This window comes from Streptomyces sp. NPDC088354 (assembly GCF_044753585.1).
GTDB lineage: Bacteria > Actinomycetota > Actinomycetes > Streptomycetales > Streptomycetaceae > Actinacidiphila.
In genome coordinates this window covers 1-100,526 of sequence record NZ_JBIVNJ010000033.1, presented here as the reverse complement: position 1 = coordinate 100,526, position 100,526 = coordinate 1, and the positions used below count along the sequence as shown (strand labels likewise).

At 69.4% G+C, this 100,526-nt stretch carries 94 protein-coding genes and 3 pseudogenes; 56 read left to right on the top strand and 41 right to left on the bottom strand.

Features of this window, described 5'->3' with window-relative positions; all coding sequences use genetic code 11:
• Positions 1–1,628: 1,628 nt before the first annotated feature.
• From ACIP98_RS33030 to ACIP98_RS33010, 5 genes are all read right to left on the bottom strand, one after another.
• Positions 1,629–1,826, bottom strand: coding sequence for a hypothetical protein (locus ACIP98_RS33030; RefSeq protein WP_401979448.1), 198 nt, complete (start codon positions 1,824–1,826; stop codon positions 1,629–1,631).
• An 86-nt stretch (positions 1,827–1,912) separates the two neighbouring features.
• The gene (locus ACIP98_RS33025; protein ID WP_401979447.1) at positions 1,913–2,062 is read right to left on the bottom strand and encodes a hypothetical protein; all 150 of its coding nucleotides are present in this window, start codon (positions 2,060–2,062) and stop codon (positions 1,913–1,915) included.
• 419 nt (positions 2,063–2,481) lie between these two features.
• Complete coding sequence (locus ACIP98_RS33020; protein WP_401979445.1) at positions 2,482–2,805, bottom strand: hypothetical protein; 324 nt, start codon at positions 2,803–2,805, stop codon at positions 2,482–2,484.
• Positions 2,802–3,167 carry a hypothetical protein gene (locus ACIP98_RS33015; protein WP_401979443.1) on the bottom strand — a complete coding sequence of 122 codons (366 nt, stop codon included), beginning with the start codon at positions 3,165–3,167 and terminating at the stop codon, positions 2,802–2,804. Before ACIP98_RS33015 ends, ACIP98_RS33020 begins: the two co-directional genes overlap by 4 nt.
• A 34-nt stretch (positions 3,168–3,201) precedes the next feature.
• On the bottom strand, positions 3,202–3,405 hold the full coding sequence (locus ACIP98_RS33010) for a type II toxin-antitoxin system Phd/YefM family antitoxin (RefSeq protein ID WP_401979440.1): 204 nt from the start codon (positions 3,403–3,405) through the stop codon (positions 3,202–3,204).
• A 161-nt stretch (positions 3,406–3,566) separates the two neighbouring features.
• On the opposite strand from ACIP98_RS33010, the gene ACIP98_RS33005 reads away from it, so the two are divergent.
• On the top strand, positions 3,567–4,175 hold the full coding sequence (locus tag ACIP98_RS33005) for a hypothetical protein (protein ID WP_401979438.1): 609 nt from the start codon (positions 3,567–3,569) through the stop codon (positions 4,173–4,175).
• Positions 4,176–4,332: 157 nt separating this feature from the next.
• Here ACIP98_RS33005 and ACIP98_RS33000 read toward each other — a convergent pair whose 3' ends face one another.
• Positions 4,333–4,497, bottom strand: a complete 165-nt coding sequence (locus tag ACIP98_RS33000; RefSeq protein WP_401979437.1) for a hypothetical protein — start codon at positions 4,495–4,497, stop codon at positions 4,333–4,335.
• A gap of 283 nt (positions 4,498–4,780) precedes the next feature.
• On the opposite strand from ACIP98_RS33000, the gene ACIP98_RS32995 reads away from it, so the two are divergent.
• On the top strand, positions 4,781–6,415 hold the full coding sequence (locus ACIP98_RS32995; RefSeq protein ID WP_401979434.1) for an IS4 family transposase: 1,635 nt from the start codon (positions 4,781–4,783) through the stop codon (positions 6,413–6,415).
• Between the two features lie 145 nt (positions 6,416–6,560).
• Here the strand turns inward: ACIP98_RS32995 and ACIP98_RS32990 are convergent, their stop codons facing one another.
• Positions 6,561–7,361 carry an IS630 family transposase gene (locus ACIP98_RS32990; protein WP_401979453.1) on the bottom strand — a complete coding sequence of 267 codons (801 nt, stop codon included), beginning with the start codon at positions 7,359–7,361 and terminating at the stop codon, positions 6,561–6,563.
• Complete coding sequence (locus tag ACIP98_RS32985; RefSeq protein ID WP_401979451.1) at positions 7,288–7,488, bottom strand: helix-turn-helix domain-containing protein; 201 nt, start codon at positions 7,486–7,488, stop codon at positions 7,288–7,290. The genes ACIP98_RS32990 and ACIP98_RS32985 overlap by 74 nt, the downstream gene beginning before the upstream one ends.
• A 132-nt stretch (positions 7,489–7,620) precedes the next feature.
• On the opposite strand from ACIP98_RS32985, the gene ACIP98_RS32980 reads away from it, so the two are divergent.
• Positions 7,621–8,046, top strand: coding sequence for a hypothetical protein (locus ACIP98_RS32980; protein ID WP_401979432.1), 426 nt, complete (start codon positions 7,621–7,623; stop codon positions 8,044–8,046).
• 496 nt (positions 8,047–8,542) lie between these two features.
• Here the strand turns inward: ACIP98_RS32980 and ACIP98_RS32975 are convergent, their stop codons facing one another.
• Positions 8,543–10,180 (bottom strand): penicillin-binding transpeptidase domain-containing protein, encoded by a 1,638-nt coding sequence (locus ACIP98_RS32975; protein WP_401979429.1) that lies wholly within the window; start codon positions 10,178–10,180, stop codon positions 8,543–8,545.
• 604 nt (positions 10,181–10,784) lie between these two features.
• Here ACIP98_RS32975 and ACIP98_RS32970 point away from each other — a divergent pair.
• Both ACIP98_RS32970 and ACIP98_RS32965 read left to right on the top strand, forming a co-directional pair.
• Positions 10,785–11,574, top strand: a pseudogene (locus tag ACIP98_RS32970) (IS5 family transposase).
• Positions 11,575–11,619: 45 nt separating this feature from the next.
• Positions 11,620–12,063 carry a hypothetical protein gene (locus ACIP98_RS32965; protein WP_401979427.1) on the top strand — a complete coding sequence of 148 codons (444 nt, stop codon included), beginning with the start codon at positions 11,620–11,622 and terminating at the stop codon, positions 12,061–12,063.
• 399 nt (positions 12,064–12,462) lie between these two features.
• On the opposite strand, the gene ACIP98_RS32960 is transcribed toward ACIP98_RS32965, so the two are convergent.
• Together ACIP98_RS32960 and ACIP98_RS32955 are read right to left on the bottom strand one after the other, a co-directional pair.
• The gene (locus tag ACIP98_RS32960; RefSeq protein WP_401979426.1) at positions 12,463–13,374 is read right to left on the bottom strand and encodes a ricin-type beta-trefoil lectin domain protein; all 912 of its coding nucleotides are present in this window, start codon (positions 13,372–13,374) and stop codon (positions 12,463–12,465) included.
• A gap of 448 nt (positions 13,375–13,822) precedes the next feature.
• Entirely contained in the window at positions 13,823–14,944 is a 1,122-nt protein-coding gene (locus tag ACIP98_RS32955) for an IS630 family transposase (protein ID WP_401979424.1), read from the bottom strand.
• Positions 14,945–15,140: 196 nt separating this feature from the next.
• Here ACIP98_RS32955 and ACIP98_RS32950 point away from each other — a divergent pair, with 196 nt between their 5' ends.
• Positions 15,141–16,442, top strand: a complete 1,302-nt coding sequence (locus tag ACIP98_RS32950) for an amidohydrolase family protein (RefSeq protein WP_319664029.1) — start codon at positions 15,141–15,143, stop codon at positions 16,440–16,442.
• Between the two features lie 32 nt (positions 16,443–16,474).
• On the opposite strand, the gene ACIP98_RS32945 is transcribed toward ACIP98_RS32950, so the two are convergent.
• Entirely contained in the window at positions 16,475–17,167 is a 693-nt protein-coding gene (locus ACIP98_RS32945; RefSeq protein WP_319664030.1) for a TetR/AcrR family transcriptional regulator C-terminal domain-containing protein, read from the bottom strand.
• A gap of 53 nt (positions 17,168–17,220) precedes the next feature.
• Between ACIP98_RS32945 and ACIP98_RS32940 the strand changes: the two genes are divergently transcribed.
• Entirely contained in the window at positions 17,221–18,339 is a 1,119-nt protein-coding gene (locus ACIP98_RS32940; protein ID WP_319664031.1) for an NAD(P)/FAD-dependent oxidoreductase, read from the top strand.
• A gap of 650 nt (positions 18,340–18,989) precedes the next feature.
• On the opposite strand, the gene rpsN is transcribed toward ACIP98_RS32940, so the two are convergent.
• Entirely contained in the window at positions 18,990–19,295 is a 306-nt protein-coding gene (rpsN, locus tag ACIP98_RS32935) for a 30S ribosomal protein S14 (protein ID WP_319664033.1), read from the bottom strand.
• Positions 19,295–19,531: a 50S ribosomal protein L28 gene (rpmB, locus tag ACIP98_RS32930; RefSeq protein WP_319664034.1), complete on the bottom strand. Its 237-nt coding sequence runs from the start codon at positions 19,529–19,531 to the stop codon at positions 19,295–19,297. Before rpmB ends, rpsN begins: the two co-directional genes overlap by 1 nt.
• A gap of 75 nt (positions 19,532–19,606) precedes the next feature.
• Between rpmB and rpmG the strand changes: the two genes are divergently transcribed.
• From rpmG to ACIP98_RS32900, 6 genes are all read left to right on the top strand, one after another.
• Positions 19,607–19,771, top strand: a complete 165-nt coding sequence (gene rpmG / locus ACIP98_RS32925; protein WP_319664035.1) for a 50S ribosomal protein L33 — start codon at positions 19,607–19,609, stop codon at positions 19,769–19,771.
• Positions 19,772–19,777: 6 nt separating this feature from the next.
• Positions 19,778–20,029 carry a type B 50S ribosomal protein L31 gene (locus ACIP98_RS32920; RefSeq protein ID WP_319664037.1) on the top strand — a complete coding sequence of 84 codons (252 nt, stop codon included), beginning with the start codon at positions 19,778–19,780 and terminating at the stop codon, positions 20,027–20,029.
• Entirely contained in the window at positions 20,026–21,201 is a 1,176-nt protein-coding gene (locus ACIP98_RS32915; protein WP_401979422.1) for a GTP-binding protein, read from the top strand. Before ACIP98_RS32920 ends, ACIP98_RS32915 begins: the two co-directional genes overlap by 4 nt.
• 20 nt (positions 21,202–21,221) lie before the next feature.
• Positions 21,222–21,458: a 30S ribosomal protein S18 gene (gene rpsR, locus ACIP98_RS32910; protein WP_401979420.1), complete on the top strand. Its 237-nt coding sequence runs from the start codon at positions 21,222–21,224 to the stop codon at positions 21,456–21,458.
• 382 nt (positions 21,459–21,840) lie between these two features.
• A complete protein-coding gene (locus ACIP98_RS32905; RefSeq protein WP_401979418.1) occupies positions 21,841–22,863 on the top strand; it encodes an LLM class flavin-dependent oxidoreductase in 1,023 nt (340 codons plus the stop codon).
• Positions 22,864–23,410: 547 nt separating this feature from the next.
• A complete protein-coding gene (locus ACIP98_RS32900) occupies positions 23,411–23,779 on the top strand; it encodes a DoxX family protein (RefSeq protein ID WP_401979417.1) in 369 nt (122 codons plus the stop codon).
• Between the two features lie 109 nt (positions 23,780–23,888).
• On the opposite strand, the gene ACIP98_RS32895 is transcribed toward ACIP98_RS32900, so the two are convergent.
• Positions 23,889–24,569, bottom strand: coding sequence for a TetR/AcrR family transcriptional regulator (locus ACIP98_RS32895; RefSeq protein ID WP_401979416.1), 681 nt, complete (start codon positions 24,567–24,569; stop codon positions 23,889–23,891).
• Between the two features lie 285 nt (positions 24,570–24,854).
• Between ACIP98_RS32895 and ACIP98_RS32890 the strand changes: the two genes are divergently transcribed.
• The 3 genes from ACIP98_RS32890 (at position 24,855) to ACIP98_RS32880 (ending at position 27,909) form a co-directional block, all read left to right on the top strand.
• Complete coding sequence (locus tag ACIP98_RS32890) at positions 24,855–25,466, top strand: ester cyclase (RefSeq protein ID WP_319664045.1); 612 nt, start codon at positions 24,855–24,857, stop codon at positions 25,464–25,466.
• Between the two features lie 152 nt (positions 25,467–25,618).
• Positions 25,619–26,386, top strand: a complete 768-nt coding sequence (locus tag ACIP98_RS32885) for an SDR family NAD(P)-dependent oxidoreductase (protein WP_319664046.1) — start codon at positions 25,619–25,621, stop codon at positions 26,384–26,386.
• A 503-nt stretch (positions 26,387–26,889) separates the two neighbouring features.
• Positions 26,890–27,909, top strand: coding sequence for a DUF4331 family protein (locus ACIP98_RS32880; protein ID WP_401979415.1), 1,020 nt, complete (start codon positions 26,890–26,892; stop codon positions 27,907–27,909).
• Between the two features lie 140 nt (positions 27,910–28,049).
• Here the strand turns inward: ACIP98_RS32880 and ACIP98_RS32875 are convergent, their stop codons facing one another.
• Together ACIP98_RS32875 and ACIP98_RS32870 are read right to left on the bottom strand one after the other, a co-directional pair.
• Positions 28,050–28,445 (bottom strand): DUF732 domain-containing protein, encoded by a 396-nt coding sequence (locus ACIP98_RS32875; protein WP_401979413.1) that lies wholly within the window; start codon positions 28,443–28,445, stop codon positions 28,050–28,052.
• A 245-nt stretch (positions 28,446–28,690) separates the two neighbouring features.
• A complete protein-coding gene (locus tag ACIP98_RS32870) occupies positions 28,691–30,088 on the bottom strand; it encodes a carboxylesterase/lipase family protein (RefSeq protein ID WP_401979412.1) in 1,398 nt (465 codons plus the stop codon).
• A gap of 700 nt (positions 30,089–30,788) precedes the next feature.
• Here ACIP98_RS32870 and ACIP98_RS32865 point away from each other — a divergent pair.
• The 3 genes from ACIP98_RS32865 (at position 30,789) to ACIP98_RS32855 (ending at position 35,024) form a co-directional block, all read left to right on the top strand.
• Positions 30,789–31,328 (top strand): hypothetical protein, encoded by a 540-nt coding sequence (locus tag ACIP98_RS32865; RefSeq protein WP_319664051.1) that lies wholly within the window; start codon positions 30,789–30,791, stop codon positions 31,326–31,328.
• A gap of 288 nt (positions 31,329–31,616) precedes the next feature.
• Positions 31,617–32,972, top strand: coding sequence for a PepSY-associated TM helix domain-containing protein (locus ACIP98_RS32860; protein ID WP_401979410.1), 1,356 nt, complete (start codon positions 31,617–31,619; stop codon positions 32,970–32,972).
• A 717-nt stretch (positions 32,973–33,689) separates the two neighbouring features.
• Positions 33,690–35,024, top strand: coding sequence for a sulfite oxidase (locus tag ACIP98_RS32855; protein ID WP_319664053.1), 1,335 nt, complete (start codon positions 33,690–33,692; stop codon positions 35,022–35,024).
• An 83-nt stretch (positions 35,025–35,107) separates the two neighbouring features.
• Here ACIP98_RS32855 and ACIP98_RS32850 read toward each other — a convergent pair.
• Positions 35,108–35,470, bottom strand: a pseudogene (locus ACIP98_RS32850) (superoxide dismutase); the annotation flags it as partial.
• A 182-nt stretch (positions 35,471–35,652) separates the two neighbouring features.
• On the opposite strand from ACIP98_RS32850, the gene ACIP98_RS32845 reads away from it, so the two are divergent.
• A complete protein-coding gene (locus ACIP98_RS32845; RefSeq protein ID WP_401979408.1) occupies positions 35,653–36,789 on the top strand; it encodes a HoxN/HupN/NixA family nickel/cobalt transporter in 1,137 nt (378 codons plus the stop codon).
• A gap of 166 nt (positions 36,790–36,955) precedes the next feature.
• Here ACIP98_RS32845 and ACIP98_RS32840 read toward each other — a convergent pair whose 3' ends face one another.
• Together ACIP98_RS32840 and ACIP98_RS32835 are read right to left on the bottom strand one after the other, a co-directional pair.
• Positions 36,956–38,242: an MFS transporter gene (locus tag ACIP98_RS32840; protein ID WP_401979407.1), complete on the bottom strand. Its 1,287-nt coding sequence runs from the start codon at positions 38,240–38,242 to the stop codon at positions 36,956–36,958.
• A complete protein-coding gene (locus ACIP98_RS32835; protein WP_401979406.1) occupies positions 38,239–38,778 on the bottom strand; it encodes an ArsR/SmtB family transcription factor in 540 nt (179 codons plus the stop codon). Before ACIP98_RS32835 ends, ACIP98_RS32840 begins: the two co-directional genes overlap by 4 nt.
• A gap of 393 nt (positions 38,779–39,171) precedes the next feature.
• Between ACIP98_RS32835 and ACIP98_RS32830 the strand changes: the two genes are divergently transcribed.
• From ACIP98_RS32830 to ACIP98_RS32805, 6 genes are all read left to right on the top strand, one after another.
• Entirely contained in the window at positions 39,172–40,761 is a 1,590-nt protein-coding gene (locus tag ACIP98_RS32830; RefSeq protein WP_401979405.1) for a molybdopterin-dependent oxidoreductase, read from the top strand.
• A 95-nt stretch (positions 40,762–40,856) separates the two neighbouring features.
• On the top strand, positions 40,857–41,516 hold the full coding sequence (locus ACIP98_RS32825) for a fasciclin domain-containing protein (RefSeq protein WP_401979404.1): 660 nt from the start codon (positions 40,857–40,859) through the stop codon (positions 41,514–41,516).
• 107 nt (positions 41,517–41,623) lie between these two features.
• Entirely contained in the window at positions 41,624–42,211 is a 588-nt protein-coding gene (gene sigK / locus ACIP98_RS32820) for an ECF RNA polymerase sigma factor SigK (protein WP_401979403.1), read from the top strand.
• Positions 42,208–42,969, top strand: a complete 762-nt coding sequence (locus ACIP98_RS32815; RefSeq protein ID WP_401979402.1) for an anti-sigma factor domain-containing protein — start codon at positions 42,208–42,210, stop codon at positions 42,967–42,969. The genes sigK and ACIP98_RS32815 overlap by 4 nt, the downstream gene beginning before the upstream one ends.
• 72 nt (positions 42,970–43,041) lie before the next feature.
• Complete coding sequence (locus tag ACIP98_RS32810) at positions 43,042–43,281, top strand: transposase (protein ID WP_401979400.1); 240 nt, start codon at positions 43,042–43,044, stop codon at positions 43,279–43,281.
• Positions 43,282–43,351: 70 nt separating this feature from the next.
• Positions 43,352–43,567 carry a superinfection immunity protein gene (locus tag ACIP98_RS32805; protein ID WP_319664063.1) on the top strand — a complete coding sequence of 72 codons (216 nt, stop codon included), beginning with the start codon at positions 43,352–43,354 and terminating at the stop codon, positions 43,565–43,567.
• Positions 43,568–43,822: 255 nt separating this feature from the next.
• Here the strand turns inward: ACIP98_RS32805 and ACIP98_RS32800 are convergent, their stop codons facing one another.
• The gene (locus tag ACIP98_RS32800; RefSeq protein WP_401979399.1) at positions 43,823–45,802 is read right to left on the bottom strand and encodes an Ig-like domain repeat protein; all 1,980 of its coding nucleotides are present in this window, start codon (positions 45,800–45,802) and stop codon (positions 43,823–43,825) included.
• 626 nt (positions 45,803–46,428) lie between these two features.
• Between ACIP98_RS32800 and ACIP98_RS32795 the strand changes: the two genes are divergently transcribed.
• Entirely contained in the window at positions 46,429–46,869 is a 441-nt protein-coding gene (locus tag ACIP98_RS32795) for a VOC family protein (protein WP_319664066.1), read from the top strand.
• A gap of 306 nt (positions 46,870–47,175) precedes the next feature.
• On the opposite strand, the gene ACIP98_RS32790 is transcribed toward ACIP98_RS32795, so the two are convergent.
• Positions 47,176–47,679 (bottom strand): N-acetyltransferase, encoded by a 504-nt coding sequence (locus tag ACIP98_RS32790; RefSeq protein WP_401979397.1) that lies wholly within the window; start codon positions 47,677–47,679, stop codon positions 47,176–47,178.
• A gap of 120 nt (positions 47,680–47,799) precedes the next feature.
• Here ACIP98_RS32790 and ACIP98_RS32785 point away from each other — a divergent pair, with 120 nt between their 5' ends.
• On the top strand, positions 47,800–48,669 hold the full coding sequence (locus ACIP98_RS32785; RefSeq protein ID WP_401979396.1) for a hypothetical protein: 870 nt from the start codon (positions 47,800–47,802) through the stop codon (positions 48,667–48,669).
• Between the two features lie 140 nt (positions 48,670–48,809).
• Here ACIP98_RS32785 and ACIP98_RS32780 read toward each other — a convergent pair whose 3' ends face one another.
• The 4 genes from ACIP98_RS32780 to ACIP98_RS32765 all read right to left on the bottom strand — a co-directional run bounded on the left by ACIP98_RS32780 (position 48,810) and on the right by ACIP98_RS32765 (position 53,559).
• Positions 48,810–50,399, bottom strand: coding sequence for an MFS transporter (locus tag ACIP98_RS32780; protein WP_319664071.1), 1,590 nt, complete (start codon positions 50,397–50,399; stop codon positions 48,810–48,812).
• A 758-nt stretch (positions 50,400–51,157) separates the two neighbouring features.
• Positions 51,158–51,817, bottom strand: coding sequence for an NAD(P)-binding domain-containing protein (locus tag ACIP98_RS32775; RefSeq protein ID WP_319664141.1), 660 nt, complete (start codon positions 51,815–51,817; stop codon positions 51,158–51,160).
• Positions 51,818–51,894: 77 nt separating this feature from the next.
• Positions 51,895–52,833, bottom strand: a complete 939-nt coding sequence (locus ACIP98_RS32770; protein WP_401979394.1) for an SDR family oxidoreductase — start codon at positions 52,831–52,833, stop codon at positions 51,895–51,897.
• A 93-nt stretch (positions 52,834–52,926) separates the two neighbouring features.
• Entirely contained in the window at positions 52,927–53,559 is a 633-nt protein-coding gene (locus ACIP98_RS32765) for an NAD(P)-binding domain-containing protein (RefSeq protein WP_319664075.1), read from the bottom strand.
• A 270-nt stretch (positions 53,560–53,829) separates the two neighbouring features.
• Here ACIP98_RS32765 and ACIP98_RS32760 point away from each other — a divergent pair, with 270 nt between their 5' ends.
• On the top strand, positions 53,830–54,741 hold the full coding sequence (locus ACIP98_RS32760; RefSeq protein ID WP_401979392.1) for a LysR family transcriptional regulator: 912 nt from the start codon (positions 53,830–53,832) through the stop codon (positions 54,739–54,741).
• A gap of 814 nt (positions 54,742–55,555) precedes the next feature.
• On the opposite strand, the gene ACIP98_RS32755 is transcribed toward ACIP98_RS32760, so the two are convergent.
• Positions 55,556–58,546 carry an FAD-binding and (Fe-S)-binding domain-containing protein gene (locus ACIP98_RS32755; protein WP_401979390.1) on the bottom strand — a complete coding sequence of 997 codons (2,991 nt, stop codon included), beginning with the start codon at positions 58,544–58,546 and terminating at the stop codon, positions 55,556–55,558.
• Positions 58,547–58,920: 374 nt separating this feature from the next.
• On the opposite strand from ACIP98_RS32755, the gene mdlC reads away from it, so the two are divergent.
• Both mdlC and ACIP98_RS32745 read left to right on the top strand, forming a co-directional pair.
• Positions 58,921–60,540: a benzoylformate decarboxylase gene (gene mdlC / locus ACIP98_RS32750; protein ID WP_401979389.1), complete on the top strand. Its 1,620-nt coding sequence runs from the start codon at positions 58,921–58,923 to the stop codon at positions 60,538–60,540.
• A 333-nt stretch (positions 60,541–60,873) separates the two neighbouring features.
• The gene (locus tag ACIP98_RS32745) at positions 60,874–61,851 is read left to right on the top strand and encodes a phosphotriesterase (RefSeq protein WP_401979388.1); all 978 of its coding nucleotides are present in this window, start codon (positions 60,874–60,876) and stop codon (positions 61,849–61,851) included.
• Between the two features lie 21 nt (positions 61,852–61,872).
• Here ACIP98_RS32745 and ACIP98_RS32740 read toward each other — a convergent pair whose 3' ends face one another.
• On the bottom strand, positions 61,873–62,826 hold the full coding sequence (locus ACIP98_RS32740) for an AraC family transcriptional regulator (protein ID WP_319664081.1): 954 nt from the start codon (positions 62,824–62,826) through the stop codon (positions 61,873–61,875).
• Positions 62,827–62,984: 158 nt separating this feature from the next.
• On the opposite strand from ACIP98_RS32740, the gene ACIP98_RS32735 reads away from it, so the two are divergent.
• From ACIP98_RS32735 to ACIP98_RS32670, 14 genes are all read left to right on the top strand, one after another.
• Positions 62,985–63,824 carry an SDR family NAD(P)-dependent oxidoreductase gene (locus tag ACIP98_RS32735; RefSeq protein ID WP_401979387.1) on the top strand — a complete coding sequence of 280 codons (840 nt, stop codon included), beginning with the start codon at positions 62,985–62,987 and terminating at the stop codon, positions 63,822–63,824.
• A 284-nt stretch (positions 63,825–64,108) separates the two neighbouring features.
• A complete protein-coding gene (locus ACIP98_RS32730; protein WP_401979385.1) occupies positions 64,109–64,621 on the top strand; it encodes a cupin domain-containing protein in 513 nt (170 codons plus the stop codon).
• 548 nt (positions 64,622–65,169) lie between these two features.
• The gene (locus ACIP98_RS32725; RefSeq protein ID WP_319664084.1) at positions 65,170–65,910 is read left to right on the top strand and encodes an IPT/TIG domain-containing protein; all 741 of its coding nucleotides are present in this window, start codon (positions 65,170–65,172) and stop codon (positions 65,908–65,910) included.
• Between the two features lie 127 nt (positions 65,911–66,037).
• A complete protein-coding gene (locus ACIP98_RS32720; protein ID WP_401979384.1) occupies positions 66,038–67,090 on the top strand; it encodes an IPT/TIG domain-containing protein in 1,053 nt (350 codons plus the stop codon).
• Positions 67,091–67,253: 163 nt separating this feature from the next.
• Entirely contained in the window at positions 67,254–67,802 is a 549-nt protein-coding gene (locus tag ACIP98_RS32715) for an Ig-like domain-containing protein (protein WP_319664086.1), read from the top strand.
• A 437-nt stretch (positions 67,803–68,239) separates the two neighbouring features.
• On the top strand, positions 68,240–68,521 hold the full coding sequence (locus tag ACIP98_RS32710; RefSeq protein WP_401979382.1) for a hypothetical protein: 282 nt from the start codon (positions 68,240–68,242) through the stop codon (positions 68,519–68,521).
• 568 nt (positions 68,522–69,089) lie between these two features.
• On the top strand, positions 69,090–70,496 hold the full coding sequence (locus ACIP98_RS32705; protein ID WP_401979380.1) for an amidase: 1,407 nt from the start codon (positions 69,090–69,092) through the stop codon (positions 70,494–70,496).
• A gap of 63 nt (positions 70,497–70,559) precedes the next feature.
• Complete coding sequence (locus ACIP98_RS32700) at positions 70,560–71,126, top strand: DinB family protein (RefSeq protein WP_401979379.1); 567 nt, start codon at positions 70,560–70,562, stop codon at positions 71,124–71,126.
• Positions 71,127–71,532: 406 nt separating this feature from the next.
• Positions 71,533–72,021 (top strand): fluoride efflux transporter CrcB, encoded by a 489-nt coding sequence (gene crcB, locus ACIP98_RS32695; RefSeq protein ID WP_401979377.1) that lies wholly within the window; start codon positions 71,533–71,535, stop codon positions 72,019–72,021.
• Complete coding sequence (locus ACIP98_RS32690) at positions 72,018–72,365, top strand: DUF190 domain-containing protein (RefSeq protein ID WP_401979376.1); 348 nt, start codon at positions 72,018–72,020, stop codon at positions 72,363–72,365. The genes crcB (ACIP98_RS32695) and ACIP98_RS32690 overlap by 4 nt, the downstream gene beginning before the upstream one ends.
• Positions 72,362–72,736 (top strand): fluoride efflux transporter CrcB, encoded by a 375-nt coding sequence (gene crcB / locus ACIP98_RS32685; RefSeq protein ID WP_319664092.1) that lies wholly within the window; start codon positions 72,362–72,364, stop codon positions 72,734–72,736. The genes ACIP98_RS32690 and crcB (ACIP98_RS32685) overlap by 4 nt, the downstream gene beginning before the upstream one ends.
• 373 nt (positions 72,737–73,109) lie before the next feature.
• On the top strand, positions 73,110–74,093 hold the full coding sequence (locus ACIP98_RS32680; RefSeq protein WP_401979374.1) for a helix-turn-helix domain-containing protein: 984 nt from the start codon (positions 73,110–73,112) through the stop codon (positions 74,091–74,093).
• 270 nt (positions 74,094–74,363) lie between these two features.
• Positions 74,364–74,726: a hypothetical protein gene (locus ACIP98_RS32675; protein WP_401979372.1), complete on the top strand. Its 363-nt coding sequence runs from the start codon at positions 74,364–74,366 to the stop codon at positions 74,724–74,726.
• A 38-nt stretch (positions 74,727–74,764) separates the two neighbouring features.
• A protein-coding gene (locus tag ACIP98_RS32670) for an IS5 family transposase (protein ID WP_401979371.1) occupies positions 74,765–75,696 on the top strand; the annotation gives its coding sequence in 2 pieces (ribosomal slippage) (positions 74,765–75,143 and positions 75,143–75,696; 933 coding nt in all).
• A 15-nt stretch (positions 75,697–75,711) separates the two neighbouring features.
• Here the strand turns inward: ACIP98_RS32670 and ACIP98_RS32665 are convergent.
• Entirely contained in the window at positions 75,712–75,939 is a 228-nt protein-coding gene (locus ACIP98_RS32665; protein WP_319664094.1) for a hypothetical protein, read from the bottom strand.
• Between the two features lie 421 nt (positions 75,940–76,360).
• On the opposite strand from ACIP98_RS32665, the gene ACIP98_RS32660 reads away from it, so the two are divergent.
• Entirely contained in the window at positions 76,361–76,735 is a 375-nt protein-coding gene (locus tag ACIP98_RS32660) for a hypothetical protein (protein WP_401979369.1), read from the top strand.
• Positions 76,736–77,099: 364 nt separating this feature from the next.
• On the opposite strand, the gene ACIP98_RS32655 is transcribed toward ACIP98_RS32660, so the two are convergent.
• A complete protein-coding gene (locus ACIP98_RS32655; protein ID WP_319664096.1) occupies positions 77,100–78,149 on the bottom strand; it encodes an aldo/keto reductase in 1,050 nt (349 codons plus the stop codon).
• A 119-nt stretch (positions 78,150–78,268) separates the two neighbouring features.
• Here ACIP98_RS32655 and ACIP98_RS32650 point away from each other — a divergent pair, with 119 nt between their 5' ends.
• The 3 genes from ACIP98_RS32650 to ACIP98_RS32640 all read left to right on the top strand — a co-directional run bounded on the left by ACIP98_RS32650 (position 78,269) and on the right by ACIP98_RS32640 (position 82,298).
• Positions 78,269–78,820, top strand: a complete 552-nt coding sequence (locus tag ACIP98_RS32650; RefSeq protein WP_401979368.1) for a TetR/AcrR family transcriptional regulator — start codon at positions 78,269–78,271, stop codon at positions 78,818–78,820.
• Between the two features lie 346 nt (positions 78,821–79,166).
• Positions 79,167–80,435, top strand: coding sequence for an MFS transporter (locus ACIP98_RS32645; RefSeq protein WP_401979366.1), 1,269 nt, complete (start codon positions 79,167–79,169; stop codon positions 80,433–80,435).
• 249 nt (positions 80,436–80,684) lie between these two features.
• Positions 80,685–82,298 carry a peptidoglycan-binding protein gene (locus tag ACIP98_RS32640; RefSeq protein WP_319664099.1) on the top strand — a complete coding sequence of 538 codons (1,614 nt, stop codon included), beginning with the start codon at positions 80,685–80,687 and terminating at the stop codon, positions 82,296–82,298.
• A 121-nt stretch (positions 82,299–82,419) separates the two neighbouring features.
• On the opposite strand, the gene ACIP98_RS32635 is transcribed toward ACIP98_RS32640, so the two are convergent.
• From ACIP98_RS32635 to ACIP98_RS32615, 5 genes are all read right to left on the bottom strand, one after another.
• A complete protein-coding gene (locus tag ACIP98_RS32635; RefSeq protein WP_401979364.1) occupies positions 82,420–85,149 on the bottom strand; it encodes a glycosyl hydrolase family 95 catalytic domain-containing protein in 2,730 nt (909 codons plus the stop codon).
• A gap of 836 nt (positions 85,150–85,985) precedes the next feature.
• Entirely contained in the window at positions 85,986–86,231 is a 246-nt protein-coding gene (locus tag ACIP98_RS32630) for a hypothetical protein (protein ID WP_401979362.1), read from the bottom strand.
• A gap of 155 nt (positions 86,232–86,386) precedes the next feature.
• Complete coding sequence (locus ACIP98_RS32625) at positions 86,387–86,569, bottom strand: hypothetical protein (RefSeq protein ID WP_319664102.1); 183 nt, start codon at positions 86,567–86,569, stop codon at positions 86,387–86,389.
• A 116-nt stretch (positions 86,570–86,685) separates the two neighbouring features.
• Complete coding sequence (locus ACIP98_RS32620) at positions 86,686–87,588, bottom strand: NAD(P)H-binding protein (RefSeq protein ID WP_401979361.1); 903 nt, start codon at positions 87,586–87,588, stop codon at positions 86,686–86,688.
• Positions 87,589–87,721: 133 nt separating this feature from the next.
• Positions 87,722–89,323, bottom strand: coding sequence for an MFS transporter (locus ACIP98_RS32615; protein WP_401979449.1), 1,602 nt, complete (start codon positions 89,321–89,323; stop codon positions 87,722–87,724).
• A gap of 236 nt (positions 89,324–89,559) precedes the next feature.
• Between ACIP98_RS32615 and ACIP98_RS32610 the strand changes: the two genes are divergently transcribed.
• The 3 genes from ACIP98_RS32610 (at position 89,560) to ACIP98_RS32600 (ending at position 92,011) form a co-directional block, all read left to right on the top strand.
• Positions 89,560–90,156: a TetR/AcrR family transcriptional regulator gene (locus tag ACIP98_RS32610; protein ID WP_401979359.1), complete on the top strand. Its 597-nt coding sequence runs from the start codon at positions 89,560–89,562 to the stop codon at positions 90,154–90,156.
• Positions 90,157–90,399: 243 nt separating this feature from the next.
• On the top strand, positions 90,400–90,981 hold the full coding sequence (locus tag ACIP98_RS32605) for a hypothetical protein (RefSeq protein WP_401979358.1): 582 nt from the start codon (positions 90,400–90,402) through the stop codon (positions 90,979–90,981).
• Between the two features lie 343 nt (positions 90,982–91,324).
• Positions 91,325–92,011 carry a hypothetical protein gene (locus ACIP98_RS32600; RefSeq protein WP_319664106.1) on the top strand — a complete coding sequence of 229 codons (687 nt, stop codon included), beginning with the start codon at positions 91,325–91,327 and terminating at the stop codon, positions 92,009–92,011.
• A gap of 228 nt (positions 92,012–92,239) precedes the next feature.
• On the opposite strand, the gene ACIP98_RS32595 is transcribed toward ACIP98_RS32600, so the two are convergent.
• Together ACIP98_RS32595 and ACIP98_RS32590 are read right to left on the bottom strand one after the other, a co-directional pair.
• The gene (locus tag ACIP98_RS32595) at positions 92,240–92,407 is read right to left on the bottom strand and encodes a hydrophobic protein (RefSeq protein ID WP_319664107.1); all 168 of its coding nucleotides are present in this window, start codon (positions 92,405–92,407) and stop codon (positions 92,240–92,242) included.
• 228 nt (positions 92,408–92,635) lie between these two features.
• A complete protein-coding gene (locus tag ACIP98_RS32590; RefSeq protein WP_401979355.1) occupies positions 92,636–93,157 on the bottom strand; it encodes a hypothetical protein in 522 nt (173 codons plus the stop codon).
• Positions 93,158–93,393: 236 nt separating this feature from the next.
• Here ACIP98_RS32590 and ACIP98_RS32585 point away from each other — a divergent pair, with 236 nt between their 5' ends.
• The gene (locus tag ACIP98_RS32585; protein ID WP_401979354.1) at positions 93,394–94,713 is read left to right on the top strand and encodes a helix-turn-helix domain-containing protein; all 1,320 of its coding nucleotides are present in this window, start codon (positions 93,394–93,396) and stop codon (positions 94,711–94,713) included.
• A gap of 47 nt (positions 94,714–94,760) precedes the next feature.
• On the opposite strand, the gene ACIP98_RS32580 is transcribed toward ACIP98_RS32585, so the two are convergent.
• The 3 genes from ACIP98_RS32580 to ACIP98_RS32570 form a co-directional block, all read right to left on the bottom strand.
• Positions 94,761–95,318, bottom strand: a complete 558-nt coding sequence (locus ACIP98_RS32580; protein WP_401979353.1) for a hypothetical protein — start codon at positions 95,316–95,318, stop codon at positions 94,761–94,763.
• A 35-nt stretch (positions 95,319–95,353) separates the two neighbouring features.
• Positions 95,354–95,998, bottom strand: coding sequence for a class I SAM-dependent methyltransferase (locus ACIP98_RS32575; RefSeq protein ID WP_401979351.1), 645 nt, complete (start codon positions 95,996–95,998; stop codon positions 95,354–95,356).
• 189 nt (positions 95,999–96,187) lie between these two features.
• Positions 96,188–96,922, bottom strand: a complete 735-nt coding sequence (locus ACIP98_RS32570; protein ID WP_401979349.1) for a hypothetical protein — start codon at positions 96,920–96,922, stop codon at positions 96,188–96,190.
• A 77-nt stretch (positions 96,923–96,999) separates the two neighbouring features.
• Between ACIP98_RS32570 and ACIP98_RS32565 the strand changes: the two genes are divergently transcribed.
• The 3 genes from ACIP98_RS32565 to ACIP98_RS32555 all read left to right on the top strand — a co-directional run bounded on the left by ACIP98_RS32565 (position 97,000) and on the right by ACIP98_RS32555 (position 100,132).
• A complete protein-coding gene (locus tag ACIP98_RS32565; protein ID WP_401979348.1) occupies positions 97,000–97,575 on the top strand; it encodes an ArsR/SmtB family transcription factor in 576 nt (191 codons plus the stop codon).
• A 192-nt stretch (positions 97,576–97,767) separates the two neighbouring features.
• A complete protein-coding gene (locus ACIP98_RS32560; protein ID WP_401979346.1) occupies positions 97,768–99,096 on the top strand; it encodes a VanZ family protein in 1,329 nt (442 codons plus the stop codon).
• A 157-nt stretch (positions 99,097–99,253) separates the two neighbouring features.
• Complete coding sequence (locus tag ACIP98_RS32555) at positions 99,254–100,132, top strand: hypothetical protein (protein ID WP_401979345.1); 879 nt, start codon at positions 99,254–99,256, stop codon at positions 100,130–100,132.
• A gap of 174 nt (positions 100,133–100,306) precedes the next feature.
• On the opposite strand, the pseudogene ACIP98_RS32550 reads toward ACIP98_RS32555, so the two are convergent.
• Positions 100,307–100,526, bottom strand: a pseudogene (locus ACIP98_RS32550) (IS110 family transposase); the annotation flags it as partial.

The window sequence follows — 100,526 nt, the reverse complement described above, 5'->3', positions numbered from 1 at the left end:
GCCGCTCGATCGACGCCTCCAATCGGCTCACCGCCGCCAGCACCGCCAGCGGATCGGTCACCGCCACATCGACCAGCAACACCTCCAACCGGTCCCGCTGTCGCTGTCCTCGGTGGGCGGCGCTTCCAGGGAGGCAGCGGAATAGGCGTTGGCGGCCGGCCCGCTCCCACTCTGGTCCTCCCCAGCGGCTATCGCGCGCGGGGGGAGGAGGAGGTGTCGGCCTGCCCGACCGGCTTGCCCACCCCACCCGACCAGCGCGACGACCGCAAGGACCGGCGTTCCTACCTTCGGTACATCGGCCGAGACCCCAGTGGGCGCTACCTTCAGCCACCGTCGGAGCTACCCGCCAACGCCGGCCACGACCCCGCAGTACGCCTCGTTCGCTTCACCAGCAGCCCTCGCCCGACGCAGTACCAGGTCGCGCCCTCAGTCGCAGCCCGGGTCGCGTCCCTCGTACGGCGTGTGCGTAGCGCAGCGGCGGGCGGGCCATCCCGTCCGGACCGGTGAGTGCCGGGGCTGTTCCTCGAGGGCGGTGAGTTCCGGCGGGAGGGGGACTGTGAGTGCGGGGATTCCCTGTTCGGCAGAGGCGCAGACCCCAGGTTCCCGAACTCGTCCAGTGGCCATAACACAGGCTGGTGGTGAGCAAAAAATTTTCGTAGTAAATCAAATTTTCACCCAGTCGGCAAGGTGGGCGAGATCACACGCAAGACCCATTGAACCTTAGCGCCAGATTTCGGAACACGGAAGTCATTTTCGCGGTCGGCGACTACAAATCATTCACACCCCTCCCGGAGTACGGGGTGCCTTGATCGACGGGAGTCATCACCCAATGCCCTGAAATGCATCCTGACCTGCATTTATCTCACAAGAGCGGAAGCTTGGCAGTCCCGGATTGGATGCACTTCGAATGGACGGAGACCGCGTGCAAAGATGGTGAAGGCTATCTTCATCCTGCAACATCCCGACATCATTGAGCCGAAGAGCCGAACACGAATATCCTTCTGCCACGGTTTTCCGTGAGTCGAAAGACGTGGCACCGAAACGTCGGGACCACTCGTCTCGGGAAATTTTCTCTGGCAAGGGAGATTCATTCGATGAAGCGCACTAAGCGAATCGGCCTGGCTTTCGCTACTGCCGTCTGCGCAGCCGGCATTCTCGGGGTCGGCTCGGGATCTGCGTCAGCGACCAGCACCGGCCCGTACCTTGTCGCCAAGGAGCCGAACGTAGACGTGTGCAGCCAGTTTGCCACGTTCTACAACAACCGGTACAACACGGATGCGTTCTACTGCATCGGCACCGAACTGTGGCACGAAGCGATCTAACTGAGCGTTGACCCCGAGGTCCTGGTGTGTACGCGTCGTGCGTACACACCAGGCCCGGCTTCATTCCGAGCTTTCACCAGCCCAATGCACGTCCGCGCTGTCCAGTCCCGCGCCACTCGCTTCCCCGGTCGTTCCGCTATCCCCCTGTCACCCCTGGGGCCTGCGGAAAGAGTTCGACGGACGAGAATCTCGCGTGCCAACGGCTTCCCTACGCGCCACCCGTCGCCCATCATTCGGGCCGATGCGCTTCAGGCGCGGCATGCTGCTGGGGGTTCGACGGTTTCTCTTGTGGCGCGGCTTGGTTTTCTATAGGGACATGCCGCAGTACAGGCGTCGTGGTGGCCCGGCGTCGCGGGCGAGTTCGGCGAGGCGTTCCAGGAAGTCGGCCATGAGCCCTGGGTCCTGCCCGCCACCGTCCTGCGTGCGGGTCCACGCGGTGGCGGCATCCAGCAGGCGCTCCGGGGAGGCCGCTGCAAGGGCGTCGCGGAGGGTGTCGTTGAGCAAGACGGGCCAGGGCCCTTCGTGCTCGGCGTTGTTGAGCAGTGTGCAGAAGCGGGGGTCGGCTTCTGCTTGTTCCTCGGACCCTCCTGTCAGGTGGGCTTCGACGGTCCGAGGATCAGGTAGGGGTCTGTCCCTTTGAGGCCGAGGGTGCCGAAGGGGTCCGCTATGCAGCCGTCTTCGAACAGCGCGAGGGCTTGCGTGTCGTCGGTGGCCGCGTAGTAGTCGTAGAGGTTTCCCATGGCTGGATTATGGCAGTCCGGAGGCGTCGTTCAGGAGTGCTGTCGGACCGGAACAGGTGATCCTGGCCCTTCAATGGGAACTACGGGCATGACGGTCGCTGAGGAGCGCCGGGGGGCTGAACGGACCCGCTTCCGCATGGCTGCCGGTCGCCTCGTGCAGGCTGAACGGGCGAGCCAGCTTCGCAGGAGTCGGGTGAGGTCGAGAACCCTGACGAGCTGCCCGGCCCACCGGTCCGGGCGGCGGTGGCGATGACCGCGCCATCGGGGCGTTCCGGGGTGGGCAGGGCGGTGTGGCGGGAGCACGGGCGCCGTCCGGGGCTTGGGACGGCTCTTCGTCGTTGAGGGCGGTCAGGTCCTCGAGGAGCTTCGCACGACGACTGGGGTGTGGAAGCCGGCCGGTGCTGTCGGCTCACGGTCTGTCAGGTCCAGAAGGCGTCGGTGATGGTGATCTGGGGTTCGGCGTGGCGGCGGATGAAGGTGTAGATGAGCCATCCGCGGCCGCCGGCGAGGTCGGCGATGTGGGGTCCGCCGGGGCTGGTGGAGGCGAGGGGGCGGATGGTGATCCAGTGCGGCAGGGACGCGTCGGCGTCGATCCCTCGGTAGTAGGGGTCCGGGGCGGTGATCAGTTCGGCGCGGGCGGCCAGGACGAGTTGCCGGCCGTCGGCGGGCATCGCGTCGAATTCCTGTCGTGCCTCTGCGGTCCAGTCCATCTGCCAGGGCGGCTGCGGGAGGTCGCCGGTCACTGGCCCGGCTGCACAGTGGCTGCTTCACGCCGCAGGCGGCTGTACTCGGCCAGGAGAGCGGCCGACTCCTGGCGGTCCTCGCACGTCGCGGCGCGCGACTGGAGATCGTCCAGGTGTGCCGCAAGGCGGGGATCGCGAGCGATGGCGTACTGGGTCCACCACAGACGCATGAACGCGGGCACGGGTGTGAGGTTGAAAGCGTCTCCGATCGCCCGACGCCAATGGGACTCGAAGTCCGGCAGGAGGTGCGGGGCGTGCTCCTGGATGGCCAGACGCAGAGCCTGCGGAGTGCGTTCGGGCATCAACGGGACCGGGGGCTTGTCTCCCCCGGGTCCATCGAAATGCACTGTCTGAGCAGTCATGAGGCCAGGGCTCCCGATCTTCCGGCCTGGCGGTTCAGGCCGCGTCCCGGCCGGCGTCGGAGGCCGGCTGCTGTGCGGTCGGCTGCTGGTGCTGCTCGAACCACTCGGCGGGCACCAGATAGGCGACCGTCCTGCCCTTGCGCGTGATCGCGGCCGCCTCACCCGCAATCCGGGTGCGATCGAGGATCTCCCCCATGGCCTTACGGAGGTCGATCGTCGTGTATGTCCTCGTCTCCATGTACGTCACAGTACCCAAACTATCATAGTTGCGATACTTACCCTCGCCTGCCCACTCAGCGCCCCTCCCGCCCAGCAGCGCCCCGGCGCCGTTTCCTCTCCCCTTCCCCGGCTTTCGGTGTTCCCGGGTACGCGGGCCCGGCCGGACGCCATCATGGGCCCTTGACCGCGCACAGCCCGGTGCAGCGCCTGGCCGCCCACGTGCGGGCCGCCCTCGGCGACGGCCCGTTCCTCCCGCCCCGGGGCTGGACGCACATGGGCGCCGTGATTTGCGACGCCAGCTTCCACGTCCGCCGCAGGTACGAGTCGACGATCCGGCCGCGGCTGATCCGGCTCCAGGCCGCATGGCCCGACGCCGCCACGGTCCAGGGTTTCCAGGCACGTCTGGCCACCGAAGACCTCGCCACCGCCATGGACTTCAACAGCCCCCGCCGGGTCGCTACCGCCCACGCCATCACCGACCTCCTGGTCACGCAACGCGTCGACACCCGGGAGGAGCTCCACGCGTGGCTCGGCCGGCAGGCCAACCGTGACGCCCTGCGGAAGACAAGGGGCGTGGGGCCGAAGAGCGTGGACTATCTCGGGAACCTCGTCGGTCGGTCCCAGGTCGCCGTCGACGTGCACCTGCGCGCCTTCGCCGCCCAGGCCGGGGTCACGGGCCCGGGCTATGGGGAGCTGCGGGCGGTGTACGAAGGGACCGCCGATCTCCTCGGACATGACCGCGCCGGCTTGGAGCACGCCGTGTGGCGGTACATGTCGCGATCCCCATAACAGATCGTGCCGAAGGAACCCCTTCTGCGCAGCACGGCAATCGTGGACACCCTTCCTCCCGGAGCACAGATACCGCGGTGCTTCCGTTCGTCGAGGAGCAGCGTGCGCCGGATCACCGATGATCCCAGGCAGTGCCTCAGAACGGAGGATCGTCGTGTCAGGACCCGACCGTCAGCTTGGGCAGCCGGGGGTTGCGCCGTTGGAGAAGGGCCAGGGCGTCCTCGACGCGGCCGAGGTCGATGAGGTAGCCGGCCAGGTCATGGCTGTTCCTGCGGTCCTGCTGCTGGAGGACGGTAACGGCTTCCTCGGGTGCGCCCGGCACCGGCGAGGAGGCCGGCGATGTGCTCCGCCGCGTACCAGGTGTTGCCTTCGGGGTGAGCTCGAGCCCGTTCAACCGCCTCGTCGACCCCACTGCAGGCAGCGATCAACGGAACCACATCACGCTCCGCATGCTGACCGCCGATCAACCGGGCGTTGACCCAAGGCCGGGTAGTTAACGTATTTGCGCTGGTGGCAAGCGAGCTGGTGACGGTCCGGAACATGAGCGACGGAGCCCCGTTGGAGCAGGTAGTCCGCCAAGACTGTCTGCCACTTTCGGAGCTCCGTTGCTTGCACGTCATTGTGCCCTGCCCTCCGGTCTGACGACCGTGTTCCGCGAGTTCACGGTCGCCGGCGGGCGGTTCGCTCCCGGCCACTTGGGCGAGCTGACCCAGGTACTGCCGTTCGATCTCATTGACGCCGTCCTGGAAGAGACGCTGACCGTGCAGCGCCGGCTGCGGGACCTGCCCTCTCGGGTGGGCGTCTATTTCGTGCTTGCGATGTGCCTGTTCCCGGAGGTCGGGTACCGGCTGGTGTGGCAGAAACTGACCGCGGCCCTGGCAGGGGCTGGGCTGGAGACCGTGTGGCCGACCGCGAAGGCCCTGCGGGACCTGCGCCGCCGGGTCGGTACCGTCCCGATGCGGCGTCTTTTTGACATCCTGGCGGGGCCGCTGGCCCGGCCGAAGACGCGCGGTGTGCGGTTCGGGCCCTTCCGCACGGTCTCCTTCGACGGCTGCAGTTCTATCAAGGTCCCCGAGAGCGACCGGAATGTGGACCGGTTCGGACCGCAGAGCCGCGGCGGCTACCCGATGGTGGAGCTGATGACTTTGGTGGAGACCGGCACTCGGGCCCTGATCGGTGCGGTCTTCGGCCCCACCAGCGTCGGTGAAACCGACTACGCCCGTCGGCTGCTGCACCACCTCCGCCCTGACATGCTGGTCTTATGGGACAAAGGCTTCGACGCCAACGCCTTCCTGGCTAACGTGGCCGACACTGGCGCCCAGTTCCTGGGCCGGCTCCGCGCCAACCGCCGCACTCCAGTTCTGGCCCGTCTCGGCGACGGCTCCTACCTGTCCGTCCTGGGCACCGTCCCGGTCCGCATCGTCGAAGCCAAAATCACCGTGACCTGCAAGGACGGCACCTCGTTCACCGGCTCCTACCGACTCGCCACCACCTTGACCGACGCCCGCCGCTACCCCGCCTCGGCCCTGGTCACCCTCTACCACCAGCGGTGGGAGCACGAGTCCGCGTATTTCGCGTTGCGGCACACCCTCTGGCAGGGCCGGGTACTGCGCTCGGGCGACCCGGTCGGCGTCGAGCAGGAGATGTGGGCCATGCTCACGCTCTACCAAGCCCTGCGAACGGTCATGGTGGAGGCCGCCGAGTCCCGGCCCGGCACAGACCCGGACCGCTGCGGCTTCGCCATCGCCCTTCACACCGCCCGGGACCTGGTGCTCCAGGCCGAAGGCATCACCGGCCGCGGGACGCCCGGCGTCATCGGCCGGCGGATCTTGGCCGCGCTTCTCCCGCCCAGGCGGCCCCGCGTCAGCACCCGCAAGGTCAAGTCGCCGATCTCCCGCTACCACGACCGCAAAGACGACGGCCGTCCGGATACCAGCCGCACCGTCACCGGCCTGGCCATCGCCATCCTCGCACCCGAGCCTGAACTGCCCGCCACCTCACACGACGACCGCCACACCCGGCCGAACGACCGCCGCCGACAGCGCGTCCTGGACATCCTCGACACCGAACCCGACCGCCACTGGCACCCACGAGACCTCGCCCGCCACCTCGACGACATCACCCTGGGCACCATGCGCCGACAACTCGACCGATGGGCCAGTCAGGGACTCATCCACAAGGCCGGACCCGCCACCTACACCAGCCAGAATGACCCCTTGCCACCAGCGCAAATACGTTAACTACCCGGCCTTGGGTCAAGGCCCCTACGCTGGTCAAAGCCGCATAACCCGTGTTCAGGATCCGGGGTCAAGGCCCGTCGGCGCGGGTGAACTTCCAGTCGAATGGTCCGGCCACGGCGTTGTAGTGATTTTCGAAGGCGAGGACCTAGGTGGCGAGTTCGTCCAGGTCCTCGAAGTCGTCCGGGGTGAGCAGTTTGCGCTGGATGACGGAGAAGTAGACCTCGACCTGGTTCAGCCAGGAGGCGTGGACGGGCAGGTGGACCATCTGCGCGTTCGGGTAGGCATCGCTGAGGCGGGCTGCCGCTGCCCAGTTGCGGTGCGAGGCCCCGTTGTCCACGACCCAGAACACCCGCTTCGCCGACGCGTACGGCTCGGCCGTCACGACTTGGTCGACGAGCGCGGTGAACGGCTTGATCCCGGTGGACGACTCGCACCGGCCCATCACCTTCGCGCGGTGGACGTCGTAAGCGTCCAGGTAAGCGAGGGCGCCGTAGCGGCGGTACTCGCTTTCGGTGCGCATGGCCCGCCCCGGCCCGGCCGGGAGTGGAAGGTGGATCCGCATCCGCGCCTGGACGCCGGGCTTCTCGTCGGCGCTGATCACGTACTCCTCGCAGCCGAGAGGCTTGCCGTCCCATTCCCGCTGGTATAGGTCCAGGACACGGGAAGCCTTCAGGGCGAAGTGCTGGTCTCGTGGGAAGATCCACGACCGGTGCTGCCAGGGCCTGATCGCGTCGCCGGCCAGCCATCGACGCACCGTGGACGGCGAGGGCGTGGGGGCGATGCCATCCGCGGCAGCCTTCCGGGCCAGTTCCGGGCAGGTCCAGCGGGCCAGCGGCGTCCCGTTGGCGGCGGGCATCTCGCACGCCAGGGCCTTAACCTGGGCCGCCACCGCAGTGGGGAACACGCGGGGCCGCCCGGGTCGCGGAGCGTCGCAAAGCCCTCCCAGGCCTTTGGCCCCAATACCGGCGCCGCCACTTGCGAGCCGTGTCCTCACAGATGCTCAGACGCCCCGCGATCTCGCTGTTCCCGGCGCCGGCGGCCGCGAGCAGCACGATCCGTGCCCGCAGCACCATCCGGTGCGGCGCGGTCGCCCGGCGGGACAGCGACTCCAGCTCAGCGCGCTCAGCATCGCCAAGGCATATGACATAAGGACTGGAAGGCACGCCCTTGATGATGCTGGCAACCGGGTAGGGCACGATGGCCATATGGCCAAGCCGCCGGAATCGACCAAGACCTCGCTGCGCCAGCGGCTGGCCGCCAGGGCACGCGAGCGTTGGCCCCAGCTCGACGGCATCACCGTCCGCTACCACGGCGAGTTCGCCTACGTCGCCGGACAGCTCTCCGACGGCACCCCCCTGCCCCTGATGCGCCTGCGCTACACCGGATCGGCTACCACCTGGGGCTTTGCCATCTACCGCGCCAGCCACGACGATTACGAGAAATCGATCCTGCCCAGCGGCTACCCCACCGGAACCCCCCAGGAAGCCCTCGACTGCGCCTGCGGCCTCTACCTCGGCAACACCACAGCCTGGATCGACCCGCCATCCCCGACGAATCAACGGGCGCAACCACTAGCACTCCAGCAGCGTTCGCTATCTGGCCAGGTGAGAGACGTCGTTCACCACTGGTAGAGGGATGCGGCTTGATGGACAGCTGGGTTGACGGGTAGTCGTTTACTCGCAGAAGGACGGGTGTTGGTCGAATCGCTGATGCCGGTTGAGGAGATGGGCCGTACGATCTCCGGCGGCCCGCTGCAGGCAGCTCGACGGGGGTGGTGTGGCGTCTCAAGACTGGTAGTCCATAGCATGACCCGTCCGAGAAGGGCCAACGGGTGGGCCAGGCCGACGCTCGCTTCCGACAGACATGTCCGGGGGAACGTCAGCCCCTGACTGGGGCCAGCTATTCGCGGGTCATGCCGGATCACGAGCGCCGAGCCTGGCAGCAACCCATCTCGGGCCGCAGAAGAACTCGCAGGGTAATCTCCTGCGCGGTCCTGCAAGGGAGCCGCTGGGCTCCGGGCCCAGAGCATGGCCCGGTCCCCCTATCGAAAGCTCGGCCTGGGGGCACCGGGCCTGCAGAGTGCGGAGACGTTCAACCTGTGAGGTTCCTCTTGCGACGGTAACGCTCTTATGACCCCGCAGTCAGAACGGCGCGGACTGCCGGACCGGCGGCGTCCGAACCATGGCCGCCGCCCTCTACCATCGCCGCAACGGCGACATCACCGTGGTAGCCGACGAACCAGCTGTCGTTGGCTGAACCCACCTCTGCAGTGCCCGTTTTGGCACCTCCACTTAGACCTGCCATGACTCCGGCAGCGGTGCCACGGACGGCAGTGGTGCGCATCAGGTCCCGCAGCTGCGCGACGACGGCTGGTGAAAGTGAACGAGCGGCCTTTTGCTGGGGGATGTCTGTCCTGATGACGGGCTGTCGGAACTCACCTGAACTCACAGTCGCGGCGACGGAGGCCATAGCGAGTGGATTCATCTGAATGGATCCCTGCCCGATCATGGACGCCGCCTTTTCGATCTCACTTGAAGGAACGGGCACCTTGCCATCGGCGTTGGCCAGTCCCGTGTGCCATTCCAGACCAATCCCGAATACGTCTCGGGCCTCGTCGGTCAGGTCGTTTTTATCGAGGCTGGCACGGAGCCCTATGAAACCGGTGTTACACGAGGCTGAAAAATCATCCCGGAGTGTTGCCGCCAAGTTCGAACTGTTTTCCACGTTGTGGAACTCCTTGCCGTCGACATAGAGGCGGGCAGGGCAAGGGGCTGCAGTGTCTGGTGTGGCGCCGTGTTCCATCAGTGCGGCAGCCGTGATGATTTTCATGGTGGAGCCAGGTGCGGTGAGTCCGCTGAAGGCCGCGTTGAACTGCTTGGTGTTAGCAATCGCAAGGATGTGTCCAGTGCTGGGCTGGATGGCGACCAGAGAGGCGATGCGCTTTCCACCTCTGCCCTGTTTGGCTATGGCCTTTTCGGCCGCTTTCTGGTATGGGCCGTCAATGGTGAGCTTAAGTGGCGCGGCAGGCTTAGATGGAGTGGAGGTGTGTACGATATCCAGCACCTTTCCGCTTGCAATTTCTTTGATCATTACTCCGGTCCCCGGTTTTCCGAGGAAGCGAGGATCTTCAGGATTGGCGATGGCGCCGACGAGTGGCTTGATTGAGGCATATTGTGTGACTCGTGTGCCCGCGCTGTCGGTGATTACGGCAGGGGCTGGTGGGAGTTCTCCCAGGTCCAGTTCCGTCTGCTCCGTCAGCCGGGGATGCAGCACCGAGCTGTCCCAGTGGACCACTGTGCTGCCGTTGGTTGCCTTGATGGCGCGCACCAAGCCTGCGTATGACCAGGTGCCGTGTCCCCGTAGATGGACCGTTGCGTGATAGCCGAAAGGCAGGGACGCGATTGGCGATTTTCCGTGAGGGGTTACGGTGACTTCGGGGGTCATGGTGACGTCGATCTTGGATATCGCAAGTTGGTCCCGATACCGTATCATGGCCCGAAAGGTCGAATCTGGATCGTCGGTTTCCAGGGCCGCCGTTTCAAGGTCGCCATTGCTCCAAGCCGAGAAGAAAGTTGAGGACGCTTGAGCGGCAGCTTCGGATTCAGGAGCCTCTTCTGATATGGCGAGCTTAGAATGCCGATGGTCATTCCACGGATCTTCACCGAGAGCGACGACGATAGTATAGATACCGTATCCCAGCACCCCAACCGTGACGCAGAGCATTGACGCCAAGGCGATTTTGATCTTTTTGTTCATTTCGGTCATCCCCAGTATCCGGGTAGCTTGCTAGGCGTGTACCCGCCCGGCCAGGCCCCACATCCGAAAAGGGCAACGACTTCCGAAAGATTTCTGCCGTTTGGGGCGGGATCTATGGCTGGTTGGCACGACGTTACCATGCCGATATTGTGGGATGTTCCGGTGTCGCCTTACGCAGAAGGGTTTGGCGTATTGGTCCCAGTTCCCGGCGCCACAATTCCACCCTCAAGGTCGGAGGTGGCCTCGACGGGCGCTTGGCCGCCGAGGCCCGCCCGATGTCGAGTAACAGTCAGCAGTCGCGGGACACCTACGACCGGATCTCCATTGTCGTCGACGGCAACCTGACGCGATGCGCGCTTTGAGCGCGGCGCTGTCACTCAGGTGTTGGACGACACCGAACCGCGCGACTCGGACTGGGGGCTGCGGTAGGGCCGCGCTCATGACAAGAGGCTAACTTCCCGCCGTCAGGGACAAGTTGCTACCCCGCATGGCGCATGGCGTCGAGGAGGGCGGTCGGTTGACAGCCTCGCCGCCTGCTAAGGGCTCGTAACACGATCATGTGAATCGTCTCTGGTGGGCGTGTCCGGTGCGACGATTCCGCCGTTCGTGGGGTGTGAGCAGGAAGCCGTGGATCGTGAATGATGAGTTGTGGACGTTGGTTGGGCCGCTGCTGCCGAGGTCGCCGGGGCCGCGCCCGGTGGACGACCGGAAGTGCCTGCAGGGCGTCTTGTTCGTGCTGTACACCGGCATCACGTGGCAGCAACTGCCGATGGAGCTGGGCTTCGGCTCGGGGCAGACCTGCTGGCGGCGCCTGGTCCGGTGGCACGAGGCCGGCGTCTTCCAGGCCCTGCACCGGAGACTGCTGGCCGAGCTGAACGCGGCCGGACAGATCGACTGGTCACGCGCCTGCGTGGACGCTTCCCACGTGAAGGCGAAAAGGGGGGCGAGGCGACTGGCCCGTCACCGGTCGACCGGGGCAAGACCGGCAGCAAACACCACGTGATCTGCGACGGCAAGGGCCCCCGTTCACGGTCATTACCACCGCGGCCATCGTCAACGACGTCACCCAGACCGTCGCCCTGGTCGACGGCATCCCGCTCGTCGCCGGCCGCCCAGACCGCCCCTGCAGACGTCCCGACGCGCTCCTCGGTGACAAGGGCTACGACAGCAACCCCCTCCGTCGGGAACTACGCAACCGCCGGATCATGCCGGTGATCTCCCGCAAGGGCAGTCCGAACATTCAGGGCCTGGGCAAGCTCCGCTATGTCGTTGAGCAGACCTTCGCTCTGCTGCACCAGTTCAAGCGCTTCGCAGTGCGCTGGGGACGATGCCTCGACCTTCACGACGGCCTGGTCTCCCTGGCCTGTGCCCTGATCTGTTGGCGGCGGCTGAGGCATCGATAACTCCCGGGCAACCGTGTGCACGGCAGCACGTGCTAGAGATCAGCGGTGACTTTCTACGAAGAGTTGAGCCCCTACGCTGAGGAGCCGGAGGACACCATCTGGGAGGGCGAGGGCACCCGAGTGGTGAGCTTCACCCCCCGCTACACGCGGATCAACGTCGGTTGGCTCGCGGCAGACCACCCCTTCGCCGTCGGCTCACCCCCTCCCGGCTTCGTGGAACAACTCGACCGCAACCTGCACGGTCAGTACGTCAACCCCGCCCTGGGGACGCACCCGTGCGAACTGTGCGACACCGCAGACGACGCCACGCCTCGTGCGCCCCGCGGCAGCGGCGAGATCCGTGTCCCGGCCTCACCCACCGAGGTTTTCGCCGCCCCCTTCCTCATCAGCCACTACGTGCAGGCACACCGCTACCTCCCGCCGAGACCCTTCATCGACGCGGTGCTGGCCTCCCACGACACCTCGCGCAACGGACCCCCGGCCCCCTGACGACGCCCAGCGACTCGACTTCGAAGCCAGCGACTGAGCAAGATCGTGTTACGAGTTCTAAGGGTGATTCCCTTCGACTGCGTTATCGGTAGTAGTGGGACTGGGGAAAAGCCCCGCTCCACTCGGATACCAGCCGGTGTAGCGGCGGACCCCGTACTGGGCCAGGCGCATTCGTTCTTCGCGGCCTGGAAGCTATTCTCGATAGCCGATCGTCGCCCTGTGACCGTCACGAGTTGGTCGATATCAGTGGCCGCCGTGGCATATAGGCGAGGTAGTAGGCGATCTCACGCCCGCAATCCACCTTACTGCCGCTATGAATGCCGTGGTTGGTGTAAGCGTGAGATGGGCGACTGTGGTGAAACAGTGCAAGGCCCACGCATTCGCAACTCGTTGGGTCAGTTAATCACTGGCGCTCCACTTTTGGTTGCGTGCGCCGGTACAGGTCCATAGCCGAAGCGTTGTGCCGTTACTTCCGCTTGCGTCCGTGGCTTCGACGCACTTGTGAGCTTGAAGGTTGACTAGATCATGGGACGTATTGAGTCGAAAGCTCTGCGAGTCACTGCCATTGCAGTTGAGCAACTGAATGACCGCGCCGTCTTCTGTCGATCCGCCGACGACATCCATGCACTTGCTTGCGGCACGGATGATCCTGTCCTCCGCCAGAATCTCCCAGAGTTGACTTGCGCTGGGTGAGCAGCCTCTGATCTGCAACGGGGCGATTCCCATCGAGCCGCCGTCGATGCACCTGTTGGAGACGTGATTACGTATCGAGACACCTGAACCGGCCTCGGAAGAAGGGGAGGCGGCATCATGGAGACCTGTGTCCGCCTGACCCCCGGAGGTGTCCTTGCTCGCCTCGGAATCCTGAGGAGGAACAGAAACGTCGGTATCGGAGTCGCGTGTAGATGATGGGGACGTCCTCGGCGCTGACTGGCTTGGAGTTCGTCCGGGCGAGGGGCGTTGAATTTTGGAGGCGTTCTTTGTAGAGTGCGTGATGCTCGGGGTGGTGACAGTGAGGGGAGTTGCTGTCGAGCCACTGCCATCGGAGTCTGAGTCCTCGGCGAAGATGGGCAGGGACAGAAGCAGACTGATCGCCAGACCGGCACTGAACAACAGCGCCCATCGAAAGCGACGGGCGTGGACAATTGAACCGGGCGTCTGCTTTCCAGCCGTGTTCGCGTGCTGGTCCATCTCTGGTGTCGGGGTCCCGGCGGAGGCGGCCGTTTCTGGGTACGAAGCGAAAGCGAATCCCGCGGCGAATCCGTCCGCGTAGACCGAGTCGGCCTTCTCCTGTGGCTCGTTGGTATCCATAGTGAGGACGTCAGCCTGTTGCGCGGGCACTGTCGCTGCCTTGTCGGCGGCCCAGTCTGTCGGGGTCGTGCTCTGGGTGGCGCTGGCGTGAGCGATCGCATTCGCTCTCCTTGTGCGCTTGGGCAACTGGGCGCGAGGGGCGCCCGCAGCCCGCACGTCGTCTGCCGCCGTCGGCTTGTCAGGAGAGGCTGCCATTGATTCCTTCCAATACCAGATCTGACAGGGCCGCCGGACAAGGCTTCGATTACGGCACGCCACAGCATGCGGAAGCCACCTGTCCCTTGGCGTCCCACGGTGTGACTCTTCGTCGGCCTCAGCGGCCGTGGCCCATCCAACCAATCCGCATCGCAGACCGCACTCGCTGCCTACGCGGCCTGGTCACACCTCGCAGGATCACTATTCACGTCTACACCGCGCTCACATAGAACGGACGCGCCATGTTGCTCGGCTAGTGTCCTGCGCCGCAGATTCGTCGGCAGAAGCGGGCGAGGGAGTCGAGGATTTCTTCAACAGTTTTGGTCCAGATGAACGGCTTGGGGTCTTGGTTCCAGTTCTTGACCCAGGCTCGGATGTCGGCTTCGAGGGCGCGCACGTTTTTGTGTGCTCCGCGGCGGATCATCTGGTCGGCCAGGAAGCCGAACCACCGCTCGACCTGGTTGATCCAGGAAGAGCTGGTGGGGGTGAAGTGCATGTGAAACCGGGGGTGTCTGGCCAGCCACGCCTTGATCGCGGGGGTCTTGTGGGTGCCGTAGTTGTCGCAGATCAGGTGGACCTCGAGGTGTGCGGGAACCTCCTTCTCGATCTTGATCAGGAACTTCTTGAACTCCGCGGCCCGGTGGCGGCGATGCAGCGAGGTGATGACTTCGCCGGTGGCGACGTCGAAAGCGGCAAACAAGGTGGTCAGACCGTTGCGGATGTAGTCGTGGGTGCGCCGCTCGGGCATGCCCGGCATTATCGGCAGGACCGGCTGGGACCGGTCCAGGGCCTGGATCTGTGACTTCTCGTCCACCGACAGCACCACCGCGCCGTCTGGTGGGTTGAAGTACAGGCCCACGACGTCGTAGACCTTCTCCACGAACAGTGGGTCCGTAGAGAGTTTGAACGTGTCGGTCAGGTGCGGCTTGAGCTGGAACTTCCGCCAGATCCGGCCGACGGTGGACTTCGACAGCCCACTGCGGTCCGCCATCGACGTGCGTGACCAGTGCGTGGCGTTCTTCGGGATCTCCTCCAGCGTGGCCACCACGACCGCCTCGACCTCCTCGACGGTAATCGTGGGCGGACGGCCCGGCCGCGGTTCGTCGACCAGGCCGTCCAACCGGTCAGCGAGGAACCTTCGCCGCCACTTGCGAACCGTGTCCGCGCTCACCCGCAGATCCCGGGCAACCGCAACGATCGCCGGCACCTCCGGCCCAGCACACGCCAGCACAATGCGCGCCCGTAACGCCAGAGCCTGCGCCGAGTTCGCCCTCCGGAGCCACCGATCCAACACCGCACGCTCGTCATCAGCCAACAGCAACGGCTCCAACTTCGGACCCCGCCGCGGCACCGACACACCACCAGAAATACTCATCAAACATCTAACGACGGACTACCGGCGCAGGACACTAGCGGATCCTATGCCGGGGGGCGTGCCGCTCTTGGATGAGGGGGACGGTATGGCTCCGTGTCACCGGCTTGGAAGGCTGAGGACGCGGGTTGCCTCTGCGTTGCCAGACGCCCTAGCGTCCGGCCTTGGCCATGAAGCGCGTCCGTCCGGGAGGAGCCCCGTGAGCAGAGCGACGGCGATCGTCAACGCGAGGGTCTTTGACGGCACCCGGCTGCGGGACTGGACGTCCGTCCGGTTCGCCGACGGCATCATCACCGACGGCGCCACCGTTCCCACCACCCGGGACGGCGACGAGGTGATCGACGCCGAGGGCGGCACCCTGCTCCCCGGGCTGATCGACTCGCACATCCACCTCGTGCCCGGCGCGCTGGCGCAGGGGCTCGTGTTCGGTGTGACCACCGCACTGGACATGTTCAGCCAGGCCGACGTGATGGCCGCGGCCAAGCGGCAGGCCGGCGGGCGGGCGGACGTGGCCGACGTGCGTTCCGCGGGGATCGGTGCCACCGCGCCGGGCGGGCATCCCTCGATGATGTACGACCCGTTCCCGACCGTGAACGGACCGGAGCAGGCCGAGCAGTTCGTCGCGGACCGCGTCGCCGAGGGCTCGGACTATCTGAAGATCTTCGGCCCCTCAGGTGCGAGGGGTCGGTGGGCGACGCCGGGTTTGGACCTGGAAACGATCACCGCGTTGACCGAGGCGGCGCACAGGCGCGGACTCGTGGTGGTCGGGCACATCAACTCCGTGGCCGGGGTGGACGAGGTCCTGTCCGCGGGCGTCGACGTCATCGCGCACGTGCCCGTGGACGGTGAACTGGACAGAGTCCTGGCCGAGCGGATCGCCGAGGCCGGAATCGCGGTCGGCCCGACGCTGGCCACTCTCGAGAACGTCCTGGGTGAGCCGGGCGCGGCCGCCGTGGTCGCGGACCCGCGCCTCGCCGCGAGACTCGGGGACGCGCAGGTACGGCGGCTGGCCTCTGGCGCGTCAGGCCAGGAGGGGCGGAAAATGCCGCCCTACTCGCGCGCCGAGGAGAACGTCGGCCGCCTGGTCGCCGCCGGCGTCACGATCCTGGCCGGCACCGACGCCCCGAACCCGGGGACCGTGTTCGGGGCGAGTCTGCACCGTGAACTCGAACTGCTCCACCGATGCGGCATGACGCCCGCGCAGGCGCTGAGCTCCGCGACCGCCGCTCCGGCGCGCGTGTTCGCCCTCGCCGACCGCGGGCACGTCGCACCCGGTCGGCGCGCGGACCTCGTGCTCGTGTCCGGCGACCCGCTGACCGACATCACCGCGAGCCGAGGCCTCGAACGGATCTGGCGGGCAGGCGTCCTGTGCGACCGACGGCCGTTCGTCGCCAACGCGGCCGAGACGGCGGAACTCGACGCCTTCGACGCCCGGGTCGCGAAGGTCGTGGCGGCCGTCCGCGCACGCCGGTACGGCTTCGGCCCGCCCAAGGCCGGCTGAAAGGTAAAGCCACCTCCGGCGAGACCTGAGCCTCACGTCGGCGGCCGGGTGAGTCTGGCGGCCACGGCGTCGAGGACCCACTCCAGACCCGTCGCGAAGGACGTCTCGGCGTCCACGTCCGTGCCGTCGTGCACGGCCTTGGTCAGCGCCGGGAAGCGACCCGTGGCCAGCATTCTCGTCACGTGCGGGCCGGAGGCGCGCTGCCAGTCGCGCTTGGACAGACCCGTGGCGCGCTCGGCCCGCAGGTTCGCGATCTCGCGCCTGATCGCGCCGGTGGAGTAGGCGCTGACGGTCTCCACGGCGCGCATGACGGTGTCGATGTCGGCGAGGCCGTCGAGGGCGGCCAGCGTGGCCTCGGCCACGGCGAGGCCGTTCGGGCCCAGGGTCGGGCGGCCGCCGAGCAGGTCGGCCAGCCATTCGTGGCGGAGAGCGGCCCGCCTGGTGCGGTGGGCGAGCGTGTGCAGCGCGTCCCGCCAGTCCTCGGGCCGCTCCTCGGGGAGGATCTCGGCCTGGACCTCGTCCACCATGAGGTCGAAGATCTCCTCCTTGGTGGAGATGTATCCGTAGAGCCGCATCGGGCCGGCGTTCAGCCGGGCCGCGACCTTGCGCAACGACACCGCTTCCAGCCCGCCTTCGTCGGCCAGCGCGATGGCGGCGGCGACGATCCGCTCGCGGTCGAGGGGCACGGGGCGAGTCGGCGGCTCCGGCCGGTCCCACACAGTCATGCTCACACCGTACCGTTGCGATACATCGCAGCGAGCCAATACAGTGTATCGACATGAGACATCGCATCGCCGTGGTCGGGAGCGGCCCGGCCGGCCTCACCTTCGCCCGTGTCCTGCATCGCCACGATTACCCCGTCACCGTTCTGGAACGCGATCCCGCCCCCGACGCCCGCCCCCCGGGCGGCACGCTGGACCTGCACAAGGGACTGGGCCAACTCGCCCTGCACAAGGCGGGACTGCTGGCGGAGTTCGAGGCGCTGTCCCGTCCCGAGGGTCAGGCCATGCGGATCCTGGACACGGCCGGGACCGTCCTGCGCGACTGGCGGCCCCGTCCGGACGACCGGGCCAATCCGGAGATCGACCGGGGGCACCTCCGCGACCTGCTGCTCGGCCCCCTCCACGTCCGGTGGGGCCAGGACGTGACACGCGTGGTCCCGGGGAGCAGGGACGGCGCCGTGGTCCACTTCGCGGACGGGCGGCAGGAGACGTTCGACCTCGTGGTCGGCGCGGACGGCGCCTGGTCCCGGATCCGCCGGGCCGTCTCGCCGGTGACGCCGCACTACACCGGCGTCACCGCGGTCGAGACCTTCCTGGACGACGTCGACACCCGCCACACCGATCTCGCCAGGTTGATCGGCGACGGTTCCATGGCTGTGTACGGCGTGAACCGGGCCCTCGTCGCGCAGCGCAACAGCGGTGGCCACGTCAAGGTGTACGCCCAGTTCCGCGCGCCGCTGGACTGGCACACGGACCTGGACCTGACGGACGTCGAGGCCGTGCGATCGGGTCTGCTGGCTCTGTTCGACGGCTGGGCCGCCCCCGTCCTCGACCTCCTGCGTCAGGGCACCGCTTTCGTCCACCGCCCCCTCTACGTCCTGCCCGTGTCCCACACCTGGACCCACGTCTCCGGGGTGACGCTCCTGGGCGACGCCGCCCATCTGATGCCCCCACTGGGCGCGGGCGCGAACCTCGCGATGCTCGAAGGCGCCGAACTCGCCGAGTCCATCGCCACCGGTCCAGTGGATCTCGACGAGGCCGTCAGCGCCTTCGAGGAACGGATGTGGGAGCGGGCCGCCAGGTGGGCGAAGATGACGACAGCCGGCCTGGAACGCCTGGTCAGCCCGGACCCCGCCGAAGCGCTCGCCCTCTTCGACCAGGTACAGCCGTCCTGACCACCGAGCGCCGACACCCGATCCGGTGCGCACGCCCTCCGGTTCGCACCGGAGGACGACGCCTGGTGAGGCGACCCCCGGACAACCACTCCGATCCCGCCGCCCCACGGGCAACCGCCAGTGCACGACGCGGGAGTTCTGGGCGCGGTCGCCGGCCGGGCAGCCCGATCGGGAGCCGGATCCACAGCCGACCGCAAGTCCGTCGGTCCCACGGGCGGCCGCTGCCCCGTGCTCGGCCTGAGCGACCAACAGCAGGGTGAGCGCGGAGGACGGGGAGGGCGGGGAGGGCGGGAAGGCCGCATGCGGATGCTGACGCAGGATAGGAGCCGCCTCGTCCGGCGAGGGATGCCCTGTCGGCTCCATCGACGCATCCACGATCCGCATCGCCACGGACCGGGGCGGACACCGAAGCACGCGGGCCTGTCGTACAACTCGGTGAGCCGGCCGGTCAGATGCACAGCCACGTGCGTCATGGGCCCCCTGAGCACCACGAGGCTTTCGCCGCTTCCAGGCCCTTCGCGCCACGGCGGCGCTCCGCCCTCGGGCTCCGCGATTCCGCTGAGCGCCGGCGCGGACACCGTCGTGGCTCCTCTCGGCCGCGCCACGCACGGGGCGCGGCCGGGAGGAGCCCATGCCGAGCGGGTGGTGGGTCACCAGCTGGACTTGCGCACTCCGGGCAGGAAGCCGGCGTGGGCCTGGGCCCGGACGCTGACGCGGGAAAGACCGAAGGTGCGCAGGTAGCCGCGGGGCCGGCCGTCGGTGGAGTCGCGGTTGCGAAGGCGCGTGGGGCTGGCGTCGCGGGGCTGGCGGCGAAGCTCGCGCTGGGCCGCGGCCCGATCGTCGGGTGAGGTACGGGGGTTGCGGATGATCTCCTTCAGTTCGGCGCGGCGGGCGGCGTAGCGGGCGACGACGGCACGCCGCTGGTCATTCTTGGCGATCTTGCTGCTCTTGGCCATCAGACCGTCTCCCCGCGCGCACGGATACGGGCGACGGCGGCTTCGATACCGATGACGTCGACGGTCTTGACGCCCTTCGCGCTGAGGGTGAGGCGGACGTGACGGCCCTCGCTGGGCAGCCAGTACCGCTTGCGCTGGATGTTCGGATCGAAGCGGCGGCGGGTGCGGCGGTGGGAGTGGGAGATGGCGTTGCCGAAACCGGGTTTGCGGCCGGTGAGTTGGCAGTGGGCGGACATGACTCTCCAGGGTCGAGGGGGTGGAACGGGAACCACCTTATCGAAAACGAAAACCATTTCTGTATAGTCTGCGGCATGGCACGCAACGAACTGCGGCCGGTGGTCAAGCTCCGTTCGACCGCCGGGACCGGCTACACCTACGTCACCCGCAAGAACCGCAGGAACGACCCCGACCGGCTCGTCCTGCGCAAGTACGACCCCGTCGCGGGTCGCCACGTCGAGTTCCGAGAGGAGCGCTGACCTCCCGTGAAGCCCGGCATCCACCCCGTGTACCGGCACGTCGTCTTCCGTGATCGCGCTGCCGGATTCGCCTTCCTGACCCGCTCGACAGCCACCGGTGACCGGACCGTCGAATGGGAGGACGGCCGCACCTACCCGGTGATCGATGTGGAGGTCTCCTCCGCGAGTCACCCCTTCTACACCGGTACCGCTCGCGTCCTGGACACCGCGGGCCGCGTGCAGCGGTTCGAACGACGCTACGGAAAGGGACAACCGTGAACCCCCGCCGGCCTCGGCTGCCCGTCGTGCTGGTCGCCGGGCTGCACGAGCAGGCCCGCAAGGCGGTGGTGGACGAACTGCTCGACTCCCCGGGCGTGGTGGCACTGCACCACGACCTGAGTTCCGCCGAGGGCGGCACGGTCCTGGCGAGCACCCGCGACCGGGCCGGCACGGTGGAGACCCACGAGACACCGCTGGTGAACGACTGCGCGTGCTGTGCCCTGCGCGAGGATCTCGTCCCGCGACTGCTCCGCCTCGCCGATGGCGGTGAGTACCGGATGGCGGTCGTCGAACTCTGGGATTCCGTCGAACCGCAGGCGATGGCCGAGGTCATCGCGGGAACGCAGCTCGGGGAACGTCACTCGGCGGAAGTCCTCGACCTGCGGGGAGTCGTCACCGCGATCGACCCCCAGCTGGTGCTGCCCTACCTCAGCTGCGGCGACGACCTGTCCGAGCAGCAACTGGCCGCGGCACCGACCGACCGGCGGACGATCGCGGACACCTTCGCCCGCCAGCTGGAATACGCTCCCGTGCTCGCCCTCGCCCCTGGCGACGAGGACGCCGACCCCGTGGACCTGGCGCTGCTCGCACAACTTCACCCCACCGCGCACAAGGTGGCGTACGGCTCCGGTCTGCTGCTGTCCTTCGCCACTTCCGGATTCGACGTATGCGCGGCCGCCGAACGTCAGCACCCGGCGTGCGCGCTGCTGCCCCAGGAAGCAGACGAACACGGCGTCGCCACACTGGTCTGGCATCGCACCCGGCCCTTCCATCCGGCCCGGCTGTACGCCGCGCTGGAGGACCTGACCTGCGCGGCCGCCCGCAGCCGGGGACGCTTCTGGCTGGCCGACCGCCCCGACACCCTGCTGTCGTGGGAGGCGGCGGGCGGTGCGCTGTGCGTGGAGGAGGCCGGGCCCTGGCTCGCCGCCCTGCCGGACGCCGCCTGGGACATGGTGCCGGCCACCCGCCGGGTGGCCGCCGCCCTGGACTGGCACCCCGAACACGGCGACCGGGCCCAGCACATCAAGTTCACCGCCCCCGGCCTGGACCGGGACGGGCTGCTGGAACTCCTGGAGTCCTGCCTCCTCACCGACGCCGAGTACACGGCGGGACCCGACGCCTGGCGACGCCTCCCGCATGCCTTCGACGATCTCTTCGCCCCTACCGCCTGAACCGCACAGGAGCCCTGCCCATGCCGTCCCGCCGCGACCCTCACAAGAAGCCCGCGAACCGCCCCAACCCGCTGGACACCGCGGGAATCACCTACATCGACTACAAGGACACCACTCTGCTGCGGAAGTTCATCTCCGACCGCGGCAAGATCCGCAGCCGCCGCGTCACCCGCGTCACGGCCCAGCAGCAGCGTGCCCTGGCCCGCGCCGTCAAGAACGCCCGCGAGATGGCACTGCTGCCCTACCGAACACGCTGACGCCGGCCGCTTGATACGCCGACCCTCCCCAAAAACCGGGTCCGCCGCGCCCACGGCCCACCTGAGCGGTCCGTGGGTGCGGCGGCCGCGATCGGCGCCGCTGCACGCCCTTCGGACGATGAACCGTCGTCACGACCGCAGGTCGAGATTTCCCACGGCCCGCTTGGGCGCCCGGTCGGCATCCGCCACGCCGTGCCGCGGCCACGCCGTGCCGCGGCCACGCCGCCTGCCGCGACGGCGCCCGGGTCCCGGGGCGGCAACGCCGCGGGCGACACCGCCCTGCGTGATTGCCGCGGCCAAGGCTCAGTGCCTCGTCCTGGCGCCGGCGGCGCCACCCGGAGCGGAGGGGAATCAAACGCGGCCTCCGGACGCTGGCCACTGGGTGAAGAAGATCGGATTCCTCTCCTTCGGTCACTGGTCGGCCAGCGAGCATTCCCAGGCCCGGTCGGCCGCGGATGTCCTGCACCAGTCGATCGACCTCGCGGTCGCCGCCGAGGAGCTCGGCGTGGACGGTGCGTACTTCCGGGTGCACCACTTCGCCCGGCAGGCGGCCAGCCCGTTCCCGCTGCTGGCGGCGATCGGCGCGCGGACCTCGAAGATCGAGATCGGCACCGGCGTGATCGACATGCGCTACGAGAACCCGCTGTACATGGCCGAGGACGCGGGCGCCGCCGACCTCATTTCGTCCGGTCGGCTGCAACTGGGGATCAGCCGCGGCTCACCGGAGCAGGTGATCGAGGGGTGGCGCCTGTTCGGCTACAACCCCGCGCCGGGCGAGTCGGACGCCGACATGGCCCGCCGCCACACCGAGGCGTTCCTCACGGTCCTCGGCGGCGAGGGTTTCGCCACGCCCAACCCGCGGCCGATGTTCCCCAATCCCCCGGGCCTGCTGCGGATCGAACCGCACTCCAAGGGGCTGCGCGACAGGATCTGGTGGGGCTCCGCGTCCAACGCGACCGCCGTCTGGGCCGCCGAGCTGGGGATGAACCTGCAGAGCTCGACGCTGAAGAACGACGAGACGGGCGAACCGCTGCACGTCCAGCAGCGCAAGCAGATCGAGGCCTACCGCGACGCGTACAAGAAGGCGGGCCACACCCGTGAGCCTCGGGTGTCGGTCAGCCGCAGTATCTTCGCCCTGACCAACGACCTCGACCGGGCCTACTTCGGTCGCGACCGCGGCTCCCGGGACCAGGTCGGCATGATCGACGACACGACCCGGGCCGTCTTCGGGCGCTCCTACGCCGCGGAACCGGAGGAACTGGTGAAGCTGCTGCGGGACGACGAGGCGATCCAGGCCGCGGACACCCTGCTGCTGACCATCCCGAACCAGCTCGGCGTCGACTACAACGCGCATGTGCTGGAGAGCATCCTCACCCACGTGGCACCCGAACTCGGCTGGCGCTGAACCCCGGTCAACGGACGGGCGGCCCGGATCGACGGGCCGCCCGTCCGGGCGGCACAGCCGGCGGCCGGCGCTCGCGAAGCTGCCTCACCGGCGCCGCGATCCCTGGCATCGGAGTCCGCTCTGCGGCGCGCGGCCTGGTCGGCCGCCGGCGAACGTCGCTGCCGGGCCCGTCTGTGAGCCGTTGCCGAGGTCATCCAGAACCGTCGCTCACCGCCGTGCCCCGGCTGCCCACACCCCGGGCGTCCGCGTATGCGGCGGTCGGCGCCGCCCGCGCGGCGGGCCCCTGTCCGGACGGTGGTGGAGCCAACGATGACCGCGCCGGCTCCTCGGAAGGTGGCGCCCATCAGCCTCGGTCAGTCGGGACAGAAGCGCACGACCATCGGGCGATACTTGTCACGTCAATGATACGCTTGACACTCGTCAAGCACCTCCGTCATTGCTTGCACCCCGCGTGCGGCTCGGACGAAAGCGGCACAAGCCGGAAACCGCCCTGCCGCGAACGTCGTCGCGCCGCCCCACCACCTTCTTCCTATGACTGGGACCCCTCGTGTACATAGCCGCCGTCATCCTCAGCGTTCTGCTCGCCCTCGTCTTCCTCGCCGCCGGCGCACCCAAGATGCAACTCAAGGGCGCCGTGCCGGACGGCCTCATCGAGAAAGGGCTCAGCTCCGGTCTGGTCCGATTCGTCGGCGTCGCGGAGGCGGCCGCGGCAGTCGGACTGATCGTCGGCATCTGGTGGCAGCCGCTGGGCATCGCGGCCGCGGCCGGCATGGTGGTGGTGCTCATCGGCGCGATCAACTTCCACGCCAAGAGGGGCGAGTACGGCGACAGCGCGACGCGCAATGCCGCCATCACGCCCATCGTGCTGCTGCTCGTGGCCGTGGCCACCGCCGTCACGCTGGCCGTGTCACTGTAGGGGCGCGCCGCTTCGCCGGAACCGCCCCCACTACCGGCGAAACCCCCACCACACTCCGGTCCAATGGCTCCGTCACGACTCCTCGTCGCGGCGGAGCCATCCGGCGCATCTAGGCGTCCACGGTCTCGCCGGGCGAAGGCGGGAGCAGGCCCCGGAGGACGAGACCGGAGAGCGCGTCGGCCATGTCGTTCCTGTCGCGTTCCGTCACCAACGCGGCGGCGGGGTTCAGCCGCTCGGCGATCGGGTCCTGCGCCAGGGCCAATGCGGGAGCGGTGACGGCGAAGTACAGGATGTGCGCCGGCGTACGCGGAATGCGGCCGGCCGCCATGAGCCTGTCGACCGTCGGTTCGATGCTGTCCCAGAAGGGCTTGATGAATCGCTGGTGGAGGTAGTCCAGGCGGTCGGAGTCGCGGGTGGACTCGTCGCTGAGCAGCCGGTTCATGCCCGAGGCGTTCGCGGCCACGCGGTAGAGCGCGACGACGACATTCCTCAGGCGTTCGCCGTCGTCGCGGCTCTCCGCGAGCAACCGGTCCAGCGCGGGCTGGGTGTCCCGTAGCCCGAAATCCACCACGGCGCACCAGAAGTTCCACTTCGAACCGTAGCGTTCGTTGATGAAGTTGTGACTGACCTCGAGCCGCCGGGCCAGCTCCCGCATGGTGGTCGCGGCGTATCCGAGTTCGGCGAAAGCGGCCAGGCCCCGCCGGAGGATCTCGCTCTCGTCCATGCGGACCGGGGCGTACTTCCCGCGCGCCGCCTCCTTCACGTCCCGTGCTGGTGTTCCGTCCGTCACTACGACATCTCTCCGTTCGGTGCCCCGCGGCCTGATCTTGATCGCGCTCCCTGTCGAGCGCCGAATGCCCGTTTCCCCAGGTACCGCTGCGCTGCCGGACCTGGGCACGAGGCGTTTCGAGACCCAAGCCTTTCACGCCGTGTACAGCCCGAGGGTGGGGCGAACCCCGGGGCCGACGAGGAAGGGCTGACGCGCTTGACGAGCGTCAAGCTGTGACACATGATTGACGTGTCAAGCACATCGGCGCCATGAGGCGCCGACGACTACGTCTTCCAGGAGTGCCCCGTGTTCTTCAGTAAGACCCGTGAGGCCGTGTCCCCGCCTGCCGCCTCCTCCCAGTCCGGACGACGCAGGAAGGTGATCGGCACCGCGGTCGGCGTCGCCGCCGCCCTGACCGCCGTGGCCGTCCCCGCCGCGGCTCAGAGCCAGGGGTCGCACACCGTCCCCGCCGGCCACTCCCGCCACCACTACCTGTCGCCGCTGCAGGTCACCTCGGCGTACTACGCCAGTTACAACGGCGACCTGGCCGCCGGCTTCGACCGCTACATCTCCAAGGACCTGGTGCTCCACGGGTTCAACGGCCCGGAGAACCGCGAGGACTGGATCAACGGCGACCTCAACATCAAGGCGGGGCTGACCGGCTTCAAGATGACCGTCCTGGACCAGATCGTCGAGGGCGACAAGGTCGTCACCCGCTGGAGCTTCGCGGGGCGCCACACCGGAACGGTCTTCGGCATCCCGGCTTCCGGCCGCGACGTCCAGCTCAGCGGCATCTCCATCGACCGCGTGATACACGGCCAGTCCGTCGAGCACTGGTCGGAGGGGAACTTCGGCGTGTTCCTGGACGAGCTCCGCGGCGAGACGCCCCCCGGCACGGTTCACCCCAGCACCAAGTAGGCCTGCGCCAACCCTCACTCGGCTCCGCCGGGGCCGGATGACCAACCCACCCCGGGCGTGCCGTGCACAACGGTGCGCCCGGGGAGCGGGCACGAGCACGAGGCACGAGGCGCAAGGCCCTTCGCACCATCGATTCGGCAGGAGAACGTTCCATGGCAACCCTTCTTGACGGCAAGGTCGTGCTGATCACCGGCACCGGCGTAGGCATGGGTCGCGTCGCGGCGCAGGTGTTCGCCAGAGAAGGAGCGAAGGTCGTCGGATGCGACATCCGGGCCGACGCCAACGAGGAGACCGTCGGCCTCGTCCGCCGAGCGGGCGGTGAGATGACGGGCATCGCTCCGATCGACCTCACGGATCCGGACCAGGTGCGGCACCTGGTCGAGGACGCCGCGGCCGCCTACGGCGGACTCGACGTCGTGTACAACAACGCGGCCTCCCTGCGCTTCGGCGCCATGCCCGACTTCCCCGTGGAGGACTGGCGGGCGACCATCACCGGCGAGCTCGACATCCCGTTCTACGTCTCGAAGTTCGCCTGGCCCCACCTGGTGAGCCGCGGTGGCGGCGTCATCGTCAACGTCGCGTCGATGGCCGGCATGATCGCCGGTCACAACCCCCCGATGGTCGGGCACACCGCGGCGAACGCCGGAGTCATCGGCATGACGCGGCAGATGGCTCTCGAAGGCGCCGCCCACGGGATCCGCGCCGTGGCGATCAGCCCCGGCCCCGTCCTGACCCCTGCCAGCGACCGCGACCTCGGCGACAACCAGGCGATGCGGGACGCCATCACCAGCAAGACGCTGCTGAAGCGCTTCGCCCAGCCCGAGGAGATCGTGGAACTCGCCGCCTTCCTCGCGTCCGACCGCGCCTCGTACATCACCGGCGCCAACTACGCCGTCGACGGCGGCGCCAGCGCCTGGTGACACGGCGCGCGGTGGCCCGGTCCCGCCCTGTCTCCCCGGGGTGGGACCGGGCCACTCCCTTCCCGCGCCATGAGCCCTTGACAGGGTCGCCGGGCTGGTCATGACCAAGGCCCGGGACGGCGTTCCGCACGGCACCCGCGGTGGCGGCACAGTCTCCGGTGTCCCTCCCCTGGGGTTCCGATGCGACTGTCGACGGGTGCCACCCGCCGGCGGCGCACAGCAGACAAGATCACCCTTGGGGATGAACGGGACACCCTTCAGCGGCCCCCGACATCGCGTCAGGGGGAACCGCCCGCGCGGCGGCTCCTGGCGACATGCCGCCCGGGGCCTTCCTCTGACGGTGGCCCATCCGGGCGTTCTTTGACCATGGCACATTCCCTGGAAGGGGTCGGACCGGTTCCGCGGGCTAGCGTGACCTCACACCGCCCTGGCAGAGCACGATCCGCGAAACGGCCGTGTCGCTCCGGCGGTCCCTCCGTGAGCAAGCAGAGGAGTCGCCCGACATGTCGAACCACTTCACCGGCCTCAGTCTCGGACCGCCGCTCGGCGACCAGCGCCTCGACCTCTGCGACCTCTACGCCTTCGCAGCCCCCGGCGATCCGAGCAGGACCGTTCTCATCCTCAACGCCAATCCCAACGCCGATGCCCTCCACCCCGACGCCGTGTACCGACTCAACATCGACAACGACGGCGACTACCTGACCGACATCGCCTTCAGCTGGGTCTTCAGCCCGCCGGGAGCCGACGGCTCGCAGACCTACAGCGTCTTCATGGCAACCGGCACGGCGTCCCGCGCACCCGAGGCGGTCGGCACCAAGATCGTCTCGGACGCGGCTGTGTCCTTCGGCCCGCAGGCCAACGTCGTCAGCAGCGGCGACTACAAGGTGGCCGCCGGCAGCCGAAGCGATGCCTTCTTCTTCGACTTCGACGGCATCAAGAACCTGTTCGACACCAGCGGCAAACGGAATTTCACCGCACCGCATCTGAGCGGGAAGTCGCCGTGGACCGGCGTCGATTCCAACACCACGGCCAATGTCTTCTCCATGGCCGTCGAACTGCCGACCGCGGAGCTGGCCCCCCAGCCCGAGCTCCACATCTGGGGCCGGTGCAGCGTTCTGCGCGACGGCGAACTCGTCCACGCGGACCGGGCCGGGCACCCGTCGGTGAGCAGCTTCTTCAACACCGACGACACAAAGGAGGAGTACAACGCCAGCGAGCCGGTGAACGACCGGGCGAGGTGGACGGACCAGTTCGTGCACCTGCTGGGCCACACCGGCGGCTACACGCGCGAAGAGGCGATCACCGCGCTCGACGAGCACGGCCTCCTTCCGGACGTGCTGAGCTTCGACCCCTCCAAGCCGGCCGCGTACCCCAATGGCCGGACATTCACCGAAGACGTCATCGACATCCGCGTCGCGTTCCTCACCAAGAACGAGGCGCCCCCGACCGGTCTGACCCCGCACACCGACACCCTGGACCGGTTCCCGTACCTCGGCGATCCGCATCCGGCAGCCGCCTCCTGAAGCCCGTTCCGGCGGCACTCCCGGAAGCTCCGGGCCACTGCGCCCGGCAGAGCAGCGCGGGCAGGTCCGGCGCGGGGATGGGACGGCGGAATGCGGGCCGGGCGCGTACGCCACAACAGGGCCGACGCCGCACGCCGACATCAACCGACCGGCGACGCCGTGTTGTCGGGCCCCAGCTCTTCCGCCACCCGATCACTCATGTTCGGGCAGTACACCCCGACTCCGAGTACCAGCAACTTCCTGGCGTCCTCCACCTTGGTGCCCCACTGCGGTCCATTGGGGTACAGAACTCTCGGGTTGAGGATGTACTCGGTGCTCTGGCCGGCGGCGAGTGCGTCGCACCACTTCTGCGGGAACGGGGCCAGCTCATCGTCAGGGGGGCCCTTCTCTGCCCAGCTCTCGAAGTGAGCCGAGTGCGCGGCGTCGAGAAACCTCTCCTTCTTGCTGACGTTCCGCCCCTCGCCGCTGCCAGTACAGCCGACGGCGGCTCCGGCGAGGAGGACGGCGGTCAGGGCAGTGACGGTGGAGCGACGCATGATGTCCCCCCGTTGGCAGCTTTTGTCAGGGACAATCATCCACGGTGATGGCGGAGTTGCGCAGGATCCGGACCGAAACGCGAGGCGGCACAAGCTCGGACTCCATCCGGATCCTCTGAAGATCCGCCAGGACCTCAAGCGGGCGAATGCTGCGGACGAAGTCTTTCGTGTGTCGCTTTTTGCTGCGGGCAACTGCCTTGCGAGTGAACCCTCACCCTGGCGAGGCCCGCAGGCTCCCGGGGGCTTTACACCTTGTCCGCCCAGATCCGTCGGGAGGCCGACACGGGGTCGGCTGCCACCGAGGCGGGCACGTCCCAGATCCGCGTGAGCGCCTCACCCTTCCGGTACTGCGGCCAGCCAGGGTCGCCGGTGGCGGCGAAGGCCGTCAACGACCGGCGGAACTCCTCGGCCAGGCCGAGAGCCTCCGGCGGGATCGAGTCGCCGAAGAGCATGGCCGCCATCGGGCCGTGGAAGTTGCCGAATGTCAGCGGTACGTCGAGCAGGTGGCAGGCGCCGAGCGCCCCGCCGAACACCGGGGTCGGCCATGCCACCTCATACGACCAGCTGCGGCCGGAGTGCTCCTCGGCGCACCACGTCGACGGCATGCGGAAGAACGCGTCGGACTGGATGAGGATGTACAGATCGGCATCGGAGGCGCCAGGGTAAGCGGCTCGGTAGGCATCGAGAGGAACGCCGTGCGCCGCCGCGACACGAGCGAGATCAATGGCAGAGAGGTTCTCGCCCATCGCCATGGCGAAGAACCGGTACTCGTCGCGGGCGAACCCGGTCATGAGGTCGACCTCCGCACGCAGGCCGCGCCAGGGCTGGTCACGCACCAGATCCCCGTCCACCACGAGCCCGTAGGGAGTGACCTCGCCCTCCCTGGACTGCACGGCGTGGATCGCCTCGGACGCCACGCCTGCGAAGGCCTCGGAAGTGAGCGGAACACCGAGCGCCGCCGCGATCCGCTCTGCCGTGCCGCGCGCCTGGTCTTCAGGCAGAAAGGCCGCTGTGACGCTCTGTCCGACGGCTCGGCCGAACAGCCCGCGGCCGGCCTCGGCGGCCGTCAGCGCCGCCACGGCGCTGCCTCCCGCCGACTGCCCGAAGATCGTCACATTGCCCGGGGCCCCGCCGAAACGCGCTATGTTCTCCTGCACCCAGCGCAGGGCCGCGAGTTGGTCGAGCAGTGCCCGGTTCTGCGGCGCGTCCGGCAGCCAGCCCAGGCCCTCGAAGCCGGTGCGGTAGTTCAAGGTCACCAGCACGACGCCCGAGCGGGCGAGGTTCGAGCCATCGAACTCGGGCTGGCTCGCGGAACCGAAGATGAACGCTCCCCCGTAAAGCCAGACCATCACCGGGAGACCGGCTGCCCCGGGATCGGGCGTCCAGACATTCACGGTCAGGCAGTCGGCATCGTCACCCGGGTGCCACAACGCCGGCAAAGGAGGCATCTGGGCCTGCGGGGGCGAGGCACTGAAAGCGGTGCCGTCGAGGACGCCGTCCCACGGCTGCGGCGGCTGCGGCGGCTGGAAACGCCGGGGGCCGTCGAGAGGCGCGGCGTACGGAATGCCCCGGAACGCGCTGACACCCTTGTCCGTCACGCCTCGCACGGCGCCCTGGATCGTTTGCACGATGATGTTTTCCATACTGCAGCCAGGCTCCGCTCTCAATGGAATAGGCACGCCCGGATGCTACCTCCGGACCGGGGGGCGGCAAAAAGCTTTCATTCAATGAAAGTTGCGTAGCATTCCGAGCCGCGGAGCCCACACGGGCGCGAATCTTGGTGGATCGAGAGGACAAGGACCTGCGCTCGCACTCGGCAGAGCAGGCCGTACCTGCTGGCTGTCGCCCCGACGGATCAGCCACCGCCCGCCGGGAACGGTATCCGAGCGACATTCACGCCGATGGGGCGCAACCCAGGCCGACGCTTCCCAGCGCATTCCGTGAGGCTTTCCCGGGCCATGATTTTTGGATGAAAAGCGCGTCTCACGGTGATCCAGAACCAGAAGCGCGCCTGCATTCGGGACGCAGATTGATCAGACGTCATCCCATTCGGCGAGGCGGCTGTTGGCCGTGGCAGAGGTTGTTGAACGGCTGGTGACCGGAGGAGCTGCGGGCACTGTTCCAGCGCGTGGTGCCGGCGACGCGCTACCGCGGACTCACCATTTGAGAGGGCCTTCGAGCACAGCCACAGGTACGCCGGGGTGCTTCCGTGCGCCCCATCCCCCGTTCGGGTGAGGACTGGCATCATGGCTGCCCATGACGCCCGGGCCCGTCTTCCGCCTCGCACGTGCCGCGGTGTTCGCGGCCGTGTGTGCAGCGGTGTCAGGCCTGGGACATGCCCTGATGTCGTGGGCGGTTCCGGGCTGGGCGGTGGGGTACGCGTTCGCCGTGACGACCGCCGGGGCGTGGTGGCTCGCCGGTCGCCGTGAGCGCGGTGCCCTGGCGGTCACGGCGTCGACCGTGGTGACCCAGTTCGCCCTGCACGGCTGGTTCAATCTCGCCCAGGCCTTCGTCACCGCGCCGTCGGGTACGGCGGCTGTGCCTGTCGGGCATCCAGGTCCGGGCACCTCGGGCGCGATGCCCATGAGCGCGCTCTCCATGAGCGGCTGGTCCCCCGGCATGCTCGCGGTTCACGTCCTGGCCGCGGTGCTGTGCGGACTGTGGCTGTGGCGCGGCGAGGCTGCGGCCTTCCAACTCGGCCGCGCCTTGGCCGGGTTCGTCTTCGCTCCCCTGCGCAGGGCCTCACGCGCCCATGTCGTCGCCCTCTCACCGGCCCCGGCGACGCCGGTGTCCCCTCACGCCCCTTCGCGCCTCCGCCGGCAAGCAGCCCTGCGGTACGGCGTCACCCGGCGCGGCCCACCGTGGACGGCGATCCGCTCCTGACCGCCCGTCTCGCTCATCGGCGATGACGGGCGCAGTCCGGCGTGCCCACGCGTACCGCCCGCCCCGCGCCCTGCCGCGCTCAGGTGGCGGCCGCCGTGCCACGCCGTTCCGCCGTCCAGGCGGACCGAATCGTCGACTTCGCGAGTGCCCGCGCCCAGCGCGCCAGGTGCCGATTGGGGATGCACCCATGTCATCAACACAAGAACGAACGCCGAGAGACGACGCCCCCCAGCGGCGTCAACCGCCCCGGGAAGCGGTCCCGAACAGCAGGCTCGTTCGTGGAAGGGCGTGCGGGCGCTGCTCGTGCGACTCCACTTCTACGCCGGGGTGTTCGTCGCGCCCTTCCTTCTCGTGGCCGCCCTGACGGGGCTGGCCTACACCCTCGCACCCCAGCTCGACCAGCTCGTCTACGGCGACCAGCTCAGCGTGGCGAAGGCCGGAAACGAACCGCGCCCGCTCGCGGAGCAGATCGCTGCGGCCCGGAAGGCCCACCCGGAGGGCACACTGTCCTCGGTCATCACTCCGCCGGGCCCGGAGGACACCACGCGGGTGGTCCTGTCACTGCCGGAACTGGGCGAGAACCAGCGCACGGTGTTCGTCGACCCCTACACCGCCGAGGTCAAGGGCGCGCTGACCACGTGGTACGGCTCGACACCGCTGACCACATTGCTGGACGACCTGCACCGCAATCTGCACCTGGGTGAGACCGGCCGCCTGTACTCGGAGCTCGCAGCGAGCTGGCTGTGGGTGATCGTCGCCGGAGGGCTCGTCCTGTGGCTGGGACGCGCCCGCGGACAGCGCGCCAGGTCGGCGCGCGGCGTACTCCTGCCGGACCGCTCCGCCCGGGGGGTGCGGCGCACCCGCAGTCGGCACGCGGCCGCCGGCGTGTGGCTCGCCGTCGGCCTGCTCGCTCTCAGCGCCACCGGCCTGACCTGGTCCCACTACGCCGGTGCCCGGTTCGGAGAACTCCTGGACGCGGCCAAGGGGCACGCGCCCGAACTGGTCACCGCCCTGCCCGGTGGAGCCGAGGCGGCGGCGGGCGAGCACGCGGAACACGCTGGACACGGCACCGGCCACGGCACGGCGTCGGCGGACCCAGCCGACTTCGACGCGGTCCTCACGGTCGCCCGCGAGGCCGGGTTGGGCGGCCGGGTGGAGCTGACGCCGCCCGCCGACACGACGAGCGCCTGGACCGCGGCCCAGGACGACGACCTCTGGCCGGTCCACTACGACCAGGTCGCCGTCGACGCCGCCAAGGGCGAGGTCACCTCGGAGAGCCGGTGGGCCGACTACCCGGTGCCGGCCAAGGTCAGCAAACTCGGCGTCCAGGGCCACATGGGGCTGCTCTTCGGCATCGTCAACCAGATCCTGCTGGCGCTGATCGCGGTCGGCCTGATCTCCGTCATCGTGTGGGGCTACCGCATGTGGTGGCAGCGCCGCCCCACTCGCGGCGACCGCATGGCGGCATTCGGCAGGGCTCCCGTACGAGGGGCGTGGCGGCAGCTCCCCGTGCCCGTACTGATCATCGGCGTCCCCGCCGTCGCCGCCCTCGGCTGGGCCCTGCCCCTGCTGGGCATCACACTGCTCGCGTTCCTCTTCTACGACGTAGCGTTCGGGCTCTACCTGCGGCGCCCCACCGACTGACGTCACGACAGAGCACGGGACAGGAACTGCCTCCGGTCCGGCACGCCCACTGTGCCGGACCGGAGGCCGACACCTTCAGTGGAACGGTCAGACGGCACACACATCCGAGCAGTCCCGCAGACCACGTCATTACAGCCCCCTTCAAAGATCATCGCCCCCGGTATCAGCACCTGGGAAAACGAGATCGTGTGCCCCCGGTCCCCGTGCCCGCCGTCGGCCCCGGCCCGCTCCAACCGCCTCCTCAAAGGGGGACGACCGCTGTCCGGACCGTGGGCAGGCGGCGCAGGACAACCGCGAAGGCCCACGTCCCCCTCCCCGCGGCCACCACGCTTCGCGTCCGGCACCACCGCGCATCAGCCCTCTCCGGAATCCAGGTCGGCCGTCGCCGGACACCGGCTGCGCGGCGCGAATGAGCGCTTCTGCCCCTATCCGTCTACGGCGTTCCGCCTCCCGAAGCCCCCACCGCATCGGGAAAGTCCCGGGTGGAGCTGACGCCGCGTAGGGCGAGCCCTACGATGAGCGCGTGAACCTCAACAGCGCAGCCGTAGCGGCTGTACGGGCCGGCATGCCGCGTGTTCCCGCGCCGCGCCGCTGTTGTCGCTGAACACCCCGGGCCCCGGCCCCCTCGCCCCGGTTCACTGACCTTTCGGCTCCCCCGCCGCTTTCATGCGCGCCTTGCACGTCCTCAGCCGTTCCCGCCCAGGAAGCAGGACTGCCATGACCCGTGCACAGCACACCTCCGCTCCCGTGGATGAGCCCTCCTACGACCGCTTACGGCTGCGCCAATGGCTTGCCGGACGGGCTCGTGGCGACGGGATGTCCCGCCGCCAGGTGCTCTCCCTGCTCGCCGCCGGCACCGCGGCACTCGCCCTCCCCAGACCGGCGAGGGCCGCCGCAGCGACCGCCGCGGGCATCGTCAAGCCCCTGCCCGACGAGTGGTTCACCGTCCGCGGCACCAACGCCGAGACCAAATGGGGAGCACTGCGCGCCACCGGGTATCTCACCCCGGCCGAGCGCTTCTTCGTCCGCAACCACACCTCCACCCCCGTCATCGACGCCGGTCCCTGGCGGCTGAAGGTCTGGGGCAGCGGACTGCGCGGAGGTCCCGGCATCGATCAGGCGGTCGAGTTCGGACTCGACGACCTGCGCGCGCTGCCTCGCGTGACGCACACCGCCTTCGTCGAATGCGCGGGAAACGGGCGGAGCTTCTACACCTCGCAGCAGGGCCAGAGCGTCACCGGCACCGCATGGACCCTCGGCGCCGTCGGAGTTGCGCGCTGGCGCGGCGTGCGGCTGGCGGACGTGTTGCGGCAGGCGGGGATCCTCCGGCACGCGGTGGACGTCATGCCGCGCGGTCTGGACGACGAGTACGTCACCGGCGGCATCAGCCTGGGCCACGTCCGGCGGCCCCTTCCGGTGGCCAAAGCCCTTGACGACGTGATCCTGGCCTACGAGATGAACGGCGACCCCTTGCCGGCCGACCATGGTCACCCGGTGCGGGTGCTGGTCCCCTCGTGGGTCGGAATCTCCTCGGTCAAGTGGGTCGGCGACATCGAGGTCGCCGCGCAACCGCTGTACTCACCGTGGAACACCGACTTCTACCGGCTGTTCGGTCCCGGATTCCCCGAAGGCGGCAGCGCACCGCTCACCCGGCAGACGATCAAGAGTGCCTTCGAACTTCCCGGCGAAGCGGTCTTCGCCGCAGGCGTGCATCACATCCTGCACGGCCGGTCCTGGTCCGGAGCCGGGGCGATACGCAAGGTGGAGGTCAGTACCGACGGCGGTGCCGGCTGGCGGCGCGCCCGGTTGCGCGACACCCCACGCCGGGACGGCTGGGTGCGCTGGAGCGTGCCCTGGCTGCCGCGCGCGGAGGGCCCGACCACGCTGCTGGCACGCGCCACGGACACCGCAGGGCGTACCCAGCCGGACGAGGCCGAGTTCAACACGCAGGGCTATTTCTTCGACGCCGTGGTGCGGCACCCGGTCCTGGTCCGGCGGCCCGCACACCTCGCGGCCGCCGGGAACCCGACCGGCAGGTCCGGTCACGTCTAGCCCGGCTCGGACAGACCCGGCCGTGATCGGCCCCACCCGCGACGGACGGGGCCGATCACGCCGCGGCGTGAGGCCCCGGCCGCGGCCTTCGCCGCCTCGAAGCGGGCGGTGACGTCGTTCCAGTCGACGAGGTCCCAGAGCTTGGTGGCGTAGTCGGGGCGGACGTTCTTGTACTGCAGGTGGTAGGCGTGCTCCCAGGTGTCGAAGACCAGCAGCCGGTGGTGCCCCGGCCGACGTTGCCGTGGTGGTCGTAGACCTGCTCGACGATCAGCCGGTTGCCTCGCGGTTCCCAGGCCGGGACACCCCAACCGGAGCCGCCGGGGTGCTCGTCGATGGCCTCGGCCAGCGCCTCGCCGGGGCGGTCGCCGCCGTACGGGGAGGGGTTCTGCCAGAAGACCGAGCAGGACGTGGCCGGAGAGGTGGAAGGCGAAGGCCTTCTCCAGGCCGACAAAGCCCAGAGGGGGTGAGGGCGTCCTCCCGGGCGACCCGGGGACTGGTGGGCCGGCGACCCCTTGACCACTTCATTGCCTTATGAGCGTCGGTTGTTAACTGCAAAGAGATTGCAGATAGTTCTCAGTGGCGCCTAAGTTGGCATGTCAGCAGGCATGTACAGAGACACGAGGCGCTCATGTCCACCGCTCCGCCCGTCGCAACGGGAGCCCCGTCCCTGCTCCACCGCGTCCGCCATGCGCTCAGCGCCTGGGAGTGGGCAGGCGTCGGCGGCATGGTGGCCTTCGTCGTCGGCCTGCACGTGATCGGCTGGTTCACGCTCGTGGCGATCGTCGCGCCGGAGCACTACAGCCTCGGCGCGAAGAGCTTCGGGGTCGGCATCGGGGTGACCGCGTACACCCTGGGCATGCGGCACGCCTTCGACGCCGACCACATCGCCGCGATCGACAACACCACGCGCAAGCTGATGGGCGAGGGGCAGCGGCCGCTGTCGGTCGGCTTCTGGTTCTCCCTCGGGCACTCCTCCATCGTCTTCGGGCTGGCCTTCCTGCTGTCACTGGGCGTAAAGGCGCTCGCGGGGCCCGTGGAGAACGACGACTCTCAGCTCCACGACGTCACCGGCTGGATCGGCACGACCGTCTCCGGCACGTTCCTGTACGTCATCGCCTTCATCAACCTGCTGATCCTGGCCGGGATCTGGAAGGTCTTCCGGCGGATGCGGTCCGGCCACTTCGACGAGGCCGCGCTGGAGGAGCAGCTGAACAACCGCGGCTTCATGAACCGGATCCTCGGGCGGCTGATGAAGTCCATCACCAAGCCCTGGCAGATGTACCCGCTCGGCCTGCTCTTCGGGCTGGGCTTCGACACCGCCACCGAGATCGCCCTGCTGGTCCTCGCCGGCTCCGGAGCCGCGTCCGGGCTGCCCTGGTACGCGATCCTGTGCCTGCCCGTGCTCTTCGCGGCCGGCATGTCGCTCCTGGACACCGTCGACGGCTCGTTCATGAACTTCGCCTACGAATGGGCCTTCTCCAAGCCCGTCCGGAAGGTCTACTACAACCTCACCATCACCGGCCTGTCCGTCGCCGTCGCCCTCATCATCGGCAGCGTCGAACTGCTCGGGCTCATCGCCGACAAGGCCGGCCTGCACGGCGTGTTCTGGGACTGGATCGCCGGTCTCGACCTGAACATCATCGGCTTCGTCATCGTCGGGCTCTTCTTCGCCACGTGGCTCGTGGCCCTGCTGGTCTGGAAGTTCGGCCGCATCGAGGAGAAGTGGACGGCACACCTGCGCCCCGCGGAGCCGCACGCCGACTGACCCACCTCGCAGGGCTCCCGCTCGTTCCGCGACGCCCCCGGACCGCGCCGATCGGTCCGGAGGCGTTCACGTACGTCTGCCGAGCAGGCGGGCGCCTGGCGCTCCAGCGCCGGGGCGGGGAAACGCCGGGCCGGTCTCGGCAGTGGCTCGACGACCTCGCGGAGCCCTAAAGCGCCCGCTCGGGAACGGAGTCCCTGGATTCCGGGTGATCTGGTTCATCGACGGGGGCGGCGGCGCGCAGCGCCGCCTCGACCCGGCGGTTGCTGGTCATGGTCGCGGTGATGGCGGTCATGGTGAGGAGGAGGCCGGCGGCGGTGTAGAGCGGGGTGCGTACGTCGTAGGTGGTGGCCAGCCAGCCGCCGAGGAAGGCGCCGAACGGGGCGGCGCACATGGCGAGCATGCGGGAGGTGGAGGCGACCCGGCCCATGAGGTGGGCGGGGACGATCGCCTGTCGGAGGGAGGGCGCGAGCACCATCCTGGCGCCCATGCCCGCTCCGCATACGGCGAGCGCGAGGCCGGCGACGTACGGGTTCGGGGCGGCGGCCAGGCCCGCGATGGCGAGTCCCTCGACTGCCGCCGTGCAGGTCAGCGCGGCGCCGGTGCCGAGTCGCCGGCCGAGGAAGGAGGCGATGCCCGCGCCGAGCAGACCGCCGGTGGCCTCCGCCGTGAGGAGCAGGCCGAAGCCGTAGGTGTCGATGCCGAGGCGGTCGTGCGCGAAGAGGGCGAGTACGGTCTCCACGGCGAGGAAGGCGATGTTCCCGACCGCCGGACGCAGCGCGAGCCCGAGCAGCAGCCGATCCCTGAATACGTACGAGGCACCCGCCCGCGCCTGCCGCAGCAGCGACTCACGGGCCTGCGGTGCGGGCCGGGGTGCGGCCGGCAGTGACCGTACGAGCAGTGCGGAGAGCGCGAACGAGACCGCGTCGGCGAGCAGCGGGACAGCCCGCCCGAGCGCGAGCAGGGCACTGCCCGCGGGTGGCCCGGCGAAGCCGGACGCGGCGGTCTGGGTGCCGCGCAGGCGGGAGTTGGCGCGCTCCAGGGACGCGGGGTCGCGGCCGAGCAGATCCGGCAGGTAGGCCGTGGCGGCCGTGTCGAAGAAGAGTCCGCCGAGGCCGAGGAGGAAGGCGACGGCCGCGAGCAGGGGAATGCTCAGCACGTCGAGCGCTGCCGCTGCCGCCGGTACGGCGAGGAGCACCGCACGCGCCGCGTCCGTGACCCACATCGTGCGCCGGCGGTCCCAGCGGTCCACCAGTGCACCGCCGAGCACCCCGAAGAGCAGCCACGGTAACGTTCCGGCGGCCGTGACGACGGCGAGGGCCATCGGATCGCGCGTCAACGTCAAGGCGAGCAGCGGCAGTGCGGCATGCGTGACCCCGTCACCGAGCGAGGACACCGTCTGTGCGGTCCACAGCCGTCCGAAGCCGGACGGCAACTTCCGGAGGCCCGACGTCACTTGGCACCCCCTTCGGCCCGCTCGCGCGACGCCGGGTGGAACAGTGCGAAGACGAGTGACGCATCCGGCAGCGACGGATCGGACAGCTCCCGGTACTCGTCCGCCAGTGCCTGCAGCCGCGCCCCCAGTTCCGCGAACTGCTCCTCGGTGAGCCGAAGATGCGCCATCCGCACATGCCGTTCGGCATCCGCCGGCGCCGCCTCCAGGTCCGCCACCGCGTGCCGCATCAGCACGTCCGGCCCTCCCTCGCCCGGGTCCGGCAGCTCGATCGAGCGTGCGGCCATCGCGTAGTACCGCTCGGTGACCCCCCGGACCTTCCGCGTCCGTACCACCTTCACCAGGCCGGCCCGCTCCAGGAGCCGTACGTGGTAGCTGGAACTCCCCTTCGCCAGGCCCACTCGCTCGGCGATCTGCGTGATCGTCGCGGGCTCGAAGCGGAGGACGGCCATGATCCGGTGACGCGTGAGATTGGAGACGGCGCGCAACTGCTCGTCAGTGGTGACGTGGAACGTCTCGGGTAGATCGTCGGTAGGCATGCGAGCAATGGTCAACGATTCTTGACCATTGCGCAAGGGGATGCGCGCGGACGTCCAGAATCGGCCCGCGGACGGCGGCGTGCGCGGTGCCGCAGCGGGCTCCTGTCGACCTGTGCGGCACTACCGTCACGGTGCTCGGCCCGTCGAACCGGAGTACGGCAACGCCCGTGTGCACGGCGGCACTCACGGCTCTTGGAGTAGACCAGGGCTGTCGAACGCCCCCCCCTGAGGCCCGCAACCGGCCGTTCGCCACGGCCTCCTGGGCACGCCTGCGCTCCCCCGCCCGTGGATCGCAGGCGCTCGCGTATGCCCCACCAGTGAAGTCGTATGCGCCGATCCGGCCCCAGCCACTCGTTCGGGTGAGCCACCAATCCCGCACCGGGAGCGCGACGAATGACCGGTGTGAGGATCTTGAGCACGCGGCAACTGACACGCAGCGCCCTGGGCGCGCTGTCCGGACTGCTCGCCGCCGGCGCCGCCCTGGCGGCAGCGGAGTTGGCGGCGGGGGCGCTGCGCCCGCAGGCCGGCCCGGTGGTCGTGGTGGGCGGTGCGGCGATCGACCGGACACCGGCGGCCGTGAAGGACTGGGCGATCCGTGCGTTCGGCACGAACGACAAGTTGGTGCTGCAACTCGGCATTCTCGTCGTGCTCGGTCTGCTGGCCGTCGGGCTGGGTCAACTGGCCCTGCGGCACCGGCGCACCGGGGCGGCCGGAGTGCTCGCCTTCGGTGTGGTGGGGGCGACGGCGGCGCTGAGCAGGCCGGACTCCGCCGGGGTCCTCGACGCGCTGCCGTCCCTGGCGGGCGCGCTGGTCGGCGCGGCCCTGCTGTGGATCCTGGTCGGGCGCCTGACCTGGGTCGGCGGGCCCGTCGCCGAATCCGAATCGGCTTCGGTCCGCGACCGCCGCCGCTTCCTGCTGGCCGCCGCCTCGGCTGCCGCATCGTCCGCAACGGCCGGCGCATTGGGACGTGCGCTCGCCTCCTCCGCCGGTGATCAGGCGGTGGCATCCCGCGCGGCCGTCCGGCTGCCGCTGCCGGGGTCCCCCGCGCGACCGCTGCCGCGCGGTGCCGCCCTGCGGGTGCCCGGGATCAGCCCCTTCGTCACGCCCACCGCCGACTTCTACCGGGTGGACACCGCTCTGGTGGTCCCGGCGATCGACGCGACACGGTGGCGGCTGCGCGTCCACGGACGCGGTGTCACCCGCCCGCTGGACCTCGGCTTCCAGGACCTGCTGCGCCGTGAACTGGTCGAGCGGGACATCACCTTGACCTGCGTCTCCAACGAGGTCGGCGGCCCGTACGCGGGGAACGCCCGCTGGCTGGGCGTGCGCCTCGCCGACCTGCTGCGCGAGGCCGGCGTACGGCCGCCCTCCCAGGACGGCCCGGCGGACCAGCTCGTCTCCCGCTCCGTGGACGGCATGACGATCGGGACACCCGTCGAGGAGGTCATGGACGGGCGCGACGCGCTGCTCGCGGTCGGCATGAACGGCGAGCCCCTGCCGTTGGAGCACGGCTTCCCGGTCCGCATGGTCGTCCCCGGCCTGTACGGCTACGTCTCGGCCTGCAAGTGGATCGAGGACCTCGAGCTGACCACCTTCGACGCCTACGACCCGTACTGGGTGAAGCGGAAGTGGGCACGCCGCGCCCCGATCAAGACGCAGTCCCGCATCGACACGCCCAAGCCGTTCGCCCGCCCCGCAGCGGGGACCGTCGTCGTCGCGGGCGTCGCATGGGCGCAGCACCGGGGCATCGAGCGCGTCGAGATGCGCGTCGACGACGGCCCATGGCGGGACGCCGACCTCGCCTCCCAGGCCACCACCGACACCTGGCGGCAGTGGTCCCTGTCCTGGGAGGCCGCCCCCGGGCCGCACACCCTGACCACGCGGGCCACCGACGGCACGGGAGCCGTGCAGACCGCCCTGCGTGCCCGGACCATCCCCGACGGCGCGACCGGCCGGCACTCGGTGGTGATCACCGTGGACTGATGCCGCTCACCGTCGCCACCCCATAAGCCGTGCACCACGAGGCGGTGGCTCCCGGAGCCCGCCTTCCCTCTCAGAACAATCAAGGAGATTCCCAGATGAACACCCTGCGCTTCCGCCGTGTCGCCCTCGCGGTGTCCGCTGCCGCGGTCCTGCCCCTCGCGCTGACCGCGTGCGGCGGCGACAGCAAGGACAAGGATTCCGACGCCTCGTCCACGACGGCGGCGTCCAGCCCGGCCGGCAGCGGTTCCGCGGGCCAGGACCCCGGGGATGCCATGGCGATGGACAAGCCGTTCGGTGCGGCGTGTTCGGCGGTACCGAAGGACGGTGCCGGCAGCTTCGACGGGATGGCCCAGGACCCGGTGGCGACAGCGGCGTCGAACAACCCGGCCCTGTCCACGCTGGTGGCCGCGGTGAAGAAGGCCGGCCTGGTGGACACCCTCAACAGCGCCCAGAACATCACGGTGTTCGCCCCCACGAACGACGCCTTCGCGAAGATCCCGAAGGCCGACCTCGACAAGGTGCTGAACGACAAGGCCACCCTGACCAAGATCCTCACCTACCACGTGGTGGGGCAGCGTCTGACGCCGGCGCAACTGGAGAACGGCTCCTTCGCCACGCTGGAGAAGGGCAAGCTCACCACGGCCGGCTCCGGCGAGGACTACACGGTCAACGACTCCTCCCACGTGGTCTGCGGCAACGTCACCACCTCCAACGCCACCGTCTACATCGTCGACACCGTCCTCATGCCGAAGTAGTCGAAGCCCTGTCCGGGCCCGCTTCGGGGCGGGCCCGGGCAGGTCACGTCGCGTCACGGGATCACCTGCCCCATCCCAAAGAGTCCGTCGCACGTTTGGAGGTCGTCATGCATGTCGCGGCACACGGTGAGGACGCGGCAGCCCCCGGTCAGGGAGCCCTGGAGAAGCTGCTGGACCGCATCGCGAACGGTGATCATGAAGCCTTCGAGACCCTCTACACCGCCACCGCGGGGGCCGTCCTGGGCCTGGTCCGTTCGCTGCTGCGCGATGCCGCGCAGTCCGAGGAGGTCGCCCAGGAGGTCCTCATCGAGGTCTGGCGCTCCGCGTCGCGCTACGACCCCGGCAAAGGCAGCGCCATGGCGTGGGTCATGATGCTCGCCCACCGCCGGGCCGTCGACCGGATCCGCTCGGTCCAGAAGACCGTGGAACGGGACCACAAGGCTGCCGTACGCGATCATGAGACGCCGTTCGACGTCGTCGCCGAACACGTCGAACGACGTCTGGAACGCCAGCAGGTCAGGCGCTGTCTGGACCAACTCACCGATCTCCAGCGGCAGTCGGTGACCATGGCCTACTACCGCGGATACACCCTCCAGGAGACCGCACACCTGCTACGGGCACCCCTGGGAACGGTGAAAACCCGCCTGTGTGACGGCCTGATCCGCCTTCGTGACTGCCTGGGGGTGACCGCATGACCACCAGCGACCTGCACACGCGGACCGGCGCCTACGCCCTCAGCGCCCTGCCCGAGCGGCAGGAGCGTGAGTTCCGGGCGCACCTGCGGCATTGCGACGCCTGCACCACTGAAGTCCGGGAGTTCCGTGAAACGGCGGCACGTCTGGCCTTGGCCGTCGCCGAGATCCCACCGCGCTCCCTGCACGCCCGCGTCCTGGCGGCCCTGCCCACCGTGAGGCAGCTTCCCCCGTGGACGACCGTCGACGCCCGGGCGTTGCGCCTGAGGCAGCACCGCAGTCGGCCGGGGCGTCAGCGCATGCCCTACCTCGCCGCGGCAGCCTGCGTGGCCGCTTCCGCGATCCTCGGCGGCACGGCCCTGTCCTCCTGGCACGCGGCCGACGCGCAACATGCCCGCGCCGTCCGGGCCGAACAGCACACGGCCTCCCTGGCCGCGGTGCTGGCGGACCCACGGGCCGTCATTCGCACCGCCACGCTCAGCGGCGGCGGCACGGCCACGGTGGTGGCGTCCCCGGACCGCGGCGAGACCGCCTTCTTCTGCTCCGGTCTGCCCGCGCTGTCCAACGGGCAGGTCTACCAGCTCTGGTACGCCCAAGACGAGGTCATGCGACCAGCCGGCCTCCTCACTCCGCAGAAGGCGCCCGGGTCCGTTCTGCTGAGCGGCAGCCTCCGAGGAGCCCAAGCCATCGGCATCACCGTCGAACCCCATGACGGCTCCCCCGAGCCCACCAGCCCGCCCTTGGCCCTGCTGCGCCTGTAACCCGGACAGCGACGAGGTCGGCCCACGCGAGTCGGCGTTACCCACCCACGTGCCTGCACCGAACACCTCGGCATGCGCGCCCCGCCTCGGCCGACCGGCGTCACGTGCCCAGGCACCATGTGGCCCTCACGACCCTGCCCAACCACTCTGGAATCCTGGCGCCAGGCCCGCGCCGGCATCCGCAAACCCGCCCGCGACCCGCGCACCCTGATCAACGCCATCCTTCACGTCGACCGGGGCGGCATCACGTGGCACCACATGCCCCGCGCTTTCCCACCAAACCACACCGTCCACAGCTACTTCGCCCGGTGAGAGGCCGCCGGCATCCTCGGGGAGCGGCGTAGCATACGGCGAGTCGTTGAAGATCAACCCTGGGGGTACCGTGAAGAACCTGCTGGAGTTCGTGCTCATACTCGCTGTTGTCGTGCTCTACATGGCGCCGTCGTACATGGCGTTTGCGCGTGGAGCAAAGGACCGGTGGCTGATCCTCATCATCAACGTATTCCTCGGTTCGTCGATCATCGGCTGGGGCGTGGCCCTCTACATGGCCACTCGTACGCCCAAGAAGCCCAAGGCTCCGACGCAGGTCGCCGCTTGACTCTCACGGCATCACAGCCCGGACTGCGGCGAGTCCGCCACGACGCAGGCCCTGCGCTGCCGTCCCCGAGCGCGGCCACGCGGAACCCCGCCGGCCCCGAGTGGGCCGCGCTGGAGATCCTTCATCTAGCCGCCGCGCAGTTCACCCTCGCCCACTCGAACGACCGGCGTGCCCGCCCGGTATGGGCGGCGCCGGGCACCACGACGGTCTGCTCCGCGCCTGGCAGGTAGCCCGGGGCCGGGCCGCGTTCGTCGGCTACTTGGTGAAGGTGAAGTACTTCCACGCGCCGCGGGACGTGGTGTTCAGACTGTCGCCCGAGTTGGCCGCGCCCATGATGTACGAGGAGCGCCAACGCAGCTTGTAGCCGACCTTCCGGGCGTGGTCGCCGCCGTAGGTGACGGTGACCTTGCCGGCCGCGGAGAGCTTGACGTACCGCGTGCCCGTGTCGTGCCAGGCGCCCTGGTGGTAGAACTCGACCTGGTAGAACGCCTTGCGGCCGGTAGCGGCCGTCATGGTGGTGCCCAGCAGCGCGTTCGTGGCCTTGTGGAAGACGTAGTAGGTCTGACCGCTGAGCTTCTCGGTCCTGTAGTGATGAGTGGTCGCCTCGCCGAGCTTCACCGTGGTGCCGACTCTCGACGTCGCCGCTTTGGGCGCCGCGACGTCGTCACCGTCGAACGAGGCGGTGAACGTGGTGTTCCGCTTCAGCGGGTAGTCGACCGTCAGGTTTCCGGAGGCGTTCACCCTGCCGGACTTGATCAGTGTCCTGCTGCCGCCGGCCGGCGTGGCGTACACCGACAGCACCCGGCTCGTGCCGGTCGCGCCGAGATGGGCGGTGACCTTGGCGGCGGTGCCCCAGCCGTAGGTGGCGTGGTCGGTCCTGACGCTCACCGAGGAGGTCGTGCGGGAGACCTGGACGACGGCGTTGGTACGGCTCCCCGTGTGCGCGTCGTCCCCGAGGTACGCGACGGTATAGGTGACCTTGCCGCCGGCCTGGGGAGTGTCGGTGAAGCTGTAAGCGCCGCCGGCGGCGATGGTGGCGGTGCCGATGGGCCTGCCGCCGGGGTGGACGGTGTCCCTGCGGATCACCGAGACGGTGCCGTCGGCGGGAAGGGACCTGGTCGAGGTCACCCTCCCGGTGAGGGTGAGCGGCTGGACGCGAGGGGCGGTGGCCGGGGCGTTGACGGTGAGCGCGGTGTCGAACTTGTCGGCGCTCTCCAGGATACGCAGCGTCGGGTCGGCGCCGTAGACGTCCACCGTGACCGCGAAAAGCCGGCTGCCGTCCGGTGCCCAGGCAAGGCCCGCCGGGGCCATCGCGGTGGCGGTACCCGGGTTGCCGAGGACGCCGAAGTCGTAGTTGCGGAGGGGGCTTTGCGTGCCGATGCCCGGGTGGAAGAGGTAGACGTCGGGGCTGTACCCCGCGTACAGGCCCGCCGCGATGGTGCCGTCAGGGGCCACGGCCACCGCCCACGCGGGGCCGTTGGCGTACTGTCCGTCGTCGGTCAGGTCGGAGGTCTTGTACGCCTCCCCGGCCGTGACCACCTGCGTACCGTCGGCGGAGATGGCCAGGTCGCGCGAAACGCCCGAGTCCTTGATGCGGCGGGCGACAGTCACGGACGGGGTCCCGGAGGAGAGATCATAGGCCCGCAGGGTGGGCGGCTGGCCGCCCGACTCTGCGGCGATCAGCAGGTCCTGGTCGGTCGGCGAGGCGGCTAGCAGTGGCGCGCCGGACCAGTCGCCGGTGGCGAGGCCCAAAGTGGCGGTCGGGGTCGCCGAGCCGATGTCCACGGACCCCAGATTGCCGGCACTGTTGCTGTCGTAGCCGAAGTACAACGTGCCGCCGGCCAGCGCCAGGAACACCGGGGCCGCGGCGCCGGTGTCATAGCGGGCGGTCTCGGTGAGAGTCGCGGTGTCGACGGCCGCGATCGCGTGCGCGGACGACAGGGCGACGTACAGGGTGGACGAGTCGGCGGCCAGCGCCAGGCCGTACGCGCCGTCCTCACCGGTGAGGGTGCCGACCTCGGTACCGTCGTAGTCGGTGACCAGGACTTCGTTGCCGGACTTGCTGCTGATGAAGACATGCTTGCGGACGCCGTCCACAACCATACGGGCGAAGGAAGGCACGGCCAGGGCCTGCACGCTGTCGGCGGCTGCCGGTGTCGTCGTGGCGCCGAGAAGCGAAAGGCAGCCGAGTGTGATGGACAGAACCATCGCCACGGCGATACGGCGGGTACGCAAGCTGGTTTCCCCCCAGGCTGGCGGATGAGCGGCCGGCTTTCCGGCGGTGGTGCGGCCGATGGGCTCGGCGCCGGACCAACCTACATCCGCCGCCGAACGCCTGAACGCCACGGCGTCTCCAGGACAGGGGCACGCATGCTCCCGGTAGGCAACGTCCCGCGCCCGCGCCGCGCAGGACACGGGCCGGCCCCGTGACCGGGATGTCCGGGGTCACGAGGGCACGAGGGCACAAGGGCACGAACGAGCCGGAAGCGCCTGGCGCAATCGTCGGCGCATCCCGCCTGACCCGGTGCTCCACGGACGCCAAGCGCGATGGATCGGCGCTGTCGACCCGAGGCGACAGGAGGGCGCCAACATGCACTGTGCCGGCCCCTCCTGCCGAGTCGACTGAGCATGCTTGCTCTGATCCATACCTCGCACAGCGCGGCAACCACGGCGTGGGACTTCACGGGCGCCATTCTCATCGTGCTGGCGGCGGGTCGGTACATCGGGATGCATCTCATCCGGGGCGCGATCCAGACTTTACGGAGTTCGGCGGTCTGCGGATGTCGAGAACGTGCCAACGGCTCCGTCCCAGGAACATCAGCGGCCACCACCGGCCGTACGACGACGAAGGAGAAACCAGCATGGCGATTCAGCGGATGGACAACGTCGGCATCGTCGTCGAGGACCTGGATGCCGCCATCGCGTTCTTCGTGGAACTCGGTATGGAGCTGGAGGGCAGGGCTGAGGTCGCGGGCCCCTTCGCCGACCAGTGCACCGGCCTCGACGGCGTCCACTGTGACATCGCGATGGTCCGGACCCCGGACGGTCACAGCCGGCTCGAGCTGGCGAAGTACCGCAGCCCCGCGGCGATCAGCGCCGGAACGCGCAACCGGCCGCACAACATCCTGGGCACGCACCGCGTCATGTTCGCCGTCGACGACATCGAGGACACCGTGGCCCGCCTGCGCCCTCACGGCGCCGAACTCGTCGGCGAGATCGCCCGGTTCGAGGACAGCTATCTGCTCTGCTACCTCCGCGGCCCGGAGGGCATCATCGTCGGACTGGCCGAGCAACTGCGCTGAGCCCCTTCGCTTCACCAGTTGCGCCGGATTGGCACGGGCGCCGCAGAGAAGGTGCCTCGTCGGGCCCGGGCGACCGTCGGCAGCGTTTCCGAACCGGTGAGCCGGACAGTCGCACTCCCGAGTACCGGCGGTGGACTGCACGGGCATCGGTGCGCAAGACGGCGACGCCAGGGCCTCCTGACGCTCGGTGATTCGACACCAGCGAGCTGTTCAGGGGCCTCCTCGCACCCGCCGAGCACCCGACGACCACCCGATCGAAACGACCGCTCGGGCACCAAGTCCCCAGAGCTTTACGCCAAAAGCTACTTACGCGTCGGGGTGCTCCGGCAGGGCGAGCCAGTCCGACCAGGAGATCTCGCGGCCGAGGAAGCGCGGCTGCTCGAACGGCCAGTCGGCGGCGATCCACTGCGGCACCAGCTCGTCGAGGGCCTGCTCGACCTTGCTGCCCACCAGCTCGTCCACCACCCACCAGGAGATCTCGCCGTCCGCGCCGGCCCTCTCCGGTGGGTCGATGTAGACGCAGCCGAGCAGAGCTGTCTCCGCCGCGTCGAACAGCGCGTAGTTGAAGGACTGGTGTGCGGCGATCTCCTTCTCGTGCCGCAACAGGTCGGCTCGGTCGGCCTCGTAGGTCATGGTGGCCCCGGGCCAGCCCCAGGCTGGGCCGAAGATGGCCCACAGCCGCTCGCGCGAACCCATCACAGCCGGATAGTCGAGCGGGGTGTCCACCTCCCGGATCGGCCGCAGGTGATGACCACTGCCCGGCAGCGGTACCAGGACGGGATGGACGAAGTCATCGGGGAGCCAGCTCATGGCGCCCGACCGTAGCAGCGCGCGGCCGTCCGCTCCTCTGGATTTACCCCCTGCACCACCAGGCCTTGCGATCATGTCGACTCACTCGACATGTCGAGTGAGTCGACATAGTCTGAGCGCATGACCACGTCCACCGAACCCGAACGCATCACGGCCCTGTCCGCGCTCATCGGCTGGGCCGACCGCAGGGAACGGCTGTCATCCGACCGGGCCGATCTCATGGCCGGCGCTTGGCGTACGGGCACCAGGAGTGTCGCCGAGTTGTCCCGGGCGGCCCGGGTCTCACGCGACACCGTCTACGCCGACCTCACCGCACGGGGGATCGACGTGAGCAAACGAGACGAGGGCGCCAGCGGGCCGCTGACGGGTCAGGGCACGCCGCTCAACGCGGAATCCGTCCGCGCGGTCGCGCGCGTGGCGGACGCCGCGACCCTGCCCGCCTGGGCCCACGCTCCGGACGACCCGCTGACGCGTGCCGCCCGAGCCGCGTCCCGGGCCTTGGAGGGCGTCGCCGATGCGATGAACCCGCCGGCGGACCAGGGGCCGGGCTGGGACCCGAAGGACACCTTGCCCGACCTCGCCGGGCAGGGGCAGGAGCTGTCCCATCAGGCCCACCGCGCGCTGGCCGAGCTCGCCACTCCTCAAGACCTCGCGGCCTCAGCCGACTTCCGGCGCCGCGCGATCCTGCACTCCGGCCGGAACGCCGTCGCCGACGCCGTGACGCTCACGGTGACCGTGCCGACGGGCGAGACCGTCACGGTGAGCCTCGCTGTCGACGGAACGGGCTGGACCACCATGTCCACCGACAGCCCACTGGTGGGCGACGGCGTGGACGCCCTTGACCACCTGGAGGCCCAAGCCGCCATGGGGATCCTGGCCCAGGTGGTCACCCGGCACCTCGCCGAACGCGCCATCGCCCCACGGCGCAAGGACGCACTGCCCGGCACGCCACCACCGCGCAGCCGCTACCGTCCCGGCAACGATGACTGACGTCCGCGTACGAGCCGCAGGCGGCGGGACGCGCCAAGCCGGCTCGCTCTCCGTCGCCGGGCTGGGGTCCAGCGACTGCGATCCCGTGGTGTGGAGCGCAAAGCATCTTGGGTCCGGCCATGGACCAACGGCCTTGTTCCTCAGGCAGCCGAGGGCTTTCGGAGCCGATTCGTCGGCAGGTGCCGGGTGGAGGGGAAGCTGGCGAGGGTAATGGCGGCGGTGGCGAGAACGGCGGCTTTCAGGCCGGCGAGCTGTGCTTCGGCATACTCGTCCACGAGGGCATCGACCTCGGGCTTCTCCAGACCCGCGCGCTCCGCGGCGGTTCGCACCTGATCGGTGCCGACGAAGCTGACGCCCCCCTCAACGGTGATGCCGACCTGGTGACGCGCGGCGTCGGAGATCTGCGGGTTGCCTTCGATCTGTGTGAGGAACACGTGCACAAGGGCCCCGATCAGGAGCGAGCCGACCAGGGCGGTCCCGAGGGAGGAGCCGAGATTTTGGGCGGTGTACTGGAGGCCTCCGACCTCGCTGCGTTCCGACTCGCCGACGCTCGACTGCACGACGTTGCCGAGTTGGGAGGCGAGCAGGCCCATGCCCGTACCGAGCAAGGCCATCGCCAAGGCGAACGAGAGATCGTTGAGGGACGGGGTGATGGTCGCGAGCAGCCAGAGGATCGCCGCGATGAGAATCAGCAGAGCGGTACGGACCACTGTGCGAGGTGAGGCGATCCGGCCGAGCAGGGGACCGCTCATGGAGACCACGAGCATGCTGATCGACACCGGGAGCAATCGCAGCCCGGTGTCGAAGGCGCTGAGACCCTGCACGATCTGGAGGTAGAGGGGGATGACGAAGAACAGGCCCAGCAGGATGAGGTTCTGACTGAGCAATGCGGCAAGGCCCGCGCGCAGCGCGGGGACGCTGAACACCGAGAACCGCACGAGGGGCTCGTGCCCCCGCGTCTCGTGCCGTCGCTCCCACCATCGGAACGCCCACAGTACGACCGCCCCGGCGGCGATGACGAAGAAGGTGGGGGAGAAACCGAAGACGGTCACCGGGGAGTTGCGGGGACGCAGCCATCCCCAGGCGCTGCTCTGCAGGACGCCCAGGACCACCAGGGCCAGGCCGACGGCGGACAGTAGGGCTCCGACCTTGTCGAGGTGGGGTCTGGGTCCGCGGTGAGGCCGGTCCTCGATCCAGCGCATGCCCAGGAGGATGGCGACCACCAGCACCACCTCGGCCGCGAAGACCAGCCGCCACGTGAGGTAGGTGGTCACCCATCCACCGACCAGAGGGCCCACCGCGATGCCGGCCCCGGCCAGGCCACCGACGACCCCGTAGGCGACGGCCCGGTCCCGGCCCCGGTAGGTCCCGGCGACCAGGGCGGCGAGCGCCGGCAGGACCAGCGCCGCACCGAGTCCCTCGATCACGGACCAACCCAGGGTGAGCAGCCACAGAGTCGGGGCGACGGCTGTGAGGGTGGAGCCCGTGGCGTACACGACCAGTCCGATGCCGAACACCCTGCGGCGTCCGAGCATGTCCCCCAGCTTTCCGCCGGTGATCATGAAGGCCGCCATGACCAGGGTGTAGAGAGTGATGACGCCCTGAATAGCAGTGACCTCGGTGTCGAAGTCCTCGACCAACTGGCTGATCGAGACGTTCATGACCGAGGTGTCGAGCACCATGAGGAACTGGGCGGTACCGAGGATGATCAGTGCTCGCCATCGCCCCACCGTCCGCACCTCCCGATAGCCCAGGTGTGCGTCACGGCGCGTGAACGCGACTCCTCGAATCACCATAAGCCAGACAGATGCCCGCTTTCGGTACATCCGCTGCCCAGAATGGATTCCTGCGATCTCACAGCACGCAGGCTTGCGGGTCACGTCCCGCATGGCATGCGTAGGTCAGCGCAGGATCTTCTCCTCGGCGCGCCGGAACTCTTCGTCCGTGAGATCGTTCTTGGCCTTGAGCTCGGAGAGCTGATCGCGAACGTGCCGAGGCAGACCTCGCGTGAGCGAATGTCGAGAAGCCGACGCCATCCGAAGTCGGGGCGCCAAAGGTTATGGGGCGCGTCAGAAATGGTGCCGGCCCATCTTCTTCCCGGTGAGATGACGAGCAGCTTTGGCGATATCCCGCAGGCTCAGTTCTGGTCGCAGAGGTGAACCACGACGGCGAGCATGTCGTCGTCCGTGACGAGGGCCCCGGCGAACGACTGCTGCTGCCCCGATGCGTTCAGCACTACGGCAGCGTGCGGGGCCAAACCACCAGCTGAGGAGGAGGCTGACACGAATCTGCGCGGGCAGTTGGCCTCCCAGGGAGCAGTCCGCGACCTGGACTGGCGACGTCGAACCTGACTCCGCGCGACGAGACGCAGAGGCAAACCCTTCGCTGGATTCGACGCCTTTGCGTGCGAGACACGGCCCCGCCCGGTATCCACCGGGCGGGGCCATGCCACGGCCGGGACCACATCACGGTCCGCGTTAATTGACGGTTACCGCGTGGCGGTGGCCAATGCCGCACGGATGGCGTCCTCGCCGACCGGCTGGCCCTTCTCGTTCGAGTACGGCCCGTACGGCGTCCCCCACACCGGCGTGCCCGTCGCCTGCCGCCAGCTGTCGGCCAGCGTTCCCGCGTCTACCACGCTGTAGCCGATGGAGTCGATGAATTCGGTCACTGCCGCCTTCGCCGGTGCGGAGTCTCCGGCGATCGGCAGGTAGGAGCGGTCGGTTGCCCCTGCCGGGCGGGCGAGTGAATGCAGGTGCTTGAAGAAGATGTTGTTGAACGCCTTTACGAGCAGGGCGTCGGGGACGTACCGCAGGAGCAGCTCGCTCGAGGTGAGGGATTTGCTGTCGAGCTCGGGGATGTGCCCGTCACGCTCGGAGCCGTAGTTGCAGGTGTCGATGACCGTCTTCCCGGTCAGTGGTGCGGCGGGCACGTTGGGGAAGGCGCTGACCGGCACCGTGACCACGACAATGTCACCGGCCGCCGCCGCCTCTTCGCTCGTTGCCGCGGACGCCCGCGGCCCCAGTTCCGCGGCCGTGTCCACGAGCGTTTCGGGACCGCGTGAGTTGCTGAGCACCACCAGGTGCCCGGCCCCGACCGCGAGTCGCGCGATGGTCCTGCCGATGCTTCCGCTGCCGATGAATCCCACAGTCGTCATATACTCAACTTCCTTCAGAAGAGCCGAACTTGCCGGTTGCCGGGCTCGTCACGATTCGATCCCTGTCGTCAGCCGGCGGGGAAGTAATGGCCGTTGTCCAGATCGGCGAGCAGGCCGGGCTGGGTGGGTTCCCAGCCGAGGGTTCGGCGGGTGATGCGGTTGGACGCCGGATAGCTCTGCGTGACGATATTCGTGAGGAATCCGAAGTACCCCGGGGTCATCAGGGCATCGTTGGGAACGCTCACGGCGGGCAGGCCCAGGCGGCTGGCGATGGCCTCGGCGATGTCGCGGAACGGGATGCCCCCGTCCTCGACCGCGTGCCAGTAATGGCCGGCCGGCCCCTTCTCCAGCGCCAGGCGGAACAAGGTGGCGGCATCGCGGATGTGCACGGCGTTCCACAGGTTCGCGCCGTCGCCAGGGTAGCCGACGAACCCCTTTTCCTTCGCGAGCGCGATCAGCGTGGGGAGGAAGCCGGCATGATCGGTCGTGCCGTGCGCGATGTTGGCGATCCGCACGACCGAAGACCGCACCCCCTGCTCGGCGAGGTCGACTACGGCCCTTTCCACGACGTTGCGGATTCGCAGGGTGCCTTCGTGCTCCTCGCCGGCGGGGAGGGCCGGGTCCTCCTCGGTGGCCGGCCGGCCCAGGTGCTGCCCGGGTGAGCCGATGCTTCCCGCCGTGACCAGCGGCTTTCCGGTTCCCGCGAGTGCCTCGCCGTACGCGAGCATGATTGGGAGCTCCGCGGCGGCCACGGCGTCGAGCCCGCCAGAGGGAAGCAGATCCTGCCTGTGGGCCACGTGGATGACGCCGTCGGAGTCCGCGGCTGCCTTTTTGAGCCCGTCGAGATCCTGGAGGTCGCCGCGACGCACCTTCGCGCCGAGCGCGGACAAGGCCGCTGCGGAAGCGTCCGACCGGGCCAGGCCGGTGACCTCGTGCCCGGCGGCGATCAGCTCGGGGATGATGTATGAACCGGAATGGCCGGTCCCCCCAGCGACGAATACGCGCATCTGACTGTCCTTGTGAGAGTAGAGGCAGGGTCTTTTCGTGCCGCAAATGAACTGGCGCAACACGGCACGAAAGGTAGGGGCTAAGGGGTGCGCTCAGCCGAGAAGGGTGATGCCGAGGGAGAAATTGGCGTGCTTGACGGAGTGGTTCATGAGGCCCAGTTCCAGCAGGCCGACGTTCTCCAGTGCCCGCGCCATGAACAGTTCCCCCGTGTCCCAGGGGCGCAGCCCCAGGCTCTCCACGAACGCCGACACGCGTGCCTTCGCCGGCGCGTCATCGCCGGCGATGAACACGTCCAGAGGGCGATCCCCGGCCGGGCCGGCCTCCAGAACGTGGGAGAACACAGTGTTGAACGCCTTGATGACATGCGCGTCGTCGGGAGCCGCCTTGGCGATCTCCTGTGCGCCGGAACTGTCGTCGGGGACGACGAAGCCCTGCAGGTCGGAGGCTACGGGGTTGGTGATGTCAACGATGATCTTGCCGCGCAGTGCGTCCCCGCGCTCCCTCACCACCGCCGCAGCGCCGGCGTACGGCACGGCGAGGACAACGATGTCCCCGGCCGGGGCGGTGCCGGCCGTCCCGACGGTGGCGCCAGCGAGCGCAGCGGCCAATTCCTTGGCCTTGGCCGGGTCGCGGCCGATGATCTCGACTGCGTTGCCGCCCGCGAGCGCCCGGGCGGCCAGCGCGCGGGCCACGTTGCCCAGGCCGATAATGCTGATGCTGCTCATGGAGTTCCTGCTTTCTGGAGCTGGATAGGACGCCATGCCCACCCTGTCGTTGTTGACGGTTTTGTCGTCGACGCCGTCGAATTACGCGGTGGGGGGGCGTTCAATTCCTGATGTGCTCATTCTGGGCCTGGGCCATCCGATGTCGAATTCTTGTGCCGAATTCGCTCGGACTATTAGGCACCTATTCAGGTTGCCATTGGCCTGAGTGGGCGTCCAATACTTCTTTCCGCCGCGGTGATACCTTGGAGGCATCACCGACCGGGAGGCGCCATGGATCTGGACCTGCGCAAACTGCGCTATTTCGTCGCTGTGGCCGACCAGTTGCACTTCGGCCGTGCCGCCGATGAGCTCCACATCGCACAGCCGGTGCTCAGCCGGCAGATCCGGGCGCTCGAGCAGGATCTCGGCGCCTCGCTGTTCACCAGGGATCGCCACGGCGTGGAGCTGACAGATGCGGGCCGTCAACTGCTCGCCGACGCCGGTCCGCTGCTCGCCTCGACCCACGCGGTCCGCCGCCGGGTGGCCGCGGTCGCCGGCGGCAAGCGGCGGCTGATGGTCGGTTTCCGGGCCGGCGTTGCCGTCACTCCGGCGGCGCGTGCGTTCGAGGACCGGCACCCGGACGTGGTCGTGGATGTGCAGCGGATCGAAGGGGACGAGCAGGCTGCGATGCTGCTCGACGGCCGCATCGACGTCGGTTATGTGCGGCTGCCCATCGACGAGGCCGGCCTGCGCGTCACCCCGCTGTACACCGAGCCGTGGGTAGCGGTACTGCCCGCCGGACACCGGTTTGCCGGCAAGGAGGAGGTCACCGAGGCCGACCTGGCCGGCGAACCGCTGGTCTGGCGCGGTGACCCTAGCACGCAGCCCACCAAGCGCCCGCTCCCCAATGCCGGGTACCCGGTGCGCGGGGTGGACGAGACGCTTGAGCATGTCGCGGCCGGCCGGGGCGTCTCCTTCCTGGCCCGTTCGGCGTCCGTGTTCTACTCGCATCCGGACGTCGTCTATGTGCCCATCCCGGATCTGGCGCCCGACCAGGTGTGCCTCGCGGTGGCGGCATCTCACACCTCACCGGTCGTAGATGACTTCGTCACTGCGGCTCAGTCGACGGCCGAGATCACGGCAGAATGTGGGAACTACGAGATGTGGCGGCTTGGAGGCGATGCCGTTACAAGGCACGCTTGAGGAGTGAGTTCAACTGACCTCGTTCATCATGTGCTGAAGAGTGAAGTGGCCTGACGGAGTGGCGCTGTTGCGGCTGAACTCTGAGGCGGTTCCGTTCTTCGGCCAGCAGTTGTCCGAGGGACCCCGGAAGCACCTGAGACCGGGTGGAAGTACGTGCTGCGGAAGCGGCTCAAGTCGGCTGATCGCCCTGCCGTCGGAGCGGAGCCGTTCACGCACGGTCTGCCGTTCGTAGCGTCGGGAGTCGGTCCCTGGGATCCAGAACCCGACGGCGGGTTCCAGCCGGACGTGTTGGCCGCCCGCCTGTTGGCCTTCGTTTCGGGCTGGCGTGGCCAGGTGGACCACCCATTGATGCAGCGTGAATGGTTCAGCTGGCGCGGTCCAGAGGTCAACGCCGTGCCGCCCCGCGAGGAGAGCGCCGCGGTGGAGTGGATGAGAGGGGTGGCAAGTCTCCGGCTCGCTGAGGTTCTGAGGATGCGGGTGGCCCGCCAGTGTCACTGGCGGGCCACCCGCATCCTCAGAACCTCCCAGCTGCGTACGAGTTCTTCATGTGTCACCGCGTACGGACTTGTGCGATCAGCCGTCTACTCCGTCCGTCGGGTTCGAGGCGGCCGGGGGTGTCGGCCAGAGGTCGGTCGGCGGCAGGCGACCTGCTGGATCTCCCGGCGCAGCAGCTCCAGGTTCGCCGCGCTCAAGGGGCCCGCCTTGACCTGCCGGCCTCGCGGGCCGAAGGGCGGTACCTGCGGTCAGGGGCACCTGGCGCGACCTGCGCCGCCGGGCACCTGACAAAGGCCACGACGGCGGGCGGGCCCGAAGATCAGCCTTCCGGCCCGGCACCGCCCGGCCGGCCATCCGCGGCGGATCCATCGCCCGGCGCGTCGGCTGGGGGGCGGGTCAGTTCTTCCAGGAGGAAGACGAAGGATTCGTACGGGCGGCCGGTGGCGTGCCGCAGTCCCATCTCGCACGTGCGGTTCGCCGACAGGTAGGCGTCGGCGGGGGTCCGGTCCAGGGCGGCCTTCTCGTCCCGTGTCGCGGATCGGACGAGTTCGGGGTGGAGGAGTCCTCTGTCGCCGGCCGTGCCGCAGCAGGTGGTGCCGACCGGGACGAGGACTTCGGCGGCGAGTTGTCCGGCGATGGCTTCCAGGGTCTTGCTCAGGCCCAGGTGCGCCGTCGAGCAGGTGGGGTGCACGGCCACCCGGTCCACCTGCCCGGTGACGGTCAAGTGCGGGAGCAGGTCGGCGCACCAGGTGATCGCATCGAGCAGCGTGATGCGCTCGAGTCGGTCGCGGTGTTCGTCGTCGAGGTGGTTCTTGACGTCGTCGAGCAGGCCGTTGGTGCACGAGGCGGCGTCGATGACCACGGGAAGAGTGCCGTGTCCGCTCCAGGACCACAGGGCGTCGCAGGTGGTCGCGGCCATCCATGCGTGTCCGCGGCTGTAACCCTTGCTGCTCCATGGGGTCGAGCAGCACTTGCCGGCCACGTCGTCGGGGATCCACAGCGGTTTGCCGGCCCGTGCCGAGACCTCGACCAGTGCGTGCTGCAGGGACGGGTGCCGCGGCATTCCGGGGTCGCGGCCGAAGATCCGGTTGACGCAGGCCGGGAAGTACACGGCCGCCGCTCCATGGCGGGATGTCGGCGGTGGCTTGCCCACCGCGGCGCGCGGCATCGGTCCCGGGACGGCCGGCATGAGGTCGTTGCTGATGGCGAGCCGCGCGCCGGCCGTCAGGCCCGTGAGGGCCTTCGAACCGACGGTGCGCTGCACCATGTCGGCGGCGCCCATGGCGGTACGGGCGAACTCCTCCACGGTCGCCCATCGCTGGGCGATCTTCAGCGCGACCTTCTCGCGCTGCTCAGTCGATTCGTCCCGCCGGAATTCCTTGATCAGCGCGCCGGTGTTGATGTGGACGGGGCACGGGAGCGCGCAGGTGCCGTCGACAGCGCAGGTCTCGATGGCGTCGTACTCGTACTCCGCCTGCAACTGGGCCAGCAGCGGGGACCCTTCCGCCTGCCGGGCCATCTCCCTGCGCAGCACGATGCGCTGGCGGGGCGTCGTCGTGACGTTCCGGCTGGGGCAGACGGCCTCGCAGTACCCGCACTCGATGCAGTGGGTCGCGACGTCCTCGATGTCAGGGGTCGACTTGAAGGACTTGAGATGGATGGTGTCGTCGCGGGTGAGGACGACGTCGGGGGCGAGGACACCGTACGGGTCGGCGAGTTCCTTGATGCGCCACATCATCCCGGTGGCCTTCTCGCCCCATTCGTGACGGACGAACGGCGCCATGTTGATCCCGGTGCCGTGTTCCGCCTTGAGCGACCCGTCGTACTTGTCGACGACCAGCGCCACCAGGTCGGACATGAACGCGGCATACCTGTCACGGTCCGCGGGGTCGGCCAGCCTGGGCGTCAGGGTGAAGTGCAGGTTGCCGTACGCGGCGTGGCCCGCGACGCCGGGCAGGAAGCCGTGCTCGGCCAGGAGGGCGTGCAGGTCGCCCGCGCCTTCGGCGATCCGGGCCGGCGGGAAGCAGACGTCCTCGTTGACCACGGCGGTACCTGGCGGGCGCAGTTGGCCGACGATGCCGAGCAGGCCCTCGCGGATGCGCCAGTCCAGTTCGATGAGCTCCTGGTCACGGGTGAAGTCCAGCGGGTGCAGCAGGGGCGCGTCCGCGACCAGCTCCGCGACGCGGGCCTCGGCCCGGTCGAGATCCGCCGGGTCGGCGGCGGCGAACTCGACGAGAAGCGCCGCCGCGCCCGGATCGAGGGTCTTCCAGTACGCCGGGGTGTTCGGGAACGCCTGTGCGGCGGCGGTGAGAGCGGGTGCGACCATGAGTTCGACCGCCTCGGCTCCGAGGTCCACCAGGCCGGGCACGAGGGCGACCGCTTCGCCGACCGACGGGAGGGCGATCCAGCTGACCGTGGTCGCCGTCGGGGCCGGCAGGGTGTCGATCACGGCTTCGGCGATGAACGCGAGGGTGCCCTCGGAGCCGATGAGGAGGCGCCGGAAGATCTCGAGCGGGGTGTCGGCGTCGAGCAGCGCCGCGAGGGTGTACCCGGTGGTGTTGCGGATGGAGAACTTGTGGCGCACACGCGCGGTGAGACGGCTGTCGCCGAGCAGTTCCTCCCGCAATGCGGCGAGACCGGCCGCCAGCTCGGGTTCGGCCGCGGCGAACCGCTCCTCGGCGTCCGGCGCGGCGGTGTCCACGACCGTGCCGGACGGCAGCACAAAGGTCATGGACGCCACGGTGTGGTAGGCGTTGCGCTCAAGGGTGCAGCGCATCCCGCCCGCGTTGTTGGCGAGGACTCCGCCGATCGTGGCGACGTCCGAGGAGGCCGGATCCGGTCCGAGGCGCCGACCGTGCCGGCGCAGCAGCGCCGCGGCGTGGCCGAGGATCGTTCCCGGCCGCGCGCGCAAGCGCGCGCCCTCGTCCTCGACGGCCATTCCGCTCCAGTGCCGGCGCACGTCGATCAGGATGTCGTCGGACTGCGCCTGCCCGTTGAGGCTGGTCCCGGCGGCACGGAACGTGGCGTGCCGCCCGTTGCGCCGGCAGTAGCCGAGCAGCTTCTGGACGTCGCGGACGTCGCGGGGCAGGACGACGACCTGGGGCAGGTAGCGGTAGGGGCTGGCATCGGACGCGTACCGGACGAGGTCCGAGATCCGGTGCAGCACTTGGTCCTCACCGAGCAGCGCGACGAGGTCGCTCCTGAGTTCGCGAGGCGTTCCGTCCACGTGAGCGGAGCCGATCGCGTCCGCCTGCGGAAGGCCCGGCGGACGGCCGATGGCGGGAACGCCCGGGCTGAGCAGCTTCTTCACGTTGGCAGCCTCTCCGCCACCGCACCGGCCGTCGGCGCATACGGCTTTCCTGCCGAACGGTTCAGCCGGCCACGCGGACGGTCTTGTCCGTGGCAGGTCATGAACAGGCCATGAAAGTCATTTTAACCGGGCCGTCCGGCGCGCGCCCGGTGGCTGATTCGCTGACCGCGTCATCTCGGGCGGCAGGGAATTGGCGTCAACGCGCGAGAGCGGCATACCAGGCACCTTCATCTCATACTGATAAATTCGCGATCAACGGTCGGCGTCACGTCGGCTGTCCTGTCCGGGTTCAGCCCGGGGGCCGGTTCACTGCATGCGTATGTCCGGTCGGCCCCATGAACCAGCACGCGGTGTGTGCGACGAAGGGACACGCGATGCCATCTGTCCGTCAAGCCACCATCGACCTGCTCAGGCGGCACGGGCTGACGACGTGGTTCGGTAACCCCGGCTCGTCCGAGCTGACGCTCCTGGAAGACTTCCCGAGCGACTTTCGCTACGTACTGGGACTGCAGGAAATGGTGCCGGTCGGCATGGCCGACGGATTCGCCCAGGTCACGCGACGCCCCGTATTCGTCAACGTGCACACCGCACCCGGCCTCGGCAATGCGATGGGCGCCCTGTACAACGCGCATCTGAACAAGACTCCGCTGATCGTGACCGCGGGAAACCAGCGCCGTGTCATGCAGAACCAGAAAGCGCTCCTGACCAATGAAGACGCGGTGCTGCTTCCGCGTCCTTTCGTCAAGTGGTCGGCTGAGCCGGCCACGCCGAGCGAGGTGCCCGCGGTCCTGGCACACGCCATTCACATCGCGCTGGCGCCACCGACCGGACCGGTGTTCGTCTCACTGCCGATGGACGACATGGCCCATGAACTGACCGCTTCCGAGGCAGCCGAGGCCGAGGTGATCCGGGACCGCGCGGTGACCTATGCCGGAGGGTTCCCCGGACGGCTGGCGAAGGAGATCGGCGATCGGATCTCCTCCGCGAACTCCCCGGTATTCGTCGTAGGCGGCGACGTGGAGCACGCCGGAGCACGGGAAGCCGTCGTGAAACTGGCGGAGCGGACCAAGGCACCGGTCTGGACGGCACCACTACCGGGTCTTTCCGGCTTCCCGGAGGCCCACCCGCTCTACCAGGGCCTTCTCCCACCCGGTGCGGGCTGGATCTCGACCGCGCTGAAGGGCCACGACCTCATCGTCGTACTCGGCGGACCGGTCTTCCGCTACTACCCGCACATCCCGGGCCCCTACCTCCCCGAGGGCGCGACCCTCGTCCACATCACCAGCGATCCGGACGAGGCCGCCCGCGCACCCGTGGGGGACGCCTACGTGGGCGACCTCCGCGCAGCGGTGGAAGCCCTCCTCGACGAAGTCGTCGACACGCCCCGCGGCGCACCCACCCGCCGCCCCGACGTGCCGTCCCCGGACCGGGTCGCGGCTCCGATGCAGCCGTCGCAGCTCTGGACAGCCGTCGGCCACGCCGCCCCGGCGGATGCGCTCTTCGTGACCGAGGCCGGTTCGAACGAGGCCCCCATCGCGAACTTCGTCCGACCGAGCGCCCCGCTCTCCCACATCTCCGCCGTCGGCGGAGGGCTGGGCTTCGGACTGCCCGCCGCCGCCGGCGCCCAACTCGCCTCCCCGGACCGTCCGGTGATCGCCCTGATGGGCGACGGATCGATGCACTACGCGATCACCGCCCTGTGGACCGCGTCCCGGTACCGGATCCCCCTGACGATCGTCGTCGCCTCCAACCAGGAGTACGGCATCCTCAAGCAGTTCGGCGACATCGAGAACACCGCGGGCGTCCCGGGTCTCGACCTGCCAGGCCTGGACATCACGGCCACGGCCGCGAGCTACGGCATCGACGCCCACGACGCCCACGACTCCGACGACGTCGCCGAACTGCTGCGTGCGGGAGTCGAGGACCGGGAACGCCCCACCCTCATCAACGTCGCCACGACTCCGGTCCACGAGGCGGCGTCCCGCCGTTCCTGACCGTTCGGGAGCCGGAGTCGCCAGTGGAGCCGCGCACTCGACGGGGCCCCACGAGGGTCCGGGCCGCCGCACCGAGGAGCCGCCACCCCAGCCCGGGCCGTTACGGCCGGGCCGTGGGGACTGTGCGTCCACGGGAAAGAAGTGTGCGCCGCCGCGAAAGACCTCTCCGGCGGGATGCCCCAGAGTGGACGGTGTGCCGACGGCGGGCTGTGCCCGGGTCGGCGGTGCGGACCAGTCCTGCGGCCGGCAGGACCACCACGACCGCGACCCCGTCTCGCACACCTCCAGCCGATGCCGATCGTGCGACAGCATGAGCCCGAAGGACTGACTTCCATGACTCCGCCCGCCCACGTGCACACCGTCCGCGGCCCTGTGGCCGCCAGCGACCTCGGGACCGTCCTGATGCACGAGCATGTCTTCGTCCTGAGTGAGGAGTTCCGGCAGAGCCTCCCGGAGACCTGGGACGAGGAGGAGCGCGTCAGCAAGGCGGTCGACCGGCTGAAGGCCCTGGCGGCCACGGGCGTCACCACGCTCGTGGACCCCACCGTGATCGGGCTGGGGCGTGACGTCACCCGGGTCGCGGCCGTGAACGAGCAGGTCGACATCAACATCATCGCCGCAACGGGCATCTACACACTGGGCGACATCCCCCACTTCTTCCGCTTCCACGGCCCGGGAACGCTACTGGGTGGCGCCGAGGGGATGACCGAGCTGTTCGTCCGGGAGCTCACCGAGGGCATCGCCGATACGGGGATCAGGGCCGCCTTCCTGAAGTGCGCGATCGAGGAGGAGCTCACCCCGGGCGTGGAGCGGGTGATGCGGGCGGTGGCGCAGGCACACCTGCGCACCGGCGCGCCGATCACCGTGCACACCAACGCGACCGCCCGCACCGGCCTGGTCGCCCAGGAAATCCTGCGGAGCGAGGGCGTGGGCCTCGGCGCCGTCGTCATCGGCCACAGCGGCGACACCAACGACCTGGGCTACCTGCACCAGCTGATCGACAACGGCTCGTACATCGGCATGGACCGCTTCGGCCTCGACATCCTGCTGCCGGGCGACCAGCGGGTTGCTACGGTCGCCGCGCTCGCACGGGAAGGTCTGGCGGACCGGATGGTGCTGTCGCACGACGCGTCGTGCCACATCGACTGGTTCCCGCCGGGCGTGCGCGAACAGATCGCGCCGGACTGGCACCACACCCACCTTCACGACACCGTCCTGCCCGCACTCCGCCAGGCCGGCGTCACCGAGCAGCAGCTCAGCACCATGCTGGTCGACAATCCGCGCCGCTACTTCACCGCCCCGGGCGACTGACCCGCCGAGGTGGAAACAGGCTCACCCCAGGTCCGCCGTAGGGGCGAAGACGCGGTGTCTGGCATCACGGGGCGCCATGCCGAACTCCTGCCGAAACGCGGTACTGAACGACGCATGGCTGCCGAACCCGCAGGAGTGAGCGATCTGCCCGATGGAATGCCCGGCCCAGCTCGCGTCGGCCAGTCGGGTCCGCGCCAGGTGCAGCCGTTCACGGCGCACGAGGTCGCGCGGGGTCGTACCGGCTGCACGCAGCACCTGCTGGATGTAGCGGGTCGACCAGCCGAGCGCCCGTGCGATGTGGGCGACGTCGAGGTCGTCGTCGCCCGCGTGGCGGCGGACGTAGCGCCTGATCTCGGCCTCGACTGTGGCCCGCTGCCCCGTCGGCGCCGAATCGGTCGCGCCTTCCGCGGCGAGGCACACCAGGTCGAGCAGCCGCTCGCAGGCGACGTCGAAGGTCGCCTCCGAGAACTGTTCCCGCTCCTCCTGCAGCGTGGCCACCATCGTGCGGATCACCCGGCCCAGGCCGCTCGTCCCCTTGAGGGTCCGCGGCTCACGGGTCAGGGCCGGGTTGCGGTGGGCGACCTCGTGTCCGGGCACAATCAGCGCGATCGACCGGAAGTCGTCGTCGTGTGCGAAGGTCACCGGCCGGTCCATGTCGCACAGTGCCATACGGCCCGGCTGGAGCTCCCCCGAGGACGTCCCTTGCTCCACCCAGGCAGTCCCGGCCAGGGGGACGAGCAGTTCGTGGGTGCCGCGGGGGTCAGCGGCGATGTGCCGGGCGTTCCGGACGACCGTCTCCTGGCCGCCGCTGCACAAGGCGATGGCGTACGTCCGGGACTGCTGGGACTGCAGGAGTCCCCTCCATGGCGCCTTGCGGTCCATGACGGTGATGCGGCTCGCCCCGTGCAGACCGGAGAACGCCTCGCTCCAATCGCTCAGCGACGGTGCGGACGCAGCTGCGGTCCATCGGTACATGCGCCTTCCCATCGGTGTGCCGTCAGCGGAAGCACCCACTTGGTCACCCCGCGACCGCGTCCTTGCGACACGTCAATGTTCACACGCCGCGGCAACCAGAAGTTACACCTTCACGGACATGCGCCACGCATGCAGCCAAGAGAACCGGAGACCTTTCCATGCCGAAAACCATCGTCGTCACCGGAGCCAGCGACGGCATCGGAGCCGCGGGCGCCCGCCGGCTGCACCGGGACGGCCACCGAGTCGTCATCGTCGGCCGCTCACCCGAGAAGACCGCGAGGATCGCCGACGAACTCGGAGCGGACCGCTTCCTCGCCGACTTCACCAGCTTGGCCGACGTCAGGAAACTCGCCGCGGACCTGGACGCCGCATACCCGCGTGTGGATGTCCTGGTGAACAATGCGGGGGGAATCTTCGGCGATCGCGAAAAGACCGTCGACGGCTTCGAGAAGACCTTCCAGATCAATCATCTGGCGCCGTTCCTGCTCACGAATCTCCTCATGGACAAGCTGGTGGCCGGCAAAGCATCGGTCATCCAGACATCCAGCGCGGGGGCTCGTCTGTTCGGAAAGCTCGACATCGACGACCTCGACCACGACCACGGCTACTCCGCGCACCGGGCGTACGGCACGGCCAAGCTGGAGAACATTCTTTTCACCAGGGAACTGCACGCCCGATACGCGTCCCACGGTCTGTCCGCCGCCGCCTTCCATCCCGGAGCCGTCGCCACCAACTTCGCCACCGGCAGCAAGAGCTTCATGCGCCCCATCTACAGCAATCCGCTCAGCCGGCTGGCCATGGTCAGCCCCGAGAAGGGCGCCCGCCAGCTGGTATGGCTCGCCGAGACCACTCCCGGCGTGGACTGGCACTCCGGTACGTACTACGAGAACGGCAGGCCCGCTCGACGCACCAACCCGCAGGCGGACGATTCCGACCTCGCCCGTCGGCTCTGGAACCGTTCCGCCGACCTCACCGGGTTGGACATCTCGGCTCCGTGACGGCGGCCTCCCCCGCGGACCGGGGCCGGCCGATGGGTGCGGCGCCGGCGCCTGTCCGCCGCCGAAGTGAGCTGCACCCCGTCATCCGGCCGCCCCCGGGTGCCGGCGCGCGGGCGTGGTCGCCGGGCTGCGGCAGAGCGCGGCGCGCGGCGATCTCCGACTGCTGCACCTCAACGACCTCGTCGCAGAACCATGACCTCTTCCGCAGCGGCCTGTACGGGTTGCACGGCCTCCATTGGCAGCCCGACCGGACCGCCCTCCGGGATTCCCCACGAGTAGGTGCCATGACGTTCGAAATCACTCAGAGCTCGCCACGTGACGCCAAACACGAAAGGATACATGTGCCTTCCGCGGACGGCACCGTGAAGTGGTTCTCAGGGAACGTGTACTCGATAAAGCTGACAGCCGGTCAAACCGGCGGTGCGCTCGGGGTCGTCGAGGCCTGGGTGCCGCCAGGCGGCGGACCCGTGGCTCACACCCACGCCGACCAGGACGAGACCTTCTTCCTCATCTCCGGCGAACTCGAATTCCTCGGTGGCGACCACGTCTTCACCGCAGGTCCCGGCGACCTGGTCCACTGCCCTCGGGGTACGCGCCACCGATTCAAGAACATCGGCCTCTATACGGCCCATATGCTGTTCTTCTGCACTCCCGGCGGCTCCGAGGGGCTGTTCCTGGAGGGTGGCGACATCCCCGAGCCCGGCGTTCACGTGCCGGCATGGGGACCGGAACACTCCCAGGGCCCGGTGCTTGGCCTCTTCACGAAGTACGGCCTGGAGGCCATGCCCGAAGCCTGAAGGCCACGCGGAGACGTGAGGACCAGGGTATTCGCCGGCATCGACATGTCGACAGCGCCCGGCCTACCTGCCCCTCGGGAGCTCCGTCGACGCGGACACGAGGCCCCCCACACACAAGCGGCCTCCATGGGCCGGGGGGCTTTGCCCCCGCTACAGACAACTTATCGCCAAACCGATTGGCATATGAACCGGAAATCGTAAATACGCCGATCGAACGCCTCAATTCACGCCCTGGCGCTCACTCGAACGGTCGACTTCCGGACTGAATCCTTGTCGTTCAATCACCCTTATGGGTTACTTCACATGTCCGTATCGGCGGCATTCGACTTTCCAAACGGACGTGCGCAAGCCCCTGTTCAGGTGGCGACTCACACCTGACAGGCCGTTCTCCCCCGACCGGTCCTGCGCTTGAGCGGGCGCAAGTGCCATCGGGTCACCACCTGGCCAGTGGACACGGGAGCTGACTCGCACCACCAGGTACGTGTGCTGACCGAAAGCCCTCATCACTGCTCGGCAATGTAGCGCATTCCGAGCCAGGAGGAACCTTCATGCCCATCAGCCCGAACCAGGGATCCAGCGGTGGCGGCACAGTGGTCACCATCACCGGCGTCAACCTCTCAGGCGCCACTGCGGTGCGCTTCGGAACGCGGCTCGCGACCATCACCGGCAACACCCCGACAAGCGTCACCGTCATCTCGCCCTCCGGCAACGGCGCGGTCAGCGTCACCGTCACCACCGCGGGAGGAACGAGCAACCCGCTCTCGTTCTACTACATCGGGGCGCCGTTCAAGCAGAGCCTCAGTCCGACCACCGGGCCGTCGGCGGGGGGCCAGACGGTCACCATCAACGGCACCGGCCTGTTCACCGCGACCAGCGTCACCTTCGGCGCCAACAGCGCGACGCCGACCGTGGTGTCCGACGGGCAGATCTCGGTCGTCGCACCGGCCGGTACGCCCGGCTCGGTCGGCGTCAGCGTCACCACCGCCGGCGGCACCAACAACGGGCTCACGTACACCTACGTCGACGCCCCCACACTGACGACCGTCACCCCGACCCAGGGCCCGACCTCCGGCGGCACCTCGGTGACCCTGATCGGCACGGCACTCACCAGCACCAGCGCGGTCACCTTCGACGGCACCCCGGTGCCCTTCACGGTGATCGCCGACACCGTGGTCTCGGTGATCACTCCTCCGGGGAGCGCCGGTGCCGTCGACGTCGTCGTGACCACCGACGGGGGCAGCGCGACCGCGACCGGCGGATTCACCTACGTCGCGGGTCCCGGTATCTGACCGCACCCCGGCCTCCCGGGCCCCGGCCCGGGAGGCCGCCCCGCACGGGCCGGGCTGCCGGCTCGTGCGGGCCCGAGCAAGGACAACGACGGGCCCCCGGGCCGGTCCGACTTCGTACGGAGATCCCGTGAAAGACACAGCACACCCGGCGGCAGCGGCACAGCCGACCGCCGTCGCCGCCGCACCCGTCCTCAACTCGGTCGTCCCCAACACCGGCCCCGCGGCGGGCGGCAACAACGTCGTCCTCAACGGCAGCGGCTTCACCGGAGTCACCGCCGTGAAGTTCGGTACCACGGCGGCGCTGGGCTACACGGTCAACTCGACCACCCAGATCACCGCCGTCGCCCCGGCGGGAACGGGAGCCGTCCCGGTCACCGTCGCCACCCCGGGCGGCACCAGTAATTCGGTGACGTACACCTATACGGCGCAGCCCGTTCTCGCCTCCGTGTCGCCGAGTCAGGGGCCGACTGCGGGCGGCACGACGGTCACCCTCACGGGCTCGGGCTTCAGCGCGGTGTCCGCGGTCCGGTTCGGCAGTACCGCCGCGACGTCGTACACGGTCAACTCGGCCACCCAGATCACCGCCGTCGCCCCGGCGGGAACGGGAGCCGTCCCCGTCACCGTCACGACATCGGGCGGCACCAGCAACTCCGTCTTCTTCTTCTACCTGAACGCTCCCGTCCTCGTCTCCGTCTCACCGAACGGTGGGCCGAGTGCCGGCGGCACGACGGTCACCCTCACCGGTACCGACCTCAGCGGGGCCACGGCCGTCAGGTTCGGCACTACCGCCGCCACCAGCTACACCGTCGACTCCCCCACACAGATCACCGCGGTCGCCCCGGCGGGAACGGGAACCGTCCCCGTCACCGTCACCACCCCGGGGGGCACCAGCAACTCCGTCTTCTACAGCTACGTGGGCGCCCCCGTCCTCACTCTCCTCTCCCCCGCCCTGGGACCGACCGCTGCGGGATCCGGTGTCACCCTGAGCGGCACGGGGCTGACCACCACGACCGCGGTGCACTTCGGCGCCGCGCCCGCGGCGTTCACCGTGCTGTCCGACACCGCCGTCGCCGCTGTCGCCCCGGCGGGCCCCCCGGGCGCCGTTTCCGTGAACGTCACCACGCCCGGCGGCACGAGCAACTCGCTGACCTATACGCGTGTCGCGCCTCCCGTGATCTAGCGTTCGTCCACCCACTCACCCCCGGGGCCAGGGGTCCGGGGACCAAGCCGGCGGCCCCCGAGCCCCTGATCGCTCCAAATGCGGGACCTGACGCACCGACGTAACGTGACGCTCCATGAGCAACTGCGGCGTTCCACCCGCAGCCGAACAAGGAGCCTGTTTCGTGAAACGTTGGGATACGCGTAGGACGTGGACGGCCGGAGCCTTCGCGGCGATAGCGGCGGTCGTGGGTGTCGCCTCGCCGGCGGCGGCCGCGCCCGTGCAGTCGACGACGACGCTCCAGGTGTCACCCTCGACCGCCGCAGCCCGGACTCCGGTGCGGTTGACCGCGACGGTCGTCTGCACCGGTGACCCCAGCGGCGGCCTCGGCATGACGTTCTTCGACGGTGGGGACATCCTCACGACGGTGCCGGTCGCGCCCAACGGGCAGGCCACCTGGGTCGCCGAGTTCACCACCACCGGGGCCCACACGATCACGGCCGCGTACAACGGCAACGACAACTGCTTCGCCTCGAACAACACGGCGACGGTCACGGTGACCCCTGCGGAGGACTGCCCCTGGGGACACGGCCTGTGCCGGGACGACCACGGCCACCTGCCCGGCTTCCCGGACTGCCACTTCGTTCCCTCGATCCTGGGTATCGACCAGGTGGACCAGGTCGACCAAGCGCAGCAGCCCTCCCACTCGCCCGGCCGGTGCTGGTCCTGGTGAATCCGGCCTGACGGCGCCGTCGGCCCGCACGCCGTGCACCGCTTGTGTCGGGGGCGCCGGGGTCTGTGGGCTCATGGAGAGCGTGAGCCCCGCCGCGGAGGGCAGGTGCCCGGAGCTCGCGTCCGCACTGACGATGCCGGCGCGAGCCGCGGGCGTTGTCGCCTTGGAGGGCCAGTCCGCCGCGGCGCCGTGGACGACGGCCGCGCTCACCGGGTACGAGTCCCCGGCGCCGCCGGTGGCCGCGATGACGTGGTTGGCGGTGGACTTTCCGTTGCCGTCGGCAATGACGCCGAGGCCTCATGGCAGCTGCTGCCCGATGCCGCTGCGCCGGCTTCGCATGGCAACGCATCGACCGCAGGTGGTGCACCACGCGCAGGACGTACAGATGTGAAGCACACGTCGCGTACGGGTTCGAGGATCCGCAGCAGGACCACTGTGTGACTGCCGGAGTCGCCGAGTCGAACGATGGGGAGGTCTTCTCGCTGACGTTCATGTGCGAATTCGGCGAACCCGACGGACAGGACATCCGTCCGGGCTTCGACAGTTACTCCCTTGTCACGCCTGACCAGGGCACCGCGTACGGGTGCATAGGCCAGGTGGGACTGGACGGAGACGTCCTGCGAGTCACCTTGGACGCGCTGGGACTGGATGATCCGGTGGTTGGGGCCGTCCTGCGTGCCCCTGCGTCGGACGTCGCCGCATGCAAGCGTGCTCACTGAACGGCCACGCGGGCCCAAGAACAGCCGGCCGTAGGTCGTAGCGCCTCCCGGTTGCTTCCGACGAAAAGCCGGCGTGCCACAGCCGTGCCACACGCAACGGTTGCTGATCCGGGAAACACCAGACAGCTCCGGCGTTCGCCCAGGTCAGCTGGAGGTCAGCGCCACTGGGACCTCGGATTGATGAAGAAACTCAGTCCAATTCCAGGCGACATGGTGCGCGACGCCACTGCACAGGCCAGAAGAGCCCTTCGCCCACTTGGTTGTCTCTGCTGACTCGGACGCAGAGCTCCTGGTCCGGGAATCCGTTCGTTCCACCGCGCCTCGGCTCCAAGGACGCCTTCGGCGAGGCGGTGACGAAGACCTCGCGCAGGCCATGCGCATCGCGCCGAAGGCCGGAACCATGGAGATAGTCGACCCGGCCGGCTCGACCGCGTCATCGCGGTCACCCGGCAGGTCCCGCACGCCTCGCCGGCGACCATTGCCCGCGGCTCACGAGCCCGGGCGACGGAAACAAGCAGCGGACCGGTCAAGACAGGTGGACCAGACCGGTCCAGGACAGGGATTGATCATGACCACCGATCTCATTCACTCTGACGCGACCGAACTCGCCGAGCTGATCCGTACCGGGAAAGTGTCTTCCGTCGAGGTGGTGAAGGCGCACCTGGACCGCATCGACGCCACCAATCCGAGACTCAACGCCATCGTGACGCTCGCCGACGGGGCCCTGAAGACCGCAAGGGCGGCCGACGAGGAACTCGCGGCGGGCGGGGACGTGGGGCCGCTGCACGGTGTGCCCTTCACGGCCAAAGACTCCTACGACACCGCCGGAGTGCTCACCCAGCGCGGTTCGCCGATCTTCGCGGGGCGCGTCCCGGACACCGATGCCACCGCTGTGGCGCGCATGAAGCGGGCCGGAGCGGTCCTCCTGGCGAAGACCAACCTTCCGGAGTTCTCGTACTGGATCGAGACCGACAACCTCCTGACGGGCAGGACGAACAACCCCTGGGACCTCGATCGCTCACCCGGCGGTTCGAGCGGCGGGGAGTCCGCGGCGATCGCCGCGGGGATGTCGCCGCTCGGACTCGCGACCGACCTGTCCATCTCGGTGCGCGGGCCGGCGGCCGACACCGGTGTCGTGTCCTTCAAACCGACGCACGGGCGTATCCCGATGACGGGAATCTGGCCGCGAGCGCCGCGGCGCAACTGGCACGTCGGTCCCATGGCCCGCAGCATTCGCGACCTCGCACTCGCGTACGGCGTGCTGGCCGGTCCTGACGGCGCCGACGGCTTTGCCACCGCGCCGCGGGACTTCGACGCCGGCCTGGGCGCCTCGCCGGACCGGCCTGTGCGCGTGGGCTGGCTGGTCGACTCGGGACTCGGTCCGACCGACGCGGAGGTCGCGGCGACGGTGCGAGCGGCCGCCGACGCGCTGCAGGCGGCCGGAGTCCGGGTCGACGCCGTGAGCATCCCCGCCCTTGAGCGGGACAACCCTCTCGAGCTCTGGACCAAACTGCACCTCATGGAGGTCAAGCCGGCCTTCCGCAAGGTGACCGCGGGCCACGAGGACCAGATGTTCACCTACTCCACGTTCCTGGCCGGCATGCCCGACACGTCCGTGGAGGACTACGTCGAGGCCGAGCAGGGCGTCGAGCGGCTCCGGGACGGTTTCGCGGAGTACTTCCACCAGTACGACGTCCTGCTGCTCCCGGTGACGACGATCCCCGCCCACGAACACCAGCTCGGGCAGTTCACAGTCGACGGCCGGACGATGGACGCCTTCCACGTGTCGTCGACGACCGTCCCGTTCAACGTGACGGGACATCCGGCCCTGTCGATGCGGTTCGGTACGAGCAGCGACGGCATGCCGATCGCCGTACAGGTGGTGGCCACCTGGCACGCGGAGTCGACGGTCCTGCACATCGCCTCGCTGCTGGAGACGCTCAGCCCGGTGCGCGACCAGCACCCCGCCCTCTGACGAGCCGGGGAACGGCCCCGAGTACCCGAAGGGGCGCGGCAGGGGTCGTTCTAGGATGCTCGCATGGCGATCGACTGGGGACGGGCCGTTGTCGAGCAATTGGGCTTCTACTGGGACTTCCATCTCCGGCCCCGCCTCGAAGGGCTGACCGACGAGGAGTACTTCTGGGAGCCGGTGCCGGACTGCTGGAGCCTGCGGCCGCGCGGCGACGGCCGGTGGCGGCTCGAAGGGTCGGAGGAGCCGTCCCGTTCGGGCCCGTTCACGACGATCGCCTGGCGGATGACGCACGTGACCGTCGGGGTGTTCGAGAGTCGGTACCGGGCCTTCTTCGGCGGCGAAGGACCGACGCAGTGGGCGCCGGGCGAGCGGCTGCTCGAGGCCGGCGTCCTGCCGGGCAGTGCCGAGGAGGCGGTGGCACAACTGGAGCAGTCCCGTCGGCGCTGGTACGAGGCCGTGGCCTCGCTGGATGCGGACGCACTTGCCGCGCCGCTCGGGGTGAAGGGCGGTCCGTTCGCCGAGACCGCCATGGGGGAGCTGATCATCCACCTCAACCGTGAGGTCATGCACCACGGCGGGGAGATCTGTCTGCTGCGCGACCTCTACCGGGACGGGTACCGCGCGGCCCCGTGACCCCCGGGTGCCGGCCGGGACCCGACGGGCCGTCATATCCCGCTCACGGCCTGCGCGTCCGGGCTCAACGGCCCGCCCCGGGTCAGCGCGGCCCAAGGGCCGTCGATGGCCGAACTGTCCTGCACCGGCGAAACCGACTTCGCCACCGCCAAGGGCGCCGTCCCGCGCTCGTCGGTGCCGGCCGCGCCCCTTCCGTGACGCCGGAACAGCCGCGGAGCGCCAACCAGAACGCGGCCAGACCGGCAAGGGACGGTCCGGCCGCGCTAAGATGGCGTGTGCGGCGGTCCTCACGGCTGCCGCGCGGCGGTGGGGCCCGCCGTACCCGAACCGCGGCGAGGATGCCGCCAACGGTCCCTACTTGTGACGATCTGCGCCCGGATCGCGGCGCTTCACGAGTAGGAGACGCATGACCTCGCCAGACCCCTTCCCCGTCATGGCCGAGCCCATTGATCCCGACATCCAGCGGTCCGCTCCCGCGCCGAAGTCCTCACCGATGCAGGGGCAAGGGCCCGTGGTGTGGGTCGTCGCGATCGGCGGCGCATTGGGGGCTTGCGCCCGTTACGGCGCCGGCCTGCTGTGGCCCACCGCGCCAGGCGCCTTCCCGTGGACCACGTTCGCGGTCAACGCGGTCGGCTGTGCCGTGATCGGCGTCCTCATGGTGGTCATCACCGAGCGGTGGAACGCACACCGGCTCGTACGCCCCTTCTTCGGCACCGGCGTACTGGGTGGATTCACCACCTTCTCGACCTACACGGTCGACATCCACACCCTGATCCAGGACGGCCACGCGGAAACCGCGCTCGCTTACCTGGTCGCAACCCCGCTCATCGCGCTCGCCGCGGTGTGGAGTGCCGCGACCGCGACACGACGCCTGATCGCAGGGAGGCAGACATGACACGGCTGCACGGCACCGCCACCAGGTTGACGATCTTGATCGGGGACAACGACACCTGGCACCACAAGCCGCTGTGCACCGAGATCGTCCACCGGGCGCACCACGCCGGCCTGGCAGGGGTCAGCGTGTTCCACGGTGTCGAGGGCTTCGGGGCCTCCTCGCTGATCCACACCGCCCGGCTGCTCTCCATGAACGAGAACCTGCCCGTGGCCATCGTCGTCGTCGACCACGAGGAGCGCATCCGCGCGTTCCTGCCGCAGCTCGACGAACTGGTCACCGAAGGCCTGGTCACCCTCGACGACGTCGAGGTCATCCGCTATGTCGGCAGGGGGAACCACTCATGAACTGGGCACTGGTCATCGCCGGGGCGGTGGTGGGGGCGCCGCTGCGGTATCTCACGGACCGCGCCGTCCAGGCCCGGCACGACACCGTCTTCCCCTGGGGCACGTTCACCGTCAACGTCGCCGGATGCCTGATCCTGGGCGCGCTCACCGGTGCGGTCACCTACGGTGCCGCCTCCCACTCGGTGCAGCTGCTCGTCGGCACCGGATTCTGCGGGGCGCTGACCACCTACTCGACCTTCTCCTACGAGACCCTGCGCCTGGCCGAGACCGGAGCGCGGTTCTTCGCCGCCGCCAACGCCGTCGCCAGTGTCGTCGCCGGTCTGGGAGCGGCGTTCATCGGGGCGGCGCTCGCCCAGGCGATGTGGGCATGATCCAGGGACCGTCCCTTCCTTCCCGAGGACCCGCGGAACACAGCGACGTCCACGTTCCGGAGGGCGGCCCCGCTCACTGGGGCATGACAGCGGTGAACGCGAACGGGGCCGCTCTTCGAGGGTGCGCCTCCGGCTGGCGCCCGGCATCCCGTGCGGCCGCCCCGCCACCGAGTCGCCTCGCGCGGGTGTCCGGCGGCAACGCCTGCCAAACCGCCCCGGACCTGCTGCGGGGCGCCGGCCCGACGTCGCAAGGCCAAGCAGAAATAAAGATGCATCATGCAGTAAAAGCTGCGAAACAATGGGCCACTGACCGCAGTACCGTGGAAATGCGCATGCTGCGCAGTCTCCGCGACCTGTTCGGGAGGAAGCCCGCATGGCCGTTCTACTTGACGCCGCGTCGCTGGCTCCTGGTGAGCGTGCGGACGCGATCCGTGAGTTCTCGTGGTCGATCAACGGCCGCGTGGAGGTGGGCCTTCCGCCGAATCCACATCGCCAGCGGGCCTATGTGACCACCAACGCGCTGGGGTCGGTCAAGGTCTCGGAGATCGGCTGGAACGTGACCCGCCTCCTGTGCACCGCTGTGCCAGTGGACGAGGACATGGTGCCGCACGTTCTCGTCCATCTCCAGGAGGCGGGGGTCTCCGATGTCCGCCAGGGAGGCAGGCACGCACTGAGAAGGGCCGGGGATCTCACGGTGCTCGACGACACGAAGCCCTATGAGGTCCTTTTCCACGGCTCGACCCATTCGGTTCTCGTGCGCGTTCCCGCGCATGTCCTGGGCCTGCGGCCGTCCTTGCTCGACCAGATCACCGCCGTGCCACTCAGTTCGGAACGCCCGGCCGTGGGTGCCACAGCAGCATTCTTCACCCGACTGGCCCGCCATCAGGATGCAGCCGGCGAAGCTGAGACCGCCCTGTTCACGGAGGCCAGTGTCGACCTGATCAGAGCTGTGGTCACCGCGGTCCTGGACCGGGACGACCTGGCCAGAGCGCCTCTGAACCGCACACTTCTTGTGCGCGTCCAGGAATACGTCCGCCTCCATCTGGCAGACCGCGACCTGACCGCCGAGCGTATCGCCGCCGAGCACGACGTTTCCGTGCGCTGGCTCTACCTGACACTGTCCCGAGCGGGTATCACCCTCGGTGAATGGATCAGGACGCAGCGCCTCGAGGAGTGCAGGAGGGAACTGGTGTCGCCTGTGCACCAGTTCATGACGATCGAGGCCATCGCCCACCGGTGGGGGTTCGCCAGCGCCGCTCACTTCAGTCGCGTTTTCAAGACCGCGTACGGTGTGAGCCCCCGCGAGTTGCGGTTGGAACACGCCGCGGGGAGAGCCGACTCCCGCCGGCCTGACTGATGCCGAGCCTCGCGCCGTCCTGCCGTGGCGACACCCGCCGCCCCTCGGGGCGCGAGTGCGCCGTTCCACTCCGCATCCGCCGGATCACCCCGCCCGTGTCCACATCGACGCCCCGGACACCGAGCAGGTGCATGATCGGCCGGACCAGTCCTGGCCGGCTAGGGGCTGTCCGGCCGATCATTGACTGCCTCGGCAGGTGCTCGGCGGGAGTCTCCCCGAGTGCGGATTTGGGCGACGGTCTCAGCCTTTCGCATCCGAAGCAGGCCCGCGATGATGCAGGACATGGATGTTGCTGAAGACCCTGTAGCCGTGCTGGCGGCCCTGCGGGAGGACCATCGGAACGAGCCGTGGGACCACCGGTGGAACGACCTTGAGGTGGAGGGCGTCGATCTGGTGTCGCTCGACACCAGGCTGGAGGGCTGCACTTTCACGTGGGTCGCCAACGGGGGTTCCCTCCCCGAGCGGGGGATGGCGACCGTGAGGCTCATCCTTGGCCAGCTCGAGACGGTCCTTCCCGAGCTGGCCGCGGATGACAGCCAGCACGTCTGGCATCGGTTGCATCGGATGGCCCAGCTCATCGTGGCTCACAACACCCCACCGACTGAGGTGAGTTCTTCTGACTTGCCAGCCTGATCATGTGACTACCAGGCTCCCGGGTCGTTGTTTCGGGCATGGGGCGCGGTGATCTCACGGATGCCGAGTGGGAACGGCTACGGCCGTTCCTGCCAGTCAGCAACAGGCGTTGTGGCCGCTGGCGGGACCACCGGCAGGTGATCGACGGGATTCTGCACAGGGTTCGGACCGGTGTGCACTGGCGCGACCTGCCCGAACGTTTCGGGCCGTGGAAGACGGTCCACGAACGCCACCGGCTGTGGTCGGCTGACGGGACCTGGGAACTCCTGCTCCAGCGGGTCCAGGCGGAAGCGGAAGCGGTCGGCGACATCGACTGGGACGTCTCCGTCGACTCCACCAGCGTGCGGGCCCACCAGCACGCGGCCGGCGCCCGGACCGACCTGCCACCAGCCCTTGCCCCAAAGGGGGCTGGCAGGGCAGAACACCAGGACGAAACACCGTGGCAGAGCCTCGTCGCCCGCCTGGTGGAGGTGGTGCGGGAAGCGAGGGCCTTGGCCGCTCGCGCGGCGGCTTCACCACCAAGGTCCACCTGAGCGCGGATGGCCGCTGCCGCCCGCTTTCCCTGATCATCACGCCGGGGCAGCGGGCGGACTGCACCCAGTTCGGGCCCGTGCTGGACAAGATCCGCGTCCCGCGGATTGGACCCGGCCGACCGCGAAAGAAGCCCGACAGCCTGGCAGCCGATAAGGCCTACAGCAACGGGCCGTGCCGCGAGTACCTGCGCAGGCGCGGTATCCCGCACACGATCCCGGAGAAGACCGACAGCCAGGCCGCCCGCCTGCGCAAGGGATCGCGCGGCGGACGACCACCAGCCTTCGACGAGGAGCGCTACAAGAAGCGCAACACCGTCGAACGGGCCATCAACAAGCTCAAGCACGCCCGAGCAGTCGCGACCCGATACGACAAACGCGGATACGTCTACCTCGGTACCGTCACCGCAGCCGCCCTCGTCATCTGGCTCCGTACATGATCGGCCGGACAGCTCCTAGTCCCGGAGCCGGGCCATGACGCGGGCCGCAGCCTTGTCGCTGGCATGCCCCTCGAGCGCCGCCCACTCGGCGACGTCCAGGGGCCACAGCGCACTGCGATATTTGATGACCACCTCGTCGCCGTCCTGGCGCACCGTGTGATGCGGGTCAGCGGGCAGTTTCCCGACCTCGACCACGGCAGCGGCGGATCGACGGCTGCGGCATTTGAGACGCGTCTTGGCCATGGCCAGTGCTCCTGCAACGGCGGGACTCGTTGGATTCCTGCCTTTGGATGCTAGCCCAGGCGACCCGCCGCTACCTGACTTTCCGCGCATACGGCGCACACCCGGCCGGTCAGGGATGCGCACCCGGCCGGCAGGCGTTACCCGTGCCCCCACGGCGCGACCGGCCGCCGACCCCGAGTGTCCGTACCCGAACGGCGGGTCGAAGGGGTACACCAGTGCTCACGTCGATGAAAGACTGAGGCGTATGCGAAGGCGGTCGGCATGGGCGGTGGCGTGCCTGATCGGCCCATTGATCATGGTAGCCGCCGGCTGCTCCCCATCGGCTACCTCCCGACCGGGTTCACCGTCCTCCCTCGCCGGTCAGCCGGATGCCTCCCGCACCATGGCCGCGACCTGCCCGGAGGCCGCAACGGTCCCTTCCGTGTCCGTGCCGGCCGGCGTGCGCGGCTTCGACAGAAGCCTGAACTGGTACGGCGCCGAGGACCTGTGGGTGGCCATGCCCCCTCCTCCGGATCACGCAGACGAAGGCGCAGAGGGGCACTCCACGAAGTACGCCTCGATAACGCTCGACGCCCGGGGACGGTCGACGGACCGGAAGGGCGCGCCGCACGTGAGCGCCGAACGACTGGACGGGCCCGGCTCCGTGCCCGGCAGCATCGGTGGATTCGCCACCGCCGGCGGCGACCGGCAGTGGTGGCCGACGGTCATCGACTTTCCCGATGCCGGCTGCTGGAGGGTGACCGAAACGCTCGGCTCCACCGAGGTCCGCTTCACGGTGAATGTCGGGGCGGGCTGAGCGGGCCGCGCTCACGCGGCGGGGCGGCTGACGGACGATCCGAGGGCGTGCTCATCGAAGCTGAGGGCGCGGTCAAGCGCGCGCATCCACTGACCGGCTCATCCGGAGGTCGCCCAAGGTCTCGCCCCGCCCTGCACTCCGGCGCGGCGGAGTGCAGCACCCCGAACTGCTCAGCAGGCGGGCCCGGACCCAGGCCGCCGGAACCGACAGACACGCAAACACGCACAAGCTGCGAACCCTCCCCACCCGGCACGCCGTCGACCGCGCCCGTCGCCGTGCGCGAGCTCCCGTCGAGCCACGGCACACCTGACGCCACGCCCGTTCCGCAGGATGCAGGGCTGCTGAACGTCGGCGTGCGCGCGGGTCAGAGGTTGCTGTAGCCGGGGATGCTTGCCTTGATGCGCTCAAGTTCGCGTGCGTCGGAGATGCCCTGGAAATCGTGGCGGGGGGTGTAAGGGGCTTCCAGACGGCGGGCTTCCTCGTCGGTGAGGTCGAGGCCGAGTGAGGCGACGGCGTCGTCGATCTGGTGGATCGTGCGGGCGCCCACGACGGGGGCCGCGACGACGGGGTTGCGGCGCAGCCAGGCGAGCGCGACCTGGGCGCGGCTGACGCCGCGGGCGGCGGCCACGGTGCCGACCTCGTCGATGATCAGCCGGTCGCTGTCGGCGTTGGCCTTGTAGAGCATGTCGGCGTAGCCGGCGTCGGTCGCGGACCGCTCACCGGAGTTCGCCTGGTCCAAGGGGCGGGCGAGGCGCCCGCGGGCCAGGGGGCTCCACACCGTGGTGGCGACGCCCTCGTCCGCGCAGAGCGGGAGCATCTCGCGTTCTTCCTCGCGGGCGAGCAGGTTGTAGTGGTCCTGCATGGTGACGAATCGGGCCCAGCCGTGGCGCTCCTGGAGGTGGAGGACCTTGGCGAACTGCCAGGCGTGCATGGAGGAGGCGCCCAGGTAGCGGGCCTTGCCGGACTTCACGACGTCATGGAGCGCCTCGAGGGTCTCCTCCAGCGGCGTGTCGTTGTCGAGGCGGTGAATCATGAAGACATCGACGTAGTCGGTGCCGAGGCGGCGCAGGCTGTTGTCGATCTCGGTCAGGATCGCCTTGCGGGACAGTCCCCCGCCGTTGGCGCTGCCGGGGCGCATGGTGTGGCGGACCTTGGTGGTGATGACCACCTCGTCGCGGTTCGCGTAGTCCTTCAGCGCGCGGCCGAGGATTTCCTCGCTGGAGCCGTAGGAGTACAGGTTGGCGGTGTCGAAGAAGTTGATGCCGGCTTCGAGGGCGTGCTTGATCAGGGGGCGACTGGCCTCTTCGTCGAGGGACCAGACGGGGTGGCCTCGGTCGGGCTCGCCGTAGGTCATGGCGCCGATGGCGACCGGAGAGACGTCGAGGCCGGTGCGGCCGAGCTTGATGTAGTGCACGAACGAGCTCCTAGAATGGAGAGGTAGAACAAGCGGAGAGCTCTCCGCTTAACCCGGACGACGTTAACGGAGAACTCTCCGGATCGCAACGGGGTGACCGCCGCAGGCCAGGAGGAACCGTGCCCGACGCCGCGAAGCAGCGCTCCGACGCGCTGAAGAACCGGGAGGCGATCCTCCAGGTCGCACACGACGTGCTCGCCGAGTCGCCGGACGCCTCGCTCAACTCCATCGCCAAGCGCGCGGGCGTCGGCGCGGGCACGCTCTACCGGCACTTCCCGACCCGGGAAGCATTGATCCTGGAGGTCCACCGGCACGACGTGGCGCGCCTCGTCGACTCCGTGCCGGGGCTGCTCGCCACCCACGCCCCGCTGGACGCGCTGCGGCAGTGGTTCACCACCCTCGCCACCTACGTGCGCATCAAGCACGGGCTCGGCGAAGCATTGCACTCCGCCGCCGCGCAGGAGGTCGTCAGCGCCTCCTGGCCCCCCGTGACCGCCGCCGTCGGACAGCTCCTCGACGCATGCGAACGCGCCGGCGAGGTACGCCCCGGCATCGACCCCGTCGATGTGATCATGCTCATGAGCTGCCTGTGGCGTACGCCGAACACCCCCGACGGCACCGCCCAGGCCGACCGCTTGAGGGAGCTGGCCATCGACGGATTCCGGCGCTGATCAACGGACGCCACCCACAGCGCACCCCCCCCTGCGACGGCGGCCGGAGCCCGCGTGCGGATCGAGGAGGCGGCGAGAGCAGTACGCCGGCAGAGAAAAGGGCCAGGTCAGGAAGCCGACCTGGCCCTCCGCGCATCCACGGCCACCTCGGCCCGGCCCGACGGGAGCGCCCTCGCCCGGCGCCTTCACCCTTGACTTTCTGGATGATGATCCTCATCCTGAAAGGAAAGGGCGCACGCCCCTCACGCACCGAAAGAGAACGCACCAGGCCCGGCCGCAAGCCTCCCGCCGGCACTGGCCCGCCCGGCACCCTTTCGGCTCGCCAGTGAACGACCACCGAGGACCCATGACCACCGCAGCCACCCGCCCCGACGTCAAGCGCGGCACCATACCCGTCTTCGCCACGGCGACCGCGATCACCGTCTCCAACATCTACTTCACCCAGCCGCTGCTGGAGCAGATCGCCCGGGGCTTCGGAATCTCCACCTCCGCCGCCGGTCTGGTGACCACGGCCGCGCAGATCGGCTACGCACTCGGCATCGTCGCCATCGTGCCCCTCGCGGACCGCGCCCGCCTGCGCCGGCTGTCCTCCGTCCTGCTGGCCGTCACCTCGGCGGCCCTCCTCGCGGGGGCCTTCGCTCCCTCGGTGGCCCTGCTCGGCATGGCCACCCTCGTGCTGTCCGCGAGCACCGTCCTGCCGCAGGTCATCATGCCGACCGTCGCCTCCATGGCCGCCCCCGGCCGCGCCGGACGGGCCCTGGGAGCCGTGGGCACAGGGCTCACCATGGGCGCCCTCCTCTCCCGCACCGCCTCCGGTCTCATCACGGAGGCCGCGGGCACCTGGCGCGCCGGATACCTCGTCGCCGCACTGGCCACCGCCGCCCTGCTCCTGGTACTCCCCCGCTACATGCCGCCCGGCCGACCGTCCGAATCCGCACCGGCCGACGGCTACTTCCGCCTGCTCGCCTCCCTGCCGGGACTCCTCGTCCGGCACGCGCCGCTGCGCCTGTCCGCCGCGCTGGGAGCGACGGTCTTCGCCGCGTTCTCCGCCTTCTGGTCCACGCTCGCCTTCCACCTGGCCGCTCCCCCCATCGGACTAGGCCCGGCGGTCATCGGCCTTTTCGGCCTGTTCAGCGTCCCCGGCGCACTGGCCGCCCGCTACTCGGGGCGGCTCGCCGACCGCTGGGGGCCGGACGCCGTCAACGCCCTGGCCGTCGCCTCCGCCCTGCTCGCCTTCGCGCTGTTCGGACTCGCCGGGCAGTCGCTCGTCGCCCTGGCAGTCGGCTGCAACCTTCTCGGTTACGGCACGACGAGCGGGCAGATCGCCAACCAGGCACGCATCTTCACCGCACGACCCGAGCTCCGGGCCCGGATGAACACGGTCTACATGTTCGCCGTCTTCGCCGGCGGCGCCGCCGGAGCCGCCGTCGCCGGAGTGCTGTTCTCCGCCTTCGGCTGGCACGGCGTAGCCGCCGGCGGCGGCGCCCTCCTGCTGCTCGCGGGACTCGCGCCGGCCGGACACGCCGTCCGCGGGCGCCACCCGGGCCGTGGCGCCACCACCGAAGCGCCCCACGAGCACGCGCACGACGCCGCGGTGCCCGCCGACCGGGCCTGACACCCGGTCGTACGGTCGGGCACAACCGCCGGCCCCTGAGGCCCCTTCCCTCGGACTCGGCACCTCCGGCACCGCCCCATCGCGGCCCGCCGGGACGACCGGGGACGGCGGCGAAATCCGGCCAGTTGTTCGAAACGGATTGCCCGCATGGGCGCCGGCTGTCACCGTCGTGCGCGTCCGCCTGGCGGACACTCGGCCCGGTCGCTCGTCAGATGATCCGTCGAACCGTCGAAGGGGACCCCCACCGTCATGAAGAACGCCTTACGCCTCTCCGCCAAGCGCACCAGACCCGGCCGGCGCGCCCGGATCGTGAGTCTCGCGGCCACCGCGGCGATCCTCACGGCAACCATCCTGATGGGCGCCGGCCCGGCGATGGCCGCGCCGGCGCCCGTCAAGCTCACCTCGTCGTCCTGCCCGACCGACATCGTTCAGGGCCAGGTGAGCGGCTGCGTCACCGAGTTGCAGAACCTGCTCAACGCCCACGGCGCGGGGCTCCTGGTGGACGGTGAGTTCGGGGCGAACACGCTGTACGCGGTGCGCGAGTTCCAGGCCGCCACCGCGATCGCCGTGGACGGCCGGGTGGGCCCCCAGACCAAGAGCAAGCTGTACGCGACCGGGGGCACGGCGCCCGCACCCGTGAACCTCACGTCCTCGTCGTGCCCGGCGAACATCGTGCAGGGCAGCAAGGGCGGCTGCGTCACCGAACTCCAGCGGCTGCTGCGCCACTTCGGCTACGCGGTGAGCGTGGACGGCGACTTCGGGCCGGAGACGTACAGCGCGGTCCGCAGCTTCCAGTCCTCGCACGGCCTGTCGGTCGACGGCGAGGTCGGCGCGAACACCAAGCGGGAGCTGTACGACACCGACGAGGCACCGTCGACCGGCCTGGACCTCCGGTCCTCCTCGTGCCCGGCGAACATCGTGGAGGGCCAGACCGGCGGCTGCGTCGCGACCCTGCAGGCACTGCTCAACGGCCAGGGCCAGCACCTCGACGTCGACGGTGAGTTCGGTCCCGCGACCCTGGCGGCAGTGAGGTCCTTCCAGTCCTCGCGCGGCCTGTCGGTGGACGGCGAGGTCGGCCCGAACACCAAGAACGCCCTGTACTCCAACATCGGCGGAGGAGGCGGCAACGGCGCCCCCGCGCCGATCAACCTGAACTCCGCCTCGTGCCCGACCGACATCGTCCAGGGGCAGCGCAGCGGCTGCGTCACCGAGCTGCAGAGCCTCCTCAACCACCACGGCGCCGACCTCGCCGTCGACGGCGACTTCGGGCCGATGACCGACAGCGCGGTGCGGGACTTCCAGGCAGAGAAGGGCCTCGGGGTCGACGGCAGGGTGGGCCCGAACACCAAGGCCGCCCTGTACGGCGCGGTCACGCCGCCCTCGTCGCCGCCGCCCGGCGGCGGGTACGCGAAAATGCTCGACGTCGCCGCCGCCGAGGTCGGCACGGTCGAGGGCAGCGCCCGGGCGAACAGCTACGGGGTCTCCGTGGGCCTCTCGCTGTCCACCAACAACTACGCCTGGTGCGCGACGTTCGTGAGCTGGGTGGCCAAGCAGACGGGTGCCACCACCTACCGCAACAGCTACGTCTCCGGCTGGGTGAAGCAGGCGAGGGCCGGTGCCTACCACCTCTCGGTGACGACCAACCCGCAGCCCGGCGACATCGTGGCCTTCGACTGGAACGGCGGGAGCAACTTCAACGACGGCAACGAGCACATCGGCATCGTGCGGACGGTGAGCGGCGGCTCCTCCTTCACCACCGTCGAGGGCAACACCGGCAATCCCAACGGCGGCAAGGACGGCGTCTACGTCAAGAACCGGGGCACGAACCTGGGGTACGACGTGGTCTTCATCCGGGTCCGCTGACCGCGGGCCGGCAGGGAAGCGGCAGCGCCGCACCCGCACCACCGGGTGCGGCGCCGTTCCGACCGGGGGCACGACCGAGGGTACGACCGGGGGCATGCGCCGCCCCCGGTCCACGGACTTCCTAGGGTGTGATGCGCAGGGCGTCCACCATCCCCACCGAGGTGCTGCGGTTGACGATGCGGATGGTGTGCGATCCCCGGGTCAGTCCGCTGCGCTGCCAGACGGTCTGCTGCGCCTGCCGCGCGCCGGAGACCCGCAGGTCCACCGTCGACTGGAACGCGCCGTCGAGATAGACGTCGACCGGCCCCATGTCGCCGTTGCGTTCGGAGAGGTAGGCGACTCCCGTACCGGTGAAGGTGTACTGGGCCACGGCGTTCGCCGTCGTGCTGTGGTGGGTGTCGTCGTTGTAGTCGCCGTAACCCCGCCCGCTGGTCGGGTACCAGTTGCTGTCGTAGGTCAACTGGGTGTCGTTGACCATGGGGTTGGCGGTCTGCGCCAGACCCAGGGTGGAGGTGGTGCCGCTCAGCGCCTTCTCGCCCTGGTTCGCGGACCCGGTGAGCCGTACGGACGCGTAGGAGGACAGCGGCTTGGCGGTGCGCTCCACCACGTACACCTTCCCGGCGGCCGTGGGGAGGTCGAACTCGGTGGCGCTGGTGGTGAGCACGGTCGTGCCGCCGGAGACGTCACGGACCCTGACCTGCTGGCTCCCCCACGGGTTCACGATCCGCGTCGTGTTGCCGTACAGGCTCTTGATGCCGATGTACTTCACCTCGCCGGCCTCGCGCTCCGAACTGACCGTGAAGCCGCCCTTGGCCAGCAGGGTGAACCGTCCGGTGAACGAGGAGTCGCTGGGCACCGCGGGGAAGACCCGGATCTTGTCGTTGTAGGACTGGAGCAGCGACTCGTTGAGGGCGGTGAGGTGCACCCCGAGGTACTCGAAGACGCCGTTGGTGTTGTCGGTCATGCCGTTGGGATAGGTCTGATACTTGCGGAGCATCGTCTTCATGCCCTGGTAGGCCTGGTCGCCCAGCCCCAGCCGGGCCGCCTGCACGGCGTCGTTCGCCCAGACGTTGCCGTACGGGAAGGGACGGGCGTTGAAGGTGTTCACGGCCTTCTGCTGGTCCGGGAAGCCGATGCCGGTCCGGTCGTAGGGCCAGATGATCTCGGCCGCGACGTTCTCCCCGTTCCGGGTCTGCGCGAGCGGCGGGGTGTGCGGCAGATAGACGTCGGCGGTGGAGGGATAGGCGATCAGGTTGTCGACGATCCGCTGCCACTGCGACCGCAGGTCGGAGTCCAGGCCCAGGGTCTGGGACGTGCGGATCGCGAGGGGGAACAGGGTGCGCACGGCAGCGAGGTCGGTGATCGCGTTCGGCACGTTCCAGTACGTCTCGTGCGCGTTCGAACTCGCCACGTAGTACTTCCCGGACGCGGAGTCGTAGGACAGCTTGGCGGCGTAGAACTTCACCACGTCCCGCATGAAGGGGTAGGCGGTGTTCCGCAGGTAGGAGGTGTCGTTGGTGTACGCGTACTGGAGGTACATGTTGTACGCGGCCTCGGTGCCCGTCGACCAGATGTTCTTCGTGTAGTCGCTGTTGACGGTGCCCCGGGCGTTGCCGTCCCAGCCCATGGTCTCCGGCACCCACAGCCCGTCGACGCCGTAGCGGGTACTGGTGTACGCCTTCAGCGCCGCCGAGTTGCGGCTGTAGAGGCGGTTGAAGCCGGCCAGCAGATCGAGGTGGTTGGAGGCGAGGAAGGAGTTGTAGACGTCGCGCTGATTCCAGTACCAGTAGGCGTTGCTCCACTTGGTCTGGTCGCCGGTGGCGCGGAACACGCCGTTGATGAAGTGGAAGGGATTGGTCCCGTATCCCCCGGCGGCGATCATGTACGTGCTCAGGTAGTAGACGTTCTCCAGGTAGTCCGCGTCCCCGGACAGCCCCGAGTACTGCACGAACGACTTGCCCCAGAAGTCGTGCCACCAGGACGTGAAGTCGCCGAGCGTCGCGCTGTAGCCGCGGCTCTTGGCCGATGCCAGCGCGCGCTTCGCCTCGGCGACCGAGTCGTGGGAGGGCGCGTTGAGCCGGGTGCTGGCGGTGAACCAGATGGTGTAGCTGCGCGAGGGGGTGATCGACAGCCGCACGGTCCGTCCGTCGACGACCCGAGTGCTGTAGGCCGCTCCCTCCACCGTGGCCGCGAGCGTGTAGCCGAAGTTCTGGGGGTCGGACTGGCCGCGGCTGATTCCGGCGCCCGTGGAGTCGGCGTACGTCGAGACCGTCTTCCAGGTGTTCAGGTCGGGCACGTCCCCGCTGTTGCCCAGTTGGGAGACGTCCCACAGGCCCAGGTCGAGGTTGATCGCGGAGACGCCGGAGCGCGAGTCCTCGACGTGTACGCCCATGACCTCGGAGTTCGGCACGCCCATCACCGTCACCGTGCGATTGGCGTCGTACCTGGTGGTCAGGGTGCCGTCGTAGAGCGACAGGCGCTGCTGGTAGGTGCTGTAACCGCTCTCGAGCGCCGGGGTCGTGGACAGGTTGAGCATGCCGGCGCCGAACGCCGTCTGCTGCGAGGTGTCCACACCGGACACCTGCATGGTCAGCCCGTTGTTCTGCCAGGCCATCGCACCGGTACGGCCGTTGCCGACGGTGAGTCCGTGCAGCGGGTTGGTGTTGGGCCGGTTGTAGACGAGGTCGTGCTGGGACAGGTAGGCGGCGCGATCCACGTTCAGGGCTCCGGTGGCGGAGTCGAACGCGGCGTCCGTCGGTGCCGCCGCTGCCGGGGCCGAGAGGCCGACGGCGGTGGCGGTCATGATGCAGACGGCTGCGAGCGCGGCTCGCACGAGTCTGCGCAGTCTCATCGAATGCCCTCCCTGCTGGTGGGGGTGACGACCGGTGCGGGACAGCGCGAGGCTGGAGCGCTACCGGTCGACGTCGAGCGAGATTGATCGGATGACTGGGCCGGACTGCTGCTACGGCGCACTCGCTCCCCGCGCCATACGCGGGCACGGCGAAGCGATGCGCCGATCGGGACACATACAACGGAAATACCAGAGCAGGGCGCGCGAGACTGTTCAGTCCCGAAGCGCCGACGGCAAGCGGGGGGTACGGCGTGCGGGAACAGCACGACGTCGGCATGGCCGCGTCAAGGGAAGTGAACATCGGATGTCTTGACGGGTCAACACTCAGCGCAAAACGTCCGGCCGAAATCGTCGGCCGGACGTTTCGCCGTCTACGGCGCGACGCGCGTGGACCCCGGCCTCAGCGACCCCGCAGCAGCGGCGGAGCACACCTGCTGTCCGGTCGACCGAATCGCGTTCACGCGTCGAGGGCGTAGCGGACTTCGGTGCGGGCGGCGATGAATCCGGCGCGCTCGTACAGCCGGTTTCCGCCGCCGGGCTGTCGGCGTCCACTTCGATGCTCGCCCGGTCGAAACCCGCGTCCTGTGCGCAGCGCAGTGTGTGGGGATGAGTGCCCCGGCGACGCCTCGCCTGCGATGTGCGCGGCGGGTCGCGAGGGTCATGGTGTGCGCGTCACGGACGCCGGTCGCCTCGGTGTCCGCGTCCCAGGAGAAGGTCAGCAGCATGCCGACGGCGGTGCCGCGGTCCGCATCGCGCAGCAGGAAGCTGAGGCCAGGGCGGAAGGCCGGCCAACCGAGCCACGCGCGCCACTGCTGCCGCGACGTCGGGACCCCGGCTCAGCGGACGAGGAAGGCCTCGTGCCTGATGACGATGAACTCGGCGTCGTTGTCGGCGGAGTAGCCCTCGAAAACGAGGCCGTCGGGCGTCGGCACGTCGACGACGGCGGCTCCGAGTGGATGCCGCAAGTGGGAGTACCAGCGCACGGGCGTCATGCCTGCGGCCCGGTAGCGGGCGAGCGCGCTGTCGTTGCGCGCGTTGTTCCGGACGTCGACGGCGAGCCGCGGGCGGGGGTGATGGATCACGTGCAGCGCCTTCGCACCCGCGATCCCTGCGGACAGCGGCTCCGCACCCGAGTCCGCGGCGGCGGTGGTCCGGGTGCACGCCTCCGCTGACCGTCACCCGGTGCACCCCTTCGGCGCGCCGACCGTGCCGCGGTCGAGGTCGAGGTCGAGGTCGATCAGAGGGGCGTTGATCTGGTCGGGGCGTCCTCCTCGGAGTAGTACTCACCGAGAGTGTCGACCGCCTCGATCGCGTGGAGCAGCCCGGCCAGGGCGGCGGCGTCCGTCGGGACGATCGGACGGCGGGTGAGACCCTGCGAGGTCAGCGGTCGTGGGCCGACCCCTAGGGGTGGCTGGATCACGATGTCACCCCGGTTTCCGTCGGCGCCTGCGCATCTCATGGCCCGACTGCGCTGTCCGACTGGCCTCGGCGTCGGCCGCCCCGCGACAGCATCGTCGCGGGGCCGGCCGGGGCCGCTCAGCCGAGGTAGAAGTCCTTACGGGCGGCGACGAACGCCTCGATCGACTGGGCGGGGGTGCCCGTCACGCGCTCGACTCCGTCGGCCGTGCGGTCGTAGCGGTTGCCCCGGTGCAGCCGGGCCATGATGGCGACGTGCTGTTCGATGTGCGGCGGCATCCCCAGCTTCGGGAGTTGGGCCTCCCACCGCTCCGGAGGCACGTCCGCGTACGTCACCGGCCTGCCCAGAGCCCGGGAGAATTCCTCGGCCAGCTCCGTCATGTCGACCGCGCGCGGCCCGGTCAGCTCGTGGACCTGCCCGATGTGGGGAACCGGATCGCGGAGCACAGTGGCCACGACCCGGGCGACGTCGTCCACGGCGACCGGCGAGGTGCGCCCGGTGCCGAACGGCAGCGCGATCGTGCCGTTCTCCTGGATCGACCGCGCCGCCATCGTCGTGAACAGCGGACTGTCCAGGAACGCCGTCGGCCGGATGTGCACCACGGGCAGGCCCGACCAGTCGAAGACCTGCTCCGCCAGCCAGTGCAGCCGCTGCTGGTGCGACTCTTCCGTGCTGGTGGCGGTCATCTGCGACACCGTCATCTGGGACAGGTCGACCAGGGCTTCCAGCGTCCCGTACTCCTTCGCGACGGAGGCCACCACGGTCGCCGCCAGCAGGTGATCCGGCGACACGCGCATCGCGAAGTACATCCGCGTCACGCCCTGCAGCGCCGCCGCCACCGTCTCGGGCCGGGTCAGGTCGCCGACGACGACCTGCGCGCCGAGCGTCCGCAGCTCGGCGGCCCGCTCGTCCTCACGACGGACCATGAAACGCACCGGCACGTCCTGAGCACGCAGGTGCTCGAAGACCGTGCGGCCCACGCCGCCGGCACCGGGGACAAGGACAAGGTTGTTGTCGACCATCGGGCGATCTCCTTCGAATGGGGCAGGCAATAGGTGAGTTGAGGTGTGATCAGTGCGTCAGCGGAACCGTCGGCCCCGTGGTGCCGCCGTGGGTCCGTGCGGCGATTCCGCACGTCATGGCGGCTCTTCGGGCTCAGGCGGTCCGGTGCTGGGGCTCGGCGGCCCCGGCGGCCCTGGCAGGAGCCTTGCCCGGCAGGAAGACCAGCACGACGACCGCGCCGATCAGGGCGACGGCTGCGGACCCGGCCGCCGTGAGGTGCATGGCGTGGATGAAGGCGTCGTGCGCGGGCTGCACCAGGGCCCTGCCGGCCGGTCCGAGCTTCTCGGCGACGGCAAGGGTGGCCTGGACGGATTCGCCTGCCGCGTGCCGGTCGGGGGTGGGCAGTGCGTCGAGGTGGCCGTCGATGCCGTTGCGGTAGGCGGTGGAGAGGAGCGACCCCAGCACGGCGACGCCCATGGCCCCGCCGACCTGCCGGAAGGTGTTGCTGACCGCGGATCCGGAGCCGGCCTTCTCCCGCGGCAGCGACGACATGATCATGACGGTGGCGGGCGGCATCACATGGGCCATCCCCGCGCCCATCAGGAAGAACAGCACCTCCAGCACCCAGATGGGAGTGTTCTGGCCGAGCAGCAGGAAGCCGGCGAAGGCCATGGCGGTCAGGACGAGGCCGGCGGCGCACACCGCTCGGGCGCCGAAGCGGTCGACGACCAGCCGGGCCCGCGGGGCGAAGAACATCTGGGAGGCGGCCAGCGGCAGCACGAGCAGTCCGGACTGCAGGACGCTGTAGCCGCGCACGCTCTGGTTGTAGAAGACGCTGAAGAACGTGACGCCCATGAGCGCGAAGAAGACCAGGCCGATGGCGGCGACGGAGGCCGAGAACCGCCGGTTGCGGAAGGAGGCGACATCGAGGGCCGGGTGGTCGCTGCGGGCCTCGTACACGACGAACCCGGCGAGGACCGACAGGCCGGCGAGAATCGTCGCCCAGGCCTCGGGCCGGGTGAAGTCACCCAGCTGGCCGCCCTTGATGATGCCGTAGACCAGCACCGCCAGACCGACGACCGACAGCAGCACGCCGACCGGGTCGAGCCTGCCGGGCCTGGGGTCCTTGGAGTCGGGGACGATCGCCACCATCGCGACCATCGCGGCGACCACGATCGGCACATTGACCAGGAAGACCGAGCCCCACCAGAAGTGCTCCAGCAGGACGCCACCGGCGATGGGGCCGGCGGCTATGGCGAAACCGACCACACCGGTCCAGATGCCGATGGCCTTGGGCTGCTCCTCGGGCTCGAAGACGTTCATGATGATCGCGAGCGTCGCGGGCAGGATGAAGGCGCCGCCGAAGCCCATCACGGCGCGGAAGGTGATGAGCTGCCCGGAGGAGTCCGACAGCGCGGACAGCACGGATCCCACACCGAACACGGCCATGCCGAAGAGCAGCACCTTCTTGCGGCCGAGCCGGTCACCCAGCAGACCCGCGGTGAAGAGCAGTCCGGCGAAGACCAGCGTGTAGGAGTTGACCGCCCACTCCAGCTGGCTCTGGGTGGAGCCGAGACCGGTGGGAGCGGGCTGGGCGATGGTCTTCATCGCCACGTTGAGGATCGAATTGTCCAGCATCACCACCAGGAGGCTGAACGCGAGCACGGCCAGGACGGCCCAGCGCCGGCGGTGGACGACCTCGGAAACCCTTTGCCGCCGGGCGGGCGGCACGAGTGGCGTGGACTCCTCGGGCATGGACTCCTCGGGCGTCGAGGGCTCGGCGGGAGTGGGCGGTGATGCCACGGGGCGTCTCCAGTGTGCTCGATGGCTCTGCGATGGCCGGGCGGGAACGGCCGGCTACGACGGCGGGGAAACTTCAGGCCCTGCCTGACCTGCGGAGTGTCGCCTCGCCGACGAAAATAGATGTCGTCATCAGACTAAACACGGGATAGGATAGATGACAAGCGACAGTTATTTAGGAGAGTGATCCCGTGGGCCGCGCGTCCAAGGCGCAAGCGCAGGAGAACCGGCAGTACGTCGTGGCCACGGCCTCCCGGATGTTCCGCGAGAAGGGCACGGCGGTCAGCATCGCCGACCTGATGAAGGCTTCCGGGCTCACCCACGGAGCGTTCTACAAGCAGTTCGCCTCCAAGGAGGACCTGGTCGACAAGGCCATCGCCCACGCCTTCGAGGATCCGGCGGCACACTTGCCGGCCGGGTTGGAGGAGCCCTCCGGGGACCACGAAACCGCCCGCCGCACGCTGATCGACCGATACCTCTCGATCTGGCACCGCGATCACGCCGGGGACGGCTGTCCCGTCTCCGGATTCGCCGCCGACCTGGGGCGCGAGCCCGAGCAGGCCGCCCGCTCTCAGCACATCTACATCAACGGGGTGCGGAACCGGGCCGCCCGTCTGGCCACCGGTGACGACGACGGCATGGCCCAGCTCTGCACCATGGTCGGTGCCCTCGTCCTCGCCCGCGCCACGCGGGGCAACCCGATCTCCGAAGAACTGCTGCAGGCCGCACGCACGGCTCTCGAAGGAATCGACTCCGGGCAGTCCGCGCCACGGCACCGCACGGACTGAGCGGAACCGGCTGACGGGGCGGCCGCCCGTCGCGGGCCGCGCATGGTGCGCAGCGCGCCGTCCGGCAGCGGCCGCAGGAGCTCGTGGTTGCGCGGAGGTGCGGGGCGACGGGACGCGTTTCGGCCAACTCGGAGAAGTCGACGAAGGCCGACAACTAAAGCGCGACGGACGGTGGTTTAGGGCTTCGGAGGGGCGCAGCGCACCTCCAGCGACGTGATCGACAGTCAGCAAGGAGCCTTGTCCATGACCCGAATGAAGAAGTACGTAGCGGCCGCGGTGACAGCGGCGGCGGTGACAGGGGTACCGACGGTGGCGCACGCGCTGACGCCGGCCCAGGCGCCGGGCAAGGCGGCGGCTCACATCACCGCCGGCGCCACCGCTCACGCCGTGAAGGCCGAGTCCGCCCGGATCGTGCGGCCCGGCCAGCGTGTCCACGCGGCGGCGGGTGTGGAGCTGTGGCTCACCAGGGACGGCAAGCACTGGACCACCCCCGACATGCCCGAAGGCCAGTTCCGCAGCGTGGTGGACGGCAACATCGACCCCCACGAGCCCAGCGTGGAGCTGCAGGCCGAAACGGTGGGTGACCAGTTCTTCCTGTCCGGGGTGTACGTCGCCCCGGACAGCGCGGCCAAGGTCGAGGTCGTGACCGACGACGGCACGGTCACCGGCACCGTCGTGCGGCTGCCGGGACACCCGGGCTGGGGCGCCTGGTACGCCACCAGCCCTGTCCCCAGGCCGCTTCCGGCGCCGATCGGCCGCTACTTCCACAGCGTCACCGTCCTCGACGCCGCGGACCACCCCCTGGCCACCCTGACCATGCCGTAACGGGCGAGACCGGGCGACGACCGGGCACTGCCCTGGTCACCGCGCGAACGGATTCCGGGGGCCCAGCAGGGAACTGCCGGGCCCCCGCCTCGTACGGCAACCCTGCGATCCGACCGGCAAGCGGCACGGAGCGGATTCCGGACAGGCCCGGGGCCGGGCCCGATGGCAGACCTTCACGCGGTTCCACCACCACGGCCGGGCCGATCCTCATGACCGCTGCCCGGCCCGTGACACGGCCCGCGGAACGGCTGTCCACGTCAGGTGCCTACTATGCGATCAACCGGCAGCCTCTCACTCCCGCGGCGAGAGGCCACCAGCCATGAGCATCTTGTGAGGAATCGCCATGAGGCGTTCGATCGCTGCTTTCACCGCCACCCTGGCGGTCGCAGGCACCGGTGCCTGCACCGCAACCGCTGCGCACACCGAACCGAAGGCATCCGCGACGGCCCTGGCCCTGGGCCCGAAGGCGTGCGCGAACGGTATCTACCAGTGGTTCAACGTAGAGCGGCCCATCCGGCTCTCCGCCCTCTCCGATGTGGAGACCCTCGGCAAGGGCGGCGGCAAGTTCAAGCAGCTCGAACACCGGGTGTCGTGGCCCGAGACCGCCGTGTCGTCACGTGGCCCGGCGCTGCCGTCTCGTGATGTGTTGTTCTCCCTGGCCAAGTTCGTCGGTGAGGCCCAAGAAGGCGACGAAGCCGCCGGTTTCGCCTTCGCCGAGGTTGGCAGAGAACCAGATGACCCCAACGCAAGCCGGGCCATCTCGTCGGAGGGGGCAGGCCGCTTCGTGATGTACGAGGAGACGTACGTCGTAGAAGCGGACTTCCGGTACACATGCCCCCACGCCAAGACCGTGACCACCGGCCATGCGAAGAGCTGGACCGTCGAGGGCGGGGGAACCCTTGAGTGCGACACGCGGATCGTCGTCGACGGCAGGGCCCAGCCCGATCCGGCCGCCGCTCGCGAAGCCGCACGCCTTTCTTGCGGCCCGAAGTCGATTGCCGCGCGGGCCCCGGCGGCTGCCGGACGGTAGGCCCCGGGTGAAGCAGGGTCCGCGCGGCACCTCATGCGAGGGCGCAGGCTCGCGGTAGGGGCGAGGACGGGGCGGCTCGCCGGGGAGGTACGCGCTGGTTCCGGAACGCGATGCCGGCGAGCCGCTACCGGTGCGTCTACCCGCAACGCGGCAGGGCAGCGCAAAAGGGGTGGGGTTCGCGGCCCTGCCGGCTGCACGAACCCCACCCCTGGACTGAGCGGTGTCAGGTCACCATCGGTACCAGCGGCGACGTCCGCCACCCTCGGCGGCCCGGAAGACGAACCCGAGCAGCCACACCACCAAGACGATGATCGCGATCCACCACAGCGCCTTGAGGGCGAACCCCGCGCCGAACAGGATCAGGGCCAACAGCAGAACAAGCACCAAAGGAACCATGTCATCAACCTCCTGACCCCGCGTCTGCCCCGCCCAACGGTCGCTATGCGCAGCACCCTGGGCAACGGCGAAGCGGACCGAGCGCCGCCCGGCGACGGGCCGAGGGCGCACCGGAGACGGTCATGCGATCAGGGACGCGGGCGGAACCCGTACCCCCGGCAGGCATCCGTCGGCCAGTCCCGGTGCCCTGTCCCGGCCGGGACGACCGGGCGGCGGCGCGGCTCCGCGTCAGCGAGCGCTGGTGGTCTCGATGTCGGCGATGTGGTCGTACCGCTCCAACAGCACGAAGAGCTTGGTCTTCTGCGTCGTCGCCCCGCTGCCGAAGGTCAGGGTGACGACGACCTCGTGGCCGTTGCCCACCGCGCCGTTGTCGGTCACCTTCCACTGCGCGGGGACGTTCTGGGCCCGCAGGACGCCGTCCGCGCCGTTGTCCTCCTCCCAGGCCGCCAGCCGCTGGGCGAATTCGGTCGTCAGGTAGTGCTTGCGCAGCGCCGTGGCCAGCGTGCCGTCCGGGTCCTCGTAGTCGCCCTTGGCGTCGATGTACGCGCCGTAGAAGTCCGCGACCCGGGTCACCGCTTGGCCGGTCGTGCCGCTGACCGACCCCGGCGCGGCTGCGGACACCTTCGCGGGGGCGGTGACGGACGCCTGTGCCGAGGCGGTGAGCCCCACCGGCAGGGCGACGGCGGCGACGAGGCCGGCGATCAGTGCGGTGCGGCGGACGTGCTTGCGGGCGGTCGTATTGCTGTTCATCAGTGTGTTTCCCCGATTTCGACGGTTGCGGAAGTGCGTCGCTGTGTGCGGGGCGGCGTCCTCGACCCTCGTGGTGCGGGGGCGGCTCCGGCGACACCAAGAGCATCGGCGGCGTCGCGGTCCGGGTACAACGGACGGCGCCCCATCCGCAACGGTGGAACCATCCCAGGCCTGTTGACCTCTCCTTATAGGGAGTGCCTGGGATGCCGTCCTGGGACGCGAGACGGGGAGAACCGGTGTCGACCCAGGACGAGGTGGAGGAGTTCGCGGCCCTGCTGCGGCGTCTGAAGGCTCGCACGGGCCGCAGCTATGCGGCACTCGCGCGCCGCCTGAACATGAACGCCTCGACGCTGCACCGTTACTGCGCGGGGGACGCCGTGCCGCTCGGCTTCGCGCCCGTGGAACGGTTCGCCGCGATGTGCGAGGCCAGTCCGGCCGAACGGGTCGAATTACACCGGCGGTGGGTCCTGGCGGTGGCGGCCCGGCAACGGTCCCGGACGGCGACGGATGCCGCACCGGAGGTCGCCGGAGCCGGCGAGGGCCCTTTGTCCGACGGGACGGCGGAGCGGGTGTCCGCGGCAGAGTCCGACCCGTCCTCCGGCCCGTCGCCCGAAGCCCGGCAGATTTTCGCGGAAGCCCGTACCGGCTCGTCGCGCGAGCACGACGCAGCGTCGCGCCCCGCATCACGAAAGCCCTGGCACAGGCGGCGCTCCGTGGTCACCGCAGCTGTCGTGACCGCGCTGATCGCCACCCTGGGCGGCCTGTCCGCCCTGCCGTCCGGCTACTCCTGGACCACCGGCGACAACCGGGGCCAGGCGTCCGGCAAGGCGACCACGCAGACCGTCGGCGCACGGCACGGCTCCCCGGCTCCGTCCGCACCCGCCTTGGGCGAGCACCCGTCGAGCCCGTCCGCGCAATCCTCCGCCCATGCCTCCCCCACCGCCCCGCCCCTCACATGGACCGTGGACTCCCAGCTCTGGGCGGTCGGTTGCATGCACGACTACGTCATCGACAAGGCCCCCGAGCAGGTGCCGCCGCCCCCGGCCCCACAGGACGCCGCCCCCTGGGCGCGTACACAAGGCGCTGTGCACGGCGGCCAAACGCTCGTCGCCATCTCCGTGCAGGGGCGGACGGACGCGGCCGTCGTCCTGGAAGCGCTGCGGGTCCGCGTCGTAGGACGGGCCGCCCCGGTGAAGGGCACCGTCTACTCCACAGGCCAAGGCTGCGGCAGCGACATGAGTCCTCGCTCGTTCGCCGTCGATCTGGACATGGACCGGCCGATCGCCCGCTCGGTCCAGGGCAGTGAGGCGGGAAGGACGATCCCGGCCAGGCGCATGCCCTACCGGGTGTCCTCGAAGGATCCCGAGGTGCTGCTGGTCGACGCCCGGACCGCGGGCTGCGACTGTCGCTGGTACCTGGAACTCGACTGGTCCTCGCAGGGCCGTACCGGCACCGAACGCATCGACGACCACGGTCTGGCATTCCGCACCAGCGGCATCAAGGGCCTGCCGCGCTACTGGTACGCGAGGCAGGGCTGGACCCTCCTCGACAGCTGAGCAGGACCAGCCGCGCACCCGACCCATGGCGAGGGGGCGGGCTCAGGCTACTGGCCCCCCTGGACCATCCCGGCGTAGACGCGCAGGTCGGCGCGCCTGGTCGGCACCTTCCACCGACGGAGGGCTTCCGTGGCACCGGATGGCAGGGCGACCTCGTCCTGGTCGGCGAAGAAGCGCAGGACACGCTGCTGCACGTCGCTCAGGTCGCCGAAGGAGTGCGGCAGTTCGGCGGGATCGCCCGCGAAAACCAGCCCGAACAGCATCCGCGCCGTGCAGTGCCTGTCATGGAACCCTTCGACGCCCGTACCGGCCGCCGGCCCGGCGAGCATGTCATCGACCGCCTGGAGCGTCGTGGCCTCGGACGTATCGGCCAGGGCCATCGCCGCGAGACCGCGGTAGGAGCCGCTCAGGAACGACATGGTCGCGGTCTTCCCGGGCGGCCGGGCGACGACCTGCGCCAGCGCGTCGACGACGGCCGGGACGGCGATGCCGAACCGCGTCAACGCGAAGGCGGAGGCCCAGCGCAACTCGGCGATCGGGCTGTCCAGGTAGCGTCCGATGAAGGGGACGGTCGCCGGCTCGCCGAGCAGGCCGAGAGCGACCAATCCCGGCCGAGCGTCCGCCCCGCCCGTCAGGGCGTTTAGGGCTTGCGGGCCAGGAGGCAGGCGTGCGGTCGGTTCACGCGTCCGCCGGGCTCCTGCTCCAGCCTCGCGGTGACGACGAGTCCCGCCTGTTCCAGCAGGTCGACCATGCGGTCCAGGGGCAGGAGGTACGACTCGTAGGACACGGGACGGCCATAGCCGTGCGTCGGCTGCAGCCGCTCATTGCCGACATAGTCTCCCCAGAGCAGGTGGCCGCCGGGCGCGAGCGTGCGGTGGAACTCGGCGAACACATCCGGCAGCCACTGCGGGGGCGTGTGATGGGTGGAGTACCAGGCCAGGATGCCGCCGAGCTCGTCGTCGGTCATCTCCAGCGCGGTCATCGAGCCCTCCGTGAACCGCAGGTCCGGATAGGCGTGCCGGGCCAGCCCGACCATCTTCGGCGACAGGTCGACGCCGAAGGCGGACACCCCCAGCCCGGCCAGGTGCGCCGTCACACGTCCGGGGCCGCACCCCAGGTCCGCGACCGGCCTCGGACCCGCCGTCCGCACCAGTTCGGCGAATGCCGCCAGCATCGCGCGTGACAGCGGGTCCATCTCGGCCGGAGGCGGGACGCGTTCGACGTAAGCGGCGGCGACCGTGTCGTACGACTCGCGGACGGCGCTCAGAAAGGAGGGCTCAGCCATGCGCGCGACCCTAGACCAGGCAACCGACAGACAGGGCACGTCCTTCAGCTGACCTGCGCGACATCCACCGCCGCCGACATCCGGCCGTCACACCACGCCGCTCAACGTCTGCCGTCACGGCAGGGCGTCCCGGGCCGCTGCCGGGCCGGGGGTGGATCACGGTACTGATGACCACTCAATCGCGCCGGTCTACTCGTAGGGCCGAATGGCCACCATGACATCCATGTCGAAGGCGTTCGTCCCCGCCGCGGACGGCAGGCCGAGGACCCGGTCGGGCACGCGCTTCAGGGGGCCGCAGCCACTGGTGCCCGGGGCGGCGAACTCCACGTCCTGGGCACCGAAGGCGGCGACCAGGGGGTCCTGGGATATGACGCGGGTGGGATCGGTGTCCTTGAGCACCAGGTGGACCGCGTCCTCATGGTCACCCACCGAGCAGCCCGACGACGGCAGGGCCGGCAGCCCGTGCACCCAGCCTATGGCGAACGTGATGTCGAACTCGCCGCGCCGGGTGTCGTCCGACAGGAAGTCCGAGTAGCCGCCGTACTGCGGAGTCAGGGTCAACGGGGTGCGTGCCACCTGGATCGGCGCGGCGGCCATCCCCCCGAAGACCTGGCGGAACTCACCGTCCACACGGCCTTCGGCGAAGGCGATCTCCATAGGTTCGGTGAGCGGCTCGTCGACGGCGCCCATGCGCAGACGGCCCGTGGCGTGCATGACCTCGCAACGCCAGGTGCCGGGGTCCGCGTCCGGGGGCAGCTCGTCGACACTCGGGCAGGCGGAGAAGTCGAAGTCCGGGAGATCCGCCGCCCGTTCAGCCCCGTGCGCTGGTGCGGCGCCGAGGGCAAGACCGGCGAGCAGGGCTCCCGCGACAGCACTTGTGAAGCGGCGGACGCCGCGATTCAAGGTCATTCGGTTCGGTGTCATGCACCACAGCATTGCAGAAATTCCTCTGCAGAGGAAGCTCTGCAGAGAAATGGCTGCCATCCGGATAGACTGTCGCCATGACGAACGAGCGGAGAGCGGAAGCCGCAGGGCGGCACACGGTCAACAGCCCCGAGGTGCTCAAGGCGCTCTCGCACCCCCTGCGTCTGCGGATCCTGCGCCACCTCGGCGCGGTGGGCCCGGCCACCTCCACCACGCTGGCCGCCGCTCTCGGCGAGAACACCGGGACACTCAGCTACCACCTGCGCATGCTGGAGCGCAGTGGCCTCATCGAGGACATCCCCGAGCGCTCCACCGGGCGTGAACGCTGGTGGCGCGGAGTGCGCAGCCTCGACATCCGCAGACCGCCGCAGGATGAGCTGACGGAGGCCGAGCGCGTCATGTCTGCCGAACTGGACCGCATGAGGATGGAGGAGGACATCGAGCTCGCCCGGCAGTTCACCGCCGGGCAGGCGGAGTCCGAGGGCTGGATGCGGGGCTCACGCAGCCTCATCCACCTCACGAAGGGTGAGCTGGACGCATTCCACGACGACTATCTGGCCCTGCTCGCGCGCTATGCCCGCGGGCCCGAGGACGACGCCCCCGACGACGCACGACCAGTACTCCTCCGCTGGTTCGGCCTGCCCGCCGACTGACCGACTGCCCGCTGCCCGCTGCCCGCTGCCCGCCGAACGTCCGACCGGCGCCGGATGCGTGGGGCGCCGGCCACAATGATCGACATCACCACTCCCCGCGTCGCTGCCTGCTGACACACTGTGGACCTCTCCTCGGCCGCCCTCCCCCAGCAACGGCGGCCGGTCAGCCACGACCATGGGAACTCCCTTCACATGCTGCAGGCAGTCTTCGCCGGCCACGGACGCTTCATCGCGTTCGCCGTACTCCTGACCCTCGTGGCACTGGCGGCCACCTACGCGTGGGCGCGCCGTAGTCATCCGCGTCCGTTGACGACCAGTTGCTTCGCCGGCAGCACCGTCGCCGTCCTGCTGCTCACCTTCTGGGGATCCGGAAGCGGATACGTCGGAAACTGCACCGTCAACCGCCAGATGAGCGAGGCGTTCCTCAACGATCAAGGGCTGCTCAACGTCGCCTTGTTCGTCCCCCTGGGCTTCTTCGGCGCCCTCGCGCTCCGGCAGCCCGTCGCTGTCGCCTTGGGCGCCAGTGCGCTGAGCCTGACCATCGAAGTCGTCCAGGGCACGGTGCCCGTGGTGGCGCGCGTCTGTGACAGCTCGGACTGGGTGGCCAACTCCACCGGCGCCGTGGCGGGCGCGGCTCTGGGCTGGGCGCTGACGGCTGCGGCGACCCGTACGCGTGTCCCGGCCTGGCGGGGAAGCCCCCGACCGTTCGCCTGGTCCTTCGCGGGAGTACTCGCTGTCGACGCGCTCGCCGGATTCCTGCTGATGCAACTGCTCTTCGTCGACGCCACGAGCGTCCAGTACGGCAGCTCCGAGATGCGCAAGGCCGCCCAAGCGCGGGTCCGCGAGGCCTTCGGGACGCAGCTCACCGTCCGAAAGGTGCAGTACCTTCCCGGAGAGAAGTTCCTCGCCGCAGTGGTCGGCAAGGGGTCACTCACCATGAATTGGCCGGACGACGGGGAGTTCAGTGCGTACTTCCCCGCGTACGAGCAAGGCGTGGACCCCTCCCTCGTCGGCTCCGTACCGGTCGCCGACGGCCTTCCCGCCCCCAAGAGCGAGCAGGACGCCCGCACGATCGCCACGCACTACGTGCAGCAGCGCTTCCCTTGGGCCCTGCCCGGCTCGCGGATCGCCAGTTCTCCGGTCGCCGGTGGGCGGCGGGGATGGAGCGTCAGCTGGCGGCGCACCGTCCACGGAGTCCTCATGCCCATGCGACTCGACGTGGAGATCGACCGACTCGGCCGGCTCTCCGGCCTCCTCGTACGAGAAGTCGCCGACCCCACCCATGTACCGGCTCCCAAGCTCACCGAATCACAGGCCAAAGCCGCCGCGCACCACACCCCCGACTTCGTTCTTCCCCCGGACATCACCTTCGGAAAGGGCACCCTCGCCCTGGAGCAACAGGACGGAACGTGGCACACCGTCTGGCTGTTCCCCACCGGAATCGGCGACGAAACGGGCCAGGTCATCGGAATCGACTCCATCACCGGACAAAACGTTCCGATTCGAACGCAGAACGGCTGATCAGTGGGAGGACACGCCTGCCGGTTCCGTGCCGGATCAAACGGACGGCCGCGGCCAACAGGGCACGGCCCGCCGCCCGGACCGGTTCGACACCGGGCGGGCGGGCCGCCGCCGAAACCGGATGGCCGGCAGCCCGCGGCCCCGGCATCCTGACCCCATGGGAGACAGAGCCAACGTCGTCGTGGTCCGCGAGAACGGCACGCATGAGCTGTACCGGACCGGCTGGGCCGTCGGGATCGACCTCGACCTGCTCGACGGGCCGTCGGCGTTGCTCGCCATGCTCCCTGAACTCCACCAGGACGGCTGGTGGTTGGACGACATCATGGCGCAGGGCGGAATACTGCTCGACCTCGGCCGGAAGATACTGCTGTTCTTCGCCTGGGAGGGCCCGAGCGCCGAACTTCGCCACCGCGCGGCCGCGTTCGACCTGATCCGGGCGGCGTGGCCGGGCTGGGAGGTTCGCCGGCTGTACGACGGCGCCGCCGAGCTGCGCGAGCACGTCGGGCTGGACCCGGAGTACGTCCGCCGCCGCGACCGGGACCTCTCCTTGGCCCCGCTCCTCGCCCCCGGCGACGAGGATCTGGCGTGGCCCGACCCGGGCGGTGTCGTGATCACGGTCGGCACCGACCGCTGCCACGTCGCCTCCGACTGCTTCGACCACCCCGTCCGTGAGGGCATCGCCCTGCTCGACCGTCTGGCAGAGGCTCCGGGGCACGGAGTCTGCCGCCTGCACGTCAACTCCGGCATCCACCTCGAGCCGGAGCGCCGGGCTCTGGGCTGGTGGACCCTGTGGTCCTCCCCGCACGCGTACCAGATACCGGACTTGTGGCCGGGCTGGACCGTGGAGTTCTGGCAGGACGACTGGGAACGGCACGTCAGGGCCTGCGGCCGGTTCTCCCCGGCGCCGTTCGACGACGGAGAGGAAGCAAGGGCCACGGTGCTCGCCCTGGCCGGGGAGCGCCGGGCCGCTCGGGCAGCCCACCGTGCCCGACCGACCCGCCTGCCGGCCGCACCGGCTCGTCCCCAGGAGGGCTGACCGAGAGGTGCCGGCCTGTCCGTCCCCCGCTTGCAGGTGCGGGGACGGCCCCTTGCGAGTGCCGCCGGAGCCCCGCCACCACCGGCCGCCGCGCGGCCCGCGGGCATGCGGGGGGGACTCGTCAGTGGCGCCGCGGGGGGGGTGCCTCTATGTCCTTCGTCAAGCCTGTGCTGGTCAGGCGGTGGCTGTTGCGGAAGGGCGCGGTTTGTAGAAGGTCCCGTCGCGGAGCATGGCGAAGAGGACGCTGATGCGTTGGCGGGCGAGTCGGAGGAGGGCCTGGGTGTGGGTTTTGCCTCGCTCTCGGCAGCGGTCGTAGTAGGCGCGTGACGGGGGGTCGTGGAGGGCGGCGAACGCGGACAGGAACATGGCGCGTTTGAGTTGCCGGTTTCCTCCT

Bases quoted from the DNA above. Each gene is read 5' to 3' on its own strand.
- ACIP98_RS32680 (WP_401979374.1), top strand. From the start codon at position 73,110: ATGGCCGTTCTACTTGACGCCGCGTCGCTGGCTCCTGGTGAGCGTGCG.
- ACIP98_RS32765 (WP_319664075.1), bottom strand. From the start codon at position 53,559: ATGAGCAGCATCAGCATTATCGGCCTGGGCAACGTGGCCCGCGCGCTG.
- ACIP98_RS32560 (WP_401979346.1), top strand. From the start codon at position 97,768: ATGCTGCAGGCAGTCTTCGCCGGCCACGGACGCTTCATCGCGTTCGCC.
- ACIP98_RS32835 (WP_401979406.1), bottom strand. From the start codon at position 38,778: ATGCCTACCGACGATCTACCCGAGACGTTCCACGTCACCACTGACGAG.
- ACIP98_RS32815 (WP_401979402.1), top strand. From the start codon at position 42,208: ATGACCACCAGCGACCTGCACACGCGGACCGGCGCCTACGCCCTCAGC.
- ACIP98_RS32975 (WP_401979429.1), bottom strand. From the start codon at position 10,180: ATGACCGAAATGAACAAAAAGATCAAAATCGCCTTGGCGTCAATGCTC.
- ACIP98_RS32690 (WP_401979376.1), top strand. From the start codon at position 72,018: ATGACACGGCTGCACGGCACCGCCACCAGGTTGACGATCTTGATCGGG.
- ACIP98_RS32705 (WP_401979380.1), top strand. From the start codon at position 69,090: ATGACCACCGATCTCATTCACTCTGACGCGACCGAACTCGCCGAGCTG.
- ACIP98_RS33015 (WP_401979443.1), bottom strand. From the start codon at position 3,167: ATGACTGCTCAGACAGTGCATTTCGATGGACCCGGGGGAGACAAGCCC.
- ACIP98_RS32595 (WP_319664107.1), bottom strand. From the start codon at position 92,407: ATGGTTCCTTTGGTGCTTGTTCTGCTGTTGGCCCTGATCCTGTTCGGC.
- ACIP98_RS32880 (WP_401979415.1), top strand. From the start codon at position 26,890: ATGTCGAACCACTTCACCGGCCTCAGTCTCGGACCGCCGCTCGGCGAC.
- ACIP98_RS32555 (WP_401979345.1), top strand. From the start codon at position 99,254: ATGGGAGACAGAGCCAACGTCGTCGTGGTCCGCGAGAACGGCACGCAT.
- ACIP98_RS32885 (WP_319664046.1), top strand. From the start codon at position 25,619: ATGGCAACCCTTCTTGACGGCAAGGTCGTGCTGATCACCGGCACCGGC.
- rpmG (WP_319664035.1), top strand. From the start codon at position 19,607: ATGGCACGCAACGAACTGCGGCCGGTGGTCAAGCTCCGTTCGACCGCC.
- ACIP98_RS32745 (WP_401979388.1), top strand. From the start codon at position 60,874: ATGACTCCGCCCGCCCACGTGCACACCGTCCGCGGCCCTGTGGCCGCC.
- ACIP98_RS32980 (WP_401979432.1), top strand. From the start codon at position 7,621: ATGGCCAAGCCGCCGGAATCGACCAAGACCTCGCTGCGCCAGCGGCTG.
- ACIP98_RS32640 (WP_319664099.1), top strand. From the start codon at position 80,685: ATGAAGAACGCCTTACGCCTCTCCGCCAAGCGCACCAGACCCGGCCGG.
- ACIP98_RS32785 (WP_401979396.1), top strand. From the start codon at position 47,800: ATGACCACGTCCACCGAACCCGAACGCATCACGGCCCTGTCCGCGCTC.
- ACIP98_RS32735 (WP_401979387.1), top strand. From the start codon at position 62,985: ATGCCGAAAACCATCGTCGTCACCGGAGCCAGCGACGGCATCGGAGCC.
- ACIP98_RS32760 (WP_401979392.1), top strand. From the start codon at position 53,830: ATGGATCTGGACCTGCGCAAACTGCGCTATTTCGTCGCTGTGGCCGAC.
- ACIP98_RS32845 (WP_401979408.1), top strand. From the start codon at position 35,653: ATGTCCACCGCTCCGCCCGTCGCAACGGGAGCCCCGTCCCTGCTCCAC.
- ACIP98_RS32810 (WP_401979400.1), top strand. From the start codon at position 43,042: ATGCGCGCCCCGCCTCGGCCGACCGGCGTCACGTGCCCAGGCACCATG.
- ACIP98_RS32945 (WP_319664030.1), bottom strand. From the start codon at position 17,167: ATGACTGTGTGGGACCGGCCGGAGCCGCCGACTCGCCCCGTGCCCCTC.
- ACIP98_RS32590 (WP_401979355.1), bottom strand. From the start codon at position 93,157: ATGAACAGCAATACGACCGCCCGCAAGCACGTCCGCCGCACCGCACTG.
- crcB (WP_401979377.1), top strand. From the start codon at position 71,533: ATGACCTCGCCAGACCCCTTCCCCGTCATGGCCGAGCCCATTGATCCC.
- ACIP98_RS32730 (WP_401979385.1), top strand. From the start codon at position 64,109: ATGACGTTCGAAATCACTCAGAGCTCGCCACGTGACGCCAAACACGAA.
- ACIP98_RS32960 (WP_401979426.1), bottom strand. From the start codon at position 13,374: ATGGATACCAACGAGCCACAGGAGAAGGCCGACTCGGTCTACGCGGAC.
- ACIP98_RS32615 (WP_401979449.1), bottom strand. From the start codon at position 89,323: ATGCCCGAGGAGTCCACGCCACTCGTGCCGCCCGCCCGGCGGCAAAGG.
- mdlC (WP_401979389.1), top strand. From the start codon at position 58,921: ATGCCATCTGTCCGTCAAGCCACCATCGACCTGCTCAGGCGGCACGGG.
- ACIP98_RS32665 (WP_319664094.1), bottom strand. From the start codon at position 75,939: ATGGCCAAGACGCGTCTCAAATGCCGCAGCCGTCGATCCGCCGCTGCC.
- ACIP98_RS32955 (WP_401979424.1), bottom strand. From the start codon at position 14,944: ATGAGTATTTCTGGTGGTGTGTCGGTGCCGCGGCGGGGTCCGAAGTTG.
- ACIP98_RS32830 (WP_401979405.1), top strand. From the start codon at position 39,172: ATGACCGGTGTGAGGATCTTGAGCACGCGGCAACTGACACGCAGCGCC.
- sigK (WP_401979403.1), top strand. From the start codon at position 41,624: ATGCATGTCGCGGCACACGGTGAGGACGCGGCAGCCCCCGGTCAGGGA.
- ACIP98_RS32675 (WP_401979372.1), top strand. From the start codon at position 74,364: ATGATGCAGGACATGGATGTTGCTGAAGACCCTGTAGCCGTGCTGGCG.
- rpmB (WP_319664034.1), bottom strand. From the start codon at position 19,531: ATGTCCGCCCACTGCCAACTCACCGGCCGCAAACCCGGTTTCGGCAAC.
- ACIP98_RS32940 (WP_319664031.1), top strand. From the start codon at position 17,221: ATGAGACATCGCATCGCCGTGGTCGGGAGCGGCCCGGCCGGCCTCACC.
- ACIP98_RS32770 (WP_401979394.1), bottom strand. From the start codon at position 52,833: ATGCGCGTATTCGTCGCTGGGGGGACCGGCCATTCCGGTTCATACATC.
- crcB (WP_319664092.1), top strand. From the start codon at position 72,362: ATGAACTGGGCACTGGTCATCGCCGGGGCGGTGGTGGGGGCGCCGCTG.
- ACIP98_RS32790 (WP_401979397.1), bottom strand. From the start codon at position 47,679: ATGAGCTGGCTCCCCGATGACTTCGTCCATCCCGTCCTGGTACCGCTG.
- ACIP98_RS32870 (WP_401979412.1), bottom strand. From the start codon at position 30,088: ATGGAAAACATCATCGTGCAAACGATCCAGGGCGCCGTGCGAGGCGTG.
- ACIP98_RS32825 (WP_401979404.1), top strand. From the start codon at position 40,857: ATGAACACCCTGCGCTTCCGCCGTGTCGCCCTCGCGGTGTCCGCTGCC.
- rpsR (WP_401979420.1), top strand. From the start codon at position 21,222: ATGCCGTCCCGCCGCGACCCTCACAAGAAGCCCGCGAACCGCCCCAAC.
- ACIP98_RS32725 (WP_319664084.1), top strand. From the start codon at position 65,170: ATGCCCATCAGCCCGAACCAGGGATCCAGCGGTGGCGGCACAGTGGTC.
- rpsN (WP_319664033.1), bottom strand. From the start codon at position 19,295: ATGGCCAAGAGCAGCAAGATCGCCAAGAATGACCAGCGGCGTGCCGTC.
- ACIP98_RS33010 (WP_401979440.1), bottom strand. From the start codon at position 3,405: ATGGAGACGAGGACATACACGACGATCGACCTCCGTAAGGCCATGGGG.
- ACIP98_RS32740 (WP_319664081.1), bottom strand. From the start codon at position 62,826: ATGTACCGATGGACCGCAGCTGCGTCCGCACCGTCGCTGAGCGATTGG.
- ACIP98_RS32645 (WP_401979366.1), top strand. From the start codon at position 79,167: ATGACCACCGCAGCCACCCGCCCCGACGTCAAGCGCGGCACCATACCC.
- ACIP98_RS32875 (WP_401979413.1), bottom strand. From the start codon at position 28,445: ATGCGTCGCTCCACCGTCACTGCCCTGACCGCCGTCCTCCTCGCCGGA.
- ACIP98_RS32570 (WP_401979349.1), bottom strand. From the start codon at position 96,922: ATGACACCGAACCGAATGACCTTGAATCGCGGCGTCCGCCGCTTCACA.
- ACIP98_RS33025 (WP_401979447.1), bottom strand. From the start codon at position 2,062: ATGGGAAACCTCTACGACTACTACGCGGCCACCGACGACACGCAAGCC.
- ACIP98_RS32795 (WP_319664066.1), top strand. From the start codon at position 46,429: ATGGCGATTCAGCGGATGGACAACGTCGGCATCGTCGTCGAGGACCTG.
- ACIP98_RS32600 (WP_319664106.1), top strand. From the start codon at position 91,325: ATGAGGCGTTCGATCGCTGCTTTCACCGCCACCCTGGCGGTCGCAGGC.
- ACIP98_RS32635 (WP_401979364.1), bottom strand. From the start codon at position 85,149: ATGAGACTGCGCAGACTCGTGCGAGCCGCGCTCGCAGCCGTCTGCATC.
- ACIP98_RS32565 (WP_401979348.1), top strand. From the start codon at position 97,000: ATGACGAACGAGCGGAGAGCGGAAGCCGCAGGGCGGCACACGGTCAAC.
- ACIP98_RS32865 (WP_319664051.1), top strand. From the start codon at position 30,789: ATGTCGTGGGCGGTTCCGGGCTGGGCGGTGGGGTACGCGTTCGCCGTG.
- ACIP98_RS32605 (WP_401979358.1), top strand. From the start codon at position 90,400: ATGACCCGAATGAAGAAGTACGTAGCGGCCGCGGTGACAGCGGCGGCG.
- ACIP98_RS32855 (WP_319664053.1), top strand. From the start codon at position 33,690: ATGACCCGTGCACAGCACACCTCCGCTCCCGTGGATGAGCCCTCCTAC.
- ACIP98_RS32700 (WP_401979379.1), top strand. From the start codon at position 70,560: ATGGCGATCGACTGGGGACGGGCCGTTGTCGAGCAATTGGGCTTCTAC.
- ACIP98_RS32985 (WP_401979451.1), bottom strand. From the start codon at position 7,488: ATGGTGCTGCGGGCACGGATCGTGCTGCTCGCGGCCGCCGGCGCCGGG.
- ACIP98_RS32620 (WP_401979361.1), bottom strand. From the start codon at position 87,588: ATGGTCGACAACAACCTTGTCCTTGTCCCCGGTGCCGGCGGCGTGGGC.
- ACIP98_RS32575 (WP_401979351.1), bottom strand. From the start codon at position 95,998: ATGGCTGAGCCCTCCTTTCTGAGCGCCGTCCGCGAGTCGTACGACACG.